The organism is Burkholderia sp. WSM2232, assembly GCF_000472545.1.
In the GTDB taxonomy this organism is placed as follows: domain Bacteria; phylum Pseudomonadota; class Gammaproteobacteria; order Burkholderiales; family Burkholderiaceae; genus Paraburkholderia.
This window is the reverse complement of the sequence record NZ_AWZV01000003.1, coordinates 288,358-402,346: the sequence shown is the minus strand read 5'-3', so window position 1 is coordinate 402,346 and position 113,989 is coordinate 288,358. Positions and strand designations below refer to the sequence as shown.

General features: G+C 62.2%; 105 protein-coding genes and 1 pseudogene (2 of these 106 running past the window's edge). 52 read left to right on the top strand and 54 right to left on the bottom strand.

Annotated elements, in window-relative coordinates:
* The 3 genes from F757_RS0101800 to F757_RS0101790 all read left to right on the top strand — a co-directional run.
* Positions 1-1,035: the 3' portion of a methyl-accepting chemotaxis protein gene (locus F757_RS0101800; protein WP_027209885.1), read on the top strand. Its footprint begins 735 nt before the window's first position; the window shows 1,035 of its 1,770 coding nt (coding positions 736-1,770); its start codon lies off the left edge, out of view; it ends in the stop codon at positions 1,033-1,035.
* A 256-nt stretch (positions 1,036-1,291) separates the two neighbouring features.
* On the top strand, positions 1,292-2,476 hold the full coding sequence (locus tag F757_RS0101795; protein WP_027209884.1) for a sigma-54-dependent Fis family transcriptional regulator: 1,185 nt from the start codon (positions 1,292-1,294) through the stop codon (positions 2,474-2,476).
* 84 nt (positions 2,477-2,560) lie between these two features.
* A complete protein-coding gene (locus tag F757_RS0101790) occupies positions 2,561-4,363 on the top strand; it encodes an NAD(P)/FAD-dependent oxidoreductase (RefSeq protein ID WP_027209883.1) in 1,803 nt (600 codons plus the stop codon).
* A gap of 41 nt (positions 4,364-4,404) precedes the next feature.
* Here F757_RS0101790 and F757_RS0101785 read toward each other — a convergent pair whose 3' ends face one another.
* A complete protein-coding gene (locus F757_RS0101785) occupies positions 4,405-5,256 on the bottom strand; it encodes a LysR substrate-binding domain-containing protein (RefSeq protein WP_027209882.1) in 852 nt (283 codons plus the stop codon).
* 124 nt (positions 5,257-5,380) lie between these two features.
* Here F757_RS0101785 and F757_RS0101780 point away from each other — a divergent pair, with 124 nt between their 5' ends.
* Both F757_RS0101780 and F757_RS0101775 read left to right on the top strand, forming a co-directional pair.
* A complete protein-coding gene (locus F757_RS0101780) occupies positions 5,381-6,085 on the top strand; it encodes a haloacid dehalogenase type II (RefSeq protein ID WP_027209881.1) in 705 nt (234 codons plus the stop codon).
* A gap of 17 nt (positions 6,086-6,102) precedes the next feature.
* Complete coding sequence (locus F757_RS0101775) at positions 6,103-6,891, top strand: aldolase (RefSeq protein ID WP_027209880.1); 789 nt, start codon at positions 6,103-6,105, stop codon at positions 6,889-6,891.
* A gap of 2 nt (positions 6,892-6,893) precedes the next feature.
* Here F757_RS0101775 and F757_RS0101770 read toward each other — a convergent pair whose 3' ends face one another.
* A complete protein-coding gene (locus F757_RS0101770) occupies positions 6,894-7,706 on the bottom strand; it encodes a CerR family C-terminal domain-containing protein (protein ID WP_027209879.1) in 813 nt (270 codons plus the stop codon).
* 85 nt (positions 7,707-7,791) lie between these two features.
* On the opposite strand from F757_RS0101770, the gene F757_RS0101765 reads away from it, so the two are divergent.
* The 4 genes from F757_RS0101765 to F757_RS0101750 are packed head-to-tail and all read left to right on the top strand — an operon-like array spanning position 7,792 to position 12,311.
* A complete protein-coding gene (locus tag F757_RS0101765) occupies positions 7,792-8,760 on the top strand; it encodes an HlyD family secretion protein (RefSeq protein ID WP_027209878.1) in 969 nt (322 codons plus the stop codon).
* A complete protein-coding gene (locus F757_RS0101760; protein WP_027209877.1) occupies positions 8,757-9,701 on the top strand; it encodes an ABC transporter ATP-binding protein in 945 nt (314 codons plus the stop codon). The genes F757_RS0101765 and F757_RS0101760 overlap by 4 nt, the downstream gene beginning before the upstream one ends.
* Positions 9,698-10,840, top strand: coding sequence for an ABC transporter permease (locus F757_RS0101755; RefSeq protein ID WP_027209876.1), 1,143 nt, complete (start codon positions 9,698-9,700; stop codon positions 10,838-10,840). The genes F757_RS0101760 and F757_RS0101755 overlap by 4 nt, the downstream gene beginning before the upstream one ends.
* 10 nt (positions 10,841-10,850) lie before the next feature.
* Positions 10,851-12,311 (top strand): efflux transporter outer membrane subunit, encoded by a 1,461-nt coding sequence (locus F757_RS0101750; protein ID WP_027209875.1) that lies wholly within the window; start codon positions 10,851-10,853, stop codon positions 12,309-12,311.
* A gap of 23 nt (positions 12,312-12,334) precedes the next feature.
* On the opposite strand, the gene F757_RS0101745 is transcribed toward F757_RS0101750, so the two are convergent.
* Entirely contained in the window at positions 12,335-12,721 is a 387-nt protein-coding gene (locus F757_RS0101745) for an ester cyclase (RefSeq protein WP_027209874.1), read from the bottom strand.
* 190 nt (positions 12,722-12,911) lie between these two features.
* Here F757_RS0101745 and F757_RS0101740 point away from each other — a divergent pair, with 190 nt between their 5' ends.
* Positions 12,912-13,421 carry a phasin family protein gene (locus tag F757_RS0101740; protein WP_027209873.1) on the top strand — a complete coding sequence of 170 codons (510 nt, stop codon included), beginning with the start codon at positions 12,912-12,914 and terminating at the stop codon, positions 13,419-13,421.
* 49 nt (positions 13,422-13,470) lie between these two features.
* Here F757_RS0101740 and F757_RS0101735 read toward each other — a convergent pair whose 3' ends face one another.
* From F757_RS0101735 to F757_RS0101720, 4 genes are all read right to left on the bottom strand, one after another.
* Positions 13,471-13,794: a hypothetical protein gene (locus F757_RS0101735; protein ID WP_027209872.1), complete on the bottom strand. Its 324-nt coding sequence runs from the start codon at positions 13,792-13,794 to the stop codon at positions 13,471-13,473.
* Positions 13,791-14,843, bottom strand: a complete 1,053-nt coding sequence (locus tag F757_RS0101730; protein WP_027209871.1) for a sugar-transfer associated ATP-grasp domain-containing protein — start codon at positions 14,841-14,843, stop codon at positions 13,791-13,793. The genes F757_RS0101735 and F757_RS0101730 overlap by 4 nt, the downstream gene beginning before the upstream one ends.
* Positions 14,844-14,955: 112 nt before the next feature.
* Positions 14,956-16,332, bottom strand: coding sequence for an undecaprenyl-phosphate glucose phosphotransferase (locus F757_RS0101725; protein WP_027209870.1), 1,377 nt, complete (start codon positions 16,330-16,332; stop codon positions 14,956-14,958).
* Between the two features lie 39 nt (positions 16,333-16,371).
* Positions 16,372-17,886 (bottom strand): mannose-1-phosphate guanylyltransferase/mannose-6-phosphate isomerase, encoded by a 1,515-nt coding sequence (locus tag F757_RS0101720; protein ID WP_027209869.1) that lies wholly within the window; start codon positions 17,884-17,886, stop codon positions 16,372-16,374.
* A gap of 612 nt (positions 17,887-18,498) precedes the next feature.
* On the opposite strand from F757_RS0101720, the gene F757_RS0101715 reads away from it, so the two are divergent.
* Both F757_RS0101715 and F757_RS0101710 read left to right on the top strand, forming a co-directional pair.
* A complete protein-coding gene (locus tag F757_RS0101715; RefSeq protein ID WP_027209868.1) occupies positions 18,499-19,746 on the top strand; it encodes an O-antigen ligase family protein in 1,248 nt (415 codons plus the stop codon).
* Positions 19,747-19,821: 75 nt separating this feature from the next.
* Positions 19,822-20,457 (top strand): phosphatase PAP2 family protein, encoded by a 636-nt coding sequence (locus tag F757_RS0101710; RefSeq protein ID WP_027209867.1) that lies wholly within the window; start codon positions 19,822-19,824, stop codon positions 20,455-20,457.
* On the opposite strand, the gene F757_RS0101705 is transcribed toward F757_RS0101710, so the two are convergent.
* From F757_RS0101705 to F757_RS0101680, 6 genes are read right to left on the bottom strand one after another with little or no spacing between them, the layout of a single operon-like run.
* Entirely contained in the window at positions 20,433-21,620 is a 1,188-nt protein-coding gene (locus F757_RS0101705; protein ID WP_027209866.1) for a glycosyltransferase family 4 protein, read from the bottom strand. The genes F757_RS0101710 and F757_RS0101705 overlap by 25 nt on opposite strands.
* Before the next feature lie 52 nt (positions 21,621-21,672).
* Positions 21,673-22,989: a lipopolysaccharide biosynthesis protein gene (locus tag F757_RS0101700; RefSeq protein ID WP_027209865.1), complete on the bottom strand. Its 1,317-nt coding sequence runs from the start codon at positions 22,987-22,989 to the stop codon at positions 21,673-21,675.
* Positions 22,990-23,016: 27 nt separating this feature from the next.
* Positions 23,017-24,027: a glycosyltransferase family 2 protein gene (locus F757_RS0101695; protein ID WP_027209864.1), complete on the bottom strand. Its 1,011-nt coding sequence runs from the start codon at positions 24,025-24,027 to the stop codon at positions 23,017-23,019.
* A 42-nt stretch (positions 24,028-24,069) separates the two neighbouring features.
* The gene (locus F757_RS0101690) at positions 24,070-25,530 is read right to left on the bottom strand and encodes a hypothetical protein (protein WP_442856612.1); all 1,461 of its coding nucleotides are present in this window, start codon (positions 25,528-25,530) and stop codon (positions 24,070-24,072) included.
* 3 nt (positions 25,531-25,533) lie between these two features.
* Positions 25,534-26,649 (bottom strand): glycosyltransferase family 4 protein, encoded by a 1,116-nt coding sequence (locus F757_RS0101685; RefSeq protein WP_027209862.1) that lies wholly within the window; start codon positions 26,647-26,649, stop codon positions 25,534-25,536.
* A gap of 46 nt (positions 26,650-26,695) precedes the next feature.
* Positions 26,696-28,942 carry a polysaccharide biosynthesis tyrosine autokinase gene (locus F757_RS0101680; RefSeq protein WP_035466047.1) on the bottom strand — a complete coding sequence of 749 codons (2,247 nt, stop codon included), beginning with the start codon at positions 28,940-28,942 and terminating at the stop codon, positions 26,696-26,698.
* Positions 28,943-30,127: 1,185 nt separating this feature from the next.
* Here F757_RS0101680 and F757_RS0101675 point away from each other — a divergent pair.
* Together F757_RS0101675 and F757_RS0101670 are read left to right on the top strand one after the other, a co-directional pair.
* Positions 30,128-31,009, top strand: coding sequence for a GlxA family transcriptional regulator (locus F757_RS0101675; RefSeq protein ID WP_027209860.1), 882 nt, complete (start codon positions 30,128-30,130; stop codon positions 31,007-31,009).
* Between the two features lie 101 nt (positions 31,010-31,110).
* Positions 31,111-32,055: an ATP-grasp fold amidoligase family protein gene (locus F757_RS0101670; RefSeq protein ID WP_027209859.1), complete on the top strand. Its 945-nt coding sequence runs from the start codon at positions 31,111-31,113 to the stop codon at positions 32,053-32,055.
* 111 nt (positions 32,056-32,166) lie between these two features.
* On the opposite strand, the gene F757_RS0101665 is transcribed toward F757_RS0101670, so the two are convergent.
* On the bottom strand, positions 32,167-33,495 hold the full coding sequence (locus F757_RS0101665; RefSeq protein WP_027209858.1) for a hypothetical protein: 1,329 nt from the start codon (positions 33,493-33,495) through the stop codon (positions 32,167-32,169).
* A 1,138-nt stretch (positions 33,496-34,633) separates the two neighbouring features.
* Here F757_RS0101665 and F757_RS0101660 point away from each other — a divergent pair.
* Positions 34,634-35,758, top strand: coding sequence for a hypothetical protein (locus F757_RS0101660; protein WP_232221320.1), 1,125 nt, complete (start codon positions 34,634-34,636; stop codon positions 35,756-35,758).
* A gap of 72 nt (positions 35,759-35,830) precedes the next feature.
* Here F757_RS0101660 and cyoD read toward each other — a convergent pair whose 3' ends face one another.
* From cyoD to araD, 8 genes are all read right to left on the bottom strand, one after another.
* Positions 35,831-36,163: a cytochrome o ubiquinol oxidase subunit IV gene (gene cyoD, locus F757_RS0101655; protein ID WP_027209856.1), complete on the bottom strand. Its 333-nt coding sequence runs from the start codon at positions 36,161-36,163 to the stop codon at positions 35,831-35,833.
* Positions 36,163-36,771 (bottom strand): cytochrome o ubiquinol oxidase subunit III, encoded by a 609-nt coding sequence (gene cyoC, locus F757_RS0101650; protein WP_027209855.1) that lies wholly within the window; start codon positions 36,769-36,771, stop codon positions 36,163-36,165. The genes cyoD and cyoC overlap by 1 nt, the downstream gene beginning before the upstream one ends.
* 3 nt (positions 36,772-36,774) lie before the next feature.
* Positions 36,775-38,781, bottom strand: coding sequence for a cytochrome o ubiquinol oxidase subunit I (gene cyoB, locus F757_RS0101645; RefSeq protein ID WP_027209854.1), 2,007 nt, complete (start codon positions 38,779-38,781; stop codon positions 36,775-36,777).
* A 3-nt stretch (positions 38,782-38,784) separates the two neighbouring features.
* The gene (cyoA, locus tag F757_RS0101640) at positions 38,785-39,675 is read right to left on the bottom strand and encodes a ubiquinol oxidase subunit II (RefSeq protein WP_027209853.1); all 891 of its coding nucleotides are present in this window, start codon (positions 39,673-39,675) and stop codon (positions 38,785-38,787) included.
* A 300-nt stretch (positions 39,676-39,975) separates the two neighbouring features.
* On the bottom strand, positions 39,976-41,043 hold the full coding sequence (locus F757_RS0101635; protein ID WP_027209852.1) for a LacI family DNA-binding transcriptional regulator: 1,068 nt from the start codon (positions 41,041-41,043) through the stop codon (positions 39,976-39,978).
* A 160-nt stretch (positions 41,044-41,203) separates the two neighbouring features.
* Positions 41,204-42,532, bottom strand: a complete 1,329-nt coding sequence (locus tag F757_RS0101630) for an MFS transporter (RefSeq protein ID WP_027209851.1) — start codon at positions 42,530-42,532, stop codon at positions 41,204-41,206.
* A gap of 92 nt (positions 42,533-42,624) precedes the next feature.
* A complete protein-coding gene (locus F757_RS0101625) occupies positions 42,625-43,359 on the bottom strand; it encodes a ribonuclease activity regulator RraA (protein WP_027209850.1) in 735 nt (244 codons plus the stop codon).
* Positions 43,360-43,375: 16 nt separating this feature from the next.
* On the bottom strand, positions 43,376-45,166 hold the full coding sequence (araD, locus tag F757_RS0101620; protein WP_035466044.1) for an L-arabinonate dehydratase: 1,791 nt from the start codon (positions 45,164-45,166) through the stop codon (positions 43,376-43,378).
* A gap of 210 nt (positions 45,167-45,376) precedes the next feature.
* On the opposite strand from araD, the gene F757_RS0101615 reads away from it, so the two are divergent.
* From F757_RS0101615 to F757_RS0101595, 5 genes are read left to right on the top strand one after another with little or no spacing between them, the layout of a single operon-like run.
* Positions 45,377-46,225, top strand: a complete 849-nt coding sequence (locus F757_RS0101615) for an IclR family transcriptional regulator (RefSeq protein ID WP_027209848.1) — start codon at positions 45,377-45,379, stop codon at positions 46,223-46,225.
* On the top strand, positions 46,218-47,534 hold the full coding sequence (locus tag F757_RS0101610) for an MFS transporter (RefSeq protein ID WP_027209847.1): 1,317 nt from the start codon (positions 46,218-46,220) through the stop codon (positions 47,532-47,534). The genes F757_RS0101615 and F757_RS0101610 overlap by 8 nt, the downstream gene beginning before the upstream one ends.
* 38 nt (positions 47,535-47,572) lie before the next feature.
* Positions 47,573-48,598 carry an amidohydrolase family protein gene (locus F757_RS0101605; RefSeq protein WP_027209846.1) on the top strand — a complete coding sequence of 342 codons (1,026 nt, stop codon included), beginning with the start codon at positions 47,573-47,575 and terminating at the stop codon, positions 48,596-48,598.
* A gap of 2 nt (positions 48,599-48,600) precedes the next feature.
* Positions 48,601-49,284, top strand: coding sequence for a 4-carboxy-4-hydroxy-2-oxoadipate aldolase/oxaloacetate decarboxylase (gene ligK / locus F757_RS0101600; protein ID WP_027209845.1), 684 nt, complete (start codon positions 48,601-48,603; stop codon positions 49,282-49,284).
* A gap of 53 nt (positions 49,285-49,337) precedes the next feature.
* The gene (locus F757_RS0101595) at positions 49,338-50,240 is read left to right on the top strand and encodes an NAD(P)-dependent oxidoreductase (RefSeq protein WP_027209844.1); all 903 of its coding nucleotides are present in this window, start codon (positions 49,338-49,340) and stop codon (positions 50,238-50,240) included.
* A gap of 85 nt (positions 50,241-50,325) precedes the next feature.
* Here the strand turns inward: F757_RS0101595 and F757_RS0101590 are convergent, their stop codons facing one another.
* A complete protein-coding gene (locus F757_RS0101590) occupies positions 50,326-51,150 on the bottom strand; it encodes a LysR family transcriptional regulator (RefSeq protein WP_232221329.1) in 825 nt (274 codons plus the stop codon).
* A gap of 48 nt (positions 51,151-51,198) precedes the next feature.
* Here F757_RS0101590 and F757_RS34825 point away from each other — a divergent pair.
* Positions 51,199-51,476 (top strand): annotated as a pseudogene (locus F757_RS34825) (M20 peptidase family dipeptidase); the annotation flags it as partial.
* 45 nt (positions 51,477-51,521) lie between these two features.
* Here F757_RS34825 and F757_RS0101585 read toward each other — a convergent pair.
* From F757_RS0101585 to F757_RS0101550, 7 genes are all read right to left on the bottom strand, one after another.
* Positions 51,522-53,198, bottom strand: coding sequence for a hypothetical protein (locus tag F757_RS0101585; protein WP_027209842.1), 1,677 nt, complete (start codon positions 53,196-53,198; stop codon positions 51,522-51,524).
* 386 nt (positions 53,199-53,584) lie between these two features.
* On the bottom strand, positions 53,585-54,733 hold the full coding sequence (locus F757_RS0101580; protein ID WP_027209841.1) for a DUF1501 domain-containing protein: 1,149 nt from the start codon (positions 54,731-54,733) through the stop codon (positions 53,585-53,587).
* A 4-nt stretch (positions 54,734-54,737) separates the two neighbouring features.
* A complete protein-coding gene (locus tag F757_RS0101575; RefSeq protein WP_027209840.1) occupies positions 54,738-56,267 on the bottom strand; it encodes a DUF1800 domain-containing protein in 1,530 nt (509 codons plus the stop codon).
* Between the two features lie 76 nt (positions 56,268-56,343).
* Positions 56,344-56,865, bottom strand: coding sequence for a periplasmic heavy metal sensor (locus F757_RS0101570; protein WP_027209839.1), 522 nt, complete (start codon positions 56,863-56,865; stop codon positions 56,344-56,346).
* The gene (locus F757_RS0101565; protein ID WP_027209838.1) at positions 56,862-57,278 is read right to left on the bottom strand and encodes a hypothetical protein; all 417 of its coding nucleotides are present in this window, start codon (positions 57,276-57,278) and stop codon (positions 56,862-56,864) included. Before F757_RS0101565 ends, F757_RS0101570 begins: the two co-directional genes overlap by 4 nt.
* Entirely contained in the window at positions 57,275-57,835 is a 561-nt protein-coding gene (locus F757_RS0101560) for an RNA polymerase sigma factor (protein WP_027209837.1), read from the bottom strand. Before F757_RS0101560 ends, F757_RS0101565 begins: the two co-directional genes overlap by 4 nt.
* A gap of 243 nt (positions 57,836-58,078) precedes the next feature.
* Entirely contained in the window at positions 58,079-58,399 is a 321-nt protein-coding gene (locus F757_RS0101550; RefSeq protein WP_027209835.1) for a YXWGXW repeat-containing protein, read from the bottom strand.
* A 480-nt stretch (positions 58,400-58,879) separates the two neighbouring features.
* On the opposite strand from F757_RS0101550, the gene ald reads away from it, so the two are divergent.
* Positions 58,880-59,998 (top strand): alanine dehydrogenase, encoded by a 1,119-nt coding sequence (ald, locus tag F757_RS0101545; protein ID WP_027209834.1) that lies wholly within the window; start codon positions 58,880-58,882, stop codon positions 59,996-59,998.
* Positions 59,999-60,145: 147 nt separating this feature from the next.
* Entirely contained in the window at positions 60,146-60,562 is a 417-nt protein-coding gene (locus F757_RS0101535; RefSeq protein ID WP_027209833.1) for a PAS domain S-box protein, read from the top strand.
* A 4-nt stretch (positions 60,563-60,566) separates the two neighbouring features.
* On the opposite strand, the gene F757_RS0101530 is transcribed toward F757_RS0101535, so the two are convergent.
* From F757_RS0101530 to F757_RS0101510, 5 genes are all read right to left on the bottom strand, one after another.
* A complete protein-coding gene (locus F757_RS0101530) occupies positions 60,567-61,928 on the bottom strand; it encodes an MFS transporter (RefSeq protein ID WP_027209832.1) in 1,362 nt (453 codons plus the stop codon).
* Positions 61,929-62,133: 205 nt separating this feature from the next.
* Entirely contained in the window at positions 62,134-63,300 is a 1,167-nt protein-coding gene (locus F757_RS0101525) for an ABC transporter permease (RefSeq protein ID WP_027209831.1), read from the bottom strand.
* A gap of 6 nt (positions 63,301-63,306) precedes the next feature.
* Positions 63,307-64,461, bottom strand: a complete 1,155-nt coding sequence (locus F757_RS0101520; protein WP_027209830.1) for an ABC transporter permease — start codon at positions 64,459-64,461, stop codon at positions 63,307-63,309.
* Positions 64,462-64,482: 21 nt separating this feature from the next.
* Positions 64,483-65,187 (bottom strand): ABC transporter ATP-binding protein, encoded by a 705-nt coding sequence (locus F757_RS0101515; protein ID WP_027209829.1) that lies wholly within the window; start codon positions 65,185-65,187, stop codon positions 64,483-64,485.
* Positions 65,188-65,206: 19 nt separating this feature from the next.
* Positions 65,207-66,553, bottom strand: coding sequence for an efflux RND transporter periplasmic adaptor subunit (locus F757_RS0101510; RefSeq protein WP_442856611.1), 1,347 nt, complete (start codon positions 66,551-66,553; stop codon positions 65,207-65,209).
* A 100-nt stretch (positions 66,554-66,653) separates the two neighbouring features.
* On the opposite strand from F757_RS0101510, the gene F757_RS0101505 reads away from it, so the two are divergent.
* Both F757_RS0101505 and F757_RS0101500 read left to right on the top strand, forming a co-directional pair.
* Positions 66,654-66,971 carry an ArsR/SmtB family transcription factor gene (locus F757_RS0101505; protein WP_013591875.1) on the top strand — a complete coding sequence of 106 codons (318 nt, stop codon included), beginning with the start codon at positions 66,654-66,656 and terminating at the stop codon, positions 66,969-66,971.
* Between the two features lie 95 nt (positions 66,972-67,066).
* On the top strand, positions 67,067-68,128 hold the full coding sequence (locus F757_RS0101500) for an alkene reductase (RefSeq protein ID WP_027209827.1): 1,062 nt from the start codon (positions 67,067-67,069) through the stop codon (positions 68,126-68,128).
* A gap of 152 nt (positions 68,129-68,280) precedes the next feature.
* Here F757_RS0101500 and F757_RS0101495 read toward each other — a convergent pair whose 3' ends face one another.
* Positions 68,281-68,805, bottom strand: a complete 525-nt coding sequence (locus tag F757_RS0101495; RefSeq protein WP_027209826.1) for a GNAT family N-acetyltransferase — start codon at positions 68,803-68,805, stop codon at positions 68,281-68,283.
* Positions 68,806-68,849: 44 nt separating this feature from the next.
* Positions 68,850-68,978, bottom strand: a complete 129-nt coding sequence (locus F757_RS36905) for a hypothetical protein (protein WP_332258125.1) — start codon at positions 68,976-68,978, stop codon at positions 68,850-68,852.
* Between the two features lie 417 nt (positions 68,979-69,395).
* Between F757_RS36905 and F757_RS0101485 the strand changes: the two genes are divergently transcribed.
* Entirely contained in the window at positions 69,396-69,815 is a 420-nt protein-coding gene (locus tag F757_RS0101485; protein WP_027209824.1) for a hypothetical protein, read from the top strand.
* Between the two features lie 157 nt (positions 69,816-69,972).
* Here the strand turns inward: F757_RS0101485 and F757_RS0101480 are convergent, their stop codons facing one another.
* Positions 69,973-70,191: a DUF2795 domain-containing protein gene (locus F757_RS0101480; protein WP_013341490.1), complete on the bottom strand. Its 219-nt coding sequence runs from the start codon at positions 70,189-70,191 to the stop codon at positions 69,973-69,975.
* 203 nt (positions 70,192-70,394) lie between these two features.
* Between F757_RS0101480 and F757_RS0101475 the strand changes: the two genes are divergently transcribed.
* From F757_RS0101475 to F757_RS0101465, 3 genes are all read left to right on the top strand, one after another.
* Positions 70,395-72,560, top strand: a complete 2,166-nt coding sequence (locus F757_RS0101475) for a response regulator (RefSeq protein ID WP_027209823.1) — start codon at positions 70,395-70,397, stop codon at positions 72,558-72,560.
* A 56-nt stretch (positions 72,561-72,616) separates the two neighbouring features.
* Complete coding sequence (locus tag F757_RS0101470) at positions 72,617-72,832, top strand: FmdB family zinc ribbon protein (protein ID WP_027209822.1); 216 nt, start codon at positions 72,617-72,619, stop codon at positions 72,830-72,832.
* 88 nt (positions 72,833-72,920) lie between these two features.
* On the top strand, positions 72,921-73,460 hold the full coding sequence (locus F757_RS0101465; RefSeq protein ID WP_027209821.1) for a low affinity iron permease family protein: 540 nt from the start codon (positions 72,921-72,923) through the stop codon (positions 73,458-73,460).
* A 103-nt stretch (positions 73,461-73,563) separates the two neighbouring features.
* Here F757_RS0101465 and F757_RS0101460 read toward each other — a convergent pair whose 3' ends face one another.
* The 6 genes from F757_RS0101460 to F757_RS0101435 form a co-directional block, all read right to left on the bottom strand.
* Positions 73,564-74,160 (bottom strand): ParB-like protein, encoded by a 597-nt coding sequence (locus tag F757_RS0101460; protein WP_027209820.1) that lies wholly within the window; start codon positions 74,158-74,160, stop codon positions 73,564-73,566.
* A 60-nt stretch (positions 74,161-74,220) separates the two neighbouring features.
* Positions 74,221-74,514: a DUF6723 family protein gene (locus F757_RS0101455; protein WP_027209819.1), complete on the bottom strand. Its 294-nt coding sequence runs from the start codon at positions 74,512-74,514 to the stop codon at positions 74,221-74,223.
* A 167-nt stretch (positions 74,515-74,681) separates the two neighbouring features.
* Entirely contained in the window at positions 74,682-74,807 is a 126-nt protein-coding gene (locus tag F757_RS36775; protein WP_269657963.1) for a hypothetical protein, read from the bottom strand.
* A 60-nt stretch (positions 74,808-74,867) separates the two neighbouring features.
* Positions 74,868-75,332 carry a GFA family protein gene (locus F757_RS0101445; RefSeq protein WP_232221319.1) on the bottom strand — a complete coding sequence of 155 codons (465 nt, stop codon included), beginning with the start codon at positions 75,330-75,332 and terminating at the stop codon, positions 74,868-74,870.
* A gap of 42 nt (positions 75,333-75,374) precedes the next feature.
* A complete protein-coding gene (locus F757_RS36025; protein ID WP_198021330.1) occupies positions 75,375-75,527 on the bottom strand; it encodes a DUF6496 domain-containing protein in 153 nt (50 codons plus the stop codon).
* A 169-nt stretch (positions 75,528-75,696) separates the two neighbouring features.
* Positions 75,697-76,242, bottom strand: coding sequence for a DUF4142 domain-containing protein (locus F757_RS0101435; protein ID WP_027209817.1), 546 nt, complete (start codon positions 76,240-76,242; stop codon positions 75,697-75,699).
* A 196-nt stretch (positions 76,243-76,438) separates the two neighbouring features.
* On the opposite strand from F757_RS0101435, the gene F757_RS36020 reads away from it, so the two are divergent.
* Together F757_RS36020 and F757_RS0101425 are read left to right on the top strand one after the other, a co-directional pair.
* Positions 76,439-76,609, top strand: a complete 171-nt coding sequence (locus F757_RS36020) for a hypothetical protein (protein ID WP_198021329.1) — start codon at positions 76,439-76,441, stop codon at positions 76,607-76,609.
* A gap of 109 nt (positions 76,610-76,718) precedes the next feature.
* Complete coding sequence (locus tag F757_RS0101425; RefSeq protein ID WP_035466038.1) at positions 76,719-77,804, top strand: glycosyltransferase family 4 protein; 1,086 nt, start codon at positions 76,719-76,721, stop codon at positions 77,802-77,804.
* Positions 77,805-77,891: 87 nt separating this feature from the next.
* Here the strand turns inward: F757_RS0101425 and F757_RS0101420 are convergent, their stop codons facing one another.
* Both F757_RS0101420 and F757_RS0101415 read right to left on the bottom strand, forming a co-directional pair.
* On the bottom strand, positions 77,892-78,299 hold the full coding sequence (locus F757_RS0101420) for an Hsp20/alpha crystallin family protein (protein WP_013341501.1): 408 nt from the start codon (positions 78,297-78,299) through the stop codon (positions 77,892-77,894).
* Positions 78,300-78,322: 23 nt separating this feature from the next.
* Entirely contained in the window at positions 78,323-78,763 is a 441-nt protein-coding gene (locus F757_RS0101415) for an Hsp20/alpha crystallin family protein (protein WP_027209815.1), read from the bottom strand.
* Positions 78,764-79,023: 260 nt separating this feature from the next.
* On the opposite strand from F757_RS0101415, the gene F757_RS0101410 reads away from it, so the two are divergent.
* Positions 79,024-79,452: a hypothetical protein gene (locus tag F757_RS0101410; protein ID WP_027209814.1), complete on the top strand. Its 429-nt coding sequence runs from the start codon at positions 79,024-79,026 to the stop codon at positions 79,450-79,452.
* Positions 79,453-79,465: 13 nt separating this feature from the next.
* Here the strand turns inward: F757_RS0101410 and F757_RS0101405 are convergent, their stop codons facing one another.
* A complete protein-coding gene (locus F757_RS0101405) occupies positions 79,466-81,847 on the bottom strand; it encodes a PAS domain S-box protein (protein WP_027209813.1) in 2,382 nt (793 codons plus the stop codon).
* Positions 81,848-82,157: 310 nt separating this feature from the next.
* Here F757_RS0101405 and coxB point away from each other — a divergent pair, with 310 nt between their 5' ends.
* The 6 genes from coxB to F757_RS0101375 are packed head-to-tail and all read left to right on the top strand — an operon-like array spanning position 82,158 to position 88,468.
* On the top strand, positions 82,158-83,240 hold the full coding sequence (gene coxB / locus F757_RS0101400) for a cytochrome c oxidase subunit II (RefSeq protein ID WP_027209812.1): 1,083 nt from the start codon (positions 82,158-82,160) through the stop codon (positions 83,238-83,240).
* Complete coding sequence (gene ctaD / locus F757_RS0101395; protein WP_027209811.1) at positions 83,237-85,186, top strand: cytochrome c oxidase subunit I; 1,950 nt, start codon at positions 83,237-83,239, stop codon at positions 85,184-85,186. The genes coxB and ctaD overlap by 4 nt, the downstream gene beginning before the upstream one ends.
* Positions 85,183-85,833 (top strand): cytochrome c oxidase subunit 3, encoded by a 651-nt coding sequence (locus tag F757_RS0101390; RefSeq protein ID WP_035466035.1) that lies wholly within the window; start codon positions 85,183-85,185, stop codon positions 85,831-85,833. The genes ctaD and F757_RS0101390 overlap by 4 nt, the downstream gene beginning before the upstream one ends.
* Positions 85,834-85,845: 12 nt before the next feature.
* Entirely contained in the window at positions 85,846-86,178 is a 333-nt protein-coding gene (locus tag F757_RS0101385) for a hypothetical protein (RefSeq protein WP_027209809.1), read from the top strand.
* Positions 86,151-87,179 carry a cytochrome c oxidase assembly protein gene (locus F757_RS0101380; protein ID WP_027209808.1) on the top strand — a complete coding sequence of 343 codons (1,029 nt, stop codon included), beginning with the start codon at positions 86,151-86,153 and terminating at the stop codon, positions 87,177-87,179. The genes F757_RS0101385 and F757_RS0101380 overlap by 28 nt, the downstream gene beginning before the upstream one ends.
* A complete protein-coding gene (locus tag F757_RS0101375; RefSeq protein ID WP_027209807.1) occupies positions 87,176-88,468 on the top strand; it encodes a c-type cytochrome in 1,293 nt (430 codons plus the stop codon). The genes F757_RS0101380 and F757_RS0101375 overlap by 4 nt, the downstream gene beginning before the upstream one ends.
* Before the next feature lie 60 nt (positions 88,469-88,528).
* Here the strand turns inward: F757_RS0101375 and F757_RS0101370 are convergent, their stop codons facing one another.
* Positions 88,529-89,038, bottom strand: a complete 510-nt coding sequence (locus F757_RS0101370) for a GNAT family N-acetyltransferase (RefSeq protein ID WP_027209806.1) — start codon at positions 89,036-89,038, stop codon at positions 88,529-88,531.
* Positions 89,039-89,370: 332 nt separating this feature from the next.
* Here F757_RS0101370 and F757_RS0101365 point away from each other — a divergent pair, with 332 nt between their 5' ends.
* From F757_RS0101365 to F757_RS0101355, 3 genes are all read left to right on the top strand, one after another.
* The gene (locus F757_RS0101365; RefSeq protein WP_027209805.1) at positions 89,371-89,886 is read left to right on the top strand and encodes a CinA family protein; all 516 of its coding nucleotides are present in this window, start codon (positions 89,371-89,373) and stop codon (positions 89,884-89,886) included.
* The gene (locus tag F757_RS0101360) at positions 89,883-91,931 is read left to right on the top strand and encodes an NAD(+) synthase (protein ID WP_027209804.1); all 2,049 of its coding nucleotides are present in this window, start codon (positions 89,883-89,885) and stop codon (positions 91,929-91,931) included. The genes F757_RS0101365 and F757_RS0101360 overlap by 4 nt, the downstream gene beginning before the upstream one ends.
* Positions 91,932-92,056: 125 nt before the next feature.
* On the top strand, positions 92,057-92,644 hold the full coding sequence (locus tag F757_RS0101355) for a hemerythrin domain-containing protein (protein ID WP_027209803.1): 588 nt from the start codon (positions 92,057-92,059) through the stop codon (positions 92,642-92,644).
* Between the two features lie 64 nt (positions 92,645-92,708).
* Here the strand turns inward: F757_RS0101355 and F757_RS0101350 are convergent, their stop codons facing one another.
* On the bottom strand, positions 92,709-95,015 hold the full coding sequence (locus F757_RS0101350; RefSeq protein WP_027209802.1) for an FdhF/YdeP family oxidoreductase: 2,307 nt from the start codon (positions 95,013-95,015) through the stop codon (positions 92,709-92,711).
* A gap of 234 nt (positions 95,016-95,249) precedes the next feature.
* Here F757_RS0101350 and F757_RS0101345 point away from each other — a divergent pair, with 234 nt between their 5' ends.
* Both F757_RS0101345 and cydB read left to right on the top strand, forming a co-directional pair.
* Positions 95,250-96,701 carry a cytochrome ubiquinol oxidase subunit I gene (locus tag F757_RS0101345; protein WP_027209801.1) on the top strand — a complete coding sequence of 484 codons (1,452 nt, stop codon included), beginning with the start codon at positions 95,250-95,252 and terminating at the stop codon, positions 96,699-96,701.
* Complete coding sequence (cydB, locus tag F757_RS0101340) at positions 96,682-97,698, top strand: cytochrome d ubiquinol oxidase subunit II (RefSeq protein ID WP_027209800.1); 1,017 nt, start codon at positions 96,682-96,684, stop codon at positions 97,696-97,698. The genes F757_RS0101345 and cydB overlap by 20 nt, the downstream gene beginning before the upstream one ends.
* Positions 97,699-97,971: 273 nt before the next feature.
* Here cydB and F757_RS0101335 read toward each other — a convergent pair whose 3' ends face one another.
* Positions 97,972-100,641, bottom strand: coding sequence for a glucose/quinate/shikimate family membrane-bound PQQ-dependent dehydrogenase (locus F757_RS0101335; protein ID WP_027209799.1), 2,670 nt, complete (start codon positions 100,639-100,641; stop codon positions 97,972-97,974).
* Positions 100,642-100,806: 165 nt separating this feature from the next.
* On the opposite strand from F757_RS0101335, the gene F757_RS0101330 reads away from it, so the two are divergent.
* The 4 genes from F757_RS0101330 (at position 100,807) to F757_RS0101315 (ending at position 102,713) form a co-directional block, all read left to right on the top strand.
* Positions 100,807-101,226: an NUDIX hydrolase gene (locus F757_RS0101330; protein WP_027209798.1), complete on the top strand. Its 420-nt coding sequence runs from the start codon at positions 100,807-100,809 to the stop codon at positions 101,224-101,226.
* Between the two features lie 73 nt (positions 101,227-101,299).
* Positions 101,300-101,527: a hypothetical protein gene (locus F757_RS36400; RefSeq protein ID WP_027209797.1), complete on the top strand. Its 228-nt coding sequence runs from the start codon at positions 101,300-101,302 to the stop codon at positions 101,525-101,527.
* Positions 101,528-101,584: 57 nt separating this feature from the next.
* Positions 101,585-102,106, top strand: coding sequence for a hypothetical protein (locus F757_RS0101320; RefSeq protein WP_027209796.1), 522 nt, complete (start codon positions 101,585-101,587; stop codon positions 102,104-102,106).
* Between the two features lie 94 nt (positions 102,107-102,200).
* On the top strand, positions 102,201-102,713 hold the full coding sequence (locus F757_RS0101315; protein ID WP_027209795.1) for a hemerythrin domain-containing protein: 513 nt from the start codon (positions 102,201-102,203) through the stop codon (positions 102,711-102,713).
* A 143-nt stretch (positions 102,714-102,856) separates the two neighbouring features.
* On the opposite strand, the gene F757_RS0101310 is transcribed toward F757_RS0101315, so the two are convergent.
* Positions 102,857-103,354, bottom strand: a complete 498-nt coding sequence (locus tag F757_RS0101310; RefSeq protein WP_027209794.1) for a YciE/YciF ferroxidase family protein — start codon at positions 103,352-103,354, stop codon at positions 102,857-102,859.
* Between the two features lie 169 nt (positions 103,355-103,523).
* Here F757_RS0101310 and F757_RS0101305 point away from each other — a divergent pair, with 169 nt between their 5' ends.
* Positions 103,524-104,399, top strand: a complete 876-nt coding sequence (locus F757_RS0101305) for a manganese catalase family protein (protein ID WP_027209793.1) — start codon at positions 103,524-103,526, stop codon at positions 104,397-104,399.
* Positions 104,400-104,504: 105 nt separating this feature from the next.
* On the opposite strand, the gene F757_RS0101300 is transcribed toward F757_RS0101305, so the two are convergent.
* Together F757_RS0101300 and F757_RS0101295 are read right to left on the bottom strand one after the other, a co-directional pair.
* Positions 104,505-105,743, bottom strand: a complete 1,239-nt coding sequence (locus F757_RS0101300) for a phosphatidylserine decarboxylase family protein (RefSeq protein WP_027209792.1) — start codon at positions 105,741-105,743, stop codon at positions 104,505-104,507.
* A gap of 87 nt (positions 105,744-105,830) precedes the next feature.
* Entirely contained in the window at positions 105,831-106,862 is a 1,032-nt protein-coding gene (locus F757_RS0101295; protein ID WP_027209791.1) for a flavodoxin family protein, read from the bottom strand.
* Positions 106,863-107,083: 221 nt separating this feature from the next.
* Between F757_RS0101295 and F757_RS0101290 the strand changes: the two genes are divergently transcribed.
* Both F757_RS0101290 and F757_RS0101285 read left to right on the top strand, forming a co-directional pair.
* On the top strand, positions 107,084-107,794 hold the full coding sequence (locus F757_RS0101290) for a PIG-L deacetylase family protein (RefSeq protein WP_027209790.1): 711 nt from the start codon (positions 107,084-107,086) through the stop codon (positions 107,792-107,794).
* 60 nt (positions 107,795-107,854) lie between these two features.
* Positions 107,855-108,799, top strand: a complete 945-nt coding sequence (locus F757_RS0101285; RefSeq protein ID WP_027209789.1) for a glycosyltransferase family 2 protein — start codon at positions 107,855-107,857, stop codon at positions 108,797-108,799.
* Between the two features lie 34 nt (positions 108,800-108,833).
* Here F757_RS0101285 and F757_RS0101280 read toward each other — a convergent pair whose 3' ends face one another.
* Entirely contained in the window at positions 108,834-111,509 is a 2,676-nt protein-coding gene (locus F757_RS0101280) for an ATP-binding cassette domain-containing protein (protein WP_027209788.1), read from the bottom strand.
* 486 nt (positions 111,510-111,995) lie between these two features.
* On the opposite strand from F757_RS0101280, the gene F757_RS0101275 reads away from it, so the two are divergent.
* Positions 111,996-113,291, top strand: coding sequence for a glycosyltransferase family 4 protein (locus F757_RS0101275; protein WP_027209787.1), 1,296 nt, complete (start codon positions 111,996-111,998; stop codon positions 113,289-113,291).
* 109 nt (positions 113,292-113,400) lie between these two features.
* On the top strand, positions 113,401-113,989 hold the 5' portion of the coding sequence (locus tag F757_RS0101270; protein WP_027209786.1) for a D-glycero-alpha-D-manno-heptose-1,7-bisphosphate 7-phosphatase. It continues 17 nt past the right edge of the window; 589 of the gene's 606 nt are visible here — the first part of the coding sequence; the start codon lies at positions 113,401-113,403; the stop codon falls past the right edge of the window.

The window sequence follows — 113,989 nt, the reverse complement described above, 5'->3', positions numbered from 1 at the left end:
GTCGCGCCAGGCGACCGGACCAGTTTGATGGCCTCGCTGGAAACGATGCGCGAGAAGCTCACGGCGATCGTGTCGGGCATCAAGACCTCGGCGGAATCCATCTCGGTGGCCGCAGGCGAGATCGCGCAAGGCAATCAGGATCTCTCGCAACGCACCGAGGAGCAGGCCGCGTCGCTGCAGCAAACCGCGGCCAGCATGGAAGAGTTGACTTCCACCGTGCGCAACAACACCGACAACGCGCGCCAGGGCAGCACGCTCGCAGCAGCGGCTTCCTCGACAGCCGCAACGGGCGGCGAAGTGGTCGAGCAGGTTGTGGTAACGATGCGCGACATCTCGTCGAGCTCGAGCAAAGTCACGGAAATCATTTCGGTGATCGAAGGAATTGCTTTCCAGACCAATATTCTCGCACTCAACGCCGCAGTGGAAGCCGCTCGCGCAGGTGAAGAAGGCCGGGGCTTTGCAGTAGTGGCCGGCGAAGTGCGCACGCTCGCGCAGCGCAGCGCGACGGCGGCAAAGGAAATCAAGGACCTGATAGAAGCGTCGGTGTCGCATGTGACAAGCGGCTCTCAGCTCGTCGAAAACGCCGGGAAGACGATGAGCGAGGTCGTGCGCTCGGTGCAACAGGTGACCGACATCATGGGCGAGATCGCTTCCGCATCGTCCGAGCAAACGAGGGGAATCGAGCAGGTGAACGTGGCCGTCACGCAGATGGACGAAGTCACCCAGCAAAACGCGGCGCTCGTCGAGCAGGCGACCGCCGCCGCGCAGGCCATGGCGGATCAGGCCGAAAGTCTGCGCTCCGCAGTGTCCGTTTTCACGGTCGCCGCAGGCGCTCAGGCTGTGCCAGGCGTCGCGCGCAGCGCGCAGGCCAAGCCGCTTTCCGCCGCCGCGACGCAGAAAAGAACCGTCCCGTTGACGGCGAAATCGAAGCCGATGGCCGCGAGCGCACCGCCATTGCGGCCGGCCGCACCGCAGCCGCGCGGCAAGGAACGCGAACTGCAGGACGCCGGCGCGAGCAGTTGGGAGACCTTCTAGGCCATACCTTCCGGTCAGAACCGGCGCCCGTGCGCCGGTTTTTTTTCGCTGGCAGCGAGCCCGTCCGGCACTTGCGGCCACCGCTTCGCGCGTGAGAAAAAATTCTCAGCGGCGACCATGGTGCACTGCAGTGTGATCTCCCGATCCTTGCATGCTACAAACGTACCGTACGTTTCAGGCTTCGGAGACAGACGGTGCTGCGTAGCGCAGAATGTCTCCGGCACCCAGTCGCGCTCAGTTCGCCCGGAGGCTCGTCATGCCCTACGTTCCGTCCACGAGACATATCGATCGCATATGCAACGTCATAGAAGGACGGACGCGGCGTCCGGGCGCCGACGGCAAACGCCTCGCCTCGTCGTATAAGCGCTCGCTCGAGCAATATCATCTGGACCCCGGTGCGACCGCCGGCCCGCGCATTCTCACGGTTCCCGAATTGCGCGACGTGCAGCACCGCGAAGAGTCGTTTTTGCGCGCGTCCGGCCAATGTCTGTCACGCCTGCACGAGATGGTTCGCGAAGCGGACTATTGCGTGATGCTGACCGACGCACAAGGCGTGACAATCGACTACCGGGTGGACAAGGACCGCCGCCATGACTTCAAGCGCGCCGGACTCTATCTCGGCTCATGCTGGTCGGAAAGCGAGGAAGGCACCTGTGGCGTCGCAACCGTATTGCTCGACGGGGAACCCATTACCGTCCACCGCAGCGATCATTTTCGCGCGGCCTTCACTACGCTCACCTGCAGCGCGTCCCCTATTTTCGGCTTGCATGGCGAATTGCTCGGCGTGCTCGACGCATCGGCCGTACGTTCGCCCGATGACCGGGAAAGCCAGCGGCTCGTCAACCACATCGTGCGGCAAAGCGCACTGCTGATAGAAGACGCTTACTTCCTCACGGCCGCAGCCGATTGCTGGGTTCTGCTCGCGCATCGCAACCGACATTATGTCGAGGCGCAGCCGGAGATCCTGATCGCCATCGACCCGCGCGGCCACGCCATTGCAGCCAACCGGCGCGCACGCGAATGCATACCTGCGCTCAAGCGACTGCCGCGTCACGTGTCTGAACTCTTCGACGTTCCGCCCGAGCGTCTGTTCGATGCCAAGGCAAACCGCGGCCTTGTTTCGCTCAGACTGAACGAGACCGGCTCGCCGCTCTTTGCGCGAGTGCGTGCACCGTCTGCGGCGCGCCTCTCGAGACGCAGCGGCGCCGTGCCACGCGACGCGAGCAAAAGCGTGAGCACGAGCATGAGCCGCGAGGGTGACGGGCCGCGCAACGCAGCCGTGGTTTCAGACGCCGACGCGCTCGAACGAAGCCGCATCGTGGGCGCGTTGAACGAGGCCAAATGGCGGACCGACGTGGCCGCGCAGGCGCTCGGCATGTCACGCGCAACGTTATACAGGCGCATTGCGAAGTTGCGCATTGTGCCGCCACACAAGTGCTAGCGACGCTGCACAGACTCCCTAGCGGGCACAGAACCCGCGTTTTTCACTGAAGTTTGACTATCCGTTTCGTATGGAGGAGCAACCATGTCTGAAAACACTGCAAATCAAGCGATATCCAATGTACTGGAGAGCCTCGAAGCCGCGCTGAAACGCGGCGATACGCAGGCTGCCGTCGCGCTGTTCCAGCCCGATTGTTACTGGCGCGATCTGGTCGCGTTCACCTGGAACATCAAGACGCTCGAAGGTCGCGAGCAGATCGCCGCGATGCTCGACGCGCAGTTGGCCGCAATCAAGCCGTCCCGACTACGGCTTGCCGATAACGAACCGGCAACGCAAGCGGACGGCATCACTCAAGGCTGGATCACGTTCGAAACGGGTGTCGCACGCGGCACCGGCTTCATCCGCCTGAAGGAGGGCCGCATCTGGACGCTGCTCACCGCGATGGCGGAGCTCAAAGGTCATGAAGAGCCCAAGGGGCCGCGCCGGCCGATGGGCGCCGAACACGGCGCGCGCCGCGACCGCACCAGCTGGAAAGAACGGCGTGAGGCGGAACTGGACGCACTCGGCAGTTCCGAACAGCCGTATTGCCTGATTGTCGGGGGCGGCCAGGGCGGTATTGGACTTGGTGCGCGGTTGCGCCAGTTGGGTGTGCCGACCATCATCGTCGACAAGAACGAAAGGCCCGGCGATGCATGGCGCAAGCGCTACAAGACGCTCTGCCTGCACGATCCGGTGTGGTACGACCATATGCCTTACCTGCCCTTTCCCGACAACTGGCCGGTCTTCACGCCGAAGGACAAGATAGGCGACTGGCTGGAGATGTACACCAAGGTGATGGAGCTGAACTACTGGGGGTCGACAGTCTGCAAATCGGCGCGCTACGACGAAGCGAAAGGCGAATGGATCGTCGAAATGGAGCGTAGCGGACAACCCGTCACGTTACGCCCGAAACAGCTCGTGCTTGCCACCGGCATGTCCGGCAAGCCGAATATTCCGAGCTTCAAGGGCATGGATGTATTCAAGGGCGAGCAGCATCATTCGTCGCAGCATCCGGGGCCGGACGCGTATCACGGCCAGAAGGTCGTGGTGATCGGCGCGAACAATTCGGCGCACGACATCTGCGCAGCGCTTTGGGAAGCAGGCGTCGACGTGACGATGGTGCAGCGCTCGTCCACGCACATCGTGAAGTCCGATTCGCTGATGGACTTGGCACTCGGCGATCTTTATTCGGAGCGCGCGGTGGCCGCGGGCATGACCACCGCCAGGGCGGATCTGACCTTCGCGTCGATTCCGTATGCGATTCTTCACCAGTTCCAGATTCCGGTCTTCAACGCGATTCGCGAACGCGACGCGCAATTCTATGCGCGGCTTGAAAAGAGCGGCTTCATGCTCGACTTCGGCGACGACGACTCCGGCCTCTTCATGAAGTATCTGCGGCGCGGCTCCGGCTATTACATCGACGTCGGCGCATCAGAACTCGTCGCCGACGGCAAGATCAAGCTGAAAAGCGGCGTGGATGTGGTCGAATTGAAAGAACATTCGGTATTGCTCAGCGACGGTAGCGAACTCGAGGCGGATCTCATTGTGTACGCAACGGGCTATGGTTCGATGAACGGCTGGGCCGCGGACCTCATTTCGCGCGAGGTCGCCGACAAGGTCGGCAAAGTGTGGGGGCTCGGCTCGAACACGACCAAAGACCCTGGGCCATGGGAGGGCGAACAGCGCAACATGTGGAAGCCCACTCAACAGCAGGCGCTGTGGTTTCATGGCGGCAATCTGCACCAGTCGCGCCATTACTCGCAGTATCTGTCCTTGCAACTGAAGGCTCGCATGGAAAGCATTCCGACACCGGTCTATGGATTGCAGCAGGTGCACCACCTCTCATAACCAGAAAAGCGCGCGGCCGGCGCGTCGTTTCGCCGGCCCCTCTATGCGCTCATTTCCTCCAGAAGAAAGTCGACCAGCGCGCGCTGATGCGCATTGAGCACACCGCCGGAGCTGACGAGCGCAAGCTCTGTCGGCGGCAAAGGCGGAAAGCCATTGCATAACCGATGCTCGGGGAGCACTGCTGTAGTGGGCAGAACCGAAATGCCCAAGCCCGAAGAAACCGCTGCCTGAATGCCTGTCAGGCTGTGGCTTCCGAATGCCACGCGCCAACGCCGATGCGCCTTGTCGAGACCGCGAATCGCGCGCTGTCTGTACACGCAGCCTTGCGGAAACAGCGCGAGTGGAATGGGTTCGTCGGAAGACGGTTCCGGCGCGAAAGCGTTGGCCCCCTGCACCCATACGAGCGACTCCGGCCACGCTGCAAGACATTCGCCGCTTGCCGGCTCGCGCTTGACCAGCGCGATTTCTATCTCACCACTGGACAGTCTGCGTTGCAGGTCTGCACTCATGCCGGCCACAGTTTCGAGCCTGACGCCCGGCTTCGTTTTGACGAAGCCGGACAGTATGGCCGACATGCGGCGCGCGTCGAAATCTTCCGGCACCCCTATGCGCAGCGGCGTGACCGCCACATCGCTCGTGAGCGCGTCCTGCGCCTCCTGCGCCAGTGCAAGCAGGCGCCGCGCGTATTGCGCAAGCAGTTCGCCATGCTCGGTTGCCGTCACCTGATTGCCCGTGCGGTCCCGCAGCAGCAATGTACGGCCGACCAGTTCTTCCAGGCGCCGAACCTGTTGGCTCACAGTGGATTGCGTGCGATGCACGCGCTCGCCCGCCCGCGTGAAGCTGCCTTCGTCCACCACGCAAATGAGCGTATTCAGCAGGTCGAGATCAAGCATGGTGAGCTCGCTTGGTTATTTGCAATGCAACTGATGTCGAGAGATTAATTTAATTTTCCAATAACCGTCAATGCACTTAACCTTGAGGCCATTCACAGATCGACTCATTTCTGGAGCACACTCCATGTCACTGGCTAACACCGCACGCCCGCACTGGCTTACGTTCGACTGTTACGGCACCTTGATCCAATGGGATGAAGGCCTGCAGGCTGCGGTACGCGACATTCTTCAGACCAAGGGTGCGGATCAGGTGGATTCAGCCAAACTGATCGCCGTATACGACCGGCACGAACATGCGCTCGAGCAGACCGCGCCGCACCGCTCGTTTCGCGAAGTGGCCGCCACCGCGCTAAGCCTTGCACTCGCCGAACTCGGCTTGCCCGGCGATGCACAGGACATTCGCACTCTGACGGACCGCATTTCGGCGATGCCGCCGTTTCCGGAAGTTGTCGACACATTGCGGCGACTCAAGCACGATGGCTATCGGCTGTGCATTGTGTCGAATACCGACGACGACATCATTGCGGGCAACGTCGCGCAACTGGGCGGTTTGATCGACCGCGTAATTACCGCTCAACAGGCGGGTGCGTATAAGCCGAACCGGAGGCTATTCGATTACGCGCACGCTCAGTTGAGCTTGACGCGCGACGAGGTCGTGCATATTTGCGCGAGTCCGCATCTCGACCATGCGGCCGCGCGCGACGTCGGTTTTCGCTGCGTATGGATCGACCGTGCAACGGGCCGCAAGCTACTGCACGATTACACGCCCGATGCGACACTCTCTACACTGGATCAGGTGCCGGCGCTGTTTGCTTCGCTCGGCTGGTGACTCTCAGGAACGACTATATGGCGCATACACTTTCTGCTACTGGCTGGTCCTCATCGTCCCCGACATTGCGACTCGACTCCGACGCCGTCAACGAGGCGCGCATAGAACTCGCGGCGTGCTTTCAACTGGCGGCGCAATATGGTCTTGAAGAAGGGATCTGTAATCATTTCTCAGCCTTGGTGCCGGGACACGACAACCTGTTTTTCGTCAATCCGTATGGCTATGCGTTCTCCGAGATCACCGCATCGCGACTTCTGATCTGCGATTTCGACGGACATGTCGTGGCGGGCGAAGGCAAGCCCGAAGCAACGGCGTTTTTTATCCACGCGCGCTTGCATCGGCTAAAGCCTCGCGTGAAGGCCGCTTTTCATACGCACATGCCGAATGCCACTGCGTTATGTCTGCTCGAAGGCCCACCGTTGTTGTGGCTTGGGCAAACGGCACTGAAGTTCTACGGCCGCACTGCCGTCGACGAACATTACAACGGCCTCGCGCTGGACGATTCAGAAGGGGATCGCATTGCCGCCGCGACCGGCGACGCGGACATCGTGTTCCTCAAGAATCACGGCGTGATGGTAATGGGCGGAAGCATTGCAGAAGCATGGGACGATCTGTATTACCTGGAGCGCGCCGCGCAGGTGCAACTCAAGGCAATGAGCAGCAATCAAGCGTTAAAGGCCGTGCCGCATGAGGTAGCGCAGCGTACCTATGAACAGATGCGCGCCGCCGACAAAGAAAGCGCGCGGGCACATCTGCAAAGCGGCATTCGCGAGTTGCGCAGGCGCGGGATCGTCTTCGATCAATAGCACTATTTGCGCACCTTATGTGCGGCGGCAACTGCATCGAGCCCCGCCATCACGAAGCGCGTGAAGTCCTCCACGAGCGCTGCCCGGTCTTTTGCAACAGCGGGCAGCAAAGCCGCCTGCACCTGGCGCGGCGCGATCATTAGTGCGATGCATGGCAGCACGCTGAACATCAGCGCTCGCTGCACCGCTGGCTCGTGCGGATTTAACTGCAGCACTTCTCCAACGAGTCCGAGCAATACGGTGGCCTTGGGACGCACCGCCTTTTCTATGAGCGCGGGCATGGCCGGTGACGGCGACAACACTTCGCGCAGCATCAACATGAATCCCCACGGCGCGCTGGTGCTGGTAGAAAGACCCACGAATCGCGAGATGACCGCGCGCAGTTTGTCCCGCGCGTCGCCAGGCGCCTCCGTCAGCGCGGACAATTCGTCGAGGCTCACCACCTGACGGTGCGCCTCGACGAGCGCCGCCTCGTAAAGCGCCTCCCTGCTGCCGAAGTGATAGTTCACCGACGCCATAGGCGTGCCCGCACGCTCGCATATTTCCTTGCTGGTGGCATCGGCGAAACCGCGCGCGGCGAATACCTGTCCTGCAGTGTCCAGCAGATGCTGGCGCGTTGCCGCACCATCGGGCCGGCTCGCGCGCTTCACACGCACTGACTCCTGTGCTCGCCCGCGCGGTTTCGGCTCTTTCGCCTGTTTCGCCTGTTCTGTACGGGTCGCGCGTGCCGAGGCCGCCACGGGCTTTCTGGCGGTTCTAACTTCCGCGCTCCTGTCCGTCATTTTCGCAGCGATGGTGGCTCGTTTCGTCGGCATGGCAAGGGCAAGCCCGAAAAAATAGTTTGAATTCAAATTTCAATTCACCTATATTCATTGTACTTCATCTGCGCGGGCATCACCCATGAAGCACCTCGTCATCCGGATCAGGCGGCCGACTTGCGCCCTGCTTGCCAGTGCGTTGCTCACAGCATGCTCGCATCGCGAAGAAAATGCATACCAGGGTTATGTGGAAGGCGAATTCGTCTATCTCGCATCGTCGCAAGCCGGCAAGCTAGTGCAGTTACAGGTCGCGCGCGGGCAAACCATCAAGGCAGACTCGCCACTCTTCGCGCTGGAATCCGTCAACGAAGCCGCTGCACTGCAACAGGCACAGCAGCAGCTTGCGGCGGCCCGCTCGCAACTCGCCGACATTCAGACCGGCAAGCGCGCGCCCGAAGTCGACGTCAACCGCGCGCAGCTGGCACAGGCCACGGCAAACGCCCGCAAGGCGGCGCTTGAACTCACGCGCGACGAAGCGCAGTACAACGCAGGCGGCATTTCGAAAGCACAGCTTGACGATTCGCGAGCGAATGCGGATGCCGCTTCGGCACAAGTTCGTGAACTCACGAACCAGGTGGCAGTGGCGCGGTTGCCCGGGCGCGCGCAGCAGATCACCGCGCAGCAGGCGCAGGTCGCCGCGGCCGAAGCCGTTGTCACGCAGGCCAGGTGGAAGCTGGATCAGAAGCGGGTAGTGGCGCCAGCCGACGGGCTCGTCTACGACACGCTTTATAGGAACGGCGAATGGGTGCCGGCGGGCAACCCGGTGGTGCAGATGCTGCCGCCGCAAAACATCAAGGTGCGCTTTTTCGTGCCGGAGACCCTGGTCGGCGCACTCTCGCCCGGCCGCGCGGTGTCTATCCACTGCGACGGATGCACAGCGGATTTGCCCGCGAAAATCACCTACGTGTCGAGCAAAGCGGAGTACACGCCGCCGGTGATCTACAGCAACGAGAGCCGTGCCAAGCTCGTGTTCATGATCGAGGCCCACACCTCCGTTGCGGACGCAACCAGTCTTCATCCGGGGCAGCCGGTAGCGGTGGCACTCAAATGAGCGCCAATGCTCCCGGGTATGTCATCGACGTGCACGGCCTGAACAAGCATTTCGGCGACAAACATGTGGTCAACGACGTTTCATTGCAGGTGGCACGCGGCGAAATATTTGGCTTCCTCGGGCCCAACGGCAGCGGCAAGACGACTTCTATCCGTTTGATGTGCGGACTGCTCACGCCAGACTCCGGCACCGGCACCTGCCTCGGCTACGACATTCGCCGCGAAAGTGCGCAGATCAAGCGCAATGTGGGCTATATGACGCAGCGCTTTTCGTACTGGGAAGATCTGACCATTCGCGAGAACCTCGACTTCGTCGCGCGCGTCTACCAGATGCGCAATCGCCGGGAAGTGGTCGACAAATCACTCGAAGCGCTCGGACTGCAAAGCCGCGCGAACCAGCTCACCGGCTCGCTGTCCGGCGGCTGGAAACAACGTCTCGCACTCGCGGCATGCATGCTGCACGAACCCAAACTATTGCTGCTCGACGAACCCACCGCGGGCGTCGACCCTACCGCGCGGCGCGACTTCTGGGAGGAACTGCATCGGCTCGCCGCGCGCGGCATTTCCGTTCTCGTCAGCACGCATTACATGGATGAAGCCGAGCGCTGCCACAAGCTCGGCTATATCGCTTATGGAAAACTGCTTGCGCAAGGCACGTCAAAAGAAGTGATCGACTCGCAGGACCTCGCTACGTGGTCTATTCAGGGCGAGCATCTGAGCGAACTGTCCGAGAAGCTGCGTGCCACGCCCGGCGTCGATCAGACCGTCGTATTCGGCGCCGCGCTGCACGCGAGCGGTCGCGACCACGCTGCATTGGAGCGCGCGCTCAGGCAAGCGACCGCCGGCACGAAGCTGCGCATGGAGCCGATAGACACCGGACTCGAAGACGTGTTCATCTATCTGATGAGTCATTCGCAAGACAACTTTGGAGCGCGATCGTGAGCGCGGTGTCCGCTTTTTCGTTGACGCGCTGGTGGAGCGTAGTCCTGAAGGAATTTCTTCAATTGCGGCGCGACCGCGTGACGTTCGCAATGATCGTCGGCGTGCCCATCGTTCAGCTTGCGCTGTTCGGTTTCGCCATCAATACCGACCCGAAGCATCTGCCCACCGCCGTCATCGTTCACGATCAGAGCCAGTTTTCGCGCAGTTTCATTGCGGCAATGACCAACTCCGCGTATTTCGACATCGTCGAGACTCTGCCTGACGAAGAGGCGGGCCACCGCGCGCTCGCGCAAGGCCGCGTGCAGTTCGTGATGACCATACCCGTCGATTTTTCGAGGAAGCTGCTGCGCGGCGAACATCCTTCACTGCTAGTCGAAGCAGACGCAACCGACCCGACCGCGACCCACACAGCCGTCGCCGCGCTGCCCAATCTCGTGCAACCTGTTGCGGATAAGGACATCAAGGGGCCGCTCGCGCACCTGAACGGCGGGCAGAGCGCGTTTGGCGTGCAGGTTCACAACCTGTACAACCCGGAAGGGATAACGCAGTACAACGTGGTTCCCGGACTCATGGGCGTCATTCTGACCATGACGCTCGTGATGATGACAGGCCTCGCCGTCACGCGCGAGCGGGAACGCGGCACGATGGAAAACCTGCTCGCTACGCCGGTTCTACCCGTGGAGGTGATGACCGGCAAGATCGTACCCTATGTGGCGATCGGGCTGATTCAGGCGACCATCATTCTGATTGCGACACGTTTCGTGTTTCATGTGCCTTTTGTGGGCAGCCCCGTCGCAATCTATCTGGCCGCCCTGCTCTTCATTGCCGCGAATCTCACGGTGGGCATTACGTTGTCGTCGCTCGCGCAGAACCAGTTGCAGGCCATGCAGCTTACTGTGTTCTATTTCCTGCCGAATATCCTCCTGTCGGGTTTCATGTTTCCATTCGCCGGCATGCCGCAATGGGCGCAATTCATCGGCAACCTGTTGCCATTGACCTATTTCAACCGGCTCATCCGCGGAATTGTGCTCAAGGGCGACGGCTGGGCGGACCTATGGCCGTCGGTATGGCCTCTCGCGCTTTTCACTGCCGTCGTCATGGCGATTGCACTGCGCTTCTACCGGCGCACACTCGACTAGGAAGACTTTGATGAAAGCACTTCTTGTTGTGTGCGCAATCGCTTTGAGCGGCTGCGCAGTAGGACCCGACTTCAACGCCCCGGCCGCGCCAGACACACAAACCTATACACCGCACGCGCTCCCCGAACGTACGGTCTCCTCCGACGGCCCAAGCGGCTCCTCGCAGACGTTCAACACGGCGCGCGGCGTCATGCCCATGTGGTGGCGCGAATTCCAGTCCGATGCACTCAACCGTCTTGTGGATGAAGCGTTGCATCAAAACCCCACGCTCGCGCATGCGCGCGCACGACTGATTCAGGCGCGTGAGAATTACACAGCACTCGCGGGCACGACCCAGTTCCCGAGTATCGACGCGACACTGTCCGGCGCACGGCAAAAAGTGGATCCGGCCGCGTTCGGCATTCCACATGTGCAGAGTGCTGGACCGTTTTCGTTGTTCGGCGCGTCGGTCAGTGTTTCATACGCGTTCGACATTTTCGGCGGCAATCGGCGTGCGCTCGAGGCAAGCATGGCCCAGGTCGATTACGAGTCATACGAACTGGATGCCGCGCGCCTGAGCATTGCAGGCAATATTGTGTCCACTGCGGTGCGGCGCGCGTCATTGCAACAGCAGATAGCACTGACGCAGCGCCTCGCCGACGCACAGGCACAGCAGCTCTCGATCATCGAGGCGCGCTTCGCTGCCGGCGGCGTTTCGCAACTCGATGTACGCAGCCAGCGTACGCTGCTTGCTCAGACGCGCGCATTACTGCCGACGCTTGCAACACAGCTCTCGGCTGCCGATCACCAACTCGCCATTCTGCTCGGGCGGGCACCGTCGCAGGCGGACTTCGAGAACCTCACGTTCGATGCGCTGCACTTGCCTCTGGATGTTCCCGTTACTTTGCCTTCTACACTGGCGCGTGCAAGGCCCGACATCATGGCGGCCGAGGCATTGCTGCACGAAGCGAGCGCGAACGTTGGGGTCGCAACCGCCAACCTGTATCCGCAATTTGCACTGTCGGCAGGAATCGGCTCGCAGCGCACACGTGTCGGCGACATCGTGAATGGCCTGAACATCTGGAATATCGGCCTGAATCTCACGCAGCCAATCTTTCACGGCGGAGAACTGCATGCGAAGAAGCGCGCAGCCGAGGCCGCCTATGCGGGCGCGTTTGCGAACTATCGGCAAATCGTGCTGCAGGCACTGCAACAGGTGGCCGACTCGCTGAGCGCCGTGGAAAACGACGCACGCGAACTTCAGGCTCGCACCGAGGCCGCACAGGAAGCGCAAGCGAGCCTGAACGTAGCGACTAAGCGGTATGCGGCGGGCGGCATCAGTCAGTTCGCGCTTCTGGAAGCCGAACGTCAGTCTTTGCAGACGACGCTCGATCGCACTCGCGCACAGGCAAACCGCTTGTCCGACACGGCCGCCTTGTTTCAGGCGCTCGGCAGCGGCGTGACAGAAACCTCGGTGGGCAGCATTCCCTGAAAGGACCGCAGCCCGCCTCGCGGCTACAATTGCGCTTCGATAGCCGCTTTGTCGATAATCGACCACACCTGGCCGATTCGCTCGCCGCGAAATTCGTAGAACACGTTTTCGGTAAAGCTCACTGTTCTGCCGTTGACATCGAGGCCGAGAAATCTCCCTTTCGGCGAGCAATTAAAGCGCAACCGCGCCGCGACGTACGCCGGGTCGGCGAGCAGCAGCTCAATGTCGAAATGAAGATCTGGAATCTCGCGGAAGTCTCTCTCGAGCATGGCGCGGTAGCCTGAATAACCGATGCGCTGGTCGTTGTAGTACACGTCGTCATGCACGAATTGCGGCAACTTCTGCCAGTCCTGTCTGTTCAGGCACGCAATGTAGCCCCGGTAAATATCCGAGAGATCGGGTTGGGTCATGGCAGACGTTCTACTCCTCGACAAACGAAAGCACCGCGAAATCGTCATCGCTCCTGCCGCGGCAGCAAACCATGCTCCCGCCGGCTTCGTTTCGCCACTATCCGGCTCGCTCGAGAGGAGGAATAGGCGTTGCTAAACCAATGCCTGTTGTCGCGGATTCCCTTCCACTCGCATTGAAACGGAGCACCTCATGAATGCAATCGTCCTGAACCAGCCGAATGTTCCTCAGCAAAGCCATCCAATTGCCGCCTACGATTTTGCCGCAAAAGCCGTTGCCGGGCTTGAAAAAGTTGTCGAACTCAACGTGCAGACGGTGAAGACCTCGTTGTCGGAGCAACAGGCACTCGTCGATGCGGCGCTTTCGGCCACCTCTATGGACCAGATATTCGATTTGCAATTCCAGCAGGTTCCCGCGGCAGTAAAAAAGACATGCGCCTATTGGGGACACGTCGAGGACATCGCGGTAGACATGCACAATGATTTCACAAACGTCGTGCAGGACAGCTTGCAAGGCTATCTCTCCACGCTGTTCTCGTTTCTCGACAGCGCTGCGTCGTTCGGCATTGCTTCCACTGCCCGCACGAATATCACGAGCCCGCTCGCGATTGAACAGCCGCCTGCCCCCCGCAAAGAGCCTGTCGTGATCGTGGACAGTTCGGGCAACGTGGTTTCGTCCAGCCCCCGGACGGATCTGCACTAAGCGGCAACAGGCGGCGCAGCGAAGCGGCGGCGCTGCGTCGCCTGTTCAATCAGGCACCGCGCGCCACGTCGATCAACTCCTTCACCCGCCGTGCAATGTTCGTCAGGATATTCTGCGAGGAAGCCGGTTGTTGCTTGCGATGTGGCATGCGCTGCACATCCTCCCAGTCGCTTTCCAGCGCGCGGGCGTGACTCTCCGGCGTGAACGGCCACTCCATTGCGATGGCGCGCACCGGCGCGTCGCGGCGGCCTTCGCCCGACTGCTCGATATATGCATTGATCGCCAATGCCTCACGCTCGGCCGCCTCCTTCGACTCCGCCGCGAGGAAGTCGTCAGGCCCTTCGATATGGACGCACCAGAGTTGTTCGCTCACGCGACCTTCCTTGCCGAATACTGTCGTAAAGGACCGGAATTCAGCAGCTCCCACTTCAAGTCGGAAAAACATGGGCCTTGCGTCGCCTCACTGAACTTAACGTCGTTGTGCTCGCCGTTCCACTCCATCACCTGAACCTTGTCGTCGATATCGACGGTCACGTCCCACCCGATGCAGCGCGCAAACGGAACCTTGCGATGAAGGTTCAGCACGGTTTCCACGCAATCGTCGAATGCGGGCATTTTCAGGCCGGCAAACCGTACTCCTGAATCGGGATGTTCCTCTGTTGCGCCCCAATCGGTCAGAATGCCTTGCCGGGCGAGTTCGCCTGTCATGAGGTCCACGGGCACGCAAACCTCGTCATCCACACTGATGTGCGTATGACGCGCTCTGCCGAGCCGCAGGAACGCAGCGCGAAGGGAAGCGTGGCCCAGGTCGTCCACGGTGGTCGTGAGGCGCAAGGTGGCCACGGAGTTAGGGGCAAACGTGCTGAGCAGCGGATGCTGAACGATGAACTTCTGAATGACGCCGTTACCGAGTGATTTGATCTGACCGCAGTCGAACGATGCGCGATCGAAGAAATGAATGCCTTTGCCTTGGGCTGAGCCGTCGAGCTTGAAAACGATCCTGTCGCACTCGCGAAACACCACATTTTCGAGCTCCTGCTCGGGCACCACGACATTACGGTCTGTGAAAAACAGACCGTTTGCGAAGTAGGCTATGTCGGGAAAGGCGTCACAGCCGAAGATGACGCGTGACATCGGCTTCAGATTCGAGATCCGCCCGTAGCCGCCCTTCATGCTGGGCACGACCACGCCACCGTAGTAGTTATCTGGAATCCAGCCCTCCTTGAACGTCCCGCTGAACGCCGCATAAACGCGCAACCAGGGCGCGTAAATCGCGTTGCCGAAGACATCGCGCGCGTAGGTATCGGCCAGCTTCAGATTGGCGGGATCGGGCGGTCCGTACTTTTTCTGCAATAACCGCAAGACCCGTTTTGCCTGTGCGCCATGAACCTGGTGGAACGCGTACTGTCCCACCTTTTTCATCGAACGCCTGACTACTTTTTCAACGTCGTTTAGTTTCATAGCCGCTAAGCGATCAGATTCACGTTCCGCCACTCATACACCGCACGACCGGCGCCCCGATCCTGAGAGCGGATCAGTAAGCGTTCGGATGATGCAGGCCCTTGAATATCGTCGCGCAAATAATCTTGACGTCCAGCGCGAATGACCAGTTTCGCAGGTAGTACAGATCATGTGCCACACGGCCTTCCATTTTCTCGATGCGATCGGTCTCGCCGCGAAAGCCATTGATCTGCGCCCAGCCAGTGATACCCGGCTTGATACGGTAGCGATGAATGTAGCCTGAGACAATGCCTTGATACAGGTCGTCATGTTCAAGTGCATGCGGCCTCGGGCCCACCACCGACATGTCTCCGCGCAGCACGTTGAAGAATTGCGGCAGTTCGTCGAGGCTCGTGCGCCGCAAGAACCGCCCAACGCGAGTGATGCGCGGGTCCCCCCGCGTCGCCTGTTCGAGAACGCCTTGCTTCTGTTGATGCAGACGCATACTGCGGAACTTGTAGATCATGAAGACGCGCCCGTCCGCGCCTTTGCGGCACTGCTTGAAGAAGACGGGACCGGGCGAACTCAGCTTGACCGCTATCGCACACGCAAGCAGTATCGGCGACACGGCGATCAATGCAACAAGCGCGAAAACGCGGTCGAACAATTCCTTCTTCACCATTGCATTCGGCGGCAACGGCGATGCGGCCAGATTGATGGTGGGAAAGCCGAGCAGTTCGGTCACGCTTCCATCGAAAAGCGCGAGAGCACGCACGTCCGGCATGAACCGCACGTTGATCAGGTCGTTGCGAAACTCGTCGACCAGTTCGAGAATGGCACGCTCTTCAGATAAGGGCAGCGCGAGCCACACTTCGTCGACATGCTGCTCGCGCACGTACTTCGCAAATACCGCGCGCTGCTCGAACACCGGTACGGAACTCGTCGATTCCCTGACAGGACGAAGATTGTAGACAGCGCTGGGCCGGAAGCCCGCGGCAGGCTCTTTCTCCATCTTGCGCAAGATCTCGTCGCAATGGTCGCCGCATGCGGCCACGGCCACCTTCTGCAGGTTCAAGCCCGCATTGCGAACCCGTCCGAGCAGAACATGGGTCACCATGCGGCCGGCGATCATCGCGCCGCCCGCTATGCCTGTCCAATACGCGAACCAGAGGCGGGACACAAAGTCGATGCGATGCAGTGAAAACATCAACGCAAGTGCGCACGCCTGCACGATCAGCCAGCCGAGCGCCACCTGCCCCACCAGCACGCGTTTCGATCGACCGCGCCACGATTGGTAGACGCCCAGCGCTGGAAACACCGCGAGCGAAAACGCCGCCGCGAACGCGACGAAAGCCAGATAAAAATTGTGTTGAGCGAGATCGTCGAAACGGATATGAGAAGCGGCGAGCGCACCACCGAGAATCATCGCCACATCGAACAGCCTGGCCAACAGACCGGTAATCAATCGCATAGCAGACCCCTCGAACGCGCTCTGGTTCATCACCATCGATTAACCTGCCCGGCCGTACTTGTCGTCGAAGCGGACGATGTCGTCCTCGCCAAGATAGGCTCCGGACTGCACCTCGATGATCTGAAGCGGCACGCAACCGGGATTCTCCAGACGATGACGAACGCCGAGCGGGATATACGTCGACTCGTTCTCGCCAAGCAGGAATTTCTCGTCGCCGCGCGTGACGAGCGCGGTGCCGCTTACGACGATCCAGTGCTCCGCGCGGTGATGATGCATCTGCAACGAGAGGCGCGCGCCCGGCATCACGACAATGCGTTTCACCTGAAAGCGGTCCCCGTGATCAATGGAATCGTAAAAACCCCAGGGGCGCCGCACCTTCCGGTGCGCTTCCGCTTCCGGCGATTTTTCGGCCTTGATGCGCGATACGAGCCCCTTGATGTCCTGCACGTGCGAACGGTCGGCGACCAGAACCGCGTCATCCGTTTCGACGACGATCAGGTCGTGCGTACCGACACACGCCAGCAACCGGCCACCTTGCGAACGCGCATAGGTCGCCGTCGCGCCCTCGAACAGAACGCGGCCACTTGCTGCGTTGCCGCACTCATCCTTTTCCATCGCCTGCCACACGGCGTCCCATGAGCCGAGGTCCGACCAGCCCGCCTGAAGCGGCACCACTATGCCCGCGACTTGCGAGTCGGGCTTGCCGAGGTGTTCCATCACCGCATAGTCGATGGAATCCGATGGCGATTGCAGAAAGGCCTCGGCATCGGGCACGACGCAGCCATCAGTGACTTTCGCGCCTTCATAGGCCCGCACGCAGGCATCGTGGATTTGCGGCTGGAACTGCTTGATGAGCGCCAGCCAGACCGATGCCCGCACCACGAACATGCCGCTGTTCCACCAGTAATTGCCGGACTCGACATACTGCGCCGCGAGCTCGGGCGCCGGTTTTTCCACGAATCGTTCGATGCGATAGGCGCCATCCTCCAACGCAGTGCCGAGACGGATGTAGCCGAAGCCAGTATCGGCGCCGGTAGGCGGAACGCCCAGCGTCGCAATGGCGCCTGCGTCTGCATGAACCGCTGCGGTCTGTATTGCTTCATGAAGCGCGGGGAGGTTTTCGATGGCGTGGTCCGCGGGCATCGCAACAAGAATCACGTCATTGCCCGCGGAAGCTGCCGCGAGCGCAGCCAGCGTCAGCGCGGGAGCCGTATCGCGGCGCCCCGGCTCGACGACAATCCGCGCGTTCACGCCGCTTTCGCGAGCCTGTTCGAAAGTTGCGAAGTAGTGTTCAGCACCGCAAACAATCACCGGCTCGGGTGTTACGGTCCACGAAGGACCGAAGTCGTCCATTCGGCTCATCGTGGCTTGCAGCAACGTCTTGTCGCCGATCACGTCGATGAGCTGTTTCGGAAATTGTTCTCGCGAGACAGGCCATAGACGCGTACCGGAGCCGCCTGCGAGAATCACCTGCGCGAGCGGCGGGCATTGCTGCGAGACCTCGATGCGAGCCTCGGTGTCCATCTCGCCGGCGGTTGCAAATACTTTATCCATTTATATCGCTCCTCTGCATGGAGGCCGTAGCGCGATTAATCGCATAAGCGCCGACGAAATACGCTGCACGTCGGCACTGCTCCGGTCTCACATGTGATCAATGACGGGGGTGGGCATCAACGGGCTCGGCGAGCCACGCTGTCCGCGCAAAACCAGGAATGTGCGCTGCATCTGCTACCTCTTGCGAGGAAAACCGCACACATGTCGGCGTGGCGCCGGAAAGCCGAGGCCACTCAAGCATTACTCGATGTGATCCATCATAGTCACCTCACGCTGCACCACAGCAATGGTGGCGCGTTCAGTTGAGGTTTTGGCCAGCCTCGTGGCATCAGTGTGCGCGGGCGCGCATTCGGCCTTTCTTCACTCTCGCGAGTGTGCGCCGACGCGTGGAAATGAGTGTCCATACGTGGTAACTTCGCGTAGTACCTTCGCGTGGTACGTTCGCGTGGTCCATCTTCATGACAGATTCGCAATCCTTCATTCGAACGTAGGGCCACGATCCTGTTCGGGCGCACCACCATGGTGGCGTGCCGCTTATCCAACCACGTTGTGTTCGCACGTAATGGCACTGTCATTGCAAGCTATGCGCCATTTGTTTTTCCGGGAGTCGCAATGGCTTACATTTCGCTACTCGCACTGTTTTTGACGGTCACGAACTTCGTGCCTGTCAGCGCGGTCGGCTTCGTGCCGATCTTCGTGTACTCATGGCGCTTTTTCGGCCGGCGCTATCCGGCGTTCATCACTCCGCTGACGGTGTTGACGGCGCTTATCGTCGCCTCCACGCTGCTTTACGATCCGAAATCATTCGCGGAGTTTGACTTCTATCGGCGCGACGGTAACTTCTTCATTTCGTATGCTCCCATTTTTGCCGGTTGCCTATACGTGCATCGCCTCGACCTGAACAAAGTACTCCGCACGTTCTTTATCTTCGCGGTGGGGATCAATATTCCGCCGTACGCCCTCTACATCGTCGGTACCGGCTTGCTCGGCATCTTCACGAATCCGGACAACAGCTTTGGCAGCTACTTCATTGCGCGCAATGCGGCGGGTGGGTTCTTCGCCATGCTGTTCTGCCTGGGGGTGGGTTGCTATCTGCAAAAGCGCAGCACGCTCCTGCTCGGGCTGCTGGCAATGAACGCACTCATGCTGTTTTCCACCTACAGCCGCGGCTCGCTGCTCGGCGCCGCCGCGGTACTGCCGTACCTCTATTTCGGCCGCAAGCGCTGGATGCTGGCCGTGCTGATGGGCGGCCTCATAGTCGGCTCCCTTGCGATGGCGGTGTATCACACAGACCCGGGCGTGGACTACATGGGCTATCCGTTCAGCATCCACAACCAGGATGCGAAGGTGGCCAACCTCAACATCCGCTACGAGTGGCTGTGGCCGCGCGCCCTCGCCTATTTCGGGCAGAGCCCGATTGTAGGCCTCGGCTTCGGTTCCTTCGACGACCACATTGGCCGCGTCGTCTCGTACTTTCACCTGTTCGGTGCGCCGTCGGACATTCTTGTGGAGCATAGTGACTCGCACGCTCACAACTCGTACCTGAACTTCCTCGCCGAGACAGGCGTGATTGGTCTGTTCCTGATGCTGAGCTTCTTCTGGAAACTCGTGGAATGGAGCAAGCTCGGGGCAGCTGCGGGTGCGCTGGTAGGCGGCGGTCAAAACTTCGCGGCATTCCGCTTTGTCGAGATATCGTCCGTGTGCCTGCTGGTCATGGCGGCAACCGAGCACCGCCTCGTGTCACCTTCGAACGTTCTGATCCTTTCGCTCGTCATCTCGCTGCTGCTGGCCTCGCAATCGGCCAATGCAATCTTTGCGGAATTCCGCCGGCGGAACTCGCTGATCCGCTCGCGCGTCTGACCATCTTCACGCCCACCTTGATGCAGCGGGACGCCGATCTCCCGCTGCATCGACCAGACAAGAACGAGAAACCCTATGTGGACTGTATTCACCAACATAGGCGATGCAGCCGTCACCTTACCCGTGGCGGCTGTCTGCGCCTGCTGGATTGCATTTTTCGATATCAGGCTTGCCTGCCGCTGGATGCTGATGCTCGCAACCGGCGTTGCAATTGTCGGCGCAAGCAAGGTCGTCTATGCCGGCTGGGGCATATCGTTTCCGGCGTCTCATTTTCGGGTGATTAGCGGCCACGCGATGCTGTCCACCTCGGTCTGGATGGTTGCGATCGCACTGCAGCTGAAGTGGTGGCGTTTGCCGCCATTGTTGGGCATCGCGGCAGGTCTGCTGATCGGTGCACTGACCGGCATATCGCGTTTGATGGACCTTTCGCACACCGTGCCCGAAGTGGTTTCCGGCTGGATACTCGGCGCGCTCGTCGGCCTGCTATTCCTGCACAAAGCGCTTTACGCTGAGTTCGAGCGTGCGCGGCCCGCATGGTCGGCCGCGAGCGTCCTGTGCGTGTGCGTGCTCGCCTATGGGCATCAAGCGCCGCTTCAGCGGCTTATTGAAACGCGCTCGCCGCAACTGCGTAGCCATGCTCACTCGATCATGGCGCTCGCCGGTCGCGTCAAATACCGCATTCAGTCTTACGAGGGTATGCTCGCAAGGTGACGTTCCTGAGCAGTACGCTCGCGCACGAGATACGGACGAAGCTGTTCAATCGAGCTGCGCAAAAGCCGCGCGTCGATGAAGTCCGTCAGCGCGGTCTTGAAGTTCTCGGTCGAAAATCGCTCGGCATTCTGCCGGCAATTGAGCGGATCGAATAGAGACGCATTGCGCTCGAAGCGGGCCACGGCTTCGAGCAAAGACTCCGCGGTTTGCTCGTCGAAGAACACGCCTGTTGGCTGCTCGAGAGGCAAGCCGATAACCGACTCGAGCGCGCCGCCGCGGCCAAACGCGATAACCGGCGTACCGCACGCCTGCGCCTCTACGACGGAAATGCCGAAGTCCTCTTCCGCTGCGAATACGAAGGCGCGAGCGCGCCGCAAATGGTCGACCAGCACTTCCAGAGGCTGATGGCCGAGTATGCTCACGTTCGGGCCGGCAATGGCCTTGATCCGCTTCATTTCCGGCCCATCGCCTATCACTACCAGCCGGCGCTCGGGCGTCTGCGAGAAAGCACGCACGATCAGGTCGATGCGCTTATAGGGCACCATTCGCGAGGCTGTCACATAGAAGTTATCCTTCTGCTTGCACACGGCCATGTTGTCGAGATCGACCGGCGGATAGATCACCGTGGCGTCACGCTGATACGCCTTCCTGATTCGCCGCGCGATGAAATGCGAATTGGCCAGAAGATGATCGACGCCATTCGCAGAGCGCGAATCCCAACCGCGAATGTAGTGCAGCAGCGCGCGCGCCATGATGGATTTCAGCCCCTTGTTCAGGTGCGATTCGCGCAGATACTGATGCTGCAAATCCCACGCGTAGCGAATGGGCGAATGTACATAGCTGATATGAATCTGATTCGGTCCGGTCAGTACGCCTTTGGCCACCGCGTGCGAACTCGAAATAACGAGGTCATAAGCGGACAGATCGAGTTGCTCGATCGCAATCGGCATGAGCGGGAGATAGGCACGATAGCGCTTACGCGCAAAGGGCATCTTCTGGATGAACGAGGTGTTGACGGGTTTGCCTTTCACGCAGTCGCGGTCCTCGAGAAAGTCGACAATCGAAAAGATGTCCGCTTTCGGAAAGCACTCGATAATGCTTTTCAAAACCTTCTCAGCGCCGCCCGAAACCACTAGCCAATCGTGAACAATAGCGACTTTCACTTCTACCTCCTGTGAGATTACGCGCCGGACACTTCCATTCCGGCAATCCGGTTCACTCGTCTTTGGCCGCGCCTGCCTGTGCTCTTGCGCCCCACGCAAGACCCAGCATGCCGGCGGCGCGCCGCGCCCCCGGCACCAGTCCAACCAGCTCGAGCCGGACCATCATGACCATCAGGATCACCGCGAGTGTCGCTTCGCCGAAGACGCGAGCGAACGCCATGCCCATTGCGCCGAAGCGCGGCGCGAGAATAAGCGCCGCAGCAAGGTTAAGCGCACCGGAAGCAAGTCCGGCAAATGCGAGCAGGCGGTCTTTCTTGCGCGGCACGATGACGTAAAACGCGACGAACTCGTTAAAGGCGACGAACGGGAACATCCATGCGAAACATTGAAGAATACGGGCGGCAGGCTCGAATTCAGCGCCGAGAATCAGCGGCAGGATAAGAGGCGGCAACGCTATTGCGCCGCAAAATACGAGCAGACCGTAGCCAAGCAGAAGCGCTGCGCCACGGCGAGTGGTGGCATGCGCACCCTCCTTGTCACCGTGAGCAAGCTGCCGCGAAATGGTCGGCACGAATACCTGCGACGCGGGTCCCATCAGACTGAGCGCGATGGTGGCAAAGCGCTCGGCCGCGCCGAAATAGCCGACCTGGTCAGGCGTGGACAACAGCGTCAGCAAATAGGTGGAAGACGCCGTCAGCACAACGGAGCCTGACGAGTAACAGAAAAGCATGGTGGAGCCGCGAATGAGCGGCATCACACCCTGCACTGTCAGGCGCGGCAGCCCCAGTTGCGATGTGGTAATGCCATACGAAATGATCGACGACGCCACGCCTGCAATCAGCAGGCTCGCAAGCACCCACACGGAATCGGCGGGCACCCTCACGAGACTGAGTACGAGGACGAGGCTCACGGCAAAGCCGAATACCTCGATCATGATCGGTGTACGGAAACGCTGGCGCCCCTGGAACAGCCAGCCGAGATTCATCGCGGAGACAATACCTAGCAGCGTGGCAAGAATGCCGATCAGCGGCCGCTCGGACAATGTCGGGGAGCACAGCGTGGCGATCACGCCGATGCATCCACCCAGCACCGCCAGAATGAGCCGCGCACTGACATGCAACGAATAAATCGAGTTGCACTCCTTCGCCGATTGCGCTTTTGCGACTTCGCGCATTCCAACCAGGCTGAAGCCGTAGCTCACGAGCATCCAGATGACGTTCATGAGCGACATCGACGCGAGCACACGACCGTACTCCGCGACGCCGAGAATTCTTCCGTAGAACGGCACCACGATGATGAGGTACACGTACCTCATCAGATATCCGCCATAAACAAACGCAATGACGCTTGCGCTGTCTTTTCTTTCCATTTCGTTGTCCAAAAGCGTTCCCCGACCTTAACGTTGCGCTACGCGTTGGCGAGCAAGCGGGTTCGAGATGTAGCGAACCACAAAGTCGGAAAGCGGCGAGTACGGTACGAGGCACAAGCCGGAAAGCACCAGGGTGCCGAACTTCTTCTTCACGCTCCAGAACGGATTTGCCAGGATTGCATGAAAGTAGCCCCGCGAGTCGCGCATCATCCAGCGCCAGCGGTGTGCGAGCGTCGCGCGATACACGCTCGAACAGAAAATTGCCTTTTCGTGGCCGAAATCGTGAAACGTGGGCGACAGTTCGATGCCCAGGCGCGACTTCGCGATATTGCGCAGGATCGCCCAGCGCATACCGAGCGCCCTGGGTGCCTTCGATATCTGCTCGGAGTTCGCGAACGAAACCGTGCCGCCGTCCGCGTTATGCACGCGATACCCCCCGAGCGATTTGCGCAGCGTGGCCACCGGCCCCACCAACGCGGCACCGTAGATCGCGAAGAAGTCAGCGCCATAGCGATTGATTCCCGGCGCGGGAACCGGGAAGACCTGCCTGAGTGCGCTCACCCGATAGGCATTGCCGGACGCGGGCGGCGACGGATACAGCCAGCCCGCCTGCAGGAGTTCCCCGCAGTTGGCGGGCGGCTCGGTATTCGGCACGTAAGCCCCTGTATGTCGTCCAGTTGCATCCATCACGTCGAGCCGGAACTGCACTTTTGCCCATTGACCACTCGAAAAGACCTCCATCACTTCCGAGACGGCGCTCGGATACAGAATGTCGTCGGAGTCGAGAAGAATGGCGTACTCCGTCTGTAGTGCGCTGATCGCGTGGTTATAGGCGGACACCTGGCCGCCGTTTTCCTGGAAGATAGCCGTAATGCGACTGCCGTACTGCTCGATGATGGCTCGGGAGCCGTCCGTCGAACCGTCGTCGAGCACCACGACCTGCGTGCCCGGATAGTCCTGATCGAGAGCGGAATCGATCGCGGCCGCTAGATAGCGTTCGTAGTTGTAATTGCAGATGACAACTGTGACCTGGTTCATGGCATTCGGCGCTATCTGAAGTTTTTCGGTGAATCGGAGTTGCTACGCAACAGAACGGACTGCGATGTAAGCGAGGTGAGTCGGCGGATCGTTGCCTGCTCCATTGACCCGCTCAGGCACCTTGAAATTCAACTGCAAGCCGTCGTCATTCCAGGTAGTCGTCACCGTACCGGGTGCACTTACCGTGCCCGTCACCGCATCTATGAACTCAACCCTTACTTCGCGCGACGCCGGCCGCCTGAGCCCCGCCAGTACCACGCTTCGCCCACCTGCTGCCGCCTTCACCTGAAGCACGATGTCATTACCGGAACGCAAGCCACTGCCCGACGCACCCGGACCGAATTTCAAAGCATTCGGCAAACTTGCCAGCGGGCCGGAGACCGTCTGACAAAGCACGATGAGACTCCTGCCGGACACGTTGTAGGTCCGCGCGGGCGGACCGCGATGAGTCAGACGAAACGACTCGTAGCCGTCCCAGTGATAGATCATGGAGACGTATTTGTTCGGATCGTCCCAGTTGTGATCGAGCGCCCATACCGCGAAGTCGAAGAAGTACTCCGGCAGGTAATGCGGGTCCTTCATGTACGCATCGCCGATTTCGGTCTGCCAGATACCTCTCGCCGGCCCGCTCTTCACGTACCGCTCGTACAGCTGATCTATATCGGCGACCCCGAGGTAGTGCGTGTCGAGATAGTCGACCCAGTCCAGCATGCGTTCATTCGAGGCAGGACTTCTGTACTCGAGCCACTTGCAGTAATTGGAGAGCCCGCCCTGGTCCGGCCAGCCGCCATACACCACATAAGCGTTGTACTTGCGGATGATGCGTGCGGCCGGCAGATGCACTCGCTCAACGTAATCCTGCATCGCGCGCTCGTATGGCTTTACCTTCCGGTCGTCCTTGCTGAAGTTCGGACCATGCCAGAACGTCGCCTGCTGCGCGCCACCCGAAAGTTTTCCGGCTGCCTCATTCCAGATCTGGAAATAGCGCAGATTGAACGGCGGTGCGGAGTACTTGCGCACTGCTGCCTCGACGTAACGCGTCCACGCGCGCACGTCCCGCGGCGCCGAATTGCTGTCGCCCGGTACGGTCGCATTCCACGGCGCCGTATAGCCGAGCAGCAATAGCGACTTGATGCCATTACGGTTGTTCAGAAGCAGCGCCGACGGAAGATCGTTGTCGAATTGCGATCCCGTCTTGTCGACACGAACGGGTTCGCTGGGCGAGTCCGGCTGGCCGGGGCCGACCGAGTCGCGTCCCCAGCTAATGCCCATCTGCCGCCACATTTCCACGTCGCGGCTTGCGCCCGCCCATCCATTTGCACCGATCATGTCGGTAATCCTGCGACCACCGCTGCTGCGCCCTTGCGTACCCGTGCCGCTCGAAGGTGATGTCTTCCCGTACACAAGCGGGATCGCGGCGCTAATGAGCGCCGCAATGGTTCCCAACGCCCGACGTCTACCGGTACGCGCCCGACCGCTATACATTCGCCCGCCCACCGACATGCGCTAGCCCGCCGACGCGCTGGCTGGTACGCCCGACAAGCGCACGCCCGCCTGCCCCTTGAGAAGCTCCAGCACCGCTTGCGCCGTCATGTCCCAGCGGAATTCGCGTGCCCGCTCGTATCCCATTGCCTTGTAGCGTTGTCGCAATACGTCGTCTGTCATCATGAGCGAGATCTTTTCCGCAATGTCGTCCGCCGAAGTAGCGTCGCAATACAACGCCGCTTCCGCGCACACTTCAGGTATGGAAGTGCGCGACGAGGCAACGACTGGACAACCGCAGTACATGGCTTCCAACGGCGGCAGGCCGAAGCCCTCGTAAAGCGAGGGGAACACCAGACAACCGGCGTTTTCATAGAGCGCTTTCAATTCGCCGTCCGTGACGAACCCGGCCCACACTACTCTCTCCGACTGGGGTTTGTGTTCGCTCAGATCGCTGTTGAAAATGCGCGCGTTTTTGCCGCCCACCACCACGAACTTCACATGGTCGAGATGTCCCAGCTTTTCAATCGCTTCCAGCACGCGTTGCAGGTTCTTGCGCGGATCGAGGCTGCCTACCACCACGCAATAGACGTCCTTGACCAGATTCAGGCGCTCCAATACCGCCGGCTCCGACACGACGCGGTCCAGATGGTCCGCGGCAGGATGCACGACGGCGACCCGCGACTCGTCCACTTTCAGGTGATGGCAAATGCGCGACCGGGAAAACCTCGACACGGTGAGAATCATCGGCTCCATTCGCGGCAGCACGAAAAAGCACAAGCGATACCACAGCACGAACTTCTTCGAGAATCCCCCAGGCACGTCGTACACCGCCATGTCGTGAACCATCACGACCTGACGCCGTTTGAAAAGCGGATTCGTGTTGCACAGGTTCAAAAGCCGGACGCCTCTGGAAGCCAGAGGCAGCGTAATCTGCTCCCAGAGCGTGCCGCGCAGCCAGGGAAATCGCCGCTGCCATTTCAATTGCGCGCCGGGTTCCCTCGTGTCGCGCGGGACATAGACCTCCAACTGCTCGCCTGCCGGAACGCGCATTTGCATCGCTCTAGTCAACTCATACGCGACTCTCTGCACACCCGTTACCGGCTGTGAAGTGAACTTCCCGTTAATTGCAAACGCCATCAGCTTCTCCGTTTTGCGAATGATTCGAACGACGGTGGCAGTCCGCTCACGTTCGCAGAGGTCCACCGGTTGGTTCGGCATCGCCGTAATCGCTGGCGTAGTTCGTTGCATAGCCATAGGTGCGGGTACTGCGTCGAAGTGGAATGCCGTTGAACACGGCACCGGCAATGCGGCCCTCGGCGCGTTCCATCTTCTTGATCGTGTCCTCGATCTCCTCCTCGCTTTGCATGCCCGAGCGCAGGACAAGCAACGATGCGCCGGCTTCGCTGGCAATGATCGAGGCGTCGGTGACTGCGAGGAACGGCGGCGTATCGAAGATCACAAGATCGAATTGCGCGCTCAGACGCTCGAGAACTTCCTTGAAGCGCGGTCTCGCAAGCAAGGCAGCGGGATTGTCCGGGCGCGAGCCACACGAGAGGAACGACAGATTCTCGATACCCGTGTGCCGCAGTGCGTTACGTAGTGGCATGCGGTCAGAGAGAACTTCCGAAAGTCCACCCCGGTTGCTCTGGTTGAACAGCGAGGCGAGATGGCCGCGCCGCATATCCGCATCGATAAGAAGAACTCGCGCGCCTATTTCCGCCTGCAATGTCGCGATATTGGCCGCGACGAAGCTCTTGCCCGCCGAGGGCGTCGGCCCGATCACCATCAGAATGTTGTTGCGCGAATGCGCGAGATCCCGCGCCAGAGAAGTGCGTACTGCCCGCAGTGCCTCCACCGACGTATCGTTCGGAAAACGCTCCGCGAGTACCCTCGTGCCGCCGCTCGGCACCTGAATCTCCGGCACACCGCCCGTCGCCGGTTGCGGCAAACCAGCCCGCGCAGCGGCACCGGGCAGTGATTTGGCTCCCGGATTGGTTCGGTCGAGCAACAACTGCTGCTGGCTGAACAGGATCTCGCCGAATACCGGCATGCTCATGCTGCGTTCTACATAGCGCGGATCGGTCACGCCTGTAAGCACATGGCGGCGCATGAACACCAGCACGATGCCCGACACGATCCCGAGTGCAAGGCCGCCGGGCAGCACAAGCATCGGCTGCGGTTTCACGGGACGATGCGGCGTGATGGCCTGGTCGACGATATGCGCGCCGCCCGTCGTGCTCGCCCGGCGCACCTGCAACTGCTCGGCTTTCTGCACCATGCCCAGGTAGATGGTTTCCGCTACCTTCTGCGCACGCTGAAGATCGACGCTCTCGCGTTCCGACGCAGGCATGCCGTTGAAGTGGCCGTTGAAATTCGCCTTCGCGCTATTGAGTTGCGCGAGTTGCGTATCGACGCTCTGCACCCAACGGCTTTGCGGTGTATAGCGCTCGAGCAACTGCGTGCGTTGCAATTGCAGAGTTGCAATCTGCCGGTCGATGTCCAGACCGCCTTGCAGATACGCCTGTGCCTCGGCAGTAGGCTGCATGGATTGCGAAGTCGCGCGGAACGACTTCAGTGCTTCCTCGGCCTTTCTCAGGTCTGCCAGCAGACGGGGAAGTTCTCCGTTAATGAACGCCAGCGTGGTCGTATCGTTCGCCTGGCGGCTGGCAATCGCCGTTGCGAGGTATTGCTGACCTAACGCATTGGCAACCTCAGCCGCCTTGGTTGCGCTCTTGTCGGTGTACTCGATCTGCACCAGACCGGAGTCCTTCAGTTTGTCGCCAACCTTGATGGTGTTGTCGAAGCGCTTGATAGCATCCACTTCGTTCCACCGAACAACCGTGAACTCGGTGTTCGGGCGCGCAACCAGTTCATCGACGCGCATCGAAATGCCATTGCTCGACACCGGCTTGCCCACGGTGCCGTGAAGGAAGACCTGGTCCTGGGGCCCACGCAGTTCGTACGTGTTGTCCTCCCCGGCCACCAGCGTCATTTTTTCTTCTTCCAGATCTTTGGGGACGTCGAGCACGCCGATTTTTACCTGCTCGCCTCCCCATGCGTAGGACTTCAGTCCCAGCCATGCTCGCGAGGGCTCGCCAGGCGTCGCGAACTTCTCCGCAATGTCGCCAAGCAGAGGCAATTTGCGCGGCGTCACCGAGACGTCGAAACGAAAGCGTTCAATGACCGGCTGCAGTACGGAGCGGCTGCGTATCACGCCCATTTCGGTAACGGGCGATGGTGCGGGCGGAGGCAGGTTCTCCTGATTCTGGAGTGCGAGTCCGAGTGCGTTGGGTTCCGGTGGGTCGACGCGAATCAGCACGTCTGCAGAATAGATAGGCGACGCAATCAGCAGATACGCGGCAGCAAGGCTGAAAACGACGACCGTGGTAAGTACGATCTCCCAGATGTGGTCGCGCATGAGACGGAGCATGGCGCGCGCGCTAAGCTGGCCACGCTCTGTGCTGGCACTCCCAGGGAGCGAATTCAGAGGATAGTAGTCCACCGGTTTGATCCTTCCATGTTTGATGGGCACAGTAATGAGTCGACACCGCCTGGCTGCACCAACGGTCCACATTCCACATCCGTCACCGGCAGGAACGCGTATGGCGTAGCCCGACGCATCGTCGGAGCTACGTCATGGTTTTGCCAAGCCAAGTGGCTGTCCACCTGCTTGAACGATCAAAGGCTGCGCCGCAAGCAGCACGGCTCGCCCCGTCTCCAGACTTCGAATCCCCCAGATAGCGGAACGACAGCCTGAGGCTGCGTTACCGCGCTTATTTCGTACTACAAATGGTCAAGTGCTCGATACGCCGATTGAGAACACTGCTCGAAATACGCAGCCCGGCCCCGACTCACATGAGCGTTGCCTTGTCGTACGTCGTCAGCGCAAGAGCACTTCAAGACACGGCAATAACTACACCTGAATCGACTCATGCAAGCGAAAAGGCGAAGAAATTGCGCATTACTGGCATTCGATAGCCACTGCAGGGCCAACCCCTATTGCTTCAGATGTTGCAGTGAAGCATAGCGCTGATGAAGATGAGTGCAGCAGTCACGGCATAAATTCGGGTGCTATTGGCCGAATCCGCCGAAGCGATTACAGCGCAACACCATATGCGGAAAGTGTTGTAGCTATGTGCAATGGATGTAACAGAGTGATACGGAATTGGGGGTCTGCAGGCCATATACATTTAGTCACATTTCGCCGAAGTTCGGACAACCACAATAGTCGTTTGCCGACGGATTCGCCTTGTGTGGCGGGGCTTTGCGCCAGAAGAACCTTTCGACCCTCAAAAATCTCACACGAAATATGCGTAGCAAATCTTGCTGATTTCTTCGCTGATTCGTATGCCTTTATTCAGGCATTCGAGGTAACAATTTCTCCAATCATCACAAATGCGCCAAAACACCGTCGGATACCGGCCACGTTCGCCAGGGTGATTTGAGTACGCTAATCTCGTCACGTAGACAGTGATTCACCCTGTTTGGAGAACTAAGCGTGACGACTTCCACAGATTTTCTTACGTCGTATCTTGATACGCACCGCAGCGGTCCAAGAGTAGCGACGCGGAAGCCTGCCAGGCATATTGGGCTTCTGGTGTCGCAGGAATGCTCGATGGCTACAGCCGGTGCAATCGGCGACGCATTCCGGCTTGCGAACGAATTGTCAGACGGTGCTACCGATGACTCACCGTATCGCCTTTCCGTGCTTTCCGAAAGCGGGGGGCTTGTCACCAGCTCGTCCGGCATTTCTATCTGGACGCAAAGTATCGACCGCAATCGGCTAGGCGATTTCCATGCACTATTTGTCGCGTGCCGGGACGCAGCGCGCGCGCTCGAGTCAAACGACCGTCTTCTTTCCTGGATAGCCCGGCAAGGCTCGATCGCGTCATTCGACATTCAGCAAGGTGCGAACCTCGTGGTGGTCTGCAAGGACCCGCTGCATTCCACTGTACCGATCTTCCTGTTTGACGACGCGCCAACTACGGCGCGTGCGAACAGTGCGACGCCTACCGATCTCGCCCTCGCGCAGATTGAACGGGACGTAAGCACGGAAGTAGCGCGGAAGATCGCCGACATGCTGCAAACGACCTACGTCGAGTCCGACAGGTTCGAACTGGACGACGCGAGTATCACCACGACCACGGAGAAGATTCGCGAGTCGGCGCGTTGGATAAAGGAAAACTACAGCAATCCTATTTCCGTCGCAAAGGCCGCCGAGTGCGCGGCGATGAGCAAGCGCAACTATCAGCGCCGCTTCAAATTCGAGTTCGGTATGACGCCACTCGAGTATTTGTTGCGCACCCGTTTCGAAGTGGTTCGGGCAATGCTGCGCAACACCGATCTGCCGGTCGACAAAATCGCGCGACGCTGCGGCATGGGTGACGGCAATCGTCTGGGCCGTCTCTTCAAGGAGCGCTATGGAATGTCCCCTACACAGTTTCGCGCCCAGCAGCGTCTCGAGGTTGCCGAGCGATGCGTCGCAATTGACGACTGACGGCTGGTGCCCGTGCGGGCGGCAAACGCGTGCCCCGCATGGCGCGGTGCGCCGTCGCGCCCGCGAGCCGAACGTCGCCCGCTATTCACAGGGATCGGACAATGACAACAACGAAGTCAGTGCAGTTTTCCCCCGACGCGACGAGCCACCATCAGAAGCAGCGTCGTGAGTCTCCTGCGAGAAGGCTGAAAGAAGCGGCCAAATCGATGCTGCCGGCACCGTTGTTTCTTAGCCTGCTGCATCACAAGGAAATTGGCCGCTATCCGAACCTGCTGCGCCCCACCACTTTCAACGAAAAGATCCTGCAGAAGAACCTGCGGCCAGACCCCTGGTTCGTCGAACTGACGGACAAGCTGGCGGTCCGCGAGTACGTGGCGAAAAAGCTCGGTGAACAGCATGTGATACCGCTGCTGGCAGCGCCGGAGGCCTTCACGAAAGAAGTATTCGATGCCCTGCCCGATCAGTTCGTCATGAAGGCAAATCACGGCAGTAGTTATGTAGAGGTGGTGAGGAGCAAATCGGCAACTTCTTTCGAGCGGCTGCGAGATCTTGCGAACTACTGGCTCTCACTCGACTTCTACAAGATTGCGCGAGAAAGACATTACCGCCGGATCAAACCACGCGTTTTCTTCGAGCACCTGTTGCTCGACCACAGCGGCGAAATTCCCGCGGATTACAAATTGCACTGCTTCAACGGACGAAGCGGACGGCCGACCATCTACATTCTCGTGATTTCGGACAGATTTGGCCGCAATACGCGGGGCGATGTGTACGACGTGGACTGGAATCACCTCGACATTGCGATCGGCTACTACAAACGCAGCCCGGTACCGGCGCCGCGCCCCGATAACCTGGAGGCCATTCTGCAAGCAGCTACGAAGCTATGCGAGGACTTCGACTATGTTCGTGTCGATCTGTATGCGCCCGACAACAAGGTTTATTTCGGCGAGCTAACGTTTACGCCTGGCGCCGGGGTGCTGCCTTTCACGCCCGACAGCATCGATTACGAGTGGGGAAAACTGGTGCCCGACACGTTCTGTCGTTGACAGCACACAGGAAGCACGCCGTTGCAGCGTGCCCAGGCCAACATGAATAAAGCCGCTGCCGCCCTGCAAGAAGGGCGAGAGCAGCCTGGTTGACGGACGACTGAAACCTGTTCAGGTGTCCGCGTGGCTCGACGTGAAGCTGGTGAACGCGTTGTACGGCGCGTCGATCGCTTTGCCGTTGACCATGACGCCGTAGGTGTTGTCGCCGCTATCCAGAACGTAGTACATGACCGACTGAATGTTGTGCGTCTTCCGGGCGTTGTAGAACGCGTTGAGTCGGTCGGAAATGTAAGTGCCGCGGTAGCTCTCGGACTTCTCCGGTCCAGTGTTCCACTCCGTGACAATGAGCGGCACGCCATAGCGGGCCTTGCAATAGGTCGCGAGGTCAAAGCCTGGACCGGCGCCATCGGTGCCGACGTTGAACAGGTCGCCGTACACTTCGTAGTTGTGCCAGGTCGTGATGTCCCAACGTACCTTTGGATAGCCGCCGCTGCCGTCAGGCTGCATGCCATCCCACAGCGCGTCCGAGGCGCCCACGTCTGCGACGCAGAAGTTGATGCCGCACTTGGCGTCCGGCTGCGCCGACTTCACGCCGTCGATCATTCCGCGCATGACGCCGCGCATGATGGGCCAGTTCTGATTGTTGAAATCGCTCGCCTTCGAGCCCGCAGCCGTGAAGTCGAGCACGGTCGCGTCCTGGCGCGTCAACTCGTTGCCGCATTCGTAGATCGTCACACCGTACGGCTTCAACGCATTGGCGACGGTCGAGCCGACTACGCGGCCGCGATCATATGCAATGGATTCGCTGGCCATGATTCCGCCGGTCTCATAGACGCCCTGGTCGATGAGCGCGAGCAACGTGAGTCCTGCTGACTGAAACGCCTTCGCCAGCTTGATGACCGCGTCCAGATCTTTGGGATCGTCGGTCACGCCCACGCGGTAGCTCGTGCAATTCATGCTCTTCAGAATCGACACGACCTGTTCGGGGGTATACGTGTAGTCGGCGTGTCCGTTTATGCCAAAGAAGCTGCCCGCAGCCGCGGCAACGTCGATACGCGGATCGCTGCAAGGCAGCCATTGCTCCGCGACGTCTGCGTGCACATAGAACTGATCACCGGTGCCGCAATGCCACATCTTGCCGCCGTACCAGAGCACGAGCGAGACGTTATACGTGTTGCCGACGGTTGAACCGTTGCGGTAAATCACGCCGTTGACCAGCGTCCAGACGTCGCCATAGCCGTCGGTAATGGAAGCGGCCGGAGGCATTGCGGTGCCGCTGGCGGAGGCGGCTGGGGAGGTGACTTTGGCTACGGGGCTCGGGGACGCCTTTGCGGTCGGACTTGCGCTACCGTCTTCGGAGCCACCGCCACCGCAGGCGCTAAGCAGATAAGTACCGGCCAGGGCCGTCAGGCCTCCGAGAAATTGTCGTCGTTTAACCATGATTATTTTTCCCACTGTCGAGAAAATTCTCGATAAAAAATCAAAAGATTAGTTTTCAGGTTCAAGATAGAACCGCGTTTCTTCGGAACAGCTGGTTGTTAATTCGTTGTGCTTATCGACGCACATTTGCACGTTGCACCGTTCGTAATTCAATCAGGTGCGGTCACATTGCCGAAGACAACGTGGAATAACCGGGTGGCGGCAGGAAATGCTCCGCCCATCGCGAGGCGCTCGACGCCGCGATAACTTGATGGACTTCTGGAAAACCGTTGGGCCAAACTGCTGCCGGCGCAACCCGTACTGCGCGAACCTTCGCCGGAACCGGAACCGATCAAAGATCGGGAAAAAGTGGTTCGGCCAACGTTGCAACGGGGTAAATCGTACCCGCTAATGCAGCTTGGGTCACATGGAAATTAGTACTTTTCAGCCAAAAAGCATGATTCTTTCCGAGAACTTCGCGTAACGCAAAAATTTCTGCTTTCTCAGGATGATCGGAGGATTAGATGGACTTACCGTTTGATTATCCGACCCTAATGCCAGATTCTACCCGACAGCACATTTGGAGTAATTATTTCTCATCGTCGCGTAGACGATACATAGAAGAGGAAAAAACACCCATCATCAGACAAAAAGGCCGCTGCGCGCGGTCTGGATGCACTTCTGCAGGGATGGAATTTTCCTGAACAAATCTTCACACGAAATATCTTTTCTCATGGTTAACGCTGTTGCGGCCCAGTTGCCGGCGCCCGCTCGGGCTGGCGGGGCCATGCGGGACGTCGGGCGGTTTTCTCAGCTCCCGAACATGTCGCCCCCTCGTGCGCCTTCCCGCTAGCACTAAAAGCCGCATGAGACCGGACGGCGCATAGCACCCGCACGCTATTTCAGCCGGTATCTGGTTGGCCCACGCGGCGGCTAGAAAACGCCGCCGCATTAATAATGCCCCGGCAGTGGTAATTATCAGGAGCGAACTGACCGCGTTTCCGCTGTCGCCAAAAAAATCATATCCGGAAGTGCCGCTCGCTAATAGCCATTACTAAAAGGCGAAAAGCCAGGAAAAATGACCTGATCAGCCAGATTATTCAGATTCAAAACACGCGACAGTCGCCCGCTTTACGTGCGTCAGCACACAGCCGCCTCTATGACGCATTGCTATTGTGAGGTATGGCGCGTCGAGCGAGTCCTGAAGGAAATGATCTTCCCTTGCGTCGCAGTCAGCCACCGACTACCTTGGTTTACCTACCCCGCTCTCAACCGAACAGTGTCGACAAGTCGAGATTGCACGCACAGTTCCGCCCTGCTGCTGACTCTTCTGTCTGTGGCTCTTGCCTGCGCGGCTCCGTGCGCGAAGGCACAGGAATTTTCGCTGCTGGCCGGTCCGCTTGTTAGCGGCGGCGAGAATACGTACTCGTGGAGTGGCACCTATCGCGAAGGTTTGGGACGCTTCGCTGCCTGGAGCTTTTCATGGCTCAACGAGGGGCATCTGCCCGGCCACCATCGTGATGGACAGGCCGTGCAAGCGTGGGGACGCCTGCCGTTATGGAACGATCGGCTCGAACTCTCGGCAGGAGCCGGTCCATACCGATACTTCGACACCACCGTAGCAGGCGCCGGAGGCGACTATTCCAACACTCACGGCTGGGGCGTTGTGGGAAGTGTGCGCGCCGCCTATTATTTCGACCGACGCTGGATTGCCATCGCGCAACTGAACCACGTCCACGCATTCGGCGGCCCGAACACAACTGCACTCTTGCTGGGCGTTGGTTATCAACTGGAAGTGTCGGGCGAGCGCGGCCCACGCCCGCGGCCCGTGCCGCGTACATCGAACGTCACGAACAACGAGCTGACCGTGATGCTGGGCAAAACGATCCTCAACAGCAACGAGTCGGAATCGGCCAAGGCAGTCAGCCTCGAATACCGGCGTGGGCTGTGGCGCTATGTCGACGTGAGCGCGTCGTACCTTCACGAAGGCGGACACGTGCAATCGCGCCGCGACGGCCTTGCGGCACAATTGTGGGCAACCCGCGCATTTTTCGACGACCGCCTGACGTTATCGGCTGGCATCGGTCCCTATGTTGCGGTCAACCAGACCAATCAACTCCCGCAAGCGCGGATGGGCGACGGCCGGGTTTCTGGACTCTTCGCGGTATCGGCGAGCTATCGCTTTGGTTCGCGCTGGCTCGCCCGCGCTACCTGGAATCGCGTAGTGACACGCTACAACCGCGACACGGACGTGATAGAAGGCGGAATCGGCGTGCGCTTCTAAAGGGCGTGCTCGTGTTGCGATTGCCCACCAGCGATGAATTAGCAGCAGTAGCTCGCCCTTTTGCTCACGCTGCTAACGGGACATCATGTTCATGCTGACGTTATGCATGACCCACACCGTGCCGCCAATCAGAAACAGCGCGGCCAATGCAGTGTAGGCGAGCGCCATGACGTTCCAGCGCTGCCCAGCCGACATGTCGATATGCAGGAAAAAGACCAGATGAACGACAATCTGCACGAAGGCCAGAACGGACAACGCGATCATCGCGGTCTGCGCCGGAAGCGCGCCGCGCATGACCAGCCAGAACGCCGCCGCGGTCAACAAGACTGAGAGCACGAAGCCGCAGACATAGCCGCGTGTGCTGCCATGTCCCGAGTCCGCGGAAAGTGATTGCATGTGAGCCATTACAGCACGCTCCCGAGATAAACGAACGAGAAAACGCAGATCCAGACAATATCGAGGAAATGCCAGAAGAGACTCAGACACGCGAGACGCGTAAGCTCGCGCTCCGACAATGCGGGAGCACGCACCACCTGAACCGCCAGCACGGCCATCCACAGCAGTCCCACGGTCACGTGCAGCCCGTGCGTACCGACCAGAGTGAAGAACGCTGACAGGAACGCGCTGCGGCCGGGCCCGGCGCCTTCTGCAATCAGATGCGAGAACTCGCGCATTTCCAGCGCCAGAAACGCGAGCCCGAGTGCGAACGTAACGGCGAGCCAGCCGAGGACGGCCGCGGATTTACCGCGCCTTGCGGCCAGCATGGCGAAACCATACGTGATGCTGCTCAGCAGCAGCGCAGCCGTTTCGACCGCGACACCGCCGATATCGAACAGCTCCTTGCCCGACGGACCGCCCGCGAACTGGTTCGACATGACTGCGAATACCGCGAAGAGCGAGGCGAACAGCACGCAGTCGGTCATCAGATACAGCCAGAAACCGAACACCGTGTCCGACGAACCGTGATTGCCGTGTCCGCCGTCGAGCGGAACGGAGAGTGTTTTGTGCGACATCGATCAGGCCTCCACCGCTTCCAGTTCGCGGTTGTTCACCGCTGCGGCCGCAGGACCGCGCTTACTTTCGATTTCCCGCACGGTATCGGCGGAGATGTAATAGCCGTCGTTATTGCCGAAGCTGCGCGCAATCAGCGTGGCCACGATAGCCAGTAGCGCCACGACAGCCAGCCACGTGATGTGCCACACACCGGCAAACCCAAGCGCGAGGCTGAACGCGCCAATGAACAGACCCGCGCTGGTATTCGACGGCATGTGAATGTCGCGATACACCGGCGCTTTGGCCTCGGTGCTTGCGGTCTCTTTCATGTGGGCATAGGCGTCGAGCTCGTGCACCGTCGGAATGATCGCGAAGTTATAGGCCGGGGGCGGCGACGAAGTCGCCCACTCGAGCGTGCGGCCGTCCCACGGGTCGCCGGTCACGTCCCGATACTGCGGCTTGTTGCGGTTGACCACGCTGACCCATACCTGCGCCACCTGGAACACCACGCCGAGCGCGATCAACGCAACACCGCATGCCGCCGCAATCAGCCACGGATGCCACGCCGGATTGTCATAGTGGTTCAGGCGCCGCGTCATACCCATGAAGCCGAGCACGTAGAGCGGCATAAACGAAGCGTAGAAGCCCACGAACCAGCACCAGAACGCGCACTTGCCGAGCTTTTCATTGAGCTTGAAACCGAACGCCTTCGGAAACCAGTAGTGGAACCCTGCCAGATAGCCGAACACGACACCGCCAATAATCGCGTTATGGAAATGCGCGATCAGGAAGAGGCTGTTGTGCAGCACGAAGTCGGCGCCGGGAATTGCCATCATCACACCGGTCATGCCGCCGATCGTGAAGGTGATCATGAAGCCGATCGTCCACAGTACAGGCGCGGAAAACTCGAGGCGTCCGCGGTAGATCGTGAACAGCCAGTTGAATATCTTCACGCCTGTGGGGATGGCAATGACCATTGTCATGATGCCGAAAAACGCATTGACGTCCGCACCCGAGCCCATCGTGAAGAAGTGGTGCAGCCAGACGAGGAATGCCAGCACCATGATCGCGCAGGTGGCATAAACCATGGTCCGGTAACCGAACAGCGGCTTCTTCGAGAACGTTGCAATCACTTCCGAATAGATGCCGAAGGCCGGCAGCACGAGGATGTACACCTCCGGATGCCCCCACGCCCAGATCAGGTTCAGATAGAGCATCGCGTTGCCGCCCGCTTCATTCGTGAAGAAGTGCATGCCCATGTAACGGTCGAGGCCGAGCAGCGCGAGCGCCACCGTCAGGATCGGGAACGTGGCCATGATCAGCACGTTCGAGCAGAGCGCGGTCCACGTGAACACGGGCATTTTCATCAGCGTCATGCCGGGCGCGCGCATGCGCACGATGGTCACGAAGAAGTTGATTGCGGTTATCAGCGTGCCGACGCCGGATAACTGCAGGCTCCATATGTAGTAGTCGACGCCAACGCCCGGACTGAACTGCAGCTCCGAGAGCGGCGGATACGCGAGCCAGCCGACCTGTGCAAATTCGCCGATCACGAGCGACAGATTCATGAGAATCGCGCTGATCGCGGTCATCCAGAAACTGAGCGAATTGAGGAACGGGAACGCGACATCGCGCGCGCCGATCTGCAACGGCACGACCAGGTTGAACAAGCCGACCATCAGCGCCATCGCCATGAAGAAGATCATGATGACGCCGTGCGCCGTGAAGATCTGATCGTAATGGTGCGGCGGCAAATAGCCCGGCGAGTGGTACGCGAGTGCGAGCTGCAGGCGCATCATCACTGCATCGACGAAGCCGCGCACCAGCATCAGCACTGCGACAACGATATACATCACGCCAATCTTCTTGTGGTCCACGCTTGTGAGCCACTCGTGCCACAGCCACTTCCATTTATGGAGCCGGGTTAGTGTCGCCACCACGGCGAGCACCATGACCAGCATGAGCGCGCCCGCCCCCATGATGATGGGCTGATCGAACGGGATCGCGGAGAGTGTCAGATTTCCGAGCATGTGCTAACCCTTTGTACGGCAATTGCTGTTCTGCAGATCAAGGACATTGCCGTTGTTGTACTTCGCAATAACGTTGTTGAAGAGCCTGGAATCGACCGACGAGAAATAGCCGACCGGCTCCTTCTCGCTCGGTTGCGCCACCGAGTTGTACTCGTTCATATCCAGCCGGCGCGGCGAAGCCTTGACTTTCTCGACCCACGCATCGAATTGCGCAGGTGTGACGGCGAGCGCGCGGAACTTCATGTCCGAGAAGCCCTTGCCGCTGTAGTTGGCGGAGATGCCGGCGTAGTCGCCGGCATGGTCGGCGATCAGATGCAATTGCGTCTGCATGCCCGCCATTGCATAGATCTGGCTTCCCAATTGCGGAATGAAGAACGAGTTCATCACGGAATCGGACGTGATACGGAAGTCAACCGGCGTGCCCACGGGGAACGCGAGCTGGTTGACCGAAGCCACGCCGAGCTCCGGGTAGATGAAGAGCCACTTCCAGTCGAGCGCGACGACCTCGACCTTGATTGGCTTGACCGCCGATTGGATCGGCCGGTAAGGGTCCAGCTCGTGCGTGGTGTTCCAGGTCAGGATGCCGAGGAACAGAATGATGAGCGTGGGTACGGTCCACACCACTGTTTCTATCGCGGTGGAATGCGCCCATTTGGGGGCATACGTCGCGTTACGATTGCTTGCGCGGTAACGCCACGCGAACACGAGGACCATGATGATCACCGGCACGACGACTATCAGCATGGCCATGGTCGCCGTACTGATCAGCGACTTCTCCGCCATGCCCACGCTGCCCTTGGGATCCAGCACCTCGAGGTTGCTGCATCCCGAAAGACACGCAACGAGCCCCGCCCCCAAGGGTATCAACACCCGTTCAAAGGTCTTATTCACCATATCTGCCTGATTTCCATGGACCGGTCTGAAACGCTACACAATGTTTTTGCCATGAAGACCAGACCACTACTTCATGCGCTGTCGGATTTTAAGAGCGCAGCCGGATCTGAAATATGATCCTGGACAAGCTAAGTGCAATCGCGACGCGCAAGGCGCGCGAGATGATCGCAGCCCGGCATGGGCAACGCAAAGCCGCGACGTCCGGGCCGGCGCCGCCTGATTGGAGGATGTCGTGAGGTATCTACCGCGTGCCTGTGACAGGCACACGGCGCGGTTCGCTAACCGATGGCTGAAGCCAGCCTACGTGGTGCCACGCTGCACAATCTCGAAGCCCACGTCGGTCACCTTGTTCTGCGCCGATCCGGCGAGCCGGTCCAGCAGGCATCGCGCCGCCGCGAGCCCGATGCGGGTGCCGTCGACGTGTACGGAAGTGAGCTGTGGTGTCGTCTCGGTGGAGAACTCCAGATCGCCGAACCCGCAGATCGCGAGTTGCGACGGCACGCTGAGCCGCAATTGCCTCGCCGCGCTCAAGGCGCCTATCGCGAGCAGGTCCGAGCCGCAGAACAGCGCGTCCAGATCCGCGGCCTCGTCGAGCAAACGCGGCAGTGCTGACTTGCCGAGCGCCACGGAACTCGGCGGCGCAACGAGCACCTCGGGAATTTCGTTAATGCCCGACTGCGCGAGCCGCTCGCGAAAACCGCGGCGGCGCGCGAGCGCGCGCTGGTCGTTGGCGGACACAAGGCCAGGCTTGCGCACGTTCCTCTGCAGGAAATGCCCGGCCACCGCGAAACCAATCTGGTAATGCGAAAAGCCGACCAGCATGTCGATAGGCTGATTCGTCATGTCCCAGGTCTCGACAATCGGAATGCCGACGTTTGCGAGCCGCTCACGCAGCGAGTCCGTGTGAGCGACACCCGTCAGCAGCACACCTTCGGGACGCCGGCTCAGCACTGCGTCGAGCAAGGTCTCTTCGCTCGAATCGTCGTAGCCGCTCAACGCGAGCAACACCTGATAACCGGCGCGCGACATGGTCTCGCTGAACACCTGGATGGTTTCCGAAAACAGCGAGTGGGCGATGGTCGGCACGATTGCCGCTATGAGCCGCGAGCGCGACGACGACAGACCGCCCGCGAGCCGGTTCGGCACATAGCCGAGTTTCTGCACGACCTGCCGCACGCGTTCGAGCGTCTCCGGCGCCACCGTCTCCGGGCTGTTGAACACACGTGAGACCGTGATCGGCGCGACGCCCGCCTGCGCGGCGACATCTGTGATGCGCAAGCCTTTGGGCCCACCGCGCAGGCGCCGCGTGGGTGACACCGCGTCTGGCGCAGCGGCGCTTGCGGTGGCGGGCGGTTCTTTATTCGGCATGATCGCGGACGGGGAAGTTAGATCGCGCCCGTATTTTAAACTGCGCCACGTTGCGCCAACCGGCACAGGGCCGCCCCAAGGCGCACTGACTCGCTCCGATCCGCGCCGCGCCGTGGACGGCTCAGGCCGTCGCGTGACATGACGGACCGGCCCACGCGCCTCATTCGGTCACCGCCACGGTGCTGCGGGTCGAGCGCACGTTGCGGTCGCGCCGCAAGATGAATACGGTAATGGCAGCGAACAGCAGCAGACAGGTTGCAGGAATCAGCATGGGCGCTTTCACGCTACCCGTGGTTTGACGAACCCACGGCACGAGATTTTGCGCGATGAAGCCGCCAATGTTGCCGAGCGAGTTGATCGCAGCGATTCCCGCCGCCGCTCGTGCGCCAACCAGGAATTTCGGTGGCAAGGTCCAGAAGCAAGGCAGCAGCAGATACATGCACGGCGCGCCGAAACACAGTGCGATGAAACGCAGCGTGTTGGTCGGCAGAAACACTGCGCTGGCGAAACACGTGACGCCGAGCAGCGCCGAAACCAGCATGGCGATCAGTGCGCGATCGCCCGCACCGCGCAACCTGGAAGGCAACCATGCAAGCACAATGGTCGCCATTAGCCACGGAACGATGTTGAGTAAACCGTTGGTTGTATTGCTCACGCCGAAGCCCTTCACGAGCGTCGGCAACCAGTAGCTCACGCCATAAACGGAAATGGACAGCATCATGTAATAGAGCGCCATGCCGATTACGCGCGGTTCGGTCAGCACGCTCAATAGCGAACCGTGCGTCGCGACGCTTGCGTTGATTTGCGCACGTTCGGCCTCAAGCGTGCTGGAGAGCCATGCTTTTTCGTCGGCGGAAAGAAACCTGGCTTCTCTCGGCGACGCAGGCAGCAGGAACAGCACCACCACTGTCAGCAGCACCGAAGGCAGGCCCGTCACGATGAATACGAGTTGCCAGCCTTGCAGCCCCGCGAACCCGCCCTTGTCGAGCAGCCAGCCGCAGATCGGCGCGCCGAGCATATTGCCGAGGCTGCTGCCGAGCGTGAAATAGCCGAGCATGCGCACGCGATGCCGCGCCGGAAACCACAGCGTCAGATAATAGATCACACCAGGATATAAGCCGGCTTCGGACGCGCCGAGCAGAAAACGCAGCACGTAGAACATGGTCGCGTTCGTCGTGAACGCGAGCAGTATCGTCACGACGCCCCACGTGAACATGATGCGCGCCATCCAGCGCGGCGCGCCGTATTTATGCAGCATCACGTTGCTCGGCACTTCGAAAATCAGATAGCCGATAAAGAACAGCGACGCGCCAAGCCCATATGCAACTTCCGATAGCCCGAGGCTGCCGAGCATCTGCAGCTTCGCAAAGCTGATATTGGAGCGGTCGATATAGGCGACCAGGTAAAGCAGCCCGAGTAGCGGCATCAACCGGAGAGCGAGGCGGTTGATGAGGCGCGATTCGTCAATGGCGGGTGTCGTGATGTTCACAGCGTCTCCTACGGCCGCGTTCTGCGCGCGAGCCTGCGTTCTGTAACGGATGAGGCGTGAGTCGGGTCGGCGAATCCAGCGGTCCGCGCGGCTTATTGTTGTTGTGCCCGCCACTGCGCATAAGCGGCCATGGTTTCCTCGTTCGGCGGATAGGTGCCGCGCAACGGCCGCCCTTCCTCGATACGCTGCGCGATGAATGCTTCGAGTTGCTCCTGCTCGGTGGCGTCGCGCGCAACTTCGGCGGCCATCTCGCGCGGCACGATGACTACGCCGTCCACATCGGCGACCACGATATCGCCCGGATATACCGCCACGCCGCCGCAGGCGATCGGCACGTTCATATCCACTGCATGATGTTTCGCGAGGTTGAGCGGCGCGCTCGCGCCCGCGCACCAGATCGGCAAGCCCAACGCCGCGATGGTCCCGCTGTCGCGCACCGGGCCGTCCGACACCATGCCCGCGACGCCGCGCTTTGCGAGCCGCAGCGCGAGGATGGAGCCGACCGACGCCACCGCGCGCTCGCCGCGGCAGTCCTGCACCAGCACACTGCCGGCGGGCGCGGTCTCAACGGCCTTGCGCTGCGGATGCTCCGGGTCCTGAAACACGCCGACGTGATCGAGGTCTTCGCGCGCGGGAATATTGCGCAGCGTGAATGCCGGGCCGACCACATTCGCCGCGCCGGGCGCGGGCTTGACCAGCGGCGCGACACCTTGCAGAAATACATTGCGCAAGCCGCGCTTGAAGAGTTGCGTGGTCAAGGTGGCGGTGCTGACATGGCGTAGCTGTTCGAGCGTCGCTTCGTTCACGACGACTTCCGTTGCGCTCATAAGGACTCCGTTTGAATTAGTGGATCTCGGGTTCACCGTGCTTCGCGCCCGGCGTGGCCTGTTCCTGCCCCGCGGGCGCGGCGGCGGCCGCCTTCATCGGCTCTTCGAGGAAGTCGAAGTCGCAACCCTTGTTCGCCTGCAAAACATGCAATTGATGCATCACGCCGAAGCCGCGCTCGAACGGAAGCTTCGGCGCTTGCCACGCTGCCTTGCGCGCGGCCAGTTCCTCGTCGCTCACGTCCAGATGCAAACGCCGTGCAGCCACGTCGAGCTCGATCATGTCGCCGTCTTTCACGAGCGCAAGCGGGCCGCCCACGAACGACTCGGGCGCGACGTGCAGCACGCACGCGCCGTAACTCGTGCCGCTCATGCGCGCATCCGAAATGCGCACCATGTCGCGCACGCCCTGTTTCAGGAGCTTTTGCGGAATCGGCAGTTGCCCCCACTCGGGCATGCCGGGTGCGCCGACCGGGCCCGCATGCTGGAGGACGATCACGGAATCCGCGCTTACCTCAAGCTCTTCAGAGTCGATGCGTGCCGCCATGTCCGCGTAATCCTTGAACACCACCGCCGGACCGCGATGCTTGAGCAGATGCGCTTCCATTGCCGCCGGTTTGATCACCGCGCCGTCCGGCGCGAGATTGCCGGTGAGTACCGCGAGCCCGTCGCTGGCCACGATCGGATTGCTACGCCGGCGAATGACGTCATCGTCGAAAATTTCGGCGCCCGAAATGTTTTCTCCGAGCGTCGAACCGTTCACCGTCAGCTGCGAACCGTCGATCAGCTCACCGAGTTCCGCGAGCAGCGCCCGCAAGCCGCCCGCATAAAAGAAGTCTTCCATCAGATACTGGCCCGCCGGCCGCACATTGCCGATTACCGGCGTGATGCGCGACAGCTCGTCAAAGCGCGCGGTCGTCAGGTCGATACCGGCGCGACGCGCCACCGCGACCAGATGGACGATCGCATTGGTCGAGCCCGACATGGCGAGCACCGTGGTCACGGCGTTATCGAATGACTTCGCGGTGAGAATGTCCGACGGCTTCAGGTCCGTCCACACCATCTCGACAATGCGCTGGCCGGTCAGCGACGCGAACTGCGCATGCCGCGAGTCGACCGCCGGAATGGACGAAAAGCCCGGCAGCGTGAGCCCCAGTGCCTCGGCGGCACTCGTCATGGTGGAGGCCGTGCCCATCGTCATGCAATGGCCGGGCGAACGGGCGATGCCGCTCTCGATGCCCTTCCACTCGTCCTCGCTGATCTTGCCCGCGCGCAGTTCGGCCCAGTATTTCCACGTGTCCGAGCCGCTGCCGAGCGTGCGGCCGTTCCAGTTGCCGCGCAGCATCGGGCCGGCGGGCAGATAGATCGCCGGCAGGTTCATGCTGATCGCGCCCATCAGCAGGCCGGGCGTGGTCTTGTCGCAACCGCCCATCAGCACGCAGCCGTCGAATGGATAAGACTTCAGAATTTCCTCCGTCTCCATCGCGAGGAAATTGCGGTAGAGCATCGTGGTGGGCTTCTGGAACGGCTCGGCGAGCGTCATGACCGGCATCTCGACGGGAAAGCCGCCGGCTTGCCAGATGCCGCGCTTGACCTCCTCCACGCGCTGCTTGAAATGCGTGTGGCAGGAATTGATTTCGCTCCACGTGTTGACCACGGCGATCACGGGCTTGCCCATGTAGTCGGACGCGTGATAGCCCATTTGCGCGGTGCGGGACCGATGACCGAACGAGCGAAGGTCGTTCACCCCATACCAGCGATAACTGCGCAACTGCTCGGATGTCTTGCGGTTCGCCACTGAGGCCTCCATGGTATCGCTACCATCCGCTCATAGTTCTGAATGGCCGGACGGCAGCTTTCGGAATGAGTGCGATGGTAGCGATACCATCGGTGCGTGTCGCTCGGGGAAACCACCAAGTAGCGACTCGAGCCCACGATTGACGCCGCTGAGCGAACGGAATAGCATTGTTCCATCCAACGATTACGTGTTCTATCTGATAGAACTATACCGGAGACGGCTATGGCCCGCAGCAGCGACACGGCGCGCACGCCGCAAGGCGTCACGTCGAGCGGCATCGACGTGCTCGACCGCGCCGCGTCGATCCTTTTTGCGTTTCGCCGCAACGACGAACCGCTCACCCTCACGGAGCTTTCCGAGCGCACAGGGCTTTACAAGAGCACGCTGTCGCGGCTCGCGCAGGCGCTCTGTCATCACCAGCTTCTGATCCGTCACGACGACGGGCGCTTCTGGATCGGCTCCGCTGCGATGCATCTGAGCGCCGTCTATGAGGCCGGCTTCGATCTGCGCGACGTCCTTCTGCCCGCCATGAAGGAGCTCAGCGCCGAAACGGGTGAGGCAGTTTCGTTCCATGTGCGCGAACGCGATCACCGGGTCTGCCTGTACCGCATCGCGTCGCGTCACTCGATTCGCGCGGAAGTGCAGCAAGGCGACACACAGCCGCTCGAACGCGGCGCGGGCGGCCGTGTGCTGCTCGCATTCGCGGGCGAACCCGGCGAGCCGTACGACACCGTGCGCTCGCGCTACGTGTATCTGTCGATGGGAGAGCGCGACCGCGAAACGTCGGGCATTTCCGCGCCCGTCTTCCGCGTCGGCCAGGAACTGGTGGGCGCGCTCGGCATTGTCGGACCGTCCGCGCGCATGGGTATGGAAGAAATGGAGCGCTACCGCCCGCGCCTGCTCGACTTCGCCGCGCGCGTGACGAAAGTGCTGGGCGGCGATCCCGAGCCTCTACTCGCAGCGGCGGGCGCGGTCGGCGCGGCGTCAGGGCAAGCAGCCAGCGAACGGCGCGATCCGCAACACAAACAACCAGGCGCATTCGGCCAAACACAGGAGAACGAGAATGCTTAAGTGGTACACCGAGATGACGAAGCCGGAGAAGCGCACCTACTGGGCGTGCTTCAGCGGCTGGGGACTCGATGCAATGGACACGCAGATGTACGCGCTCGCCATTCCCACGCTAATCGCGCTGTGGGGCATGACGCGCGGTCAGGCAGGCGTGCTCGGCACGACCGTGCTGATCATGGCGTCGCTTGGCGGCTGGATTGCAGGCATTCTCGCCGACCGTTACGGACGCGTGCGCGTTTTGCAGATCACGATTCTATGGTTCTCTGCTTTCACGCTGCTGTCAGCATTCACTAATTCGTTCGGTCAACTGATGATCACGCGCGGACTTCAGGGCCTTGGCTTCGGCGGCGAATGGGCGGTGGGCGCGGTGCTGATCAGCGAGACGATTCGCCCGCAGGTGCGCGGCCGCGCGGTGGGCTCGCTGCAGGCGGGCTGGGCCGTGGGCTACGGCGTGGCGGTGCTGCTGTCCACGCTGATCTTCAGTTCGTTGCAACCCGAGTGGGCGTGGCGGGTGCTATTCGCAATCGGCATCCTGCCCACGCTGCTGGTGCTGTGGATTCGCCGTCACATCAAGGAAGCGCCGGTGTTCGCGCAGATTCGCCGCGAGCATGCGGCGGACCGTCCGGGCATCTGGGCCGTGTTCGACCGCTCGACCCGCGTGACGACTTTCAAGGCGATCCTGCTGACGTTCGGCATCTACGGCGGCAACTACGTGATGATCACCTGGCTGCCCGCCTATCTGAAGCTGGTGCTGCACCTGTCGATCACGAACATTGGCGGCTATCTCGCGATCAACATTCTCGGTTCGTTCGCCGGCGCGTTTCTGAACGGCTGGATGGCGGACCGTTTCGGTCGACGCCGCACGTTCATTGTGATTGCATTCCTGCAGGCCATCGCTGTGGCTACTTACACACTCGCGCCGATCACGCTGCCGGTCACGCTCGTGCTGGGCTTCGTACTGGGCACGCTGCAGTCCGGCACGGCGGCAGGCACCGGCGCGTATCTCGCAGAGCTCTTTCCGACCCGCATCCGCGCTTCGGCACAAGGTCTGTGCGGCAACGCGGGGCGTGCCATCGGCGCAATCATGCCCGCCATGGTCGGCGTGCTGAGCGCGAAGCTCGAGCTCGGCGCCGCAATGGGCATGTGTGCGTGTGCGTCGTATGCGCTCGTCGTGATCGCGGCGCTGATGCTGCCGGAAACACGCGGGCGCGATCTGTCCGACGTCAGGGTCAGTGCTGCAAACAGCGCGGGCAAGGCAATGCAGGAAGAAGACATGACAGCACAGCGCACCGACACCGCACTGCCACGCTGAAGCTTTCGCCGTACGGCATTTCAATTCGGAGTACATGCATGATCATCGACATTCACGGTCACTACACGACCGCGCCGAAAGCGCTGGAAAACTGGCGCAATCGCCAGATCGCCGCACTCGGCAATCCCACCGACGCGCCCAGGCCGTCCGAACTGCAGATCAGCGACGACGAACTGCGCGAGTCGATCGAAACGAACCAGTTGCGCCTGATGCGCGAGCGCGGCCTCGACCTCACCGTGTTCAGCCCGCGCGCGAGCTTCATGGCGCATCACATTGGCGACTTCAACGTGTCGAGCACGTGGGCCGCTATCTGCAACGAACTGTGCTACCGCGTGAGTCAGCTGTTCCCCGACAATTTCATTCCTGCCGCGATGCTGCCGCAAAGCCCTGGCGTGGATGTCGCCACGTGCATTCCCGAACTCGTGAAGTGCGTCGAGCAGTACGGCAATGTGGCAATCAATCTGAATCCCGATCCGTCGGGCGGCCACTGGACGAGCCCACCGCTTTCCGACCGCTACTGGTATCCGGTCTACGAGAAGATGGTCGAGTACGACATTCCGGCAATGGTGCATGTGAGCACGAGCTGTAACGCATGCTTTCACACCACCGGCGCTCATTATCTGAACGCCGATACGACCGCGTTCATGCAGTGCCTCACGTCCGATCTGTTTCGCGACTTCCCTGCCCTCAAATTCGTAATTCCGCATGGCGGCGGCGCAGTGCCGTATCACTGGGGACGCTTTCGCGGCCTCGCGCAGGAAATGAAGAAGCCGCTGCTCGAAGAGCATCTGCTGAAAAACATCTTCTTTGACACCTGCGTCTATCACCAGCCCGGCATCGACCTGCTTACCAAAGTGATTCCGGTCGACAACATTCTGTTCGCAAGCGAGATGATCGGCGCCGTGCGTGGTGTCGATCCGCAAACAGGCCACTACTTCGACGATACGAAGCGCTATGTCGAAGCGGCGGATATGAATCCGGAACAGCGCGCCAAGATCTACGAAGGCAACGCACGGCGCGTCTATCCGCGCCTCGACGCCGCACTCAAAGCACAAGGACGTTGAACATGTACGAACTCGGAGTGGTTTATCGCAACATCGCGCGCGTGGACGGCCGCATCGCCAACGGCCTCGGCGCGCTCGGCAGCGCAACCGTGCACGAAGCGATGGGACGCGTCGGTCTGATGAAGCCGTACATGCGCCCCGTCTACACCGGCGCGCATGCCTTCGGCACCGCCGTCACGGTGCTGCTGCATCCCGGCGACAACTGGATGCTGCATGTCGCCGCCGAACAGATCCAGCCGGGCGACGTGGTAGTGGCAGCCGTCACCGCCGATTGCACCGACGGCTACTTTGGCGACCTGCTCGCCACGAGCTTCAAGGCGCGCGGCGCGCGGGCGCTGATCATCGACGCGGGCGTGCGCGACGTGAGCGTGCTCACGGAGATGGGCTTCCCGGTCTGGAGCAAGGCGATTTCGGCGAAGGGCACGATCAAGGCCACGCTCGGCTCGGTGAACATTCCGGTGGTTTGCGCGGGCGCGCTGGTCACGCCGGGCGATGTGATCGTCGCCGATCAGGACGGCGTCGTCGTGGTGCCGTCGGCAAATGCGCAGCAGACGCTCGAAAAAGCAAGCGCGCGCGAAGCAAACGAAGCGCAGAAACGCGAGAAGCTCGCCTCGGGCGTGCTCGGCCTCGATATGTATCAGATGCGCGAGCCGTTAAAGCAACTGGGGCTGCGCTATATCGACTGAGTGCGCGCACGCTCGGCGTCGCTCATTCTCCAACGCAACTACGGAGTGCCCGTATGTCCCAGTCGCCCCAACAGTCCGTCGCCCGGATTGCGATTATCGGCTTCGGCGAGGTCGGTCCCGTCTTCGCGCGCGCATTTACCGAAGCCGGCCGCGCCGTGTCCATCTTCGACATCAAACTCGAAGATCCCGCCACCCGCAGTGCGATTGTCGAGCGCGCGCAGCAAAGCGGAGCGCACGTTGCTGACAATCTCGCGTCCGCACTGCGCGATGCGCAGCTCGTTTTTTCCGCCGTGACCGCGAGCCAGGCCGAAGCGGTGGCGAGCGCTGCCGCGGCGCATCTCGTCAGAGGCCAGATTTTCATCGATCTGAATTCGGTGTCGCCCGCCGTCAAGCAGCGCAACAGCGTGGCGGTTCAGCAAAGCGGCGCCGACTACGTGGAAGCCGCGGTCATGGCGCCGGTGCCGCCGCAAGGCATACGTGCGCCGATGCTGCTCGGCGGCCGTGTTGCCGCGCAGACAGCGGAACTGCTGAACGAACTCGGCATGCGCTGTGAAGCGGTCGCGCAGGAAGTCGGCCTCGCCTCGGCAATCAAACTGTGCCGCAGCATCATGATCAAGGGTATGGAAGCGCTGTGCGTCCAGTCGATGCTGGCCGCGCGGCAATTCGACGTGGACGGCCGCGTGCTCGCTTCGCTCGCAGCCAGCTTTCCGGGCGTCGGCTGGGATGCTGGCTACGAAGCGTATCTGATTGGCCGTGTGGTCGAGCATGGTCAGCGGCGCTCGGAAGAAATGCGCGAAGCGGCGTCGATGCTGGAGACTCTCGGCATGTCGGGCACGCTCGCAAGCGCTGTCGCCGATGTGCAGGAGCAACTGGCCGCGCGCGCGGTGCCGCTCGTCGAGAAGCTCGACAACAAAGGCGGCCTGCCCGAATGGCGAACGTTGCTGAAGCCCGCGTGACACACTCGCACTCCGCGGCTTGATGCCTGGCGCCTGGTCTGTGCCGGCAGCCGTTCACGCGCCTGCCGCCCTTCACGCCCGCCCTTCACGCCCGCTCCGAAGTCCGCTTCAAGTCCCCGACGATCCAGTCCAGACACTCCTGCGCAAGATCGTCGAGCTGACGGCCTGCAAGCGTGATCACCTGCAGGCGTCGTTGCGCGAGCAACGGATTGTCGAAGGGAATGGCCGTGAGATGGTCCACCGCTAAACGCTTTGCCACCGACACATAGCCCGACGGCATGATTGCGTTTGGCACCGCTTGCGCAAAACGGTAGAGCGCCGCCAAGTAGCGGCTCGTCATCATCGGCTCTATTTCAAGGCCCTCCACGCTGCATGCTATGTCGAACAGTTGCCGGTTAGTCGTGCCCTTGTCCTGCAGCAGCACGGGATAAGCGGCCAGGTCCTTCAGCGCGATCTGTGGCCTGCTCGCGAGCGGATGATCGTCGTGCATCAGCGCCATCACCGGCGCGCGCTGCGTGAACTGCACCAGCACGCCCGGCTCCGGCTTGAACGTGAAAGCGAGAGCGATCGACGCTTCGCCGGACAGCAGCATCTGGCTCGCGCGTTCCGCAGGCACCACTTCCAGCTGGATGGCCACGTCGGGTTGCTGCGCGCAGAACGCCCCTAGAGATACAGGCAGAAAGTCGAACGCGAAGCCCTCGGTGCATGCGATGGTCAGCGTGCGCGCGCGCCGCCGCTCATCGCCCTGAATCTCGTCGAACACAGCCTGCGCGTCTGCCAGCGTGCGCTGCGCGTGACGAAACAGCAGCCGCCCCGCGTGCGACAGCACCATGCCGCGCGCATGACGCTCGAACAGCGGCACGCCAATGTCGCCTTCGAGCTTTGCAATATGCCGGCTCAACGCGGACACGGTAAGGCCGAGCTTCTCGGTCGCCGATGTGAGCGACCCCGTTTGAGCGGCATCGAAGTCACGATGGAAGCGTCCGGCAATGCAACGCGGCTCCACCCGAACGACCCGTGGGTTGCGTTCACCGAGGGCTCCATCGAGGCATCGACCGGCAAGCCGGTGACGCTGCCGCCCAACCTCGGTGGCATGATTTCGAACGAGTGTTTCGCCGACACCTGGGTCTCGCGACGATCTGGATTCCGCACTCGTATCCAGGCTGCCGTCAGCATGCGCCCGACGACCATGTGCTCGCGCCGGTCATGGGTGATCTACCGAGGCGCCTGCACGGCAGCGCGCGCGCCACTGAGAAACCATTCGAGCCCGTGCCGCGATCCTCAATTGTCGGGATGGCTCGCGACGGCGCTCACGAATGCGTTGTAGGTGAGGTTGACTGTGACGCCGTCGATCATCACGCCGTATGTGGTGTTGCCGCTATCGAGCTCGTAATACATCGTCGACTGAATGTTCTTCGTCTTTCTTGCCTCGTAGTAGCTCGCATAACGCGAGCTGATGTAATCCGCGCGGTAGGCCAGCGTCTTCTCGGGGCCCGTATTCCATTCGGTCAGCAAGAACGGCATGCCGTAACGGGCCTTGCAGTATGTAGGCAGATCGAAGCCGGGACCCGAGCCGTCCGAGCCAATGTCGAAGATGTCGCCGTACACTTCATAGTTGTGCCACGTCGTCATGTCCCAGCGCACTGTCGGATGGCCGCTCGTGCCGTCCGGTTGCGTGCCGTCCCACAACGCGTCGGCGGCGCCGACATCCGCCACGCAGAAGTTGATTCCGCATTTCGCCGCTGGCTGCGCCGACTTTACGCCGTCAATCATGCCGCGCATGAGGCCACGCATGATCGGCCAGTTCGCGTTGCTGAAGTCCACCGCCTTCGTGCCTGCATTGGTGAAGTCGAGAATGATCGCGGGGTCGCGAGTCAATTCGTTGCCGCACTCGTACATGACCACACCGTACGGTGCGAGCGCGGCAGCCACCGTCACGCCGCATGAATGGCCCCGGCTGTACGCCGCTGCTTCGCTCGCTAGCAGCGCGCTGTTGGCGTCGCGCATGCCGATCTGGATCAGCACGAAAAGCGTGAGCCCGGCGGACTGGAACGCCTGCGCGAGCGCCACTACCGCGGAGAGCTGCGCGGGGTCGTCGGTCACGCCCACGCGATACGTGGAGCAGCCCATGTTCTGCATGATCGACACGACCTGCGCGGGCGTGTAGCGGTAATCGTAATGCCCGTTGATGCCGTGGAATGTGCCGCTCGTCGCCGCCACGGAGATGCGGGGATCGGTGCACGGCAGCCATTGGTCGATGTCGTTGCACACGTAGAACTGCCCGCCTGTCGCGCGATACCAGAGCTTGCCGCCGTACCATAGCAGCAACGACACGTTTGACGTCACGCCGACCGCGGCGTTGTTGCGCAGGACCACGCCGCTTGCAACGGTCCAGACCGCGCCCACCTTGTCGATAATGCGCGAGGCGCCGGGAATCGTAGTGCCGTCCACCGACGTTGCACCGAAACGAGGATCGGCGCACGCATACCAGGCCGAGCCGCTCCAGCCGTAGAACTGCCCGCCCGTGCCCGCGTGGTAGACGATGCCGCCGTACCACAGCAGCAAGGAAACGCTGTACGTATTGCCGGCCTTCACGCCGTTCCGATACACCGATCCGCCGACGAGTGTCCAGACCGCCGACTGGTTGTCGACGATCAATGCCGCCGGAGGAATCGACGTGCCGTCCGCCGAAGCAGGCGTGCTGCTGTTCGAAGCGCCGTTGTTGCCCTTCGAACCGGTCGAAGTGGCATTGCCCTGCGTGCCGCCTGTGCTTCCAGTCGTCGTACCGGCGCCTGTTGCGCCCGTGGCCGCGCCGGTCGAGGTCGAGTTCGCGTTGGTCGTCGCACCCGTGCTCGTGCCCTTGCTGTCGCCACCGCCCCCGCCACCGCCGCATGCGCTCAGCATGTAGCTGCCGCCGACAGCCGTCAGCAAGCCGAGAAACTCACGTCGTTTAACCATGACAAGACAATCCAACGCCGGGGACGCCCGGACAAAATCCGCGAAATGCGATGTGAGGTTGCGGGTCTGCGGAAGAAACCGACAGCGCGCCATTCGTTCGTCATCCTTATCAACTGACGCTGAGCGCGGATAAGGAGAACGTCGCGAGTAATGGGGCCCGGTCAATTTTTCCAGCGGCAGCGTGAACCGCTCGAGGTGCTTCAAGCGCTCCACGTACTGCAACCAATGCCTTGGATGTCGGCAGAAAAGAGCGCTTGTGTAGGGCTCGTGCGAAAAAAAGATGCGCCGCGCGCGCGGAACAGGCGGGAACGGTCCGCGAAGCCACGGACCTGGGAGGGAAGAGAGAGCAGTGCTTGCCGAAGCTGCCTCGCACTCCGGCAGCTTTGCTAGGCGCGCACCATACCGCTCATCGGTTTGACGCCGGCTGTCCGGCCGAATAGCGCACGCACCGTGCGCTGAGGATCGAGACCCAGGCCTTCGCTCGTCACGCCGGCGATCAGCGCATCGAGCGAAGCGGTCGGCTTGAGGTCGCGCGCCTCGTACAGATCGCGAGCCGCAAGGCCGGGCCAGTCCGCGAGCACCCGGCCGCCTGCTACGGCACCGCCCAGCACCATCGCCACCGAGCCCGTGCCGTGGTCGGTGCCTTCGGTGCCGTTGGCGGCCGCGGTCCTGCCGAACTCGGTCGCCACCAGCACCGTGGTCTCGCCCCAGGCAGCGCCCATGCCGTCGCGCAGCGCGGCGAGCATCGTGTCGAGCGCTTTCAGCTGATTGCCGAGGCGCGCGTTCTGCGCGCTGTGCGTGTCCCAGCCGCCGGTCTCGATCATTGCAATGCGCGGGCCGTCGTCACGCGCGAGAAAGCCCGCAGCAAGCTTGCCGAGGCTCGCGGGATCCTGGCGCGCGCCTGCGTCGCCCGCAAGGCCGCGCGCCGTCATCGCCGATTCCCACAACGGGCGCAACTGCGCATCGTCGTCGTAGAGTTGCGACACGCGCGCGAGCAGATCGTCGGGAGCGGCAGGCAATGCGGAAGGTGCGTATGACGTGACCGCCGCCGCGCCGCGCAACGCCATCGGCACAGTGGGCGCGAAGGCGATTGCAGTTTCGCGGGCCGCGGGCAGCAGCGTGGCCAGCCGGTTGAGCCAACCGTCTTTCACCTGATACGGCGACGCGCCGCCGGTTTCCAGCACGTTCTGTCCGTCGAAATGCGAACGGTCGCGATACGGCGAGGCCACCGCATGCACGAACAGCGCCTGACGGTCCGCATACATCGCGGCCGTCTGCGTGAGCGCGGGATGCAGCGCAAAGGTTCCATCGAGCCGGTGAGCGCGCGCAGGATCGATGGCAAGCGCGCCGCGCAACGTGGTGTAGGCCGGCTCGGCGTATGGCACGACGATGTTCAGCCCGTCGGCCGCACCGCGCTGGATCACGAACACAAAGCGGCGCTGCGTGACGACGCTCGCGAACGCGATGCGCGGCGACACGAGAATCGCCCCCGCTCCGGCAGCGGCGACGTGCAGAAACTGGCGGCGTGAGGACATGGTGTTATCTCCGTTGAAAGTCCGGCGAGACCAGCAAAAGTGCAATCGCGGTGGAGGCACTTTCGGCGCGCGCTATCGCGACTGTGGTCGGCGCGCCGAGCGACCCGGGCAGCAACACCTGGCCGAGCGAGCGCGCATCGAGCCGGTCGCCGACGCGCGCAGCGAAGCGCTGCGCCGCCTCCACGCGGCGCACCAATGCATCGGGCGCGGCCCAACTGGCGGCGACATCGTCGTAACCGGACGGCGAGCCCGGACGCCATACCGGCTGGCCGAGCTGCGCGAAAAGCGGCGCGGCCTGCAGTTTGCCGAGGTCTTGCCAACCGAGGCCGCGCATCGACGAAATGGCCCATTCCCACGGCGTCTTGAACTTCGCGGCGGTGGGCGACCAGGCTTCGTGCAGGTCGAGCAATGCGCGATATACGGTCGGTAGATCGCCCCCGCTCGTCTGGAACGCGTTGGCCAGTTTGTCGCTCGCGCCCGCGGGCGGCGTGTCGGCTATGAAATGGCGAGCCAGCTTGCTGCCGATGTGTTGCGCGGTCGCAGGGGCAGCGGCGAGGTCATGCAGGATCGCGAGCGCCTGCTCTTCGCCACGCTGATCGTAGCGCCGGCCCATCACCGTACGCACGCCCGGCTCGTGCAGCGCCTCGCGGAATACGAACGTACCGGGCACTGCGGCCGTTTGCGCGATCGGTGCGGCAGCAGTGCCCGACATGCCGGAAGTGCCTGCGCTCACCGGCGTGTTCGCCACGCTCCAGCCCGTCAGCGCTTGGGCGAATTCAGTCACGTCGCTCTGGCTATAGCCGCTGCGCACGCCGAGCGTATGCAGTTCCATGATCTCGCGCGCGAGGTTTTCGTTCAGGCCGCGCCTGCGCTGCGGGTTGCGCGCCGCCGCGCGCAGCGCCGCCATGCTGTCCGGACCTACTGAACGGGTCTGGTCGAGAAACACCTGCATGGCCGGATGACGCTCCACAGCCACCAGCATGTCCTCGAAACGGCCCAGCACGTGCGGCCGAATCGCCTCTGCTTCGAACGACCCGGCGAGCGCAGCCACCGCCGGCTTTTCCGTCGATACGGCAAAGTGGTTCGCCCAGAAATGCACCAGTCGCTCGACGAAAGGCGTCGGCGTGGTCAATGCGCTCGTCACTCGCGCATTGACCGCAGAACGATACCTGTCGCGTATTTCCACATGCAGAGCTTTCCGTTCGGCATCCTTATCTTGCTTCGCGGTGCCTGGCGAGGCCGCCATCTGGTCACCCTGCGTATTGGCCTGCGTATTGGCCGGCGACGCCCCACCTGCATTGCCCGGATTGCGTTGCCGTTGCTCACGCAACTGACGCCTCTGCTGCTCCAGTTCACTGGACAGCGCGAGTGAATCCGGCTGATCGGCCCATGCTGCAGGCCGCGGTTCATAGTGCTCCAACTGCGCCAGCAGCCACGCTTTCGGCGCTGCGGGCGGCGTGTCGTCCGCTCGCGCGCCCAGACCGAAGCGATTGAGCGCGATTGCAGCGGAAGTCAGGTTTGGTGAGACTGCCATACCACCCTCTTCGGCATTGGGACAATGCTTGAACGCGGACGCGCTATCCGATCCGTCGTCACGGTTAGACAATTTTTCAGTGGCCCGAAGCTGCATTCGAGGACGCGGGGTTCGCCGGCCCGGCGCTTTTCGTGTTCGCCTGCGGTTCGCGCCACTGCCCACGCAAGCGCAGGCTCTGCGCGAACTCGACGCGCTCTTGCGGCGACAACGTCGCAGCGAAATCAGCCACACTGCCTTCCACTTTGGCGCGCAGATTGCTGTCGGCCGCACGGGTGCGAGCCAGCGCGGCGTCGAGCGCCGCGCGGTCCAGTTGCGGCGCGGCGAGCAGACGCAAGACCTCGCGGCGACCTTCGCGAGCCTCGTGCGCAAACTCGCGGCCGTCGCGGCGGCCGTTCTTCAGGCTGTCCGCGAATGCCTTTTGCCGCTCCGGCGAGAGCGTCTGAGCAGCAAAGCGCAAAGCCCGCTGCTGTGCACTGAGCGGCGCCGCGGCCTCGCGCGCCGCATACCAACGGTAAGCGCCGCCGGCAATCGCACCTAGCAAAAACACATTCAGGACGAGCGAAACCACAAGCACGATCTTCCAGGCCCGGCTGTTCATTCGCCACTCCAATCGGCGGACGACCCACCGAAGCTCGACGTCAGATAAGAATCATGCACGGGCGGCGCCGCTTCGCTCAGCACGAAGAGCGATACGGCCAAAGCCCCGGCCATGCCGCCCAGCAGTCCGACACCCGCGACCGCCGCGCCCGACCACCACCAGGCGCGCCGCTGCACGTGAGGCCGGCGCACTGGCGCGCCGGCAACGATCCGGCGCTGCAACGCGGCGTCCGGCGGCGCGAGCCTGTCTGCCGCGAGCCACGCGTCGAGCCCAGCCGCTTGCGCGAGCCACGCGTCGGCCTGCTGACGATGCATCTGCGCCCACGCCTGCCCCGCCGCCCGCTCTTCCTCGGGCCAGCGGCGTGGATCGGCACCATAGGCTTCTATGATCTGATGGAATCTTTCGGGCGTCATGGCTTGTCCTTGCTAAGGCCGCTGCCGGCCACTTGAGCGCGCAGAGTGCGGCGCGCGCGGGCCAGCAGACTTTCCAGCGCATCGACGGTGATGCCCATCAACGCGGCGGCGTCGATGTTGGACATCTCCTGGTAGTAGCACAGCACCAGCGCCTCGCGCTGCCGTGCGGGCAGAGCGGCGAGCGCCTCGCGGATGCGCGCGTCGCGGGAGCGCGCTTCGAGCCGCGCATCCGGCAAGGCGGCCGGATCGATTTCGTCGGGCAGTTCGTCGCGAACCTGTTCGCGGCGGCCGCGCAGACGGTCATAGCAAAGGTTGAGCGCAACACGATGTATCCACGTGTCGAACTTTGCCTCGCCTTCGCGCCAACGCGCCGCCTGTTTCCATATGCGCACGAACACTTCCTGCGCGACGTCTTCCGCTTCCATACGATCGCCCAGCATGCGCGTGGCAAATGCCAGCAAACGCGGCAGTTTGCGCGCGACGAGCGTGCGCACGGCCGCCGCATCATGGCGGCCGACCTGCTCGAGCAACTTCGCGTCGGGGTCGCGTTCGCTCAAGGCGCAGCGCTCCCCGGGCCACGTTCAATGCGATTCACGTCGGCTTCAACCTCGCAGGTTCGTTGCGCGCGCAACGGTAGATCGAGGCGCGCGGCAGCAGGCAGGTCATGCTCAATACACGACGACTGCCGGACGATAGTAGACCGGCCGCGCCGGGTACACCACGCAGCCCGACAGCGTCGCCGCGAGCAGCAGGATCACAAGTGTTTTCATGAACAATGTCCGACTGGTTAGGCCGCGCCTTTACGCCCAATGACCTTCGACCCAGCGCCAGTTCGGCCCGCGCTGCACCCAATGTCCGGGCACCCAGTGATAGCCGGGCCGCACCACCTGCCAGTGACCGGGCACCCACACGTAACGGCCGTGATGCCAACGCCAGCGGCCCTGATCCCACACGTACCCTGCGCGCGGCGCCGGCACCACCTCGACGCGCGGCGGCGGCGGTGCCATTGGCGCGACGATCACGGCCTGCGCGGACGCGGGCGACGAACTGAGCGCGGCCGTGCAGGCCAATGCGGCGACGAGCATGAAGCTGCCGAGGCGAAGCGATCTTGTCGATGTCATGCTGGTTTCTCCCATTCGATACCGAAGCGCGATGCGGCTTCGTTTCTTCTTGAACGCGGCAGCACGGAAAATCCGTCGCTGGTTTTGCACAAAAAGAACCGTCAGGCGAACGACAGACAAAGTCATCGAACTGTATGGTGCGGCGTGCCGCCGTTGCTACCGTCGCCGCACGTTGCGCGCGGCTGCGTCGACATCGAACAAGCGCGGGTGCGTGGGTGCACGGCTGCACGTGCGCCCCTATGATCGCTGACGAACCGATCGGCAAGGCGGCACTCGATCTAATGGCCTCGATGCCCGCGGTGAGCGGTGCCCGTCAATCGGGCGTATGCTGATTCACGACAGCGCCGCACCGTTTTGCTCGCGTGAAGCACGACAGGTTGGCCGACGACCCAGGCGATCCCGGCCCGAGCCGCACTGACTGCACTTGCCGCACCGCATCAAAAGAATCGCCGGGCGGCCTATCCGCAACTGGAGGATGACATGCACGTTGGCGTTCCGAAGGAAATAAAAAACCACGAATACCGTGTGGGTCTGACACCGTCGTCGGTCCGGGAAATGGTGGCGCACGGGCACACGGTCACCGTCGAAACGGGCGCCGGCAACGGCATTGGCGCATCGGACGCGGTCTATGAGAAGGCCGGCGCGAAGATCGCGGCGCGCGCGCAGGACGTGTTCGCCACGGCCGAGTTGATCGTCAAGGTGAAGGAGCCGCAGGCCGGCGAGCGAGCCATGCTGCGCGACGGCCAGATCCTGTTCACGTATCTGCATCTCGCCCCCGACCCGCAGCAATGCGCCGATCTCGTGCAGAGCAACGCGGTCTGCATTGCCTATGAAACCGTCACGCAGGCCGCCGGTGGGCTGCCGCTGCTTGCGCCCATGTCCGAGGTGGCGGGCCGCATGTCGATCCAGGCCGGCGCGTTCTGTCTTGAGCGCGCGCATGGCGGCAAGGGCATTCTTCTGGGCGGCGTCGCGGGCGTACCATCGGCGAAAATCGTGATTTTGGGCGCAGGCGTGGTCGGCTCGAACGCGGCGCAGATTGCCGTGGGCACCGGCGCACAGGTCGTGGTAATCGACCGCAGCCTCGAGGCGCTGCGGCGCATGGACCGCCAGTTCGGCGCTCGCGTGATAACCGTGTTTTCGAATCAGGACAATGTCGAGAAACACGTGCTCGAAGCCGATCTCGTGATCGGCGGAGTGCTGATTCCCGGCGCGGCCGCGCCGAAACTCGTTACGCGAGAGATGGTGCAGGCAATGCAGCCCGGCGCCGCGATTGTCGACGTGGCGATCGACCAGGGCGGCTGCTGCGAGACGGCAAAACCGACCACACACGCGGAGCCGACTTACATGGTGGACGACGTCGTGCACTACTGCGTCGCCAACATGCCAGGCGGCGTGCCGCGCACCTCGACCTACGCGCTGAACAACGCGACGTTGCCGTTCGCGCTGCAGATCGCAGACAAGGGCTGGCGCAAGGCGTTGCAGGACGACCCGCATCTGCGCAACGGGCTGAACGTCGCGTTCGGCAAAGTCACCTGCCGCGAAGTGGCCGAGGCACTTGATTACATGTGGGAATCGCCCGAATCCGTCATGGCGATGTGAGCGGCGGCGCGTTGTCCGGCATGCTCGAAGCGCCGCGCTTCAGCACTGTGTTGCGCGCGCCGCGCTATTCCCGCGTATGTTGCGCAAACCGGCTGGAGCGCGCAGGCTTAAGTCAGCGCGCGCCCCGAGGCATTCAGGAGTGAAGTCATGACAGAACCGCCCGCACTGGCGGAATGGATCTTCGACCAGATGGCCGACGCCGCCATCTACGCGGACCGCTCCGGCAGCATTGTTCGCTGGAACCGCGCCGCCGCCGCGCTGTTCGGGCATAGCGCGGCCGAGGCGCTGGGCCAGAATCTCGACCTGATCATTCCCGAACGTTTGCGCGCTGCGCACTGGCGCGGTTTCGAAGGCGCCATGGCCAGCGGCCTCACGAAGACCCACGGCCGCGCGACGTTGACGAGCGCAATGCACAAGGAAGGCCGCAAGCTGTATGTGGAAATGACCTTTGCGCTCGTGGTCGATACGAACGGCAACGCCTGCGGTTCGGTTGCCGTGGCCCGCGACGTCACAGCACGCGTCGAGCAGGAACGGGCCGCGGCGCGTCACGGCGGCCCCATCTAGCCTGCTACTCGAGGCGCGCCTTGACGTGCTCAGGCCGCCCGGCTGCATAACCGAACCATGCCGACACCGCGCACACGCCGACGCACAGCGCAGCCAGGCTATTGAGCGAGCCGGTTGCATGGAGCAGCGAGCCGGCGATGAACGGTCCGCACGATGCGATCAGATAGCCGATTCCCTGCGCCATGCTGGACAGTTGGGCGGCCACGTGCGAGTCATACGAACGCAAGCCGATCACGGTGAGCGCGAGTGTGAACGACGCACCCTGCGCCATGCCGAGAAGCAGTGCCGAAATCCAGACGGTCGACAACGGCAAGAAGAAACAGCCCATCAGCCCCGCGCCGGTCAGCAGCAGCGCGCTCACGTTCACCATGCGCTGGTCGCGCAGCCGCGCGAGCAAAAACGGCAGCAATAGCGACGCGACCGCCTGCGTCACCACGCTTATCGACAGCATGAAGCCGGCGTCGACAGCGCTCATGCCGCGTGTACGAAGCACTGTCGGCAGCCAGCCGAACACGATATACGCCAGCGACGATTGCGAGCCCATGAACAACGTCACCTTCCACGCCAGCGGATCGCGCCACAGGCCACGAACCACGTGCACGCGCTTTCCGGCGTGCGTGCTTTTTGCCGGCAGCTGCACGCCCCACACCAGCGTCGCGAGACCGACCGGCAACGCCCACAGCGCAAGTGCCCACGCCCACGCGTTGCCGCCCGCGCCGCCGGCAACATGCGCGAGCGCATTGGCGGCCGGCACCGTGGCGGCCGCGGCCGCGGCGGCGCCCGCGCACATCGCGGCGCTGTAGATTCCAGTCATCAGCGCGACATGCTGCGGAAAGTCGCGCTTCACCACACCAGGCATGAGCACGTTCATCAGGCCGATTGCGAAACAGGCCACGATCTGTCCGATGTACAACACCTGCCATGCTGGAACGATGCGCAGCGCAGTGCCGGCAGTCAGCAGCACGAGCAGCGCCAGCAACGCGCGCTCGCTGCCAAGGCGCCGTGCCAGCATAGGCGCAAGCGGGCCGAACAGACCAAAGCACAGCGACGGCAAGGTCGTCAGGACGCTCGCGCCGGTGCGCGAAAGGTTGGTCGCGCGCACCGCTTCGACCAGTATCGGACCGACGCTGGTGATCGGCGTGCGCAGCGAGAAGGCGATCAACGCGAGGCTGGCCGCGAGCGCAATGGTGCGCCCGCGCGAGTCATGCGCCGCGGCGGGATTCGCCTTGGCGCTCGCCTTCGCTTCCGGGTTCCCGTTCGCTTCCGCGTTCGCGACAGGCTGAGCAGACTCGCGCTCTTGTTGCGGCGACGCAGGGGTGACGGACGTATCGTGCCGGGCGTGTGCAGGAGTTTCGGATGATTTCATCAATAGACGCGTGAGAGCGGGCCGCCCAAAGCGGGCCTTGTTCGTCCCGGCATTGTATGCGGCAAACGCGTTGCGCACCGGCAATAGTCGCCGGTCCGGTGCTGCCTCGCTCCTATCCCGCACGCAAGGGTATGCCACATGCTGGCCGCTTGCACTCACGTGAGCACGGGCTGGCGGCAATTCGCATGCCCTGCGCGGCGTGCAATCACCGCGCGCGCAGCGCCTCGACGATGTTCATGCGCGACGCGCGCAACGCCGGCAGAAAGCCGCCGACGAGGCCCATTGTCACCGAGAACGCCAATGTCTTCGCGACAATGGCGGGCGTCAGGATGAAGCGGAACGATAGGTCCGCGAAGGTCTGGAAATTGGTTGTCGAGAAAGACGCGAACTGCATGAACGCTGCGCAGCCAAGTCCCGCCAGTCCGCCGACGAGCCCAAGCAGCATCGCTTCGACCAGAAACGCGGCGAGCACGTTCGCGCGCTTGAAGCCAAGCGCGCGCAACGTGCCGATCTCCGCCACGCGATTCGCCACCGACGCATACATCGTGATCATCGCGCCGATCATCGCGGCAATAGAAAAGATGGCCGACAGCGTGAAGCCGAGTATGTTGAGAAACGTCGACAGAGCCCTCGACTGGTCGCTGTAGAACGTTCGCTCGCGTTTCGCTTCGTCGGCAAGGCGCGGGTCGACGTCGATATCGCTTTTGAAGCGCTCGAACTGATCGCCTTGCGCAAGCCGCACCACCATCGACGAATAACTGGTCCGGCGAAACGCCTGCATCAGCTGGTCCGCATCGCCCCAGATCTCCGAATCGAACCCGCTGCCGCCCGCGTCGAAGGTGCCCACCACCGTCCACTCGCGCTGTGCGAAACGCAAGTGCTCGCCGGGTTGCGTGCCCGCAAAGCCCTTCGCAATGCTGCTGCCCACCACGATCTCCGACGAGCCCGGCGTGAAGAGGCGCCCCGATGCGAGCCGTACCTGAGGCCGCAAGCCGATGCCCGCCTGCGACACACCGCGTATCACCACGTTCGACGGCTTGCCCGAACCGATTTTCGCGAGCGAGATCAGCACGACCGACTCTTTCGATGCAAGCCTGCGGCCGTCGCCGCCCACCGCGACGGCGGGATGCATCTCGATCACGTTGGCCTGATTGCGGTCGATCGCGCTCTGCACTTCGGTCTCCGCGCCCTTGCGGATCACGACGACGTTGTTCTCTTCGCCCGTCGAGACGAGTGTTTTCTTCAGGCCCGCATCGAGCATCAGGACCGTCGAGAACACGAAGACGACGAGCGCGAGCCCCCCCGCCGTGAGCGCCGTCGTCAGGCGACGGGTCCACAGGTTGCGAGCGATATAGGAAAGCGGAATGGCCATGATGCGCTACCCGATGGCCCGCAGGCCCTCGACGATCCGCACGCGCGCCGCCTGGATCGCCGGAATGATCGCCGCCGCCACGCCGACGACACCCGCACACGCCGCCTGCAACAGCATCGTCTCGCGCGACACGTGAAAGACGGGGAATACGCCGCCGGTTGCCTGCCGGAAGATGCTGGCGGCGGGCGGCGTCAGCAGCATGCCGAGCCCGCCGCCCGCGATGCACAGCGTCAACGACTCGCCGAACATGAGGAGCGCGAGAAAGCCCGGGCCGAACCCGAGCGCCTTGAGCGTCGCGTATTCGACGGTGCGCTCGCGCGCGCTCATGGCCATTGCATTCGCCATCACGGCCATGATGATGACGATCACCACATACGACACCACGCGAATGGCCGCGATGATCTGATTCGACATCGCGACGAAGCCGAGCTGGAACGCCTGCTCGGTTTCCGTCAGCGTTTCGGCGAGGGAATTCCTGAACACGTCGTCGACGTTGCGCGAGATCGCGGCGGCCTCCTCGGGAGCCGCGATGCCCAGCACGTAGACACCGACCTGATCCGCACGCCGCCCCGGCATCTTGCGCACCGATTCGTTCAGATAGTCCCAGTGAAAAATGAGTTGCCGTGTGATCGTCGATTCGTCGCGGCCATCCATGATGCCGCGCACGACAAACTCCCAGGTGCCCGGATAGATCGTGCCTTTGATGGGGATGACGTCGCCGACCTTGAAGCCGAACTGCGTCGCCAGTTGCCGGCCGACCAGACAGCCCTTGCGGTCGCGTTGGTAATCGCTGCGCTGTTGAGCGGGCACGATCAGCTCGGGATAGAGGTCCAGATAGTTGTCGGACACGGCGAACTGCGCGAAGAAGTTCTTCGGCTCGCGATACACGCCGCCGAACCAGCTCGAGCGTGCGACCAGCGTCACGCCTTCCACGCCGCGAATGCGGTTCTCGTAGCTGAGCGGCAGCGAGAACGTCAGCGAAATGGCGTTGCGCGTGACGAGTCGCGCGTTCGATGCAGCTGCGGCGCCCGCATACCACGCGTCGACCACGGTATTTAGGAGCCCGTATGCAAGCACTGCGATCGTGAGCCCGAGCACCGTCAACGCAGTGCGCAGCTTGTGGCGCAGCGCGTTGCGCGTAATCAGCTTCAGCGCGTGCATGACGGGCCGCCGTCGCGCCGATCAGCGCGTGTTGCCATCTGACAGTTCCCCTTTGTCCAGATGCACGAGCGCGTTCGCGGCGCCTGCGGCATGCGCGTCGTGCGTGACCATGATGATGGTCTTGCCCAGTTCGCGGTTCAGACGTTGCAGCATCGCGAGCACTTCTTCGGCCGATGCGCGATCGAGATCGCCCGTCGGTTCGTCGGCGACGATCAGCGTCGGGTCGGTGATCAAGGCGCGCGCAATCGCGACGCGCTGCTGCTGTCCGCCCGACAGCTCCGACGGATAGTGATGTGCACGGTTCGCGAGGTTGACCATCTCCAGCACCAGCTCGACGCGCTCGCGCCGCTCCTTGCGCGTGAGCCTCGTGAGCATCAGCGGCAACTCGATGTTCTCGAACGCCGTCAGCACAGGCATCAGGTTGTAGAACTGGAAGATAAAGCCGACGTTAGCTGCACGCCAGTCGGCCAGCGCCGCTTCGGACAGTTGCGTGATGTCGAGCCCGCCCACGCGCAGCACGCCGCCATCGGGCCGGTCGATGCCCGCAATCAGGTTGAGCAGCGTGCTCTTGCCCGATCCCGATGGCCCCATCAATGCGATGAAGTCGCCTTCTCCGATCGAAAGCGTGATGTCGGCCAGCACGGGCACTGTCTGCACGCCGCGCCGGTAGGACTTCACCAGGTGCAGGATCTCGACGAGCGGCGCAGCGCCATTCGCGCGGTTCATAGGTTGCTGTCCGCTCACGTTATGGCTTCGCCACGGTGACTTTCGCGCCGTCCTTCAACTGCGCGTCGGGCGCACGCACCAGCACGTCCCCCGCACGCACGCCTTCAAGCGCGATCAGGTCGCCGAGCTTCGTGCCCGTCGTGACGGGCACCTGATGCACGGTCTCGTCCTTGACGACGAAGACGACGCTGCGTCCGTCGCGCTGAACCACGGCAGCCGGCTGCGCGGCGACGACGGGTCGGCGGTCCTGCGGCGGCACCGGCTTCGACAGGAAGGCGATCTTTGCGCTCATGTCCGGCAGCACGCGTGCGTCGCGATCGACAAAGCGCACCTTGACGAGCACCGTCGCCTTGGAACGGTCGACGGTCGGCACGATACGCGATACGCGGCCCGCAAGACGCAGTTCCGGCAGCGCGTCGAGCTGGATCTCGCAAGGCGCGTCGGCGGCGATCTTCGCGATGTTCGCTTCGGCGACATCCGCTTCCACTTCGAGCGTGTCCATGTCGGCGATGGTGACGACGGCCCCCTTGCTATCGGACGCTTGGGAAAACGGCGTGATGTTGTCGCCGACGTTCGCGTGCTTCTCGATCACGACGCCGTTGAACGGCGCGCGAATCACCGTCTGATCGACCGCGACCTGCGCCACCTGCGCGTTCGCCTGCGCCGACACGATAGCCGCGCGGCTGTTGTCGATGGACGCCTTCGCCTTGTCGTAGCGCGCGAGATCCGCGTCGTACTGGGTGGCGGGCATGGCGCCGCTCGGCACCAGCACCGCAGAGCGGCGCAGGTTGAGTTCAGCGTTTTTCAGCTCGGCGACCTGCAACGCGAGATTCGCTTGCGCGACCTTGACCTGCGCCTTCGCCTGCGCGAGCGACGCTGCGACGTCCGCACTTTCCAGTCTGGCGATCACTTCATCTTTTTTTACACGCGTGCCTTCGAGCACCCCGAGCCATTCGAGCCGCCCTTGCGCCTTGGACGCCACGGCGGCCTTGCGTTGCGGCACGACGTAGCCCGTCGCGTTCAGCAACGTGTAGCTCTGCGACGGATACGCGGAGATGACCGACGTGGTTTGCACGGTGCGCGGGCTGGCGAAGCGCAAGCCGGCCACGAGCGCGGCCACCAGGATCAACGCGGCCACCCCGTAGCCGGTCCAGTTGCGCCGACGGCGCGCGGTCACGGGCGCGCGGTCGATTTTGAGTTTTTTGAGATCGTGTTCAGCCAATTTTTTATCGGTTCGCCGGAGCAGCGCTTGCGCTGCCCCGGCTACTCGCGCTATAGACGGGCACCCAGTATAGCGCCGCGGCTCGCGTGCAAACCCCGCGTGCCGATTGATCATTACCCCACCGCAAGTAGTGCCTCCATGCATATCGTCAAATTCCGATATATACTTCGGTCAGTAGCGATGCAGACATCGGCGGCAAGTCGCCTCGAGTCTGTCCGTTGAACAACGTGACGGTAGTTGACGAATGAAACGAACCCCCATCGCGCCAGACATCGACGCGATCCACAAGGCGCTCGCCAACCCGGTCAGGCGCGAGATTCTTGGCTGGCTGCGCGAGCCGTATGCGCATTTCGCCGACCAGGAGCTCCCGCTCGACCACGGCGTATGCGCGGGCAAGATCGACGCGCGCTGCGGGCTTTCGCAGTCCACCGTGTCGGCCCATCTGGCGGCATTGCAGCGCGCGGGACTCGTTACGTCCAAGCGGGTGGGGCAATGGGTGTTCTTCAAACGCAATGAGCCCGTTATTCAGGCGTTCCTCGAGCATATGAACTCGAAGCTCTGAGCCGTCCTGCATCGCCGCTTCCCTTCGCACGTCCTGTTGCTTCGCAACAATTTTGAGGCCGACGGCGTTCACGCCCCGGCCAAAGGTGAACACTTATGCCGACTCTTTTCGATCCGCTGCAAATTGGCGACCTTACGTTGTCGAACCGCATCATCATGGCGCCGCTCACGCGTCAGCGCGCCGAGGAAATCCGCGTGCCGAACGCGCTGATGGCGAAGTACTACGCCGAGCGTGCCACGGCGGGCCTCATCATCAGCGAAGCGACCTCCGTTACGCCGCAAGGCGTGGGATATGCCGAGACGCCTGGTATCTGGTCGCAGGAACAGGTGGAAGGCTGGAAACTCGTCACGAACGCGGTGCACGCCGCGGGGGGCAAGATCTTCCTGCAACTGTGGCATGTCGGCCGCATCTCCGATCCGCTGTTCCTGAACGGAGAGCTGCCCGTCGCGCCGAGCGCAATCGCCGCGAAAGGCCACGTGAGCCTGGTGCGCCCTGAGCGTCCGTATGTGACGCCGCGCGCGCTCGAACTCGACGAGATCGCCGGCATCGTGCAGGCGTTCCGCCAAGGCGCGCAAAACGCGAAAGCAGCGGGTTTCGACGGCGTGGAAGTGCACGGCGCGAACGGCTATCTGCTCGACCAGTTCCTGCAGGACAGCACCAACAAGCGTACCGACGCCTACGGCGGTCCGATCGAGAATCGCGCGCGCCTGCTGCTCGAAGTCACCGACGCGTGCATCGACGTGTGGGGCGCACAGCGCGTTGGCGTGCACCTCGCGCCGCGCCGCGACGCGCATGACATGGGCGACTCGAACCCCGCAGCAACCTTCGGCTACGTGGCTCGCGAACTCGGCAAGCGCAAGATCGCTTTTATCGCCGCGCGCGAAGCATTGGGCGAAGACCGTCTGGGCCCGCAGTTGAAGAAGGAATTCGGCGGCCCGTACATCGCGAACGAGAAGTTCACGAAGGAAACCGCGCAGCAGGTGCTCGACGCGGGCGAGGCGGACGCAGTGGCCTGGGGCCAGCTATTCATTGCGAATCCGGACCTCGTGCGCCGCTTTGCGATGAACGCTCCGTTGAACAAGCCCAATCCTGCCACGTTCTACGCACGTGGCGAAGCCGGTTACGTCGATTATCCGGCACTCGAAACGGTGGAGTAAGCGCACAACGCGCTGCTGCCAACACGCAGTGAAGAGCGGCGGGCGTCGTCGGCACATTGGTGCTGCGGCGCCCGCCGCATTTTCTTCGCTGCTACGCGCAGAGGTTTGCCATATGCGTTGCGCGTTGCTCCCTGCCCGGTGAGATAGTCGCGTCAGGCGAGGTCGCGGCGCATGAATACACGTCGCGATTCGTCCAGACCTCGCGCGATATGCGCATTGCGGCGCGCGATCAGCGCCGCGTCGAGTTCAGCTTCCGCGATATCGCGAAAGCCAAGCCGCCGGTAATACGGCGCATTCCACGGCACTTCGCGATAGGTCGACAACACCAGTTGCAGGAGCTTGCGCGAGCGCGCGAGTCTGGCGACTTCATCGATCAGCGCCGCGCCGATGCGCCGCCCGGCGTGCGAGGTCAGCACGTCGAGCTCCTGAACGTAGATGCGCCCGGCTTGCGGCTCGAACATCACGAATCCGGCACACACGTCTTCGCGATCTACCGCGACGATGATTTCCTGCGCCGCAATCTTGCGCGCGACAAGCGCAACGCTCATAGGCGGCGCGTCGGCGATGCCCGCCATCCCGACGCTCGCGAAGCGCGCGCCCGCTTCGAATTCGATCAGGCGAATAGTTTCGGCTTCATGCGGCGCGGCAAGGCGAAAGGTAACGTCGACTGGTTGCATCCGCACAGTGTGCCCGAAACGCCGGACAGTTGCCCGACGCCATGCTACTGGCTCGCTGAAGCAGCGGGCGCGGCGCCGCCCGCCTGGCCGGAAGCGCCCGCCGCCGCATCGCTCGCGCGCTTTGCCGCGTCGCTCTGGCCGCTCATGCCGCTCACGCCGGCCGAATTGCTCATTACGCCACTGCTTGCGGAACTGGTGGTGTCTCTGCTGGTGTCGTCCACCTTTTTGCAGCCCGACATACCCGTTCCCAATGCAGCGATGGTCACGGCCAGCAGCGCGCTTTTTATATTCCAATGCATGGTTGCACCCGTTTGGTTGGCCGGCGCAAGGCGCGGCTTGGGTTCGTCGGTATCGGCATGGGTATCGGCATGGTATCGGCGTTGGTATCTGTATCGGCGTCGGTATCGCCGTGAGCCACGGCGTAAGCCCCGGCGTCAGCCGCTGCGCGAATCCCCGTGTTCGTATCAGTGCTGCGCAGCATCGCCTATGCCCGACTATGCCTGACCATGCGCGCATGACCGCGCAGACACCCGGCAAGTTGTTTGCTGCGACCCAGGTCTCGTCACGAACGACACACGCGGAGAACCACCATGCTGCTCAGCGACGAAGAACTTGCGCGCCTCGACGGCGTCGCGCCCTTTCTGGAGAGCGAAGCAAAGACCTCGCTTAACTTCGCGCCGGACTACGAAGTGACGGCGGAACTCGCCGCACACCTGCAACCGGGTCTGCGTCTTCGCGCGCCGACGCCGGACACGTCCGCTCCGGACGCACGCGATAAGGACGCGCCACCCTACCCGCTCAATCTGTTCGTTGGCTTGCCGCTCGAAGAATTGCGTCAGCTCGCCCATGCCGACGACTCCGCGCGCGAAGCGCTGATCGCGCGCTTTGGCGCCTCTTTCACACCGCGCCTGCTGCGGGCGATCGAAACCGAAACGCCAGGCGCAGTCAACCTGGACGCGGGCGTGCAGAACGAATCCGGCACGTTGTCGGTAATGCTCGCAACGCTTTGAGCCGGTGCGCTGTGATCACCGCTGTGAGCATGTCAGCGAGCACGCGAGCTGTGCCGGGACGGCAACGTCTGCGAACTAACTCAGCCTGTAGTTACTTCCGTCGCTTGCACATTTGACAGCGGACGCGCCGCGAATCACGCGCCACGTCCGCGTGGCATCACTCGTTGCCGACGCCTTTCGACACTTCCGCGGGACTGCCGTACTCCTGCTCCGGCAGGCGTTCGAGCGCGTCGAGCACTTCGTCGTCCGCGCCGTTGCCTTTCGCGGTATCCAGCAAGCTTGCCTTGTCGGCGGGATACGACGCGCCTTTGAGCGCCTTCTGGACATCGATAAATTTGCGGATCGGTCCGCCGTTCGAATTCGAATTGGACGCCATGTGCATCTCCTTGAAGTTGGCCATCGGGTGGCTGACGGTGCAGCATCGCGCGTTCCTCGCGGGCCCTCACTGGTTGCGGGCAGCGCCATGTGTCCAGCTCGTCTTTGCGGTAGCAGGAATGAATCTGGCTCGCAACGTCTCAAAGGGCCGCTGCGACAAGGGCGGCCCACTTTCATCTTTGTCAGCAAGCAAGGAATCTTGCCGTGAGCACTGCGAACCGCGAAGCGATTCTAGTCAACCAGCAAGCGATTCTGGCGCGGTTCGGCGAGCTTGCGCTGCGCTCCGACGATCTGGACGAAATACTCACCGAGGCATGCCGACTCGTGGCCGAAGCGCTGCAAACAGACATGGCAAAGGTGATGGAACTGCAGAAGGACCGAATTACGCTCGTGGTGCGCGCGGGCGTCGGCTGGCCGCCGGGCATTGTCGGCAAGGCGACGGCGCGCGCGGAACGAGGTTCGTCCGAAGGCTACGCGCTGCAAACCGGCAAACCCGCCATGTCGCCCGACATCGCTATCGAGAAACGCTTCCGCTATTCGCAGTTCATCGTGGATGCAGGCGTGAAGGCGCTCATCAACGTGGTGATTCTGGGCGGCAAGGACCGGCCCGCGTATGGCGTGCTGCAGGTCGACAGCCGCACGCCGCGCGACTTCAGCGACGTCGACACGGAATTCCTGCGCTCCTACGCGAACCTGCTCGCGGCGGCCGTCGAACGGCTCAGAATCGCCGCGGAAACGCGCAAACACGCAACCTGGCTGCGCGAGAGCGAAGAGCGCTACCGCATGCTCGCAACGCAGATTCCCCAACTCGTCTTCACCTGCACCAGCAGCGGCGAGCGCACCTGGGACAGCCCCCAATGGATCGAATACACCGGCCTCACGGAGAGAAACAGCCGCGGACTCGGCTGGCTCGATGCGATTCACCCCGACGACCGCGACGCGACGATGATCGCTTGGAGCACGGGCGAGGTGAAAGGCGAATATGCGGTCGAGCACCGCATACGCCGCGCCGATGGCGCGTACCGCTGGTTCCAGACCCGCGCGCGACCGGTGCGCCCGGAAGGACGCACAGTGACGTGGCTCGGCACCTCCACGGATGTCGAGGACCAGGCGCGCATCCGCGAAGCGCTCGAGCGCAGCGGTGAGGAACTCGAAAGACGCGTTTCGGAGCGCACGGCCGAATTGCAGCAGGCGCTCGACACGCTGCACCAGGAAACCCGCGAACGCTCGCGTGCCGAAGAGCGCCTGCGTCACAGCGAAAAACTGAAGGCGATCGGGCAACTCACCGGCGGCATCGCGCACGATTTCAACAACATGCTGCAGGCGATCATGAGTGCGCTGAGCCTGATTCGCGTGCGCTTGCAACAGGGGCGTCCTACCGACGTCGTCTCGCTCGTGGAACGCGCCGAAAAAGGCGCGGTGCGCGCGGCGACGCTCACGCACCGTCTGCTTGCGTTCGGCCGCCAGCAGACGCTGGAGCCGCGGCTCGTCAGTCTCGACGCAATCGCGCACGACATGGAAGACATGATCCGCCGCGTGGTGGGCTCGGGCATCAACGTCGAGTTGAAGCTCGGCGACGGCATCTGGCTCGTGCAATGCGACCCGAACCAGATGGAAAGCGCGCTCGTCAATCTGTGCGTGAACGCTCGCGACGCCATGCCGGAAGGCGGCTGGCTCACCATCACCACGAGCGAGGTCATCCTGGGTGAAGCCGAGGTCGCCGACTTCGAGGACGCGCTGCCTGGCCGTTACTGCTGCATCGCCGTGTCCGACACCGGCACCGGCATGTCGCCGAAGATCATGGAGCATGCGTTCGAGCCGTTCTTTACGACGAAACCCTCGGGCCAGGGCGTCGGCCTGGGCCTGAGCCAGATCTACGGCTTCGTCAGACAATCCGGCGGCATCGTGCAAATGGAAACGGCGCTCGGCAAAGGGACGACCGTGCGCCTGTGCATGCCTGCGTCGGTGCAGCGGGAAGACGTGGCAAACGATCGCAATGACCCTGCGAAAACCATCATGCTCGTGGAGGACGAAGAGATCGTCCGCGAAGTCACTGCCGAGCAATTGCGGGAACAGGGCTACCGTGTACTCGAAGCGGACAGCGGGGCGGCTGCGCTGCGTCTGCTGCATGCCGGTGCCCGCTTCGACCTGCTCATCAGCGACGTCGCCCTGCCCGGCGCGCTGAACGGCCGTCAGGTCGCGGAGTCGGTGCGACAGCGCTATTCGTGGATGCCGGTCATTCTGGTCACAGGTTACGCGCCGGGCGATGCGCTCGCCGACATGGAAGTGATCAGAAAGCCGTTCTCTCCCGAAGTACTCGCGCAACGCGTGCGCGCAAAGCTCGAGCAATCGCAGACCGACGTCGACTAAACTAGCGCTGTCAGCGTGGCCATCGGCCCGAAATTTTTCGTCTTACAGTTCACACCATGCCAGTTTACGACTACACATGCGCCGCATGCGGCCACTTTGAAACGGTCCGCCGCATTGCCGAGCGCGACGAACCCGCGCCCTGCCCGCAATGCGGGAACGCCGCCGCGCGGGTGGTGATCGGCGCCCCCTCGCTTGGCGGCGCCGTCGCGCAGGCCAGCGAGGAAACCGGCAGTTACGGCATGCGGCACCGCGGCGGGTGCTCCTGCTGCTGAAAAACGCGCCTGCCTTCCCTTCGTGGCTCGCACGTTCGGCACGAAGCGTGCTACCGGTCTTGTGTAGAGCAATTCCGGGAGAAATAGAATGAGATCAGCAGAAGCACGCTCGAGCTCCGACAGCATAGAAACTGTTCCGCCGACATCGAGCCCTGCCTACGCCGCCAGCAATCCGGTCACGCGCGCCTTTGACGCATTCGCCAGTTCGGTCACGCGGGTTGCCGGTTCGCCCATCGCCTTCGGCCTCGCTATCATCACGGTGATCGTGTGGGGCGTGACCGGGCCGCTCTTCCACTATTCCGATGCGTGGCAGCTGGTTATCAACACTGGCACCACGATCATCACGTTTCTGATGGTCTTCCTGATCCAGCAAAGCCAGAACAAGGACAGCGTCGCGATGCATCTGAAGCTCAACGAATTGCTCGCCTCGCATCGAGCGGCGAACAACCAGTTGATCGGTATCGAAGACGCATCCGAAGACGACCTGCGGCGGCTCGCTGCCGCTTACCTGCGGCTCGCAAGCCGGGTCGGCGCTCACGGCAGGGAAAGTGTCGACGTCGATGCATGCGTGGAAAAACCCGCTCCCGACAAGGGAAAGCACAACGCGACGGAGAACGAAGGGGCCTGAGTTCGGCCCTGACCTCAGCCGGGATTTGAGCCCGGACTCGTTGGGCTCTGACAGGCGCGATTACGACGTAGCGCGGATCGCAGGCTTCGTGGCCTGCGCCGCGCTACGCGCCTTCCACACCCACATATCCAGGCAGGCCGAGCGCGGCTTCGCTCTTCGCCAGCTCCACTGCCCGCCCCACCAGTGCTTTGTACTCCGCGTCGTTCGACGGAAGCGGCAGCATCTTGCGGAACAGGTCGGCCCAGCGGAATTCCGCCAACGGCACATTCGTCTTGCGATAGCCGCCGGCGTCGCGCACTGCGGCCGCGAGGCTGCGAAACTCGTCGTCGATCATGTCCCACACATGCTGCGGCATGTCCGTGAACGGCACGCGCTGGCCGCGCTGATCGTAGGGATACGTCCAACGATTGTTTTCGAGCGCGAGCCAGAATTCGGCCTGCGAGCAGCTAGACAGATCTCTGACCAGCACGACCGGCACCGACTTGATATCGACATGCCAAAGCGCCGCGGCCACGTGATGATGGTCGGTCGCAAATGCCTCGCCGCCCGGCCCGAGAACAATCGGAATCGGCTTTTCGGCAATGGCCATCTCCAGGTCGTGACCGGACAGCGATTGATAGGCGTGCGTCTTCTCCCTTACCTCGCGCATCCCGTGCGTGACTTGCGTTGGACGCAAGCGCTCGATCTCCAGCGTCTTCATCAATCTCTCCCATCCTGCATGTCGCTAGGCGCGCAGACTTCGCTGCGTGCCTTGCATATCTCACGGCTCCGGGTTCAGCAAATCCGCCGCGACCACTTCGGCGCCCTTGCGGGCGGCAGCCTCGCGCGCTTCCAGCGCCGTTTCGAACGGGCCGATGACGGGCGCGCCGTCATACGGAAATATCACGCGGTCGTCCGTAGTCCGCACGACCTTCAGATCGCCGGTAAACGTGCCGGTCGCGGTGCGTCGATAGGTCGGGTAGATTCTGTAATCGCTTGCGGTGGTGGGAATACCGGCTGGCGATGCGTGGGCCCGCAGCGAACTATTGTGAAAGTGCAACTTCCTTCTCACCATCTCAATCCCTGCAATTGCTATCGTCGACTGGTTAGGGGCGTTGTTGAGAAACGCATGGCGATGGCACAGATGCGGACACGGCGCGCATCCACTGCGCGCCGCGCTCTTTTCAGTCATGCGGCCCCGGTCGTCCGGGCCCGCACGCCCGTCACACCGTCAGCGGCGAATCAGGGCTGACGCTGTCCGCCCTGGTGCTGCGGCGTCTTCTGCTGATTCTGCTGTTGCTGGCCGCTCTGCTTGCCCGCATTCTTCGGATTGCCAGGTTGTGCGTTGGATTGTTTCGGATCGCTCATTTCAGCTCCTTCGTTTTCCAGAAGTACTCGCATTGACGCAGCCCTATGCCGCATCGCGCCTTACTCGGGACTGTCCTGCTCGTATTCGGTTCGCACGCCTTGTGGCAGCCACGGTTCCTTGCGGCAGCACCACAGTTCGTACGTGGGCTCGTAGAGGCCGACGTTATCGAACGCGCCGAGGGGCACGTCCAGTTCGTCGCTGCCCACGTATTCCATGAAGGCCACAGAGCCGCACGTGGGGCAAAAATACCGCCGTCCTTCAGCCGAGCTTTGCCACACATGGACGGGACCGGTGAACTCCACAGCGTCGCGCGCGAACATCGCATATGCGCCAAATGCGCTGCCATGAATGCGGCGGCAGGTCATGCAATGGCACAGCGACACACGCCGCGGCTTTGCATTGACTCGAAACCGCACGGCTTTACATGCGCAACCGCCCGTCTGTTCGACCAGCTCGCCCGATGCGCCCGATGCGCCAGATGCGCCAGATGTGCCAGATGTGCCAGCGGCGCTTTCAGTACTCATGCTGCGCCCTCCAGTCCGATGTTGCGAGGTCGCTCGAGCGTGTCACGTTTCGCTCTTCTTCGGAATCTTTGCACCCGATTTGCGGGCCTGATTCAGCGCGATGGCCACCGCCTGTTTATGCGGCTTGCCGTGTTTCGTTTCGGTCTTGATGTTGCGCGACACGGTTTCTTTGGATGTTCCTCTTTTCAACGGCATGATCTTCTCCTTTCAGTCGAGGCGTTGATCGGAACGCAGTCGGGACTCGCCCGCCGCTGCCATTGAAATGCAGCACGCCACGTGCCACGTGGCGTGCTGCACCGGCGCGGCTCCCGCCTGCCGCAGCCTTTGTCGTGTCAGAGCGCGGCGCAGGGGACGGCGCCGCGGCTTACTGCTCCGAGACGCCTTTCTTCGAGGCCAGTTGCTGGGCGCGTTGATAGTGCTCCTTGATAGTCGGCAGCGCCTTCTGGGCGGCTTCCTTGAGCTTCGCGTTCTGCCCCTCGGCAATTTCCTTTTCGAAAGCGGCAATGGTCTTCTTGTGACCCTCGAGCGCGACCTTCTGGATGTAAAGCTGATCGAACTGCTTGCCCTTCAGTGGCTTGAGCGCGTCGAGCACACTCGTGTCCGAATTGTCCTTCGGCACTTCCACGCCGTGCGGCGCAGCCATCTTCAGTTGGACGGTCAGCTTGGTGTGGTCGAGCATCATGTGATGCGCAAACGACTTCACGTCCTTGTCGCTGGAATTGCTGGTCGCGAGTTTCGACGCGTCGATTTCCGTCGACGAGGACATCGAGGCCGCCTGAACAAAGTCTTTGTCCACCTGCGCAAGGGGATTGGCAGCGGTCGTGGAGGCAGCTTCGGTCTGCGCGTTGGCAGCGACCGGAACCAGGCTGAAACAACCGCACGCTAGTGCAATTACAGTCATCTTCTTCATGCGTTTCCTCTCTGTTGTTCGAAGGGGGTAGGCAAAGTGGCGCAATATTCGTTGCGACACTGCTTGTGCAGCAACCCGCATGCCGCGCTGCGCAAAACGCGGAAGTTTCTTTCTCCGCACCGCTGTCGAGACAGGTTCGTTCGGGACCGTCCCTTGCTGAATGCCGTTACCTCCAACCCAACCCAGGGAGAATGCAATGGCGACCAAACCGAACGATCCTGCCGAATCCGCGCAAAACGGCAGTGCCGACGAATCCGGCGAAGGAACATTTGAAACCGACGTGTCCGAAACCGGCGATGACGGCACCACCGTCCGGCAAGCCGAAGTGAAGGAAAGCGACCTGTCCGAAGTGAAGAAAGATAAGTGAAGAAAAACAGGTGAAGAAAGGCAGGTCAGAAGCCTGCCGACCTGGCCGCGTCCGCGTTCGGCCCCGATCGCGGACGCGGCTTTAACCCAACCTCATGTCCCGACCGCCCGTGAGAATCGCTCAAGTCGCACCTTTGTACGAAAGTGTCCCGCCTTTTGCCTATGGCGCCACCGAGCGCGTGGTCTCCTACCTGACCGAAGAACTCGTTCGACAAGGCCACGACGTAACGCTGTTCGCCACGGCGGACTCGACTACCCGCGCGCGGCTTGTGCCCATTTGCGAGCGCGGACTTTGGCGCGATACCGCCGTGTGGGACACCCTCACGCATCACGTGCGGCAGCTTGCGCGCGTCGCCGATCTCGCGCATGAGTTCGACGTCGTGCATTTTCACGGCGATCCGCTGCATTTTCCACTTGCCCGTTCGCTGCCGTGCAAGTCGCTCACCACGCTGCACGGACAGTTGTTGCCGATGGATCATGGGCCACTCTTTCGCGAGTTCGGCTCGGCGCCGCTCGTATCGATCTCGGACGATCAACGCAAGCCGGTGCCGTCTGCCAACTGGCAGGCGACCATCCATCACGGGTTGCCGCCCGACGAGTTTCAGTTTCAGCCGCTGCCGGGCGACTATCTGCTGTTTCTCGGCCGTCTGATGCCCGGCAAGCGGCCCGACCTTGCGGTAGAAATCGCGAAGCGCGCGGGCCTGCCGTTGAAGATGGCCGGCAAGGTCCACCCGGGCGAGCGCGAATACTTCGCACAGCAGATCGAACCGTTGCTTGAACGTTCGCGCGACTTCACCGACTATCTTGGCGAAGTGGGCGGAACACTGCGCAAAGAACTGATCGCCAATGCGCGCGCGCTGCTATTTCCAGTGGAATGGGCCGAACCGTTCGGCATGGTGATGATCGAGGCGATGGCTTGCGGCACGCCCGTCATCGCATTCGGAAGCGGCGCCGTGCCGGAAGTGCTGGAGCACGGCGTCAGCGGTTTCATCGTGGATGACGTGCAAGAGGCCGTAAAAGCGGTGGCGCAGATCGGCAGAATAGACCGCGCGCAATGCCGGCGCGCTTTCGAAGCGCGCTTTACCGCAGCACGCATGGCCGACGACTATCTGCGCGTGTACCAGCGCCTGGTCGCGGGCTCGCGCACCGCCGTGCCCGCATCGGACAGCGATGCAAACGCGCAGGTATGCGGCTGAGTGCCCGCGCGACAAATGCCACGGCCCCAGCGCCGGGCCGTGGCATCCGCACAATGAGCAGGACGGGCACATTCAGCCCGGCCGCCATTAGCCGACGTTCACTTCAATACGGCGCGGGCGCGCTTCTTCGCGTCGCGGAATAACGAGCTTCAACACGCCGTCCTGCAGGTTCGCTTCTATTTTCGACGTGTCGAATTCCGCACCCAGCGTAAATGACCGCGAGAAATGCGGTGCGCGGATTTCCGCGTGCTGCAGACGCAAGCCGGCGCGCGTCGGCACGCTCGCTTCGGCTTCTATGTGCAGGTTGCCGTCGTGCACCCGCACTTCCAGCTTCTCTTTCGACACACCCGGCAAGTCCGCCCACAAGGTGACGCCGTGCGCATTCTCGATCACGTCGACGGGCGGCGTGAGCGTCGTGCGCGGTTCGGCCTGTTCGCGTTCGGTACGCGCCACGGGTTGCTGCTCCTTTTGCACCACTTCGGTCGTATCGTTCATGATTCGCTCCATCATCAGTGAGATCATTGGATGGTGATTGCGCGAGGTTTGGACGATTCGCGCTTGCCCACGCTAATCGAAAGGCAGCCGTTCGTGTAGCGCGCCTCGACCTTGTCCGGGTCGGCTTGCTGCGGCAGTTCGATCACGCGGCGGAACGAGCCGGTGAACCGCTCCTGAGCGTACTGACGCGTGGACTCGTCGGCCTCGGGCGCGACCCGTTTGCGCTCGCCGGCAATAGTCAGCAAACCTTTGTCGATCGACACCTCGAGTTGCGAGGGATCGATGCCCGGCGCGAACGCGACGATCTCGATGGAGTCGTCCGTGGTGCCGATGTTGATTTGCGGAAATGCCGACAGGCGGCTCGAACGGATGCTCGAAGGAAAACCGCCGAACAGCGCGGACATCTGCTGCTGCAGACGATCAAACTGGCTGAACAGGTCGGTCGCGAAGTAAAGGTCACTCATGATCGTTTCCTCCTCGGTAGTGCCGGGGCGAGCAGGCGAACGGACTACGCGCTCCACTCCACCTGCCCGCACCCTCTGACAGACAATCGAACACGCAGCGCCGCCTGAAAAGGCGTGTCTGCCTGATCGAAACTCACTGAGCGGAATCTAAAATAAATCCGCGCACGACGATTTCAAGACCCCTTCGTGCAAATTTTCGGCCTTGAAAAACAGTAGCGAAACCACATAGTCGTGCGAGATCAAAGTGTCGGAGAAAAGGCATGGAATTCGATTCAGACTGGCTCACGCTCGGGCGGCATCGCGTGTGTCTGCGCTCCCCTGGAGGGTTCCCAACCGAGAGCATGCGCACCGCCGTCGACGTAATACGCATTGCCATCGAGAACAACATGAGCGCCCGCGCGCGCCTCGTCGATGTTGCAGTGCGAGAGGAACAGTCGTACGACATATCGGTGGGCACGACCTTCGCCGAAGACCGGCTGTGTGCCCCGCAACTGGAGTCAGCCATTGCCACCGTGCTGGGACTGCTGCCCGCGCAGGTGCGCATCTTCGTGACTGTAGTCACGCAGGAAGAAGTGGATCTGCACTTCGGCGTGTACGAGCGGATGCTGGCCGAAAAGATCGGCGGATTGCCGCCGATCCGGCGCAACGGTGACGCGCGGTCCGCGCAACTCGACACGCTGACAAGCTGAAGCCCCGCGCGTACTACTTGTCGAAGCCGCGCAGCATCGCATCGAGTTCGTCGATGCTGTACGGCTTGCGAAGTGCGCCCCAGCGAAACGGCAACGTGTTCACTGCGGGCATTTCGTGGCCCGACGCGAAAATCACGCGCAACGTAGGCCGCAATTGCGTCGCGCGTTCGGCCAGCTCCAGGCCCGGCATGGCCGGCATCGACAGGTCGGTGAGTAGCACGTCGAACGGCTCGACCTCCAGGAGGCGCAACGCCTCCTGCGGCGAGCCCGTGATAGTCGGGTTGTGGCCCACCAGTTTCAGCAACTCGCCCACGGCCTCCGCGGTCTCGACGTCGTCGTCGACCAGCAGAAGGCGCAGACTCGCGTCGCCAGTAGGCCCATTCGGCCCGTTCGGCGCATTCGGCGCGGGCTGAGCGGACTGCGTTTGCGCGACCGGCCCGCTGCGGGCGAGCGGCGGAACGCCGAGTATCTGCCGTATCTTGTACGCCAGCTGTTCGCGGCTGTAGGGCTTGCTGAGCAGTTCGACGCCGGGGTCGAGCCGCCCGCCGTGCACGATTGCGTTTTGCGTGTAGCCCGACGTAAACAGCACCTTCAGGCGCGGCAACAACTGCACTGCCTGCGCGACCATGGCCGGGCTGCGCAATGGGCCGGGCATCACCACATCCGTAAACAGCAGGTCGATATGCACGCCGCTGCGCACGACCGCGAGCGCCTGTTCCGCGTCGTTTGCCTTCAGTACGCTATAGCCGAGGCCGGAGAGCGTGTCGACCACCGTGGATTGCACGTCCTTGTCGTCTTCCACCACGAGAATCGTTTCCGTGCCGCCCAGCAGCGTGACGGGCTGCGATGCGGGGGTCTCGATCGCCTCTTCGGTGGAGCGCGGCAGATAGATCTTGACCGTGGTGCCGTGGCCAACTTCGCTGTAAATCCTGATGTGCCCGCCGCTCTGCTTGACGAAGCCGTAGGCCATGCTGAGCCCGAGCCCCGTGCCCTGGCCCTCCGGTTTGGTCGTGAAAAACGGATCGAATGCGCGCTGCACCACTTCGGGCGGCATGCCCGTGCCCGTGTCCGTCACGGCCAGCATCACATACTGGCCAGGCGGCACGTCCGGAAAGCCCACTACATACTGGTCGTCGAGCATTGCGTTGGACACTTCCATCGTCAGCTTGCCGCCTTCGTTCATCGCGTCGCGCGCATTGATCGCGAGATTGAGGATCACGTTTTCCATCTGATGAACGTCGACGAACGTATTCCACAGTCCTCCCGCCACCACGGTCTCGATCTGAACGGTTTCGCCAAGCGCCCGGCGCAGAAGGTCGTCCATGCCGCGAATCGCGGAGGCCAGATTGATGACGACCGGCCGCAACGGCTGCTGTCGCCCGAACGCGAGTAGTTGCGACGCGAGCTTCGCGCCGCGCTCCACCGCGTCGATTGCCTTGTCGAGACGCTCGCGCGTCCAGCCGTCGCGCTTATGGCGGCTTTCCAGCAATTCCAGGTTGCCGCGCAAAATTTGCATGACGTTGTTGAAATCGTGCGCGACGCCACCGGTCAACTTGCCGATGGCTTCCATTTTCTGCGACTGCACGAGTGCCACGCGGGTCTCCTCCAGCAGCCGCGTCGCTTCCATTTTTTCGTTGATGTCGCGCGTGATCTTAGCGAAGCCAACCAGCGTGCCGCCCTCGCGAATCGCGTCGATCACCACATGCGCCCAGAACCGCGAGCCGTCCTTGCGCACGCGCCATCCTTCCGACTCAAAGCGCCCGTCGCGCGCGGCGGCCGTGAGACCGCGCTGCGGCAATCCTTTTGCGGCATCTTCCGGCGTATAGAAGCGCGAAAAATGCGAGCCGATGATCTCGCTCGCGGCATAACCCTTGATGCGGCGCGCGCCCGAATTCCAGTTCGTCACCCGTCCTTCCGGCGACAGCATGAAGATCGCGTAATCCGTCACGCCATCGACAAGCAGCCGGAAACGCCGCTCACTTTCGAGCACTGCGTCGTGCACCGTCTTCTTGTCGGTCATATCGCGCACAATCTCGCCGAAGCCAAGCAGCACACCCTCTGGCGAAGTCAGCGCGGTAATCACGGCGCTTGCCCAGAACACCTTGCCGTCCTTGCGCAGGCGCCAGCCTTCGCTCTCGAAGCGACCCTCGCGCCGCGCCGTGGCGAGCGCCGTTTGCGGCACACCCTGGGCACGCTCTTCGGCGGTGTAGAGAATCTCCAGTGGCTTGCCGAGGATCTCATCCTCGCGAAAGCCGTGAATCGCCTCCCCGCCGGGATTCCACGAGCGAATGCGGCCGTCTTCGGATAACCCGATTACCGCGTAGTCGCGCAGAGACTGGACCCATATGTTGGCCCAGTTCTGAACGATGTCATCCGGCTCGTATGCATGCGCCATTAACCTGCTCCAGGGAGAATCGGCCGAGTATCTGAGTTCAAATTCGATGCGCGGGCACCGTCCACCGCTTGTTTCTCCTGCATGCCCGCCTGCTGTTTCGCGCGTAAAGCCCTTGCACACGTGGGTTCTTGCCAGCTCGATGCGCATCGCGACATTTTATTAGCGAATGGGAGTGATATGAAGCGCTCTTTCCGCCAGCCCAAGGATGTCGCTGCCAGTTTGCGGCGCGAGCGTCACAACGACGCCCGGAGAAGGTACAAGGATTGCTGGGCTCTCGCAGACGCCCCCACTCGAGCGACCTCGCGCAAGCATGCACACAGGCCACGCACCTCAACGCCGGCGCACCGACACTGCCGGAACGCGACAGCCCGGCGCGCGGCCGCTGTGGGCTGCCGCCTGTTGCAGCGGCCTCGCTTCGACGGCACGCGCCGCCCCCGCCCAGGATGCGCTCAGTCCCGCCGGCGTGCAGGCCTCGCACATTTTCTCGCTGTGGACGCTGACGCTCACGGTCTGCTCTCTGGTGTTCGCGGCCGTGCTGATCGCGCTGCTCGTTGCGATGACGCGTACGCCGCGCGCGAGCCGCGATGCGCGTGCCGACCTCGGCTCGCTGGAGCGTCCTGAGAAACGCGTGCGCCGTGTGGTGGGCGGGGCGACGATCGTGTCGGTCCTGCTGCTGTTCGGTCTGCTCGTCGCCGACATCGCGACCGATCGCGCGTTGTCCCGCCTGCCCGTCGCCAACGCTGTCCAGTTGGAGATGACCGGGCACCAGTGGTGGTGGGAAGCACGTTACGCGGACGATACGCCCGGCAGCGGCTTCGCGGTGGCAAACGAGCTGCACATTCCGGTGGGACGGCCCGTTGTCATCTCGTTGAAAGCCGATGACGTCATCCACACGTTCTGGGTGCCGAATCTGCACGGCAAGAAGGACATGATCCCCGGTCGCGAGTCGACCATCGAATTCCGGGCTGACCGCGCCGGCACCTATCGCGGCCAGTGCGCCGAATTCTGCGGCCTCGAGCATGCGTTGATGGCCTTCACGGTGGTTGCCGAGCCTCCCGCCCAATACGACGCCTGGCTCGCGCGTCAGCGCTCGCCCGCGCCGCAGCCGGCCAACGCGCTGCAGGCACGAGGCGAGCACCTCTTTACGACCGGCAACTGCGCCGGCTGTCACACGGTGCGCGGCACCTCGGCTCAGGGCGTGCTCGGGCCCGACCTCACGCACGTGATGAGCCGCCCGATGCTCGGCGCCGGCACGTTCGCGAACACGCCCGCCAATCTGGAATCGTGGATCAAGGCGCCCGGCAGCATGAAGCCCGGCACCACGATGCCGCCGAGCCAGTTGTCGGCGCAGGACCTGAATGCCCTTGTCGCATGGATCGGAACCCTTCAATGAGCGAACCTCATTCCGCCGCCACGCGGCCTGTCGAGCATCTGGTGGACGGCCCCGCCGCAGGAGCGCACATCGCACTGGCACTCGCGCGCACCTGGAGCGATCCGCCCGGATGGCTCGGCCGGCTCTCGGCCATCAATCACAAGACGGTGGCGCGGCGCTTCGTAATCACCACATTCGTATTCTTTCTGCTGGCCGGCCTGCTCGCGCTTGTCATGCGTTTGCAACTCGCGCGGCCCGGCAATCGCCTTGTCAGCCCCGAACTGTACAACCAGCTCTTCACGATTCACGGCACCACGATGATGTTTCTGTTCGCGGTGCCGGTCATGCAGGCCGTCGCCGGGTGGCTCGTGCCGCTGATGATCGGCGCGCGCAGCGTCGCCTTTCCGCGAATGAACGCATACGCGTACTGGGTTTTCCTGTTCGGCGGAGCGACGCTGTACGTCGCGTTCATACTCGGCGCCGGCCCGGACGCCGGCTGGTTCAGCTATGTGCCGCTCGCCGGGCCGGATTATTCGACGGGCAAAGGCGTCGACATCTGGGCGCAGATGATTACTTTTACCGAACTGTCCGGCCTGCTCGAAGCGATCGTACTCATTACCACGATCTTCAAGATGCGAGCGCCCGGCATGTCGCTCAACCGCATGCCGCTTTTCGTGTGGGCCACGCTCATTACGCAGTTCATGGTGCTTTTCGCGATGCCGGCGGTCATGCTCAGCAGTACGGCGCTGATTCTCGACCGGCTGGTCGGCACGCATTTCTACAACGCGGCCCGCGGTGGCGACGTGCTGTTGTGGCAACACCTTTTCTGGTTCTTCGGCCATCCCGAGGTCTATCTGATCTTCATTCCGCCGCTCGGCTTTCTTTCGTCGATCATTCCAACCTTTGCGCGTCGCCCGGTTTTCGGCTATCCGGCAATGGTGCTCGCGCTGATTGCCACGGCGTTTCTTGCATTCGGCCTGTGGGTGCATCACATGTTCGCGACCAGCATTCCCGCGCTCGGCAAGAGCTTTTTTACCGCCGCCAGTCTGATGATCGCGATACCGTCCGGCGTGCAGATTTTCTGCTGGATCGCCACGCTATGGACGGGCCGCCTTAATCTGAAGACGCCGTTGTGGTTCGCGCTCGGCTTCTTCTTCATTCTGGTGCTGGGCGGAATGACCGGCGTCATGCTTGGTTCGGTCTCGCTCGATCTGCAAGTGCACGACACCTACTTCGTCGTCGCGCATCTGCATTACGTGCTGCTCGGTGGCGCCGTGTTTCCGCTTTTCGGCGCCTTCTATTACTGGTATCCGAAAGCCACTGGCCGCCTGATGAACGAGACGCTTGGGCGGCTGCAATTCTGGCTGTTCTTCATCGGCTTCAATGTGACTTTTTTCCCGATGCATATTCTCGGTCTGCACGGCATGCCGCGCCGCGTGTGGACCTATCCTCACGGAATGGGCTGGGACAGTCTGAACCTGACCGCCACGATAGGCGCAGTGACTATCGGCGCGAGCGTGCTGGTTTTTATCGTCAATGCGCTGCACAGCCACCGGCATGGCGCGCTCGCGGGCCCGGACCCGTGGGGCGCCGGTACGCTCGAATGGAGCACCGCGAGCCCGCCGCCGCCGCATAATTTCGACGCGCTGCCCGTGGTTCACGGACGCGACCCGCTGTGGGAACCTGGCGCCGAGCCGGCGCATGTCAGCGGACTCGCCGCCGAATCGCGCGAAGTGCTTTCCACTACCGTGCTCGATGCGCGGCCGGATTTACGGCTGCTGTTTCCATCGCCGTCGATCTGGCCGTTTATCAGCGCGGTGGCAACCACCGTGCTGTTCATCGGCTCGATCTTTTCGCCTTGGGCCGTGGTGTGGGGTTCGGTGCCCGTCATCGTCGCGATGATCGGCTGGTTCTGGCCCAATCGCGGGCAGAACAAGCGCGCGCTGCAACTGGAGCAACGGCCATGACCGAACTGCGCAAGGTCCCGGTCGATGCGGCTGTGCGCAAAGAGGGCGCGGCGCCCGCGTTGATGCTCGACGTCCGGCACTTGCCGAGCTTCGGCTTCGGGCATCGCAGTCTGATGTGGTGGGGCACGATGTGCCTGATGCTGATAGAAGGCACCGTGTTCGCCATCGCCGCGATGATGTACTTCTACCTGCGCAGCCTCACTGCGCGTTGGCCGCTCAATGCGGCGCCGCCGGACCTGCTCTGGGGCACCGCGAACACGGTGATTCTGCTCGTCAGCATGTGGCCGAACCAGTTGGCGAAACAGGCCGCGGACCGCCAGCAACGCGCCCGCGCGCGGTTCTGGCTGGTCATCTGCCTGCTGTTCGCGGTGGCGTTTCTCGTGCTGCGCGGCTTTGAATTTGCCGCGCTCAATGTGAGCTGGTACACCAATGCGTATGGCTCGGTGGTGTGGCTGCTGCTCGGTCTGCATACCACTCACCTGATTACCGACGCGGTCGACACCGCCGTGCTCGGTGTGCTGTTGTTCACGGGCCCCTTCGAAGGAAAGCGTTTTGTCGACGTGAGCGAGAACGCGCTGTACTGGTATTTCGTCGTACTGAGCTGGTTGCCGATCTATGCGGTGATCTACCTGGCTCCCCGGTTGTGATGGAGGTTTGCGATGCGAACCTGGCTTGCGCTTCTTGGTGCACCGTGCGCGGTACTCGGCGCGCTGAGCGCTGACTACGCGCTCGTCACGCCCTCATGCGCGTGGCGAACGGCGTTGCCGCTCGGCAGCGTGACTGGCACGGCGCTGCTTTTTTCGCTTGTCGCCACGCTGCTGGCATGGCACCGCTGGCGCGAGGCGGGCATGATCGCTCCGGCGAGCGCGCCCGCACTGCCCGCGCGGCCCGCAATGCTTGCCTGCGCGGCCACATGGGTCGGCATGATCTCGACGCTCGCGCTCGTCGCGATGTGGATACCGCAATGGCTCATTTCTCCATGCGTGCAATGAAAAGAACAGGATACCGTCTGCCTGCACGTGCCGCGGCTGTGGCGCATGTGGCGCGTGTTGGGCGTGTTGCGTACGTGGCGTGTATCGCGTACGTGGCCTGCGCTTGCGGCAACGTGCAAGCGCATGTGCTCAGTAGCGCTGAACGCAGTGCACCGCCCGTGCTGCGCTGGACCTTCGAACCTTGGGTGATCGCCTTGCTGATGGCGAGTCTCGCTTTGTATGCGGCAGGCTACCGGCACCTGCGCGCGCGCAGCAGACGCGGTCGCCGCATTCGCGTGCGACAGCTCGGGGCGTTCGGGCTCGGGTGGCTCACGCTCGTCATCGCGCTCGCTTCGCCGCTCGATGCACTGAGCGCTGCGCTCTTTTCCGCGCATATGGTTCAGCACGAATTAATGATGATCGTCGCCGCGCCACTACTCGTGCTCAGCAGGCCGCTCGGCGTATGGCTGTGGGCCTTTCCGCCCGCGCTGCGTCACAGAATCGCCGCGGCGGTCCGCACTCCGGCCCTGCGCGGACTGTGGCGCACGCTGTGCGCGCCGGCCGTCGCCTGGCTGCTGCATGCAGCCGCGCTGTGGGCCTGGCATATGCCGCGTCTTTTCGAGGCGGCGCTCGCATCGTCCAGCATCCATACGCTTCAGCACGCGAGCTTTCTGCTGAGCGCGCTAGTGTTCTGGTGGACCGTGTTCGGCGAAACTGCGCAGCGCGAGCAAAGCGGCTACGCCATGCTGTCGCTCTTCACGACGATGGTGCACACCGGCGCGCTGGGCGCATTGCTCACGCTCGCGCCGGGCCTCTGGTATCCCGCGTATATCGAGCCTACGGCGGCACTCGGTTTCGATCCGTTACAGGATCAGCAACTGGGCGGACTCGTGATGTGGGTGCCCGGTGGCCTGGCGTATCTGGTCGCGGCGCTCGCCACCGGCGCACGCTGGCTGATGCACCGCGCGCCAGCGACGCTTATGCCCAACGCCCTCGCCGTGCGCCGGGACAGCCGCTCATGACGTCGCGTTTGAAACGCACCGCGCTGGTCGCTGCCGCAATGCTCTGCATCTTGCCGGCGCGTTCTGCGCGCCCCCAGCAGCCGGACGCACAAGCCGCGCTGGTGGCGCGCGGCGACTATCTCGCGAAAGCGTCCGATTGCGCGGGATGCCACACGGCCGTCGGTGAGCAGGCGTACGGGGGCGGCCTCGGACTCACGTCGCCCTTCGGCACCATCATGAGCAGCAACATCTCGCCCGACAGCCGCTATGGCATCGGCGCATTCAGCTATGAAGAGTTCGCGCGCTCCGTGCGCGAAGGCGTCTCGCCTGGCAACAAGCGGCTTTATCCGGCCATGCCGTATGCGTCGTTCTCCAAAATGTCCGATGACGACATGCGCGCGCTCTACGCCTATTTCATGCACGCGGTGAAGCCCGTGCCGGAACCAGCCCCGCCCAGCAAAATCCCCTTTCCCTTCAATCAGCGCTGGCTGCTGTATTTCTGGCAGCAGGCGTTTGCGCCGCAAGAACCGTATCGACCGAAGCCCGGTCGCGATGCGCAATGGAATCGCGGTGCGTTTCTGGTTCAGGGCCCCGGTCACTGCGGTGCCTGCCACACACCGCGCGGCCCGGGCTTCCAGGAGCGAGGCTACGACGAAACTTCGTCGACATATCTGACGGGCGGCGTCAACGACAACTGGTTCGCGCCGAATCTGACCGGCGATCCGGGCTCGGGGCTCGGGCGCATTAGCGAAAAGGATCTCGCCGCGTTTCTCAAGACCGGCCACGGCGCGGGCCTTGCCGCCTTCGGCTCGATGGTCGAACAGGTGGAAGACAGCAGTCAGTATCTGAGCGACGAAGATGCGCTCGCCATGGCGCATTATCTGAAGTCACTGCCCGCGCAAAAACCCTCGGGGCGCTATGAGCCGCATGCGCAGCCGGATCTGCCGTCCCGTAACGGCAATCGTGTCGATGCGCCGCAGTCCGTGGGCGCCCGAGTCTATAGTTCGTTCTGCGCACAATGTCACGGTGTCGAGGGTACTGGCGTGCCGAATGTGTTTCCGCGGCTGGCAGGCAATCCGTCCGTACTGACGGAAGACACCACCTCGCTGATCCGCCTGATGGTGGAAGGCGGCAATAGTCCCGCGACCATCAGCGGGCCGCCGCGCCAGGCCATGCCCGGCTTCGCTCAAACGCTCACGAATGCGCAAATGGCAAATGTGCTGTCATGGATTCGCGCTTCGTGGGGCAACGACGCGCGTCCCATTACCGCGAACGATGTGCAGTCGTTGCGGCAAAAGCTGCACAAATAGCGCGGCTCGCGCAGTGCAGCACCATGCAATGCAACCGCGATACGCGGGCGCGGCGATGCGTCAGGCATCGCGCATGGTTTCCCTGCGCTGATTGTCGGGCGCCTGCCCGTCGAGGCGCTTTTCATAACAGCAAGCGTCGGTCTTGCTCACATACGGTCCATACGGAGCAATGCGATGGAAGCCATGCTTTTCGTAGAACTCGATAGCGCGGCGATTGTTCATGTGAGTGCCGAGCCACAACGCCTGGTAGCCCAGTTCCGCCGCTTCTTTCTCGAGCCGCGCGAGGATTGCGGCGCCTACGCCATCCGCGCCTTGACGCGCATACAGGCGCTTGAGCTCGGCAATATGCTCGCCTAGCGGCCGGAATGCGCCGCAGCCAAGCGGCGTCGCGCAATCGCTTCTCGCCACCAGAAATCGCGAGCGCTCCAGCACCACATCGTGAATCGAGAAGCGGCTTTGCCCTCCGTCCCCGGTAAACAGTGCAAGCGTGGCGCTCAGTTCGTCGAGCAGCGTGAGCGCATCGGTCGAGGACGGAGCCTCGCGATTAATTACGATTGTGGGAAACATCATGGGCGTCGCCTCCTTCCGTCGCATGTGATCGCATGCCGCTTCGTGCCGCTGCGTGCCGCTTCATGCCGTTGCATCCCGTTGCATGCCACAGAGGAAACAGCAATCGCTGTACCGATCACGCTGACGCTCCGCCCCTGCCTGAACGCCGCCAAAAAAAAGGCCCGCCGGTCTGCGGCGGGCCGAACGAACAAACAACCATGGCGCCCCAGTCAAGGGACGTGTAGATCGAGCAATGATCGTGCCGTTGCATGAAGCTGTGCGCGCAACGGGTATCCCACTTGCTTCGCTTACAGAGAAGCGCATGTCCACCTTGAAGAAACGAGGACGGAAAAATGAACATTCCCCGCAGCGTGGTTGGATTCCTGTCGTCGCGCGGTCTTGTGATCGCCACCGCCGAATCATGCACCGGCGGCCTCATCGCATCGCTGATCGCCGACGTGCCGGGTAGCGGCGCCTGCCTCGACGTGGGCCTTGTCGTGTATTCGCCTTCGGGGAAATGCGGCGTGCTCAACGTGCAGGCCAAGACCATCGAAGAGTATGGGCTGACGAGCGAGGAGGTGGCCCGCGAAATGGCCACCGGCGTACTTGCGCTCGAAGCGTGCTCGGCGCATATTGCGGTGGCGAATACCGGCATTGCTGGGCCACCGCCCGCGGGCGAAGACCTCGCGCCGGGCACCCAATGTTTCGCATGGCGCTATAAACGCCGCGACGGCGAGTACATGTTCAGCGAGACGCGCGTGTTCGGCGGCGACCGCACCACCATCAGGCAGAACGCGGCGCTCTATGCGCTATCACGCATCGAACATTATTTCAACGAGTTGCCCAACGCGAGGCGCCGCACACCATGACGCGATCTTTTTTCAATCTGTACAGCCACGATTTCGCACGCGTCGCGGTTGCCGTTCCCGTGTGCCGCGTCGCCGATCCGCAATTCAATGCGCAAGAAACGCTGTGCCTCGCGCAGGAAGCCGCGCAACAGGGGGCCGCGCTCGTGGTATTTCCAGAGCTGGGGATATCGGCCTACACCTGCGATGACCTGTTCCATCAGCGCACCCTGCTCGATGCTTGCACGGCCGCAATCGCGGACATCGTTGCGGCGTCCACCAATATTCCCGCGATACTTGTGATCGGCGCACCGCTCGCGATCGAGCATAAGCTTTTCAATTGCGCACTCGTCATTTCGAACGGCAAGTTGTGCGGGGTCGTGCCCAAGAGCTATTTGCCCAACTATGGCGAGTTCTACGAAGCCCGGCAATTCAGCGCGGCAGAGAACGCCTCCTGCAGCCAGGTGACATTGTGCGGCCAGCAAGTGCCTTTCAGTGCGGCCCTGCTCTTCGAAGTTCCAGAAGCGCCGCTTTTCCGTTTTCACATTGAGATATGCGAGGACGTGTGGGTTCCGGTCCCGCCTTCGTCGTTTGCCGCGCTAGCGGGCGCAACGGTACTGGTGAACCTTTCGGCGTCGAATATCGTGATCGGCAAGTCGGGCTACCGGCATCAACTGGTGGGCCAGCAATCCGCGCGTTGCCTGTCCGCGTATCTGTATTCGTCGGCGGGCCGCGGCGAATCCTCGACCGATCTCGCATGGGACGGCCAGGCGCTGATCTACGAAAACGGCGAAATGCTCGCGGAATCCGGGCGATTCCTCGATACGTCGCACATCATTTATGGCGACGTCGACCTCGAGCGGCTCTCGCGTGAGCGGATGCGACAGACCACGTTCGGCCAATCCACGCGCCGCCACGCACAGGAAGTGGCCAAGTTCCAGGTAATTAGTGTGCCCGCTTCGATGCCTGCCGCGCAGCATCTTCCGCTCATGCGTGCGGTGAACCGCTTCCCCTACGTGCCGTCCAATCCGGCCACGCGCGATGAACGCTGCGCCGAGGTCTATAACATTCAGGTGCAGGGGCTTTTGCAGCGGCTCGGCGCCGCAAAGATCTCGAAAGTGGTGATCGGCGTTTCAGGCGGGCTCGATTCCACTCAGGCCCTGCTCGTGTGCGCCAAAGCGATGGACCGCCTGAAGCTGCCGCGCTCGAATATTCTCGGCTACACGATGCCGGGCTTTGCAACCAGCAACCGTACGCTCCAGCAAGCGAAAGATCTGATGCAGGCGGTGGGCTGTTCGATGGAGGAAATCGACATCCGTCCAAGCTGCATGCAAATGCTGAAAGACTTGCATCACCCCTTCGCAGAAGGCGAAAAGCAGTATGACGTTACATTCGAGAACGTTCAGGCAGGCGAGCGCACCAGCCATCTTTTCAGGCTCGCCAATTTTCATCAGGCCATCGTGATCGGCACGGGCGATCTCAGCGAACTCGCTCTCGGCTGGTGTACCTATGGTGTCGGCGATCACATGTCGCATTACAGCGTCAATGCGAGCGTGCCGAAGACGCTGATCACGCATCTGGTCCGCTGGGTCGCGGAATCAGGCCAGGTGGGCGAGGCGGGTTCGCGCGTGCTGGAGCAGATTCTTGCAACCGAAATCAGCCCGGAACTGGTACCGGGGAAAGTCGAGAAAGTGATCGACCAGAAAACGGAAAGCATTATCGGGCCGTACGAATTGCAGGACTTCAATCTGTATTACCTGTTGCGCTTTGGTTTTACGCCGTCGAAGGTTGCGTTTCTTGCACATAGTGCCTGGGCTGACCGCGAGCGTGGCGTCTGGCCAGCAGGCCGGAATGTCACGCGCAACGAATACACGCTCGCCGACATCAAACGCAATCTGACGATCTTTGCCGAGCGCTTTTTCCACACTAGCCAGTTCAAGCGCTCCTGCATTCCCAATGCGCCGAAGGTGGGCTCGGGCGGCTCCCTGTCGCCGCGCGGCGACTGGCGCGCGCCGAGTGACAGCGAGGCAACCGTCTGGCTGCGCGACATAGAAAAAATTCCTGACTAGCCGAGGCATTGCAGGAATGCGGAATGCGGGAGGTGGCGCATCCGCGAGCGCCCGCATGCCGAGCTTACGCATGCCGACAACCCCCAATACCGACGCCTGGCGCCACGTCATTCTGGAGAACTGCCATGCCCGATAGCAATTCCTCGATGTCCCCGACCATCACCGCGATGATCCGCCTCGATCATATGCATGTACTCACCGCATTTCATCGCTATCACGCGGACAGTCCGTGGTGGCGCAAGCGCGCCATTGTCAATTCCGTGTGCGCCGCGCTTGAAATACATGCGCAACTCGAAGAAGAGATCTTTTATCCGGCACTGAGCGGCGTACTCAGCGACGATCAGACGCTCGAAAAGAGCCGGCCCGAACACGACGAAATGCGCGCCACCATTGCGAAGCTGCGCGCGAGCGGCCCGGAAGACGCTGCGTTCGACGGCCTGTTCCAGCAACTGATGCGCGAAGTCATGCACCATGTGGCCGACGAGGAAACGGTGCTGCTGCCCACCGCCGAGCGCGCATTGAAAAACGAGCTGCGTTCGCTAGGTGCGAAGATGACCCGCCGCAGACTTCAGCTTCTCGGCGAACGTCCGCGCGAAATTGCCGTGAACACCGCAGGCACTTTTCCGATTGCTACTTTCCTGCTCGGCTCGCTGCTCGTGATCGGCGCGACTCATTGTCTGCCGAAAACGCGCAGAACGCGCTACGCCGACTAACCGGCAACCATTGCGCATGAAAGCGGGTTTGCCGGGCCATTTGCTGATCGGCCCGGCGTCCCGCTCACGCAGAGGCGGACGCGCCCGGCTTGTCGACAATCCTCACCGGGATCGATTTGGCGCCGGGCACTTTGCTCTCTTCTGCGTAATGCCAAAGCGGCAAAAGCGGGTTGCATTCAGGGTAATAACCTCCGATACACCCAGCAGGAATGTCGTATGCCTTCACGGTCAGGCCGGTTACGCGCCGCTCGAAGCCGTCGTCGGAAATCGTTTGCAGGCCGATCCTGTCTCCTTCGGAAAGACCGTTGGCCGCCATATCGTCCTTATTCATCAGCACAATCATGCGGCTGCCTTTGACGCCGCGAAAACGGTCGTCCAGTCCGTAGATGGTCGTATTGAACTGGCTGTCGGAGCGCAGTGTCATGAGCCGCAGCGCGTCTGCTCCGCGCTCGGGCATATCGGGATCTTCGCCCAGCGCCTTCGGCACCATGAACTCCGCCTTGCCGCTCTTCGTTTTCCATTGCCGCTCACGGGCCGGCAATGGCTTGTGAAAGCCGCCTGGCGTCCACATACGCTGGTTGAAGTCGTGGAAGATCTCCGGGTACGTCTTCGCGATTTCATCCCGCACTACCGAGTAGTCATCTCGCCACCCGTCCCAATCCACATTGAAGCGGCTACCTAGCGTCGCCTTCGCAATACCGGCGATGATGTAAGGCTCTGAGCGAATATTCTCACTGGCGGGCTCGGCCACGCCGCGCGAGCCATGCATGCAGGAGGTGCTGTCTTCCATCGAGACCGCCTGCTCGCCGCTGGCCTGCCGGTCTATTTCAATGCGGCTCAAACACGGCAGAATGTACGAGACCTCGCCGTGAACGAGATGGCTGCGGTTGAGCTTCGTCGCAACGTTCACGTTCAGCCGTAAAGCGCGCCAGGCCGGCTCGATCCGCAACCGGTCCGGCACGGAACGCACAAGATTGCCGCCCAGATTGAACACCCCCTTGATCTCGCCCTTGAGCATTGCCTCGAATGCCTCTACCGTATTCAGGCCTTTCTTGCGCGGCGGTTCAAACGAGAACTGGCTCGCCAGCTTGTCGAGCGGCGCAAGTTCGGGTTTCTCGGTAATGCCCACCGTGCGCTGCCCCTGCACATTCGAGTGGCCGCGCACGGGCGAAGGGCCGGCGCCGGGTTTGCCGATATTGCCGCGCAGCAACAGCAGGTTGCACACCATGCGCACGTTCTGCACGCCCAGTCTGTGCTGGGTCAGGCCCATGCCGTAATGGATCATCACGGCATTGGCCTTGATGTACTCGGCGGCTGCGGCTTCCATCGCGTCGCGCGGCAGGCCGCTCACTTTCTCGATCTCCGCCCACGGTACTTCGCGCGCATAGTTCGCGAATGCTTCATAGCCGGTGGTGTGCTCCCGAACGAAATCGACGTCGATTACGCGGGGCCGCGCCTGTTCGATGGCGAGATCGTCCGCCGCAATCACCGCCTTGCAGATGCCGAGAATTGCCGCCGTATCGCCGCCTGTCTTTACCTGATGATATTGCGTGCTGATCTGCGTGTTGTCCGGCATGAGCATCTGCACTGGCGACTGTGGATTGGCAAAGCGCACGAGGCCCGGTTCGCGAAGCGGGTTGAATGTGATGATCGGCACGCCGCGTTTGCGCGCGTCCTGCAACTGATGAAGCATGCGCGGACTATTCGTGCCGACGTTCTGCCCGAAGAAGAACATCAGATCCGTCTTCTCGAAGTCTTCGAGCGTAATGGTGCCGACACCCACCCCGATCGCTTCCTTCAGGCCTACACTCGTGCTCTCGTGACACATGTTGGAGCTGTCCGGCAAGTTGTTCGTGCCGTACATGCGAGCGAAAAGCTGATACATGTATGAGGTTTCGAGGGAGGCGCGGCCCGACGCGTAGAACACCACGCTGTCCGGCTCGAGCTGGTTGAGCTCGCGGCCGATTTCGTCGAATGCCTGTTGCCAGCCGATCTGCACGTATTTGTCGGTCGTCGGGTCATAGCGCAACGGCGCGGTGAGACGCCCTGCCTCCTCCAGGTCGTGATCGTGCCATGACAGCAGTTCCGTCACCGTGTGCAGTTGAAAGAACTCGGGCGTCATTCGCTTTGACGTGAGATCCCACGCAGTCGCCTTCGCACCGCTCTCGCAAAACTCGAACACATGGGGGTCGGCTGGCTTGGCCCATGAACAGCTCACGCACATGAAGCCGTCGGGCTTGTTCTGTTTGGCGAGGGCCGCGCTGTCCTTCACGCCCACATGCTCCTGCGCGAGGATCGTCGTGACTGCCCTCAATGATCCCCAGCCGCCGGAGGCAAATGGGTAATCTTTTGTCGTGTCCTTCTCTTTCATCACCGTCTCCCCCAATCGAGAATGCATAAGCGCGCAGCAATGCATGTACCTGTTTGACGACCCGCATGCGTGGCTGACAACCGGTTTACAGTTCTGCTAGCGGCCTCGCCGAGCGCAGCGCACACTTGCCAACGCGCGCAGCCGGGTCACGGATTTGCTACCCTTCATGAGCGCGTCGCGCCGCAACGCACCGTTTGCCCTGCGCGTTTCACGTCCTGAACAAGAGGTATCGCGATGCCACCCTCGGTTGACGCTCTCTTTCTCGCCCGGACGCAATTCGGTTTCACCATCGCCTTTCACATCATTTTTCCGGCGATCTCGATCGGGCTCGCAAGCTACCTGGCAGTGCTCGAAGGCGCCTGGCTCGTGACTGGCAAGCCAGTCTATCTGGCGGTATTCCGCTACTGGCTGACGATTTTCGCCGTGGTGTTCGGCGTGGGCGTGGTGTCGGGTCTCGTCATGTCGTATGAGTTCGGCACCAACTGGGCGGGCTTCGCCTATCGTGCCGGCCCCGTAGTGGGCCCGCTCATGGGCTACGAAGTGCTGACTGCATTTTTTCTCGAGTCCGGCTTTCTCGGGGTAATGCTGTTCGGCATGAAACGCGTCGGCCCGAAATTGCATTTTCTTGCGACGGTACTCGTGGCGGTCGGCACCCTGATGAGCGCATTCTGGATTCTGGCCGTGAATTCATGGATGCAGACGCCGCAGGGATTCACTATGGTGGACGGTCGCTTTTTCCCGGCCGACTGGCTCAGCATTATCTTCAATCCGTCGTTCCCCTACCGGCTCGTGCACATGGTGCTGGCCGCTTATCTGAGCGTGGCGTTTATCGTCGGGGCGGTGGGCGCGTGGCATCTGCTGCGAGATCCGGGCAACGAGCCCGCGCGCCTGATGGCTTCAATGGCGTTATGGATGGCGTGTATCGTCGCGCCGATCCAGATCGTCGCCGGCGATCAGCACGGCGTGAATACGCTCAAGCATCAGCCGGCCAAGATCGCCGCGCTCGAAGGCGACTGGGAATCGAAACCGGGCCAGCCGCTCATATTGTTCGGCATGCCAAATATGAAGACCGAGACCACCGACTATGCGCTTGAGATCCCGCACCTGGGCGCGCTGATTCTCACGCACACCTGGAATGGCTCGATCAAGGGCCTCAAGGAGTTTGCACCCGCAGATCGGCCCTATTCGCCGCTCATTTTCTGGGCCTTTCGCATCATGGTCGGCCTTGGCGTGCTGATGGCGCTGACCGGCTTCGCCAGCCTCGCGCTGCGGGCCCGGCATTCGCTCTATCGCGCGCGCTGGCTGCATCGGCTCATGGTCGCCATGGGTCCGTCCGGGCTGATCGCATTACTGTGCGGCTGGACCGTGACAGAAGTGGGCCGTCAGCCATACACCGTGTATGGCCATCTGCGTACAGTGGACAGCGTGTCGCCCATCGCCGCGCCTGGGGTGGCGGTATCGCTGGCGGCCTTCGGCGTGGTGTATCTGATCGTGTTCGGCGCAGCCATGGTGTTTCTTTTGCGGCTGATGGCGAGGCAGCCGTCGCTTTCCACGGAGGGTCCCGCGAAGGACAAACCGCATCGCAGCGCGGGCATCACGCCGGGTCCCGCGCAGCGGCAACCCGCATCCCTCAACACGGACCACTCTCTTTCGCAGGACCCGCGCCATGACAGCCGCCACGATTGATTTGCCGCTCATTTGGGCCGCCATTCTCGCGTTTGCCGTGCTGGCGTACGTGCTGCTCGACGGCTTCGATCTGGGCGTGGGCATCCTGTTCGCGGTCGAGCGCAACCGCGAAGACCGCGATCTGATGGTCAATTCGATCGCGCCGGTATGGGACGGCAATGAGACTTGGCTGGTACTCGGCGGCGGCGGGCTGTTTGCGGTGTTTCCCCTTGCCTATTCGGTCATCCTGCCCGCACTTTATCCGCCTATCATCGCGATGCTGCTCGCGCTGGTGTTCCGCGGCGTGGCTTTCGAATTCCGTTTTCGCGCGACAGGATCGGGGCGCGCGTGGTGGGATCTCGCGTTTTTCACGGGCTCGGCCGTGGCTGCGTTATGCCAGGGACTCGTACTCGGAGGGCTGCTGCAGGGCATACACGTAGAGGGAGTTTCGTATTCCGGCGGCTGGTGGGACTGGCTCACCGGTTTCACTGTGTTGTGCGGCCTCGCGGTCATCGTAGGCTACGCATTGCTTGGTTCATGCTGGCTGATCTGGCGTACCGAGGGAGCACTGCATGAACGTTGCCGCCGTTACGCCCGCACGATGGCAGTCGCGGTTCTCGCATTGATCGTCGTGGTCACCCTGTGGACGCCGATGCTGCAAAGCTCGCTCGCCGAGCGCTGGTTCCGCTGGCCCGCCGTTGCATTGACGGCTCCGGTGCCGGTACTGCTGGTACTTCTCGCCGCGGGTTTCTGGCGCAGCCTTTTGGCGCGCCGGGATGTCATGCCCTTGCTGTTTGCGTATGGCATTTTCATTCTTTGCTACGCGGGGCTGTTGATCAGCCTCTATCCCTACCTGGTACCGCCCGCCATTTCTTTCCGCGATGCGGCCGCGCCGCACGCGAGCCTGCTCTTTCTTCTGGTGGGCGCCGCGATCACCGTTCCGATGATTCTCGGCTATACCGTTTACGCGTATTCCGTTTTCAAAGGGAAAATGCGGCCTGGCGAGGGATATCACTGACATGTGGCGACGCTTCGCATGGTTCGTTGGCCTATGGATGCTGGGCGTCCTGACGGTAGGCCTCGTAGCAGGCGTATTGAAAGCTGTATTACACGTGGCGGCGCATTGATCCGCTCGTGACACGCTCGCCGACGGTTCGTCGGCTGAAATGTTTGCCCGGCAACGCGTAACGTTTTCAACACTTACCGATAAACCCACGCAAAAGCGCGCCGGCAATGCGAGATGATCTCCGCATTTGCCGGCGCGCGTTGCTTTTCAGTCTACCGTCGCCTTTCAGGGCAACGTATAGGCGACTACGTAGTCCCCCTGCTTGGTGCCCAGCGAGCCGTGGCCGCCCGCCGTGACGAGCAGGTACTGCTTGCCGTTGCTGTCCGCATACGTCATTGGCGTGGCCTGGCCGCCTGCGGGCAAACGCGCCTGCCACAGCCGGTCGCCGGTACGTACATCGTAGGCGCGCACATAGTAGTCGAGCGTGCCCGAGAGGAACGCGACGCCACCGGCCGTGGTCACCATGCCGCCCAGACTCGGCACGCCGAGAGGCATTGGGATAGGCAATGGCGCGCTATCGCGGATCGTACCGTTCTTGTGCTGCCACGCAATCTGGTTAGTGCGCAAATCCACGCCTGCCACATAGCCCCACGGCGGCGCCTGGCACGGAATGCCGAGCGGCGAGAGAAACGCGTTGATCTCGAACCCATACGGCGTGCCGCGAGCGAGCTTGATGCCGCTCGTTTCGCTGCCCTTCTTCTCGCCGTTGTCCGCGGGAATCTGCGAGCGCGGTATCAGTTTCGACGTGAAAGCCATGTAGCTCGGATTCGCAATGAGTATTTGCCGCACGGGGTCCACTGCCACACCACCCCAATCGAACACGCCGAAATTGCCCGGGAAAACCAGCGATCCCTGCTCGGAAGGCGGCGTAAACATGCCGTCATAGCGCAGCGACTTGAACTTCACGCGGCACCACAACTGGTCGAACGGATTGGTGCCCCACATGTCGCGCTCGCGCACTTTTGGCGGCTTGAAGTTCAGTGCAGAGAACGGCTGCGTCGGCGAAGTATGATCGCCGGTTCCCGCACCTTGCGGCACCGGTTCTTCGGTAATCGGCACAATAGGCTTGCCGGTTTCGCGGTTCAGCACGTAAATGCTGCCCTGCTTTGTCGACGCGATCAGTGCAGGCTGCACGCCGCCCGGTGTCTGCAAATCGATGAGCGAAGGTTGGCCGCCCACGTCCATGTCCCACAGATCATGATGTGTGAACTGATAATTCCAGCGCATCCGGCCGTCGGCGAGATCTAGTGCGACCACGCCCGCCGCGACCTTTTCCGACGCCGGCGTGCGCGCGCCGCCCCACTGGTCGGGCGTCTGATTGCCCAGCGGCAGATAAACCATGCCGAGCTTTTCGTCGACGCTGAACACAGACCACATGTTCGGCGAATTGCGAACATAGGTCTGATTCGGGCCAATGGGCTGCGTCGCGTCCGGATTGCCCGCGTCCCAATTCCACACGAGATGACCGTCATGCACGTCGAACGCGCGAGTAACGCCTGAGGGCTCGTTGTTCGATTCGTTGTCGGTGACGTGGCCGCTGATAATCACCAGGTTGCGCGTGACCGCCGGCGGCGAGGTCGAGTAATAACCGCCGGGCGTGAACGGACCGATGTTCGTGCGCAGGTCAATCTGACCGTTATTGCCGAAGTGTGTGCAGGGTTGACCGGTATCTGCATTGAGGGCGATGAGGCGTGCATCGGCAGTCGGCAGGAAAATGCGGCGCGGACATTCGGCGCTTGCGGCGGTGCTGGCTGTTTGCTGTGTCGCCGTTGAAGAGTCGCTTGCCGCGGTTGCGGTCGCGGCCGGGGCCGAAGCACCGGCGTTTGCCGCAGTGCTTGTCGATGCCGCATCGGCGGCCGGTGCGGAAGCAGGCGTCGCAGCGTTCGTGGAAACCGCGCTGGACGATGCGTCCGCAGTCACATTCGAAGCAACACTTGCAACTGCGTCAGAAGCTGCATTGCCTGCCTGAGCCGCCCCGCTGTCCGACGCAGCAGCCGAAGCACCGGCCGCGCTGTCCGCCGCCACCGGCGCGTTTGCGGGGTACATCGCGTCGTCGTGATAAGACACCCCACGGCATGTCATATGTTCCCAATGCTTGAAGCCGACAGGGCTCTGAATATGCGGATCGTAGCGCCACAGCTCCTTACCCGACGCAGGGTCCAGTGCGATGACGATACTGTGCGGCGTGCAAAGGAAGAGCTTGTTGCCCACCTTGATCGGCGTGTTCTCGGCAGTCGTCTCCGTGGGGTCGTTCGGACCCGGCTTGTCGCCCGTTTCAAATTGCCACGCCACCTTCAGTTGCCGGACATTTTCCGGCGTGATTTGCGTCAGCGGCGAATAGCGCTGACCGAGCGGCGAGCCGCCATAGTCGGTCCAGTCGCCTGCCTGCCGGTTTGCATCGCCGGCAAGCGTCGCGCTGGGCGTGGCCGCGGTGGATGCAAGCGTGCCGGGGTGATCGTACGGGTGATTGAACGCGGTGCCGATACCAAGCAGCACCGTAACGATGACAGCGGCAGCCAACGGCACCACGCCCTCGCGATGCGCGGCCGGCGGCCCGAACACCAGCTTGCGCGTGACAGGGGGCAAGAGGAGCCACAACGCGAGCACAAGCCAAACCCATAGACGCGGCAGCAATTGCCAGAAGTCGAAGCGCGCTTCCGCGACCGCCCAGATTGTCGAGCCGAACAGAATCAGCGCGAACAACCACAGCGCAGAGCGCCGGCGGATGCTGAGAAGCACGCCCGTCAGCGCAATCGCAACACCTGTCACGACGTAATACCAGGAGCCGCCAAGCGTGACGAGTGGAACTCCGCCCGCTGCTAACGCTAAACCGAGAATGATCAATACGACCGCGGGGACCGCGAGCGCGGGTGGAAACCGATGCGGCTTCGACATATTCGCCACCTCTACAGACAATGATTCAAATTGAATTGCAAAAAATAGCCCGCGTGCGCAGGGCCAGAAAGCGCTGCCCTGCGAGTAGCATTTGTGGTTCCCGGACGAGCGGCGGTAAGGCACACTGCATGCTTTGTAAGGTCGCACCTCTTTGCCCGATATGTCATGAAGCACCGAGCCACCGTTCTGTGTCTGCGCGCCAACCGCATTCTGCTGGTCGCGAGATCCAATGGAAGATGGGCGCTGCCCGGCGGCCGGTGCAAATCAGGCGAGCCCATATCCGCCGCGGCCGTGCGCGAGCTCGTTGAAGAGACGCAACTGAACGACCTCGCGCTTCATTACGTATTCGAGTTCTGGGGCGTACGCACTCGCCACTACGTATTCGCCGCGCGCATTCCCGACGACGTCGAGCCAGTACCAAGCCACGAAATCCGCCGATGCCGCTGGGTCCGCGCGAAAGACATTCAATCCGCATGGGTCAGTGTCCCCACGCGCGGCATCGTCCAGGTGCTATTCGAAAAGAGCAGCCCTGTGGGGCCCGCTCGACAGGCCAGCCCATTGCGGGCATTTTTCGAACGCATGTGACAGATGAAACGACGCGGCTGGCACAAGCGTTGCATCGCCAGCCGTGTTACATACTCACTCACGGAGTTTTCAAATGGCAGGAGATAATTCATTCAAGCCTGGCGAAATAGTCAGAACATCCGGCATCTATTCAGTGGTTCATGACGACGGAAAAGACACATTCGAGGTGACATGCGTGGAGGGAGAACATTTTCCGCCGACACGCAGCGGCAAAGGCGCACACTTCGAGCTCAAATACGCGGCCACACACGCGCATCGGCACGGCGAGCTGAAAGGCACCGAATCGCGGCAGGCCGGCTGACGGTCGCGCATCACTGAACTGAACTATCGCGTCCTGCGCCCGAAAGAGGCGAGCACGGTGCCCAAAACTTCCAATACGCCTTTCGCGCTCGCTGAACGCGCGATCATCAGCCTGTACGACGGCGGCGTGCTATCGCCCGCCGTCCTTGAACGTCTTCTCGCCACCTTTGCCACCGCGAAACCAGACTGGGACACAGAGCCGACCGAGCGCTCAGTCGACGGACGATCTATCCATGAAGTCGTTGCGCTGACAATGCTGCCAGGCGAATCGTTGCGTGCGGCCCGCAAGTCGTTCATGTCCGTGATTGAACACGTTGCCGGCGCGGCAAGAACAGAGAAGACCAGCAGAGCGTCACGTAAAACCGAACAGGCAGAAGAGGAGCAAGACGAGCCGGCAGAAGACGACGAGAGTGCGGAACTCGCCGAACAGCTGACCGGCAGCACGCGCGGCGCCCCGTCCAGCCGGAAAAGCAGTGCGGCCAAAGCGAAAAAGCCGAGCGCGTCCGCGGAGAGACCCCCCCGCACCGCCGCGTTCAATCCCCTCGTCAACGCTGCTGCGCCGCGCAAAAGCCGGAGCTAGGTGCGGCTGAACAGGAACGGTGCCACAGGCACAATGCTTGCGGTGTTTCGCTCGAACGCGCCGCCGCGCGGCGGCGCCCAACATGGAGAGCGACATGCCAGAAAAACAACCGACCCCTAACACAGACGACGCACTCGAACTGCTTATCGCGGATCATCGCGCAGTAGAGAAGCTCTTTACCGCGTTCGAAAATGCCAAAGAAGACGATCTCGAAGCGAAGGCGACCCTCGCCCAACGCGCGTGTGAAGAGCTGACCATTCATACGATCATCGAAGAAGAACTGCTTTATCCAGCCGCGAGCGAAGCGCTTCCCGAGAGCGATGTAGTCGACGTCGAGGAAGCGTACGTCGAACACTTCCTTGTAAAGACGCTAATTAGCAAATTCGAAACGCTAAAGGCAGGGGACAAGGGTTTCGATGCGACCTTCAAGGTCATGAGCGAAATGGTTCAGCATCACGTCGAGGAAGAAGAAAGCGAGCTTTTTCCCGAGCTGCGCAAGGCCAATCTCGACGTCAAGGCACTTGGTGGGAAGATTGCAAAGCGCAAGATGGAACTGCAGAGCAAGCTCGACCAGGTCGGAAGCCACGCTGTCGGCGACAAAACCTGATCAACCTCGCCTTCATGCGATGAAGGCGGGCTGACCAGCAATGCGCCGCGCGCAAAAAAATACCCGCCCAGTCATGGGCGGGATCGGCAACATCAACACGCCTGCGTTCATTCCGCCTCGGTTCAACCCGGCGGAATTCCCATTTACTTCTGCTTGGCCTTTTCGTTGCCGGCCCGCTCGGCAAACTCGGTGAGCTTCAGGTCGGTTGCCTTCTCTTCTTCCAGCGTTTCCTTCAGCAGATTCACGGCTTCGGCAAAGCCCAGTTGCTTGCCGATCGCGCACAAGCTGCCATAAGCCGCAATTTCGTAGTGTTCGACCTTTTGCGCGGCGGCGACCAGACCGGCGTCGAGTACCGGACCCCTTTCTATTTCGTCGATGAGTTCCTGCCCTTCCTCGATCAGGCCTTCCATCGCAACGCACTTCATTCTTTTCAACTTGACGCCACTCGTTTCTACAACCTTATCGATTCTTTCCACCTGCCCCTGTGTTTCTTCGAGGTGGATTTTGAACGCCTCGCTCAGTTGCGGATCGGACGCGGCACGCGAAAGCTTCGCCAATGCCTTGGTCAATTGCTTCTCCGCGCTGTAAATGTCCGAGAGCATGTGAACGAACAGATCGTCGATGGTCTTTCGCTGTGTCATGTGCGACTCCCAGGTAGTGTGAAGGAGCCCTGCATCGCGCAACGGGTGTGCCCGAAGCAACTGACGCTTTTCGGGCACCGCGTAGCGCGTCCCATTCGCACCGGGTACGGCGCATGCGGAGAACGTCACGCAGTCCAAATTTTCCCCAACCATACTCAACGGAGAAGCCATGTTCGTTCACAACAAGCGACTTCAGTACACCGTGCGCGTCGCAGCGCCCAACCCAGGTCTTGCCAACCTGATGCTCGAGCAATTCGGCGGGCCCCAGGGCGAACTGGCAGCGGCGTGCCGGTATTTCACTCAGGCCGTTGCCGAAGACGACCCGGGCCGCAAAGATTTGCTGTTCGACATTGCCACAGAAGAACTCAGTCACCTGGAAGTGATCGGTTCGATCGTCGCCATGTTGAACAAGGGTGCGAAGGGCCAGTTGGCCGAAGGTGTGGAGCAGGAGGCCGAACTGTATCGCTCGCTCACGGGCGGCGGCAACGACTCGCACACCACCGCGCTGCTCTACGGCGGCGGACCTGCGCTGACCAACTCTGCCGGCGTGCCGTGGACAGCGGCGTACATCGACACCATTGGTGAGCCTACCGCGGACCTGCGCTCCAACATTGCTGCCGAAGCACGCGCGAAGATCGTCTATGAGCGGCTCCTGAATGTCACGGACGATCCCGGCATCAAGGACGCCCTCGGTTTTCTGATGACGCGCGAAATCGCTCACCAGAAGTCGTTCGAAAAAGCACTGCATTCGATTCAGCCGAACTTCCCGCAAGGCAAGCTGCCAGGCGTGCCTGAATTTACAAACGTGTACTACAACATGTCCGCAGGCGAGGGCGACGCACGCGGCCCGTGGAATGAAGGGCCGGAATGGGAGTTTGTCGAAGCCCCGCAACCGGCAGTGGACGGCGGCGACGGTCTACCCTCCGTCAACGTCACGCAAGCGGATGTCGAAGTACTCGGCGCGCTCGCTTCGCGCACCGCTTCCGATACAACGACAGACCCGGTGACGGGCGCGGACCTTGGCTCCGGTCAGCAACCTGGCTGAGTGTTTGCCCGCTGCACAGGGAAGTCGCTATAAAAAGAATGCCGCGATGGTTTTCGCGGCATTCCCCACCGCCCTGTAGCCGGCGGCAAAAAGCGGGCGGTTTTGCTACCTCGCCGTCGCTATGTGCGTTTTCACCTTCACCGGGGGCGCATTGTCGAACGGCGGTTGCGGCACGAACCTGTCGATTACGCCCGGTTCGAACACGAGGCAGCAGGTAGAGCCGCCGTACTGGAAGAAGCCGATCTCGTCACCTTTCGCAACGCGTTGCCCAGGCAGTGCTTCGATCATGCACGAAGACACATCGGCCATGCCCACGAATACGCAACCCACCTGCCCAATGGCGGGATCGTCGCTTTCGATCACGATCACGGCTCGCGCTGCTACAGCCGTAATGTAGCCCTGCGAGTCGTTCAGACCGCCGGGGTCGCGGCCTTCCGCATCGGCATCCGAATAATAGGTGCCATCCAGCGCGTAGGCTTTCTTGATCACGCCGCTGATCGGCGCGTGCCAGCGATGGTAGTCGAATGCGCTCAGAAAACACTGGTAGATGGAACCACCGACGAAGCGCTGCGCGAGCTCGCGCTGGCTGGCCGAGAACATGTCTAGCAGCGAATAAGGCTGCGCTTTGATCCAGAAGCTGTCGGTCAGTTTGACATCGGTCTCGATGTTGTATGGGGCCGCCTCGCAAGCGCTGACGATTATCTTGTTGTTATCCGGCTGATCCACGGGCCTTGCGCCCTCGCGAAAGCGGCGCGTGAAAAAGTCGTTCCACGAGGAGAAGCCCCAGTACGGCTTATCTGGATCGCAGCAGAACTGCGACAGATTGATTTTCTTGTCGGCCTCGGGCGAAAACCAGCCGTTCGGCGCAGAAGCATTCAGGTGTTCGCGCGAATGAGGCCCGCTCAAAAAGCCGCACCAGCAATTGAGCACATGCTTGAGCCGCTGATTGAACGCCGGGTCGCGAAAAAGCGCGTAGCCGGAGGGCATGCACATCGGCCAGTCGAGCACTGCATTCAATGGACAGTGGATCAAACTCGTCTCGCTGAACGGCGGCGCATACGTCATCAAATAGTCAATGATCGTCATCAGTTCTTCTATCGACGAATAGCCGAGTACGTAGCCCTCGTCGAGCGCCTGGTTGATGGCCCGGGTCATATCCATACGAAGCACGGGGTCGCCGTTCAATAGCGCCGCGAGATGTGTCACCGCGTCTGTACGCGGCGCGTGCGCCGCGCGGGCGCGGGCTTTTTCCGCGAGATTGGTGCGGTAGCGCGCGAGATGCTCTTCGTTGCTCGGCAGCCAGCCACCGAGCCGGCGCCGCTCCGCCTTGTTCTTGTCTGTCATGCTTATCCTTCGATATGGCGTTCAAAAGGTTGGAGAAAATACAACGAGCCTTTGGGCGCGTGTTCGGCAGCGCGGCGCGGCACTCGCCTACTTCGCGCGCGGCGTGGGCAGCGCGTCGCCTGGCTGCTTGTAACCACTGCGTATCTGCTCGACGCATTCGGCCACCGCTTGCGCCACGTTCACGACTTCCTGCTGCATTTCTTCGTCGCGATCGAGCGTTGCGTGACTCGTCGCGTACGGCTCGTAGTAGCCGATAAAGCGGTCGAGCCGCGACTTCGGACCGCACTCGATCAGGCCCATCCAGCCCAGCCAGTCGCTCAACGCGCGGCGCGATCCCTCTATGCCTGCGACGTCGCCGTGCACGACCATGCCATAAGCCCTGCCGGCGAGGTGCTTCGGATAATCCCAGCCGGCAAGCTCCATTCTCTTCGCTTCCTCAGGCTTCTTGCCGTGCGTGGAAGTGGGATCGGGATTACCGCCGTCCGCGCAGACGAGGCGATCCATCAGCAGCTTCAGTGGGCTCGTCACCTGATACCAGTACACGGGTGTGACGAAAATCACGCCGTGAGCAGCCGCAAAGCGCTCGTAGATCTCGTTCATCCAGTCGTTGACGAGTCCCAGCGAATGATTCGGATAGCAGCTGCAAGGCCAGTGGCAAAGCGGCATGGCTGTTGAAACGCAGCCCTTGCACGGGTGAATGTGCAGATCGCGGTCGGAGTTCAGGCGCGACAGATCAAGAAAGTCCACATCGAAAGCACGCCGCTCCAGCGTGCCTTGCGCGATCTTGGCAAGCCGGAAGCTCTTCGACATTTCGCTCGGACACGTATAGTCGTTGCGCGACGAAGCATTGACGATCAGCACGCGCGACCGGCTAGCCGGATCGCGTTGCCGGGCCTGTGCCGCGTCGATGCACTCCTTCGCGGCACGCCATTCGACAGACAGATCGTAGTCGGGATCGGCATAGCCGGCGCCTGCCTTCGCGGTGACCGGCGATTTGCGCGACTGCGAATACGCATCCCACGCAATGGCCTCTAGCCGCGCGAGCGCCTCGTCTTCCGCGCGGAAGGCAGGATCGTAGAATCGCGCCATGAAGCGTTCGCGGAAAATTGCGCGCGGCAGCTGCTCTGTAACCTGCCCTCGGCGGACCTCCACAGGCACGGCTGTTATCGACGGATTCGACGGATTCTTTGCTTTGCTCACGAGGTGGCACACGCAAAACAGTACGGCGATACCGTAGCAAAGCGCATTCCTCGCCGACTACTGCAGGCCGCCCGGCACGCCAGGCGCGGGAGTTGCTAGCATGACAGGTCTAATATCCATGACGACAACTCCATCACAACATGATGCAATCGCGCGCTCGCCTGTTCGTCATTTCACCGCATCTCGACGATGCCGTATTGAGTTGTGGACTGCTGCTCTCTGCGAATCCGTCTGCAACTGTCTGCACGGTATTCACAGCGCCGCCGCGCGAAAACATGTCGACGGAGTGGGACCGCAAGTCGGGCTTCAAAGACGCATTCGAAGCTATGCAAGCCCGCAGGCGGGAGGACGCTGTAGCTCTGGAAATGCTCGGAGCCGAACCGGTCCATCTGCCCTTTTGCGATGCGCAGTACGGGCAGACCCCTTTGCTCGACGAACTCGCTGAAGCGCTGCGCCACACCGTGCGGGCGCACAGTCCGGACAAGGTCATCATCCCGCTCGGCCTGTTTCATTCGGATCACACGCTCGTATCCAATGCCTGTCTGCAACTGGTCGCGCAGATGCGCGACACGCCGTTCCATGCCTATGAAGACGTCCCCTATAGACGGATGGACCAGACCGTTCCCCAGCGCATTGAAGAACTGACGAAGCGCGGCTACCTGCTGAATCCCGCGGATGACCTGCCCGCTACCGTCAGCCAATCCGTTTCGCATGAACAGATGAAGCGCGAAGCAATCGCGGCATACACGAGCCAGTTGCGCGCATTCGGACGAGGCGCCGAAACCACGCTCTATTCGACGGAAAAATATTGGCAGCTAACAAAGCGACAGGCCGAAACTGAAGCTGCCTGAAAGCGAACGGCACATCGTTTGCTTGACCGGGGCATCGCCTCGTTAAAAACAAACAAGAGCATGGAAAAAAAACCGCTTTCCCGGCGCATTTCGGTCGTCGTTCTGACACACAACCGCGCCGACGAGCTTGTGGCTACCCTCGAGCGCTTACTTGCCCTTCCGGAAAACCCGCCTGTATTCGTGGCGGATAACGGCTCAAGCGACAACACTGTCGCGTTGGTAAAGGCGCTCTTTCCTACCGTATGCATCGTCGAATGCAATGCCAACCTGGGCGCGGCTGGACGCAATCGCGCCGCCGCCTGCGTCGGCACCGACTACGTCGCCTTCTGCGATGACGACACCTGGTGGGAACCCGGCGCGCTCGAACGCGCGGTCCAACTGCTCGATGCGTGGCCGAACGTCGGCATTCTGAGCGGACGCGTGGTAGTGGGCGAGGAGCAGATTACCGACCCCATGTGCTCGATCATGCGTGTTAGCCCGCTCGGCAGCGAGGGCTTGCCGGGCCCCGCTCTGATTGGCTACATGGCGGGCGCAAGCGTGTTTCGCACATCGCTGTTCCGTAAGCTGGGCGGTTACGAACCGCGTCTTTTCATCGGCGGAGAAGAAGAGCTGGTTGCGCTGGACGTACTCGCATCCGGGCACGCCATTGTCTACTGCGATCAACTGACGGTGCATCATCATCCGTCGCCGTCGCGTGACAGCGGCTTGCGGCGGCGCACGCTCGCGCGCAATGCCGCGTGGATCGCATGGCTGCGCCTGCCGTGGCCCGAAGCGTGCCGCGCGACAGCACAGGCACTCGCAACTTTCTCGCGCGAAGGTACGCTCGCTCGCGACGGTCTGCCGTTTGTGCGCGGCCTTGCCTGGGCGTTGAGAAACCGCAAGCCCGTGCCACCCCACGTTCTGAACCTGCGAGAACGCGTGCGGACCGGCGAACGCGAGATGGCAGCGCCTGCGCCGAGCACACGCGCGAAGCCGACAGTAGGCAAAGCCGACGTCAGCACCTGAATCATCAGACGCGTTGACGCATAACTGCCTGCCCCTACGCGCCCGTGCGCGCGGAAGCCATCGCAAGATTGCGAATCTCGCCTATGAGCTTCTCGGGCGCAACCGGCTTCGTCAAATGTGCCTGAAAACCAGCCATTTTGGCGCGCATGCGGTCCTCGCTCTGCGCGTAGCCGGTCAAGGCGATTGCCGGCACGCGGTCCTGCAGCGGCAACTGACGCTCGGCTTCGAGCCGCCGCAAACGGCGCAGCACGTCATAGCCGTCCTCGTCGGCGAGCACAATGTCGCATAGCAAGGCATGCGGCCATTGCACGGTTGGCGTCTGCGCGAGCCAGTCCAGTGCTTCCTTGCCCGACGAAGCGGTGCGCACGCGCGCGCCGCTCGCGGTGAGCACTGCTTCGAGTGCGTCGAGCGCATCTTCCTGATCGTCGATTGCCATGACGAAGAGACCTGCTAGCGGCGCTCCGTCCGCGTCGGAAGGCGGCGCCGCCTGCGTTTGAGCGGCCATATCGGCCACGGGACGCAGCGGCAACATCGCCACATACGCGAGCCGGCCATTGAGCGGCGTCAGCGTGAAGCTGCCGCCAGCGGCGGCGAGCGCCTCTTCCATGTGGCGCGCCGCTGCCTGCGACAGTTCAGCGGGCTTCTCGCCCATGCCGAGCACGGTCACCCACACCTGATTGTTATGCCGCTCCACGCGCAATTCGATGCGCTGCCCTGGCTTGGCGTGCACGATCTCGTTGCGGCACAGCTCGGCAATCAGCGGTTGCAGCACGCTCGGGTCGCCCGTCACGCGCAGATCGTTGTCGCCGATCTGCGGATACAGGGTCACGCGTCGGGCCGCGATTTCGTCGTGCAACGCGTCGATCACGCCCGCCATCAACGCCGCGAGGCTGACCGATTGCGCGGTGAGCTTGCGCTGTGCGTGTTCCAGTTCGCCCTGCTGCCATTGCAGGGACCACATCTTCGCGTACACGCCGTCGCGCGCGAGCAGTTCGCGATGCGTGCCCTGCTCGACCACCCGGCCATGTTCCATCACGAGAATCCAGTCGGCGTCGACTACGGTCGAGAGTCGGTGCGCAATCACAATCGACGTGCGGCCTTGCGCGAGGCGCGTCAACTCGGTTTGAATCGCGCGCTCCGAACGCGTGTCGAGTGCGGACGTGGCCTCGTCGAACACAATGATGCGCGGGTCCTTCAGAATCGCGCGCGCAATCGCAATGCGCTGCCGCTCGCCGCCCGAGAGCCGCACGCCGCGCTCGCCAACGCGCGTGTCGTAATGATCCGGCAAACGCTCGATGAATTCGTCGAGCTGCGCCGCGCGCGCCGCCCGCACCACGTCTGCGCGAGTCGCGGAAGGCCGCCCATAGGCGATGTTGTACGCAATCGTCTCGTTGAACAGCACAGTGTCTTGCGGCACGATGCCAATAGCCTCACGCAAGCTCTTTTGCGTGACCTGACCGATGTCCTGCCCGTCAATGCGAATGATGCCGCTGCTCGGCTGATACAGGCGGAACAGCAGCTTCACGAGCGTGGACTTGCCGGAGCCGCTTCCGCCGACAATGGCGAGTGTCTTGCCCGGATAGGCGTGAAAGTCGACGTCGCGCAGAATTTGCCGCGCCGGATCGTAGCCAAAGTCCACGTGCTCGAACGAGATCTGACCGGCACTTACTACTAGCGGTTTGGCAGCGGGCTCGTCGATATCTTCCCCCACGCGCCCGCGCGCGGTCAGTATCTCGAACATGCGCTCCACGTTCACCATTGCGTCGTTGGTCTCGCGAAATACGAAGCCAAGTGTATTGAGCGGCATGCAGATCTGGATGATGTACGCGTTCACCAGAATCAGATCGCCCACGGTCATGGTGCCGGACACCACATGCTGCGCCGCGAGCAGCATGATCGCACCGATGCCGAGCGCGATCACCGCGCTCTGCCCCACATGCAACGCGGTCAGCGCGCGCTGGTTCGCGGTCCTTGCATGCACCCACTTTTCCAGCACCGCCGAAAGACGCCGGGTCTCGGTTTCTTCGGTGGCAAAGTACTTGACGGTGTCGTAATTCAGCAGACTGTCCACGAGCCTGCCATCCGATTGCGCTTCGAGCGCATTCACCGCGCGCTGGAATGCCACGCGCCGCCGCGTGAAGATGAACGTATACATTGCATAGCACACGAAGGTCGCGGCAATCGCGATCATGAACTCGCGCGCATAGTTGTGAACCATGATCGCGACGATGGTCACGATTTCGAACGCTGTCGGCACGATCGTAAACAGCGCGACGCCCAGCAAGAACCCGATGCCGTCCGCGCCCTTCTGCACGTCGCGCACAATTGCGCCGGTCTCACGCTTCGTATGAAAGCGCGCACTCATACGATGCAGGTGCGCGAAGGTCCGCTCGGTGAACGCCGCCACCGTGCGCTGCGTGACGATGCTGAACACCACGTCGCGCGCTTCGTTGAGTGCATCGCCGAGAAAACGCAGCAATGCATAGGTCAGGACGAGAAATACGGGGAACAGCGCCTGCGCGACCGGGTGCCCCAATTCGTCCACCACGTGCTTGAGCACGAGCGGCATCAGCACGGTGGAGAGCTTGGCCGACACCATCAGCAGCAAAGCGGCGAGCGTCTGGTTGCGGTAGCGCCAGACTGCGCGCATCAGATCGGCGGCAATGCGGCGGGTCAACTGGGAGCGGGGCAGCGTTGCGGGATTCGGCATGGGGTCCCTGTGAGAGCCGCTGCAACACCTTGGCTGCAGGCGGACATTTCGATTCCACTACGCGGGTTCGCAAGAGGCGCGACGAACGGCGCCAGATGGCGAACGCGCGCGCCGAGGCCAGTGACGAGCAAACTCTGCGCCCGCCATCGGACAAAACTTAGCACACAGCACACGCTCGCGACAGGCGTCATTCGTCCTGCATCGCAAAGGAAAAAATTCGCCTTGTCGGGGAAGCGCTACTCGAATTTACATGACGGCTTGTAGAAAAAGGGAACGCCACACCGCTTCCCAGCCAGGAATAGGGGCACGCTACAGCGCTTCTGCCTACCCACCGTCGCATTGAGGTTGCGCGCCTGCCTTGCGGCGCATAGGCACACCGCATGCTGTGGCCGGTTAACAGCGTCGTATCGCGCGACATTGCATAAGAGTGCTCAGCAACGCGCGCAATGCACGCCCTGCCAATGCCTACCTCGCGAAGGAATGTCAATGAAGATCGCCCTCATCAGTGAACACGCCTCGCCCCTCGCCGTCGCCGGAGGCGTCGACAGCGGAGGCCAAAACATTTACGTCGCGAACGTCGCGCGTGAACTCACCGAGATGGGTCATCAAGTCGATGTGTTCACGCGCCGCGACCGCGCGTTGCTGCCGCTCGTCTCCGATATGGAAGGCGTGCGCGTGATCCACGTGCCGGCGGGACCGCCCATGCAGTTGCCGAAGGAACTGCTGCTGCCCTTCATGGACGAGTTCGCCGCATTCCTGATCGAGTTCTTCCGCCGCGAGAAGCAGCCGTATGACGTGATCCACGCAAACTTCTTCATGTCCGGGCTGGCGGCGATGAAGGTGAAAGCAGCCCTCGGCGTGCCGCTGATCACAACGTTTCATGCGCTCGGCCGCGTGCGCCGGATCCACCAGGGTGCGAACGACGGCTTCCCCGACGAGAGGTTCGCAATCGAGGACGACCTCGTCGCGCAGTCCGACGTGGTGATCGCCGAATGTCCGCAGGACGAAGCGGACCTCATCGAGCATTACCAGGCCGACCCCACGCGCATCGAGATCGTGCCGTGCGGCTTCGACGCCGACGAGTTTCATCCGATGGACCGCGCGACCGCGCGGGAGGCGCTCGGCTGGGAGCAGGATCAATTTACCGTGCTGCAGCTCGGCCGCCTCGTCGAGCGCAAGGGCATCGACAACGTGGTGCGCGGTGTGGGCGTGCTGAAGAAAGCCTTCAGGACGTCGGCGCAACTCTATGTAGTGGGCGGCAATTCGGACGCGCCGAATGAAAAGGCCACGCCGGAAATCGCACGTTTGCGCGGCATCGCACAGGAATGTGGCGTCGCGGAGCAGACGCACTTTGTCGGCCGGCGCGGGCGCGCGCAACTGCGCTACTACTACAGCGCCGCCGACGTGTTCGTGACGACACCGTGGTATGAGCCGTTCGGCATCACGCCGGTCGAGGCCATGGCCTGCGGCACGCCGGTAATCGGCGCGGATGTCGGCGGCATCCGCTACTCGGTGGCCGACGGCGTCACCGGCTTTCTGGTGCCGCCACGCGATCCGGCCGCGCTCGCGGCGCGGCTCAACCAGTTGCGGCGCGACCCCGCTCTCGCGCGGCGCATGGGCGAAGCAGGCCTCGATCGCGCGAGGAAGGAGTTCACCTGGCGCGGCGTGGGCGAATCGCTTGCGCGCATTTATATGCGCACCGCGCGGCTCGTGCCGGCCAAAAGCGCGGAAGAACGTGTGGAGGTTCGACTGCGCGCGGCAGCCGGCGCATCGTTCCGCTAGCACGCCGCGCCCTACTGCTGCGCTCCCAGCACAGTCTGTTTCGCCGAGCCGGGGCGGATGAACTATCCGTCTGCGGAGAATCGTTCACGCTTTGAGCACCGCCATCATCATGCTGCAACCCGCTGTTTTTCTCGACAAGGACGGCACGCTGCTCGACGACGTGCCCTACAACATAGACCCTTCGCTGATGCGCCTCGCACCCGGCGCGCGCGCAGCGTTGACCCTGCTCGCGAGCCAGCCGTTCGCGCTCTTCGTGATCAGCAATCAGTCGGGCGTCGCGCTCGGCAAGTTTCAGCGCGCCGCGTTAAAGGATGTGGAGGCCAAGCTGGCAAGCATGTTTGCAGAATGCGGCGCGACGCTCGCAGGCGCCTATTGGTGTCCTCATCATCCGGACGGCAGCGTGGCGCCCTACGCGACCGCCTGCGATTGCCGCAAGCCTGCGCCTGGGATGCTGCTGCGCGCGGCGCGCGAGCATCGGCTCGATCTCGCGCGGAGCTGGTTCATCGGCGACATTCTCGACGACGTGGAAGCGGGCAATCGCGCCGGGTGCCGCACGATTCTGCTCGACAACGGCCACGAAACCGAGTGGATCGAGGGCCCGCAGCGTGTGCCGCACGCGCGCGCCGCGGATCTGCATGAGGCGGCCCGCATTGTCGCGGGCAGTGCCGAAGCAGCGCTACGGTCCGCGCCTGCAGGCG

Excerpts from the sequence above, each read along its gene's own strand:
- F757_RS0101795 (WP_027209884.1), top strand. The coding sequence starts at position 1,292 with ATGCCCTACGTTCCGTCCACGAGACATATCGATCGCATATGCAACGTC.
- F757_RS0101790 (WP_027209883.1), top strand. The coding sequence starts at position 2,561 with ATGTCTGAAAACACTGCAAATCAAGCGATATCCAATGTACTGGAGAGC.
- F757_RS0101785 (WP_027209882.1), bottom strand. The coding sequence starts at position 5,256 with ATGCTTGATCTCGACCTGCTGAATACGCTCATTTGCGTGGTGGACGAA.
- F757_RS0101780 (WP_027209881.1), top strand. The coding sequence starts at position 5,381 with ATGTCACTGGCTAACACCGCACGCCCGCACTGGCTTACGTTCGACTGT.
- F757_RS0101775 (WP_027209880.1), top strand. The coding sequence starts at position 6,103 with ATGGCGCATACACTTTCTGCTACTGGCTGGTCCTCATCGTCCCCGACA.
- F757_RS0101770 (WP_027209879.1), bottom strand. The coding sequence starts at position 7,706 with ATGCCGACGAAACGAGCCACCATCGCTGCGAAAATGACGGACAGGAGC.
- F757_RS0101765 (WP_027209878.1), top strand. The coding sequence starts at position 7,792 with ATGAAGCACCTCGTCATCCGGATCAGGCGGCCGACTTGCGCCCTGCTT.
- F757_RS0101760 (WP_027209877.1), top strand. The coding sequence starts at position 8,757 with ATGAGCGCCAATGCTCCCGGGTATGTCATCGACGTGCACGGCCTGAAC.
- F757_RS0101750 (WP_027209875.1), top strand. The coding sequence starts at position 10,851 with ATGAAAGCACTTCTTGTTGTGTGCGCAATCGCTTTGAGCGGCTGCGCA.
- F757_RS0101745 (WP_027209874.1), bottom strand. The coding sequence starts at position 12,721 with ATGACCCAACCCGATCTCTCGGATATTTACCGGGGCTACATTGCGTGC.
- F757_RS0101740 (WP_027209873.1), top strand. The coding sequence starts at position 12,912 with ATGAATGCAATCGTCCTGAACCAGCCGAATGTTCCTCAGCAAAGCCAT.
- F757_RS0101730 (WP_027209871.1), bottom strand. The coding sequence starts at position 14,843 with ATGAAAAAGGTGGGACAGTACGCGTTCCACCAGGTTCATGGCGCACAG.
- F757_RS0101725 (WP_027209870.1), bottom strand. The coding sequence starts at position 16,332 with ATGCGATTGATTACCGGTCTGTTGGCCAGGCTGTTCGATGTGGCGATG.
- F757_RS0101720 (WP_027209869.1), bottom strand. The coding sequence starts at position 17,886 with ATGGATAAAGTATTTGCAACCGCCGGCGAGATGGACACCGAGGCTCGC.
- F757_RS0101715 (WP_027209868.1), top strand. The coding sequence starts at position 18,499 with ATGGCTTACATTTCGCTACTCGCACTGTTTTTGACGGTCACGAACTTC.
- F757_RS0101710 (WP_027209867.1), top strand. The coding sequence starts at position 19,822 with ATGTGGACTGTATTCACCAACATAGGCGATGCAGCCGTCACCTTACCC.
- F757_RS0101700 (WP_027209865.1), bottom strand. The coding sequence starts at position 22,989 with ATGGAAAGAAAAGACAGCGCAAGCGTCATTGCGTTTGTTTATGGCGGA.
- F757_RS0101695 (WP_027209864.1), bottom strand. The coding sequence starts at position 24,027 with ATGAACCAGGTCACAGTTGTCATCTGCAATTACAACTACGAACGCTAT.
- F757_RS0101690 (WP_442856612.1), bottom strand. The coding sequence starts at position 25,530 with ATGTCGGTGGGCGGGCGAATGTATAGCGGTCGGGCGCGTACCGGTAGA.
- F757_RS0101685 (WP_027209862.1), bottom strand. The coding sequence starts at position 26,649 with ATGGCGTTTGCAATTAACGGGAAGTTCACTTCACAGCCGGTAACGGGT.
- F757_RS0101680 (WP_035466047.1), bottom strand. The coding sequence starts at position 28,942 with ATGCTCCGTCTCATGCGCGACCACATCTGGGAGATCGTACTTACCACG.
- F757_RS0101675 (WP_027209860.1), top strand. The coding sequence starts at position 30,128 with ATGGCTACAGCCGGTGCAATCGGCGACGCATTCCGGCTTGCGAACGAA.
- F757_RS0101670 (WP_027209859.1), top strand. The coding sequence starts at position 31,111 with ATGACAACAACGAAGTCAGTGCAGTTTTCCCCCGACGCGACGAGCCAC.
- F757_RS0101665 (WP_027209858.1), bottom strand. The coding sequence starts at position 33,495 with ATGGTTAAACGACGACAATTTCTCGGAGGCCTGACGGCCCTGGCCGGT.
- F757_RS0101660 (WP_232221320.1), top strand. The coding sequence starts at position 34,634 with ATGACGCATTGCTATTGTGAGGTATGGCGCGTCGAGCGAGTCCTGAAG.
- cyoD (WP_027209856.1), bottom strand. The coding sequence starts at position 36,163 with ATGGCTCACATGCAATCACTTTCCGCGGACTCGGGACATGGCAGCACA.
- cyoC (WP_027209855.1), bottom strand. The coding sequence starts at position 36,771 with ATGTCGCACAAAACACTCTCCGTTCCGCTCGACGGCGGACACGGCAAT.
- cyoB (WP_027209854.1), bottom strand. The coding sequence starts at position 38,781 with ATGCTCGGAAATCTGACACTCTCCGCGATCCCGTTCGATCAGCCCATC.
- cyoA (WP_027209853.1), bottom strand. The coding sequence starts at position 39,675 with ATGGTGAATAAGACCTTTGAACGGGTGTTGATACCCTTGGGGGCGGGG.
- F757_RS0101635 (WP_027209852.1), bottom strand. The coding sequence starts at position 41,043 with ATGCCGAATAAAGAACCGCCCGCCACCGCAAGCGCCGCTGCGCCAGAC.
- F757_RS0101625 (WP_027209850.1), bottom strand. The coding sequence starts at position 43,359 with ATGAGCGCAACGGAAGTCGTCGTGAACGAAGCGACGCTCGAACAGCTA.
- araD (WP_035466044.1), bottom strand. The coding sequence starts at position 45,166 with ATGGAGGCCTCAGTGGCGAACCGCAAGACATCCGAGCAGTTGCGCAGT.
- F757_RS0101615 (WP_027209848.1), top strand. The coding sequence starts at position 45,377 with ATGGCCCGCAGCAGCGACACGGCGCGCACGCCGCAAGGCGTCACGTCG.
- F757_RS0101610 (WP_027209847.1), top strand. The coding sequence starts at position 46,218 with ATGCTTAAGTGGTACACCGAGATGACGAAGCCGGAGAAGCGCACCTAC.
- F757_RS0101605 (WP_027209846.1), top strand. The coding sequence starts at position 47,573 with ATGATCATCGACATTCACGGTCACTACACGACCGCGCCGAAAGCGCTG.
- ligK (WP_027209845.1), top strand. The coding sequence starts at position 48,601 with ATGTACGAACTCGGAGTGGTTTATCGCAACATCGCGCGCGTGGACGGC.
- F757_RS0101595 (WP_027209844.1), top strand. The coding sequence starts at position 49,338 with ATGTCCCAGTCGCCCCAACAGTCCGTCGCCCGGATTGCGATTATCGGC.
- F757_RS0101585 (WP_027209842.1), bottom strand. The coding sequence starts at position 53,198 with ATGGTTAAACGACGTGAGTTTCTCGGCTTGCTGACGGCTGTCGGCGGC.
- F757_RS0101580 (WP_027209841.1), bottom strand. The coding sequence starts at position 54,733 with ATGTCCTCACGCCGCCAGTTTCTGCACGTCGCCGCTGCCGGAGCGGGG.
- F757_RS0101575 (WP_027209840.1), bottom strand. The coding sequence starts at position 56,267 with ATGGCAGTCTCACCAAACCTGACTTCCGCTGCAATCGCGCTCAATCGC.
- F757_RS0101570 (WP_027209839.1), bottom strand. The coding sequence starts at position 56,865 with ATGAACAGCCGGGCCTGGAAGATCGTGCTTGTGGTTTCGCTCGTCCTG.
- F757_RS0101565 (WP_027209838.1), bottom strand. The coding sequence starts at position 57,278 with ATGACGCCCGAAAGATTCCATCAGATCATAGAAGCCTATGGTGCCGAT.
- F757_RS0101550 (WP_027209835.1), bottom strand. The coding sequence starts at position 58,399 with ATGACATCGACAAGATCGCTTCGCCTCGGCAGCTTCATGCTCGTCGCC.
- ald (WP_027209834.1), top strand. The coding sequence starts at position 58,880 with ATGCACGTTGGCGTTCCGAAGGAAATAAAAAACCACGAATACCGTGTG.
- F757_RS0101535 (WP_027209833.1), top strand. The coding sequence starts at position 60,146 with ATGACAGAACCGCCCGCACTGGCGGAATGGATCTTCGACCAGATGGCC.
- F757_RS0101530 (WP_027209832.1), bottom strand. The coding sequence starts at position 61,928 with ATGAAATCATCCGAAACTCCTGCACACGCCCGGCACGATACGTCCGTC.
- F757_RS0101525 (WP_027209831.1), bottom strand. The coding sequence starts at position 63,300 with ATGGCCATTCCGCTTTCCTATATCGCTCGCAACCTGTGGACCCGTCGC.
- F757_RS0101520 (WP_027209830.1), bottom strand. The coding sequence starts at position 64,461 with ATGCACGCGCTGAAGCTGATTACGCGCAACGCGCTGCGCCACAAGCTG.
- F757_RS0101515 (WP_027209829.1), bottom strand. The coding sequence starts at position 65,187 with ATGAACCGCGCGAATGGCGCTGCGCCGCTCGTCGAGATCCTGCACCTG.
- F757_RS0101510 (WP_442856611.1), bottom strand. The coding sequence starts at position 66,553 with ATGCATGGAGGCACTACTTGCGGTGGGGTAATGATCAATCGGCACGCG.
- F757_RS0101505 (WP_013591875.1), top strand. The coding sequence starts at position 66,654 with ATGAAACGAACCCCCATCGCGCCAGACATCGACGCGATCCACAAGGCG.
- F757_RS0101500 (WP_027209827.1), top strand. The coding sequence starts at position 67,067 with ATGCCGACTCTTTTCGATCCGCTGCAAATTGGCGACCTTACGTTGTCG.
- F757_RS0101495 (WP_027209826.1), bottom strand. The coding sequence starts at position 68,805 with ATGCAACCAGTCGACGTTACCTTTCGCCTTGCCGCGCCGCATGAAGCC.
- F757_RS36905 (WP_332258125.1), bottom strand. The coding sequence starts at position 68,978 with ATGAGCAATTCGGCCGGCGTGAGCGGCATGAGCGGCCAGAGCGACGCG.
- F757_RS0101485 (WP_027209824.1), top strand. The coding sequence starts at position 69,396 with ATGCTGCTCAGCGACGAAGAACTTGCGCGCCTCGACGGCGTCGCGCCC.
- F757_RS0101480 (WP_013341490.1), bottom strand. The coding sequence starts at position 70,191 with ATGGCGTCCAATTCGAATTCGAACGGCGGACCGATCCGCAAATTTATC.
- F757_RS0101470 (WP_027209822.1), top strand. The coding sequence starts at position 72,617 with ATGCCAGTTTACGACTACACATGCGCCGCATGCGGCCACTTTGAAACG.
- F757_RS0101465 (WP_027209821.1), top strand. The coding sequence starts at position 72,921 with ATGAGATCAGCAGAAGCACGCTCGAGCTCCGACAGCATAGAAACTGTT.
- F757_RS0101460 (WP_027209820.1), bottom strand. The coding sequence starts at position 74,160 with ATGAAGACGCTGGAGATCGAGCGCTTGCGTCCAACGCAAGTCACGCAC.
- F757_RS0101455 (WP_027209819.1), bottom strand. The coding sequence starts at position 74,514 with ATGGTGAGAAGGAAGTTGCACTTTCACAATAGTTCGCTGCGGGCCCAC.
- F757_RS36775 (WP_269657963.1), bottom strand. The coding sequence starts at position 74,807 with ATGAGCGATCCGAAACAATCCAACGCACAACCTGGCAATCCGAAGAAT.
- F757_RS0101445 (WP_232221319.1), bottom strand. The coding sequence starts at position 75,332 with ATGAGTACTGAAAGCGCCGCTGGCACATCTGGCACATCTGGCGCATCT.
- F757_RS36025 (WP_198021330.1), bottom strand. The coding sequence starts at position 75,527 with ATGCCGTTGAAAAGAGGAACATCCAAAGAAACCGTGTCGCGCAACATC.
- F757_RS0101435 (WP_027209817.1), bottom strand. The coding sequence starts at position 76,242 with ATGAAGAAGATGACTGTAATTGCACTAGCGTGCGGTTGTTTCAGCCTG.
- F757_RS36020 (WP_198021329.1), top strand. The coding sequence starts at position 76,439 with ATGGCGACCAAACCGAACGATCCTGCCGAATCCGCGCAAAACGGCAGT.
- F757_RS0101420 (WP_013341501.1), bottom strand. The coding sequence starts at position 78,299 with ATGAACGATACGACCGAAGTGGTGCAAAAGGAGCAGCAACCCGTGGCG.
- F757_RS0101415 (WP_027209815.1), bottom strand. The coding sequence starts at position 78,763 with ATGAGTGACCTTTACTTCGCGACCGACCTGTTCAGCCAGTTTGATCGT.
- F757_RS0101410 (WP_027209814.1), top strand. The coding sequence starts at position 79,024 with ATGGAATTCGATTCAGACTGGCTCACGCTCGGGCGGCATCGCGTGTGT.
- F757_RS0101405 (WP_027209813.1), bottom strand. The coding sequence starts at position 81,847 with ATGGCGCATGCATACGAGCCGGATGACATCGTTCAGAACTGGGCCAAC.
- coxB (WP_027209812.1), top strand. The coding sequence starts at position 82,158 with ATGCACACAGGCCACGCACCTCAACGCCGGCGCACCGACACTGCCGGA.
- ctaD (WP_027209811.1), top strand. The coding sequence starts at position 83,237 with ATGAGCGAACCTCATTCCGCCGCCACGCGGCCTGTCGAGCATCTGGTG.
- F757_RS0101390 (WP_035466035.1), top strand. The coding sequence starts at position 85,183 with ATGACCGAACTGCGCAAGGTCCCGGTCGATGCGGCTGTGCGCAAAGAG.
- F757_RS0101385 (WP_027209809.1), top strand. The coding sequence starts at position 85,846 with ATGCGAACCTGGCTTGCGCTTCTTGGTGCACCGTGCGCGGTACTCGGC.
- F757_RS0101380 (WP_027209808.1), top strand. The coding sequence starts at position 86,151 with ATGGCTCATTTCTCCATGCGTGCAATGAAAAGAACAGGATACCGTCTG.
- F757_RS0101375 (WP_027209807.1), top strand. The coding sequence starts at position 87,176 with ATGACGTCGCGTTTGAAACGCACCGCGCTGGTCGCTGCCGCAATGCTC.
- F757_RS0101370 (WP_027209806.1), bottom strand. The coding sequence starts at position 89,038 with ATGATGTTTCCCACAATCGTAATTAATCGCGAGGCTCCGTCCTCGACC.
- F757_RS0101365 (WP_027209805.1), top strand. The coding sequence starts at position 89,371 with ATGAACATTCCCCGCAGCGTGGTTGGATTCCTGTCGTCGCGCGGTCTT.
- F757_RS0101360 (WP_027209804.1), top strand. The coding sequence starts at position 89,883 with ATGACGCGATCTTTTTTCAATCTGTACAGCCACGATTTCGCACGCGTC.
- F757_RS0101355 (WP_027209803.1), top strand. The coding sequence starts at position 92,057 with ATGCCCGATAGCAATTCCTCGATGTCCCCGACCATCACCGCGATGATC.
- F757_RS0101350 (WP_027209802.1), bottom strand. The coding sequence starts at position 95,015 with ATGAAAGAGAAGGACACGACAAAAGATTACCCATTTGCCTCCGGCGGC.
- F757_RS0101345 (WP_027209801.1), top strand. The coding sequence starts at position 95,250 with ATGCCACCCTCGGTTGACGCTCTCTTTCTCGCCCGGACGCAATTCGGT.
- cydB (WP_027209800.1), top strand. The coding sequence starts at position 96,682 with ATGACAGCCGCCACGATTGATTTGCCGCTCATTTGGGCCGCCATTCTC.
- F757_RS0101335 (WP_027209799.1), bottom strand. The coding sequence starts at position 100,641 with ATGTCGAAGCCGCATCGGTTTCCACCCGCGCTCGCGGTCCCCGCGGTC.
- F757_RS0101330 (WP_027209798.1), top strand. The coding sequence starts at position 100,807 with ATGAAGCACCGAGCCACCGTTCTGTGTCTGCGCGCCAACCGCATTCTG.
- F757_RS36400 (WP_027209797.1), top strand. The coding sequence starts at position 101,300 with ATGGCAGGAGATAATTCATTCAAGCCTGGCGAAATAGTCAGAACATCC.
- F757_RS0101315 (WP_027209795.1), top strand. The coding sequence starts at position 102,201 with ATGCCAGAAAAACAACCGACCCCTAACACAGACGACGCACTCGAACTG.
- F757_RS0101310 (WP_027209794.1), bottom strand. The coding sequence starts at position 103,354 with ATGACACAGCGAAAGACCATCGACGATCTGTTCGTTCACATGCTCTCG.
- F757_RS0101305 (WP_027209793.1), top strand. The coding sequence starts at position 103,524 with ATGTTCGTTCACAACAAGCGACTTCAGTACACCGTGCGCGTCGCAGCG.
- F757_RS0101300 (WP_027209792.1), bottom strand. The coding sequence starts at position 105,743 with ATGACAGACAAGAACAAGGCGGAGCGGCGCCGGCTCGGTGGCTGGCTG.
- F757_RS0101290 (WP_027209790.1), top strand. The coding sequence starts at position 107,084 with ATGATGCAATCGCGCGCTCGCCTGTTCGTCATTTCACCGCATCTCGAC.
- F757_RS0101285 (WP_027209789.1), top strand. The coding sequence starts at position 107,855 with ATGGAAAAAAAACCGCTTTCCCGGCGCATTTCGGTCGTCGTTCTGACA.
- F757_RS0101280 (WP_027209788.1), bottom strand. The coding sequence starts at position 111,509 with ATGCCGAATCCCGCAACGCTGCCCCGCTCCCAGTTGACCCGCCGCATT.
- F757_RS0101275 (WP_027209787.1), top strand. The coding sequence starts at position 111,996 with ATGAAGATCGCCCTCATCAGTGAACACGCCTCGCCCCTCGCCGTCGCC.